Source organism: Streptomyces sp. NPDC001668 (assembly GCF_042893155.1).
Taxonomy (GTDB): Bacteria; Actinomycetota; Actinomycetes; order Streptomycetales; family Streptomycetaceae; genus Streptomyces.
Genome location: NZ_JBIAUQ010000007.1, coordinates 333,363 through 445,795, shown reverse-complemented (window position 1 = coordinate 445,795; position 112,433 = coordinate 333,363). Strand labels below are relative to the sequence as shown.

Sequence of the window (112,433 nt, the reverse complement as noted above, 5' to 3'; positions counted from 1 at the left end):
CGAAGAGCTGGCCGTCCGGGTGCTTCCCAAGCAGCAGGACGAGTTCACCTGCATGAGCTGCTTCCTGGTGCACCACCGCAGCCAGCTGGCCCGCGAGAAGAACGGCCAGCCGATCTGCCGCGACTGCGACTGAGGGCGGGTCGGGCATGACTGGCTCGACCCCTCCTTGGAAGCGCCGCTCTCCCCGGAAGGGGGCGGACCAGGGGCCGTTCGACGGCCCCCATCGCGCGCGTGACGACGAGCGGGGCTCTTCCGATCAGGGAGCCTCGCTCGAACCGGTGGGCGACCGGGCTGACCTCCCGGTGCCGGCCGATTCGACCAGGACGCCCGCGCCCGTCGCCGGGTTGGGGGTCCCCCCGCTCGAGCGAAGTCGAGAGCGGGGGAGGGTGTCGGCGATCCGGGACAAGGCCCGGGAAGGGGTCCGCAAGGGCGGCAGCCGGGCGAGGGCGGGCCTGTCGTACCTCGCTGACCGGATCATCGAGATAGCCCCGCGTGTGCCCGTACGGGACCTCGCGACCCTGCGCCGCCAGTTCCCCGGACTCGGACCCGAGGAGATCGCGGACAAGCTCGTCACCGGCGCCGCGAGCGCCACGGCGACGGTCGGAGCGGGGGTCGGCGCGGCGGCGATGCTTCCCGTGCCGCCGGCGATGCCGACCGAACTGGCCGCCGAGATCACCGGTGTGGCCGCGATCGAGCTGAAACTGATCGCCGAACTGCACGAGGTGTACGGGGTACGGCCGCCCGGCAACCTCAAGGAGCGCAGCACCGCGTACCTGAACTCCTGGTCGGGGGAGCGCGGGATCGACGTGAAGAAGCCGTCGACCGTGAGCGGCGCGCTGAACGGCCCGATGAAGCAGCAGCTGCGGCAGCAGATCATGAAGCGGATGATCCGTGACCTGCCGAACCTGATGCCGTTCATGGTGGGCGCGGCCGTGGGGGCGGTCATGAACCGCCGGGACACCAGGAGACTCGCCGAGCACGTCCGCAAGGACCTGCGGAGGATCCAGGTGCCGTGGGACGAGCTGTCCCGACTGCCCACCCTGGAGACTCCGGCGAACCCGCTGGAGCTGGAGGGGTAAGACTTCCGTGTGACTTCCGTGTGACTTCCGGGCCCGGGCCCCACCGTCGGGTGAAGCTCTGCACGAACGTTCTAGGCGGCGGCCGTTCGAGCCGACTCCAGCGCCTCGGCCAGCCGCTCCGGCTCCCGCGTCGACAGATACAGATACGGCGTCGGGTCGTCCGGGTCGATGACCTCCACCTTCAGCGCCCTGGGAATGTAGGCGCGCAGCAGCAGGAAGGCGCGGGTGTCGGCCTTGTGGGTCCGCCAGGCGCGGGCCTCCTCCGGATCCAGGACCTCCGCCTCACCCAGCGCGGACACCGGGATCTTCGCCTCGCCCGCGATCAGCGAACCCCCCACGACCCGGATGCGCAGCGAGCCGTAGGAGCTCGCGACGACCGCCGCGGCGGCGGTGCCGCCGACCAGGCCGCCGAGCAGCGGAAGCGTCCCGAACGGGAGCAGGATCAGGGCGAAGGACACCCCGACCAGGAGGGAGATCAGCCACCAGGAGCGGGGGGCGGTGAGGCGTTCGTCGTACGGGACGGCGGAGGGCTGCATGAAACCAAGCTTGGCACGGTGTCCTGACAGAGCCGACGCGCGGGTAAGGTCTGCGCCTGTGAGTGGTACTTCCCCGGCTCTCCAGCCTCCCGCCGACGCGTCGCCACCTGTGCGGCACCCGGACGCACCCGCGCCCGGTGAGCTGCTCGGCGCGCACTACGGCCAGTGTTTCGGCTGTGGCGGCGAGCAGCCTCACGGGCTGCACCTGGAGGCGCGGGCAGGCGAGGGGGTCTCGGTCACCGCCGAGTTCACCGTGCGCCCCGCCCATCAGGGTGCTCCCGGACTCGCGCACGGCGGGGTGCTGGCGACCGCCCTCGACGAGACCCTGGGATCGCTCAACTGGCTGCTGCGCACGATCGCCGTGACCGGGCGCCTGGAGACCGACTTCGTGCGGCCGGTGCCGGTCGGCACGGCGCTGCATCTGGAGGCCGAGGTGACCGCGGTGGCCGGGCGGAAGATCTACTCGACCGCCACCGGCCGGATCGGCGGCCCCGAAGGACCCGTCGCGGTCCGCGCGGACGCCCTGTTCGTCGAGGTCAAGGTCGACCACTTCATCGACAACGGCCGCCCGGAGGAGATCCGGGCCGCCATGGACGACCCGGACCAGGTCCGGCGTGCCCGTGCCTTCGAGGTGAACCCGTGACCCGTGACCCCCGTCAAGAACTCGCCGTGCTGATCCGGCGCGTCGACCCCGACGTACCGCTCCCGTCGTACGCGCACCCCGGTGACGCGGGCGCCGATCTGCGGACCACCGAGAGCCGTGAACTGAAGCCCGGGGAGCGGGCCGTGCTGCCCACGGGGGTGTCTGTGGCGCTGCCGGAGGGGTACGCGGCCTTCGTACACCCCCGATCCGGTCTCGCCGCCCGCTGCGGTGTCGCTCTCGTGAATGCCCCGGGGACGGTTGATGCCGGGTACCGTGGGGAGATCAAGGTGATCGTGGTGAATCTCGACCCGCACGAGCCGGTGCGGTTCGAGCGCTTCGACCGGATTGCCCAACTCGTCGTCCAGCAGGTCGAGAGGGTCCGCTTCCAGGAGGTCGCGGAGCTTCCCGACTCGGCGCGGGCCGAGGGGGGCTTCGGGTCCACCGGCGGTCACGCCGCCGTGGGCGACGGGGGCGATACAAGCGCTGAGGCCGCCCTGGGCGGCACAACGGGTGGGAATCGATACGCATCGGTCGTATCCGACCGGGAAGGACAGTGACGTGTTCGGACGTCGCAACAAGAAGGGTGCCGCCGAGGACGCGGCCGGCGAGGCCGAGCAGGTCGTCGACAGTGTCGACGCTGAGGCGGACGACGTAGAGCGCGAGCGCGTACGGCTGGAGCCGGAGCCCCGCCCCGACGGGCCCTGGGACGACACCGAGGTCCGCGACCCCGCCGAGGGCCGCGTGGACCTGGGCGGTCTGTTCGTACCGGGCGTCGAGGGCATGGAGCTGCGGGTCGAGGTCGCGGGCGACGCGATCGTCGCGGCCACCGTCGTGCTGCGCGACAGCGCCATCCAGCTCCAGGCCTTCGCCGCTCCCAAGCGCGAGGGCATCTGGGGCGAGGTGCGCGAGGAGATCGGCTCCGGCATCACCCAGCAGGGCGGGATCGTCGACGAGGTCGAGGGTCCGCTGGGCTGGGAGCTGCGCGCCCAGGTACCGGTGCAGCTGCCGGACGGCACGGGCGGCTTCCAGGTCGTGCGGTTCGTGGGTGTGGACGGCCCGCGCTGGTTCCTGCGCGGTGTGATCTCGGGCCAGGGCGCGGTGCAGCCGCAGGCGGCCGGGCTCCTGGAGCAGATCTTCCGGGACACGGTCGTGGTCCGCGGCGAGGGCCCGATGGCGCCCCGCGACCCGATCGTCCTCAAGCTGCCCAACGACGCCCAGATGGTCCCCGAGGGCGTCCAGCAGCAGGACGAGGGCTCCCGCTTCTCCGGCGGCATGGGTCAGCTCCAGCGCGGACCGGAGATCACCGAGGTCCGGTAGTCGTAGTCGTACGACGTCGAGGGCCGTACCCCGTCAGGGGTGCGGCCCTTTTTCGTGCGCGGAGTCTTGACGGTGCATTGGTCTGTACCTACGGTCATCCGCCAACGCCTATGTTCATAGAGGCGCTTGACGTTCACATACGAGAACGGAGCCGCTATGCATCATTCAGTACGGCTGGTGGTCGTCACCGCGTTCACCCTGGGTGTCCTCGCACGACCCGCCGAGGCCGCTCCCGCCGCCTTCGTCCACCCCGGAGTCACCGTCTCCCAGGCCCAGTTGGACTTCGTCCGCGGAAAGGTGAACGCGGGTGCCCAGCCCTGGAAGGGCGCCTTCGACAAGATGCTGGCGAGCAAGTACGCCGATCTGAACCGCACGCCCAGGCCGCGCGCGGTCGTCGAGTGCGGGTCGTACTCGAACCCCGACCATGGCTGCACCGACGAGCGCGAGGACGCGATCGCCGCCTACACCGACGCCCTCGCCTGGTACATCACCCGGGACGAGCGGTACGCCAGGAAGGCCGTCCAGCTCATGGACGCCTGGTCGGCGGTGATCACGGACCACACCAACAGCAACGCGCCGCTGCAGACCGGCTGGGCCGGTTCCTCGTGGCCCAGGGCCGCCGAGATCATCAAGTACACGTACACCGGGAGCTGGCCGAACTCCGGGCGCTTCGCGACCATGCTGCGGAACGTCTATCTGCCCGAGGTCATCAACGGCTCGAACTCCAACGGGAACTGGGAGCTGTCGATGATGGAGGCGGCCGTCGGCATCTCCGTCTTCCTGGAGGACAAGGCGTCGTACGACAAGGCCATGGGGAAGTTCCGCACCCGTACCGCGGCCTATGTCTACCTCGACTCCGACGGCGAGCTGCCGAAGACGGTGCCGAGCCAGAACCTCAACACCCGGGACAAGATCGTCGGTTACTGGCAGGGGCAGTCCACCTTCGTCACGGGCCTCACCCAGGAGACCTGCCGGGACCTCACGCACACCGGGTACGGCATCTCCGCGATCTCGCACGTCGCCGAGACGAGCCGGATCCAGGGGCAGGAACTCTACGGCACGGACGTGGGCGAACGGCTGCGGCAGGCGCTGGGGTTCCAGGCGAAGTACGAGCTGGGGACGGCCGTGCCGAGCCGGCTGTGCGGCGGGTCGCTGAAGCTGGGGCTGGGGCCGGTCACCGAGGTCGGGTACAACGCGCTGCACAACAGGCTTGGCATGGGCATGACCAACACGCAGGCACTGACCGAGCGCAACCGCCCGGCCGGCAGCAACAACCTGTTCGTGGCGTGGGAGACCCTCACCCATGGGGACAACCCGAGCTGAAGCGTTGAAGGCCGGGCGCCGTACGGTGATACTGGCGCCCGGTTTCACGAGTCTGACGGGTTACGGGCTCCAGGGTTTTACGGGCTCAAGGGCTCAAGGGCTGAAGGGCTCACGGGGGAGGACGCATGACTCAGGTGGTCACCGAGACCATGGTGCGGGTCGAGGACATCCACAGGTCGTTCGGTGAGGGGGCCGCCGCGGTGCACGCGCTGCGCGGGGTCTCCTTCGAGGTGCCGCGCGGTGAACTGGTCGCCCTCAAGGGGCGCTCGGGCTCCGGGAAGACCACGCTCCTCAACATCGTCGGCGGGCTCGACCGGCCCGACCGGGGGCGGGTCGTGCTCGACGGGGTGGACCTGGCCGGGCTGGACGAGGACGGGCTGCTGGCCCTGCGCCGGGACCGGATCGGCTTCGTGTTCCAGTCCTTCGGGCTCATCCCGATCCTCACGGCCGCCGAGAACGTCGGCGTGCCGATGCGGCTGCGCAGGATGGACGCACGCGCGCGTGAGGAGCGCGTCGAGCTGCTGCTGGCCCTGGTCGGCCTCGCGGACCACGCCAAGCAGCGGCCCGGTGAGCTCTCCGGGGGCCAGCAGCAACGGGTCGCCATCGCCCGCGCCCTCGCCAACAACCCCTCCCTCCTCATCGCCGACGAGCCGACCGGCCAACTGGACGCGGAGACCGGTCACGCCGTCATGGAGCTGCTGCGGGCCGTCGTACGCAGCGAGAACGTCACGGCGCTGGTGGCCACACATGACGCGACGCTGCTGGACCTGGCCGACCGGGTGCTTGAGGTGGGGGACGGGGAGATCGTGGGGGGTTGAGGGGGTTCTCGCCTGTTGGGGCGGGATCTACGGGTGCTCGTGGCGTGTGGGGGTCTGCCCACTGTGCCGTGGGGCCTGTTCGGGAGTGGGGCGGGGGGTCGTGGGGTTCGCGTGAGCTGCCAGGGGCGGTGCGGTGCGGTGCGGACGTGGCGGGTGGGCCGGCCGGGCGTGTTCGCTGGGGGTCGGGCCCGTTCGGAATCGGGTCGAGGGGCGTGGGGTGCTGCTGCCGTGGCGTCTGGCCGGGGGTTTGTGCGTGCGACGGCTCGGGTGCAGGGCTGTTCCTGCGTGGCCGGGCCTGTCCGAGGTGGGCCGGGTTTCTGGTGTCGGCGTGTTCCGCTGGGCTGGAGGGGCTGCTGTGGTGGGCGGTGCGGACGTGGCGGGTGGGCCGGCCGGGGGGCGTTCGCTGGGCGGTCGGGCCCGTTCGGAATTGGGCCGCGGGTCCTGTGGTGCTGCTGCCGCGGCGCGTGGCCGGGGTTTTGTGCGTGCAAGGGCTCGGGGGTGTGGCTGGTCCAGCGTGGCCGGGCCTGTGCGAGGTGGGCCGGGCTTGTGGTGTCGGCATGTTCCGCCTGGGCTGGGTGCGCTGCTCTGATGAGCGGTGCGGACGTGGCGGGTGGGCCGGCCGGGCGTAGGGGTGTTGACTGGGCGGTTTTGCGCGTGCAGGGCTGTTCCGGCGTGGCCAGGTCTGTCTGAGGTGGGCCGGCCACGCGCGTACGGGTGGTCACTGCGCGGTCAGGCCCGTTCGCAAGTGTGGGCAGCGATCGCTGCCGGGCTGGGGAGCCTCGCGTTCCGAGGCGGACCCTGTGCAGGGTCGCCCCTGTGCTGCCGGACATGTCGCTGAGGCGAGCCGGGTCCGTGGCGTCTGCATGAGCCGTCGGGCAGGGAACGCCGCCGTGGGACGTGACGCGAGTCCCGCGCTCGAGGCGGACCGTGTGCAGATCGCCCAGCGCTGCCGTACGTGTCCCGCGAGGCGGGCCGGGCCCCTGGCGTCGGCAAGGTCTGCATGGCAAGGATCGCCCCCCCGCGCTGCCGGGCAGGGCCCCGACCCGTTCCTACCCACCCCCCGTCAGGGTTGTGTCAAAGAGCGGGCCCACGCCGCCGTCGGCCCCCTTTGTCGGGATTGTTGGCCGTAAGGTCGGCGCTGCGTAGGCAGTGGTGACCGGAAGACAATGAGCTCATGGGACGCGGCAAGCTTCGGATCTACCTCGGTGCGGCACCGGGCGTCGGCAAGACGTACGCGATGCTGTCCGAGGCGCACCGCAGGATCGAGCGGGGCACCGACTGTGTCGTGGGGTTCGTTGAGCATCACGGACGGCCGCGCACCGAGGTGATGCTGCACGGGCTGGAGAAGATCCCGCGCCGCGAGATCGAGTACCGGGACTCCGTCTTCGCCGAGATGGATGTCGACGCGGTACTGCGCAGGGCCCCCGCCGTCGCCCTGGTGGACGAACTCGCGCACACCAACATCCCGGGCTCGCGCAACGCCAAGCGCTGGCAGGACGTGGAGGAACTGCTGGCGGCCGGGATCGACGTGGTCTCGACCGTGAACATCCAGCACCTGGAGTCCCTAGGCGACGTCGTCGAGTCGATCACCGGGGTGCGCCAGCAGGAGACCGTGCCCGACGAGTTCGTGCGGCGGGCCGACCAGATCGAGCTTGTCGACATGTCGCCCCAGGCGCTGCGGCGGCGCATGGCGCACGGCAACATCTACCAGCCGGACAAGGTCGACGCGGCCCTGTCCAACTACTTCCGGCCCGGCAACCTCACCGCCCTGCGCGAACTCGCGCTGCTGTGGGTGGCCGACCGGGTCGACGAGTACCTCAAGCAGTACCGCAGCGAGCACCGCGTCTCGAAGATCTGGGGGTCCAGGGAGCGGATCGTGGTCGGGCTGACCGGCGGGCCGGAGGGGCGGACCCTGATCCGGCGGGCCGCGCGGCTGGCCGAGAAGGGCGCGGGCGGTGAGGTGCTCGCCGTCTACATAGCCCGCAGCGACGGGCTGACCTCCGCCTCGCCCAAGGAACTCGCCGTCCAGAGAACCCTCGTCGAGGATCTTGGCGGAACCTTTCACCACGTCGTCGGCGACGACATACCCGCCGCCCTGCTCGACTTCGCGCGCGGGGTCAACGCCACCCAGATCGTCCTCGGCTCCTCCCGCCGCAAGACCTGGCAGTACGTCTTCGGCCCCGGCGTCGGAGCGACCGTCGCCCGGGAGTCCGGACCCGACCTGGACGTGCACATCGTCACCCACGACGAGGTCGCCAAGGGACGCGGCCTGCCGGTCGCACGCGGCGCCCGGCTGGGGCGGGCCCGGATCCTGTGGGGCTGGCTGGTCGGCGTGGCGGCACCGATGCTCCTGACCGTCCTGCTCACCACCGTCGACCTCGGCCTCGCCAACGACATGCTGCTGTTCCTTGCGGTCGTGGTCGCGGCGGCCCTGCTCGGCGGACTCTTCCCCGCGCTCGCCTCGGCCGCGGTCGGCTCGCTGCTGCTGAACTACTTCTACACACCGCCCCTGCACCGCTGGACCATCGCCGACCCGAAGAACATCGTCGCCATCGTGATCTTCGTCGGCGTCGGCATCTCCGTGGCCTCCGTCGTCGACCTGGCCGCCAGGAGGACCCACCAGGCCGCCCGGCTGCGCGCCGAGTCGGAGATCCTCTCCTTCCTCGCCGGGAACGTGCTGCGCGGTGAGACCCGCCTGGAAGAGCTCCTGGAGCGCGTCCGGGAGACCTTCGGCATGGAGTCGGCGGCCCTGCTGGAGCGGGCGAGCGACGTCGAGCCGTGGACCTGCGCGGGCCGGGCCGGGCTCGGACCGCCCGTGGAGCGGCCGGAGGACGCCGACGTCGACATGCCGGTCGGCGACCACATGGCGCTCGCGCTCACCGGCCGGGTGCTGCCCGCCGAGGACCGCCGGGTGCTCGCCGCCTTCGCCGCCCAGGCCGCCGTAGCCCTGGACCGCCGCAGGCTTCAGGAGGAGGCCGACCAGGCCCGCACGCTGGCCGAGGGCAACCGCATCCGTACGGCGCTCCTGGCCGCCGTGTCGCACGATCTGCGGACGCCGCTGGCGGGGATCAAGGCCGCCGTCTCCTCGCTCAGGTCCGACGACGTGGCCTGGTCCGAGGAGGACCGGGCCGAGCTCCTGGAGGGCATCGAGGAGGGCGCCGACCGGCTCGACCACCTCGTGGGCAACCTGCTCGACATGTCCCGCCTGCAGACCGGCACGGTCACCGCGATCATCCGCGAGATCGACCTCGACGAGGTGGTGCCGATGGCGCTCGGCGGGGTCCCCGACGGCAGCGTCGAACTGGACGTACCGGAGTCGCTGCCGATGGTCGCCGTCGACCCGGGCCTCCTGGAGCGGTCGGTGGCCAACCTGGTCGAGAACGCCGTCAAGTACAGCCCGCCCGGCACCCCCGTCCGGGTGTCCGCCAGCGCCATCGCCGACCGGGTCGAGGTACGGGTCGTCGACCGCGGCCCCGGCGTCCCCGACGAGGCCAAGGAGCGCATCTTCGCGCCCTTCCAGCGCTACGGCGACGCCCCGCGCGGCGCCGGGGTGGGGCTCGGGCTCGCGGTGGCCCGGGGTTTCGCGGAGGCCATGAACGGCACTCTCAACGCCGAGGACACGCCCGGGGGAGGCCTCACCATGGTGCTGACGCTCCGCGCGGCGGACACGCACGCACAGCTCCTCGTAGACCCCTTCGACGAGGCGGAACCCGAAAGGCAGGCCACATGACCAGAGTGCTGGTCATCGACGACGAGCCGCAGATCGTGCGCGCCCTCGTGATCAACCTCAAGGCGCGCAAGTACGAGGTGGACGCGGCGCACGACGGCGCCACCGCCCTCAGGCTCGCCGCCGCCCGCCACCCCGATGTGGTCGTCCTCGACCTGGGCCTGCCCGACATGGACGGCGTCGAGGTGATCAGGGGGCTGCGCGGCTGGACCCGGGTGCCGATCCTCGTGCTGTCCGCCCGGCACTCCTCCGACGAGAAGGTCGAGGCGCTCGACGCGGGCGCCGACGACTACGTCACCAAGCCCTTCGGCATGGACGAGCTCCTGGCCCGCCTCAGGGCCGCCGTGCGCCGCGCCGAGCCCACCGGGGGCGACGAGGACGACGTCCTGGTGGAGACCGACGAGTTCACCGTCGACCTGGCCGCCAAGAAGGTCCAGCGGCACGGAAAGGACGTCCGGCTCACGCCCACCGAGTGGCACCTGCTGGAGGTGCTGGTCCGCAACACGGGCCGGCTCGTCAGCCAGAAGCAGCTTCTCCAGGAGGTCTGGGGGCCGTCGTACGGGACGGAGACGAACTACCTGCGGGTCTACATGGCCCAGCTGCGGCGGAAGCTGGAGGCGGACCCCTCGCATCCCAAGCACTTCGTCACGGAACCGGGGATGGGATACCGGTTCGAACGCTAGTGCTGCGGGTACAACGCTGTCGGCGCACCCCGGTACGCTTTCGGATATGAGTGCTGTTCCTCGTTCCGAGAAGCCGGTGGGCCGGTTCCGGCGCATGCTCGGCCGGCTCTCCTCGTCGCAGGAGGACCTGGAGTCCGAGGAGCTGCGGGAGGACACCGCGACCGCCGGCTGCACGCGGATCGGCGACTGTCACGACCGCCAGATCGTGACCGTTACTGGTACCTTGCGCACGGTCACCCTGCGGCCGCGTGCGGGCGTCCCGGCCCTGGAGGCCGAGCTGTTCGACGGCTCCGCCGCCCTGGACGTGGTGTGGCTCGGCAGACGCTCCATCGTCGGGATAGAGCCGGGGCGCAAGCTGATCGCGTCGGGCCGGATCTCGCTGAGCCGGGGCCGCCGGGTGCTGTTCAATCCGAAATACGAACTCCGACCCGTGGGACGGGAGTAGCCGGTGACGTCTCTCGACAAGCCGACCGAAGACACTCAGGCCGACGACGCACGGGCGGTGACCGAGGCCGCCCTCTTCGAGGCCTTCGGTGGCGTCCGGGGCATGGTCGAGACGGTTCTGCCGGGCCTGCTCTTCGTCACGATCTTCACGATCAACAAAAACCTGCACCTGTCGGCGATCGCCGCGCTCGCGGTGTCCCTGCTGCTGGTCGTGGTCCGTCTGGTCATGCGGGACACCGTCAAGCACGCCTTCAGCGGTGTCTTCGGCGTCGCCTTCGGTGTCGTCTTCGCGATGATGACGGGCAACGCCAAGAACTTCTATCTGCCAGGCATGCTGTACACGCTGGGCCTGGGCCTGGCGTACGTCATCACCACGCTCGCCGGCGTGCCGCTGATGGGGCTCATCCTCGGCCCGGTCTTCAAGGAGAACCTCTCCTGGCGGACCCGCAACCCCGGCCGCAAGAAGGCGTACGCCAAGGCCAGTTACGCCTGGGGCGGCATCCTGCTCGCCAAGTGCGCGATCCTCTTCCCGCTGTACTTCTGGGCCGACCCGGCACAGTTGGGCTGGGTCCTGGTCGCTCTGAAGATCCCGCCGTTCCTGCTGGCCGTGTGGCTGACCTGGGTCTTCCTCGCGAAGGCGCCGACGCCGATCGACGTGTTCGCGGAGATGGAGGCCGAGGAGAAGGCCGAGGAGGAGCGCGAGCGCGCGGCCCGCGAGGAAACGGCCGGGGGTCGTCACCGCCGGGAGGCCTAGCCGTTCCGGAGTCGGCGCGGACGTCGCCAGGGGCTGCCGCCCCCGGATCCCCGCTTCGGCCCTGAAGGGGCCTCGTCCTCAAACGCCGGACGGGCTGAGTTGGAAAGGGCGCCCTGAGATTCTCAGGGCGCCCTCCGTCGTCGTACCGACTAGGAAGCTTCTTCCTTGCGGACCGACAGCAGGTCCTCCAGCTGCTCCTCGCGGGCCTGGGCGGCCACGAAGAGGAGTTCGTCGCCGGCCTCCAGCGAGTCCTCCTGGGACGGGGTGAGGACGCGGGTGCCGCGGATGATGGTGACCAGGGAGGTGTCCTCGGGCCACTCCACGTCGCCCACCGTCGTGCCCGCCAGGGCCGACTCCTCCGGCAGGGTCAGCTCGACCAGGTTCGCGTCGCCGTGGCTGAAGCGGAGCAGACGGACCAGGTCGCCGACGCTCACCGCCTCCTCGACCAGGGCGGACATCAGGCGCGGGGTGGAGACGGCGACGTCCACGCCCCAGGACTCGTTGAACAGCCACTCGTTCTTCGGGTTGTTCACCCGGGCGACGACCCGCGGGACGCCGTACTCCGTCTTCGCCAGCAGGGAGACGACCAGGTTGACCTTGTCGTCGCCGGTCGCGGCGATCACGACGTTGCAGCGCTGGAGCGCGGCCTCGTCCAGGGAGGTGATCTCGCAGGCGTCGGCGAGCAGCCACTCCGCCTGCGGGACGCGCTCGACCGAGATGGCGGTCGGCGCCTTGTCGATGAGAAGGACCTCGTGGCCGTTCTCCAGCAGTTCGCCCGCGATCGAGCGGCCGACCGCGCCGGCACCGGCAATGGCGACCCTCATCAGTGACCGCCCTCCTCTTCGGGGCCCTCGGCGAAGGACGCCTCGACCTTCTCGATGTCGTCCGTACGCATCATCACGTGGACCAGGTCGCCCTCCTGGAGCACGGTCTGCGAGGTGGGCAGGATCGCCTCGCCGAGGCGGGTCAGGAACGCCACGCGGACGCCCGTCTCCTCCTGCATCCTGCTGATCTTGTGGCCCACCCAGGCGGTCGAGGCGTGCACCTCGGCCAGCTGGACGCCGCCGGTGGGATCGCGCCACAGCGGCTCGGCGCCCGAGGGCAGCAGCCGGCGCAGCATCTGGTCCGCGGTCCAGCGGACCGTGGCCACCGTCGGGATGCCCAGGCGCTGGTAGACCTCGGCGCGCCGGGGGTCGTAGATCCGGGCCGCGACGTTCTCGATGCCGAACATCTCGCGGGCCACCCGGGCGGCGATGATGTTGGAGTTGTCGCCGCTGGAGACCGCGGCGAAGGCGCCGGCCTCCTCGATGCCCGCCTCACGCAGGGTGTCCTGGTCGAAGCCGACTCCGGTGACTCGACGACCGCCGAAACCGGAGCCCAGTCGTCGGAAGGCGGTGGGGTCCTGGTCGATCACGGCGACCGTGTGCCCCTGTTGCTCCAGGGTCTGGGCGAGAGCGGAACCCACTCTCCCGCAGCCCATGATGACGATGTGCACGACCGTCCTTCCGGTGTCAATAAGTACTGCTCAGCCACATCAGGGTCTCAGACCGACGCCCAAGCTACACACGCGCGGTAGGACGACGGCACCCCTGTGCACGGTTGCCCCGACTTCGTGCCGTTCAACGGCGGCTGATGCTGCGGACGCTGGCGAGCGTGAGGATTCCGAGGCCGACGAGGGCGGCAGCGGCGCCGATCAGCTCTGCGGGCGTGTGCATGGGACCTCCGGGAGCAGTAGGGGCGGGGTCTTGTCATATAGGCATGCCGATCCGGCCACCTGTGAAATCCGCAGCCGGGGCGGTCGCCGATTTCACCCGGAGAGCAGATGCGGGGTGCCGGGTGGTTGTTCGCCCGTTCGAACGCTTACGCTTCTCTGTTGTGTCCAAACTGACCGACGTGCCCAAACGGATCCTGATCGGGCGCGCACTGCGCAGTGACCGGCTGGGGGAAACGCTCCTGCCGAAGCGCATCGCCCTACCCGTTTTCGCCTCCGACCCGCTGTCGTCCGTGGCGTACGCGCCGGGCGAGGTGCTGCTGGTCCTGTCCATCGCGGGTGTGTCGGCGTACCACTTCAGCCCCTGGATCGCCGTCGCGGTCGTCGTGCTGATGTTCACGGTGGTCGCCTCCTACCGGCAGAACGTGCACGCGTATCCGAGCGGTGGCGGCGACTACGAGGTGGCCAACACCAACCTCGGCCCCAAGGCCGGCCTCACGGTCGCCAGCGCGCTGCTCGTCGACTACGTCCTCACGGTCGCCGTCTCCATCGCCTCCGGCATCGAGAACCTCGGCTCCGCGATCCCGTTCGTCGTCGAGCACAAGGTGTTCTGCGCGATCGCCGTGATCATCCTGCTCACGCTGATGAACCTGCGGGGCATGAAGGAGTCCGGCTCGCTGTTCGCGATCCCGACGTACGTCTTCGTCACGGGCGTCTTCATCATGATCGCGTGGGGTGCGTTCCGCGGCCTGGTGCTCGGCGACACCATGCGGGCACCGACGGCGGACTACCACATCAAGGCCGAGCACCAGGGTCTGGCCGGATTCGCCCTTGTCTTCCTGTTGCTGCGCGCCTTCTCCTCCGGCTGCGCCGCGCTCACCGGCGTCGAGGCCATCTCCAACGGCGTGCCGGCCTTCCGCAAGCCCAAGTCGAAGAACGCGGCGACCACGCTCGCGATGATGGGCCTGCTCGCCGTCACCATGTTCTGCGGGATCATCGCCCTGGCCATGGACACCAAGGTCCGCATGGCCGAGAACCCGGCCGTCGACCTGATCCACAACGGCGTCCCCCTCGGCTCCGACTACGTCCAGAACCCGGTGATCTCCCAGGTCGCCGAGGCCGTCTTCGGCAAGGGCAGCTTCCTGTTCGTCGTGCTGGCCGCGGCCACCGCGCTGGTGCTGTTCCTCGCCGCCAACACCGCCTACAACGGCTTCCCGCTGCTCGGCTCGATCCTCGCGCAGGACCGTTACCTCCCGCGCCAGCTGCACACCCGCGGCGACCGCCTCGCCTTCTCCAACGGCATCGTGCTGCTGGCCGGCGCGGCCGGACTCCTGGTGTGGATCTACGGCGCCGACTCGACCCGGCTGATCCAGCTCTACATCGTCGGCGTGTTCGTGTCCTTCACGCTCAGCCAGACCGGCATGGTCCGGCACTGGAACCGCCACCTGGCCACCGAGAAGGACGCCGCCAAGCGCAGCCACATGATCCGCTCCCGCGCGATCAACGCCTTCGGCGCCTTCTTCACCGGGCTCGTCCTGGTCGTCGTCCTCGTCACCAAGTTCACCCACGGCGCCTGGGTGGCCCTGCTCGGCATGTGCATCTTCTACGCGACGATGACGGCGATCCGTAAGCACTACGACCGGGTCGCCGAGGAGCTCGCCGCCCCCGAGGGCCCGAGCGACGACACCCTGCGGCCGTCCCGCGTCCACTCCGTCGTCCTGATCTCCAAGATCCACCGCCCGGCGCTGCGGGCGCTGGCGTACGCCAAGCTGATGCGCTCGGACTCGCTGGAGGCCCTGAGCGTCAACGTGGACCCGGCCGAGACCAAGGCACTGCGCGCCGAGTGGGAGCGGCGCGGGATCGACGTACCGCTGAAGGTCCTGGACTCGCCGTACCGCGAGATCACGCGGCCGATCATCGAGTACGTGAAGGGGCTCAGGAAGGAGTCGCCGCGCGACGCGGTGGCCGTGATCATCCCCGAGTACGTGGTCGGCCACTGGTACGAGCACCTGCTGCACAACCAGAGCGCGCTCCGGCTCAAGGGCCGGCTGCTGTTCACGCCGGGCGTCATGGTCACCTCCGTGCCGTACCAGCTCCAGTCCTCGGAGGCGGCGAAGAACCGCGCTCGCAGGCGGCAGGAGTGGAGCGCGCCGGGTGCGGTGCGGCGCGGGCCGGCCGAGCAGCGGGCGAAGGAGCCGTCGGCGCCGAAGTAGACTGGTCGGCTGTTGTCCTGGCGGGGTTGTCGTCCCGCCTCTTCCCTTGACGTTGTGGAGTCACCCCGCCATGCAGGCAGAACCGAAGAAATCGCTGGTCGGGGAGGAATACGAGGTCGAGGTCGGCCCCGTCGCCCACGGCGGGCACTGCATCGCCCGCACGGCCGACGGCCAGGTGCTGTTCGTCCGGCACACGCTGCCCGGTGAGCGGGTCGTGGCCCGGGTCACCGAGGGCGAGGAGGGCGCGCGGTTCCTGCGGGCCGACGCGGTCTCGGTGCTCGAAGCGTCCAAGGACCGGATCGAGGCGCCTTGCCCCTACGCCGGCCCCGGCCGCTGCGGCGGCTGCGACTGGCAGCACGCCAAGCCCGGCGCGCAGCGGCGCCTCAAGGGCGAGGTCGTCGCCGAGCAGCTGAAGCGGCTCGCCGGTCTCACCCCGGAGGAGGCCGGCTGGGACGGCACGGTGATGCCGGCCGAGGGCGACAAGCTGCCCGCCGGGGAGGTGCCCGCCTGGCGTACCCGCGTGCAGTACGCGGTGGACGCCGACGGCAACGCCGGTCTGCGCCGCCACCGTTCGCACGAGGTCGAGCCCATCGAGCACTGCATGATCGCGGCGCCGGGCGTCAGCGAGCTGGGCATCGAGGAGCGCGACTGGTCCGGGATGGCCTCGGTCGAGGCGATCGCGGCGACCGGCTCCCAGGACCGCATGGTCATCCTGGAGCCCCGCCCCGGTGCCCGCCTGCCCCTCGTCGAACTCGACAAGCCCGTGTCCGTGATGCGCGTCGAGGAGAAGGACGGTGGCATCCACCGCGTCCACGGCCGCGCCTTCGTGCGCGAGCGGGCCGACGGCCGCACCCACCGGGTCGGCAGCGGCGGCTTCTGGCAGGTCCACCCGCAGGCGGCCGACACCCTGGTGAAGGCGGTCATGCAGGGCCTGCTCCCGCGCAAGGGCGACATGGCGCTCGACCTGTACTGCGGTGTCGGCCTGTTCGCGGGCGCACTGGCCGACCGCCTCGGCGACCAGGGCGCGGTCCTCGGCATCGAGTCCGGCAAGCGCGCGGTCGAGGACGCCCGGCACAACCTCGCCGCCTTCGACCGGGTCCGCATCGAACAGGGCAAGGTCGAGAGCGTCCTGCCGCGCACCGGCATCACCGAGGTCGACCTGATCGTCCTCGACCCGCCGCGGGCGGGGGCGGGACGGAAGACGGTCGAGCACCTGTCGTCGCTGGGGGCTCGGCGGATCGCGTACGTCGCCTGCGATCCCGCTGCGCTGGCTCGGGATCTGGGGTACTTCCGGGAGGGGGGGTATCGGGTGCGGACGCTTCGGGTGTTCGATCTGTTTCCGATGACGCATCATGTGGAGTGCGTGGCGATCCTTGAGCCGGTAGCGAAGGGCTTCTGACCTGCGGTTTTGTGCGTGCGTGTTATGTGCGGTGCGGGCGTTACGGGCGATGTCCTGACGCTGAAATGACGCTCGTGACGCTCATTGGACGCTCGTTCTGATGGAGCGTCAGGCGGCTTTCGGGCACGCCGGACCCTAGCCGTGTGACGACTGCCGGTGGGGGCGAGGGCGCCACGCCCGGCGTCCCCCTTCGCCCGCCGGACGACTCCGGGGCCGGTGTCGGAGTCAGGACGGCGCGGGCGTGCTGCGGGTGGGCAGCGGAAGAACGGTGCCGCCGCTGCGCAGGGAGTCGTTTCGAGGGCCGGCTGGCGGACGGCCTCCTCCTCGTACGGGTTCCGGCGGGTTGACTTCTTCCCGCCTGTCTGCCGCGTCGACATCAGGTCCGGGCCGGCCGCCGGCTGACTACGGCTTTGGCCAGCTGCCCAGCGCGAGGTCCGCGACTTGCAGCAGCTCGGGGCGGGAACTGCCACTCGCGGCCTGGACCGCAATCCCGTTGGCGACTGTTCTCAGGTAGAGCGCGAGAAGACGGGGATCTGCGGAAGGCGGAAGGTCACCGGCGTCCACCGCCTGTTGAAACCGGCGCGTCAGGTGGGCTATCCCATCCTCACGCCATGCGATGAGCGCGTCTCGGACTGGGCGGCTGTCATCCCCGGTAGCCAACGCACCCTGCACGCCAAGACAGCCCGTGGGGAATCCCGGCATGGTTGCCGCCTCGACCGTCCCGTGGAGCACGGCAGTAGCCACTGCTGCACTTGTGGGCTCTGCTACGGCTCGGGCGAAGTAGGCGGTCAAGCCCTCGGTGTAGCGCTCCAGTGCCTTGTAGAAGAGGTCTTCCTTGCTGCCGAACGCCCTGTACAGGCTGGGGCGGCTGATGCCCATCGCCTCGGTGAGGTCGTCAAGGCTGGCACCCTCGAAACCCTTTGACCAGAACACCAGGACTGCACGATCGAGTGCCTCGTCGATGTCGAATGCGCGAGGTCTGCCCGGAGGGACCGGTGTCGTCGAGGTCATTTCTTCATCCTACTCCTTCGGTACCGATCGGTACGGGTTGTGCTAACGTGTTTCGTACCAATCGGTACGCTGAACAGAGAGGTGACATCGTGTCACAGACCGTACTCATCACTGGCGGAACCTCAGGCATCGGCTTGAGCCTCGCGCAATCATTCGTCGAGCTCGGGGCGTCTGTCGTCGTCTGCGGACGTTCGCAGGCTGCGCTCGACCGATTCACGCAGGCACACCCGCAGGCGCTGGCCGTGCGGGCCGATGTGACGGACGCAGCTGACCGCGCAGCGTTGCTGCAAGCAGTCGCTGATCGCTTCGGGCGTCTGGACGTGCTGGTCAACAACGCCGGTACGTTCGAGGAACGAGACTATGCAGCCGGCAAGAACCCCAATGCGACCCTCGACGACGAGGTGGCGCTGAACCTCACCGCCCCCATCCACTTGACGGGTGAAGTGCTCGAGCGGTGGCCAGAGCCCGATGCGATCGTCTTCATCACCTCGGGGTTCGCTCTGGTCTCGCCCACTCGCGCGCCTACCCACGGCGCGGTGAAGGCCGGCCTGCACGGCTTTGCGGACGGCCTGCGCCGTCAACTCGCCCCGAAGGGCACCCATGTCCTCGAGGTCCTCCCACCGTCCACGGACACGCCCATGAACGCCGAAGCCACGGGGAAGAAACTGACTCCCGCGCAGGTGGCCGCGGTCACGATGAAGGCTCTTCGACGGAGGCGGAACATGGCGTTCCCCGGTCAGACGAAAGTCATGCCCGCCATGCTGCGCATCGCGCCGGGCTTCCTGCGACGCACCGTCGCTGAGCTCTGAACCCCATGAAACACAACTGGCCGGCCCGTTCCGGATTGAAAGGGTTCTCCATGTCCAGATTCCCCCTCCACCTGGTTCCTTCCCGCAGGGCGCTGACGACCGGGCGTTTCATCGTCGCGGCCACCCACTTGTTCACCCCGCGGCTGGCCGCGCGGGTTTTCCAGCTCACGGCCAGCGGTACCCCCGCGATCCCTTATGCGCGGATGTTCGCGATCCGCAATGCTGCTCTCGGGCTCGGACTGCAACGGATGGACAGTCTCACCCGGCCTCAGCAGCAGCAGTTTCTTGCGGTGAACATCGTCATGGACTCGGTCGATGCCGCCGCTTTCCTGGCTGCGGGCCTGCGGCGCGACGTCAGCCGTACCTCGACCATGCTGTCCGCCGCCGTGGCTCTTTCCGCGGTGGTAGCCGGTACCACGGCCCTCATCGAGCACAAGCAAGCGACTGCCCAAGAAACGGAGCCGACAGCGACGGCGCCATCGAACAGCGACGGGAAGTAATCGCACCGGCGTGGCACCGCAGCTGATCCACCGCACCGCCTCCATTGGCTGGACGACGGTGCGGTGAGGGCGAGGACGGGGTTGCCGGGGGCGGAGACGACGAAGCCGGAGCTGGAGCCGCCAGTGGCGCCGGCGAGGGCGGTGGAGACGGCGGCCACGACCGCGAGTCCCCCGGACACGGCATCAGCGCGATGTTCTGGCTCAGCGTCGCCCCCTCCGCACTCGATGCCGCCGGACGGAAGCTGGCGGAACACCACGAGGTCCGCTTCGTCGGCGCCACCACTGGCCAGGCCAACCTCATCGCCACCGTCGCCGGCCCGAGCATGAGCGCCGTGGAAACCGCCCTGACCCTGCGGCATGTCAAGCAACTCACCTACGAGCAGAGCCGCTGACCGCTGACCGCTGACCGCCGAACCGCCACCAGGCGAACGAGATCGCACATCGCCCTTGCGTACGGACGACCTGCTTGCCCAGGAGTCACTCTCATGAGCAGGCGCGTCACCGCCGAAGCTCGGGCCCAGCACTGACGGTCAGCAGTCTCCCCGCGAGATCACCATCCGGCCTTCGAGCCCCTCCCACCGCTGGACCCAACCGGTCGGTGTCATCACCCGGATGGTGTCCTCCCCCTCGCGCAGGAAGGACACCACCAGGCAAACAGGGTGCACACAACCGGCGTTCCGGGGTAGAAGTCGGACTGTCGTCCTTGCAGTTCCGCTCCGGCATCAGCGACCCGAGCGGAGAACCCGCGGTCTGGGATGTGATCACGATGGACAAACCGCTGAACGGCACACCCGTGCGGACCACAGTGCCAACGGTCCCGGGACGAGAAGGCCTCCTGACCAAGATCAGCGATCTGCAGGACGAGATCGGCCAGCTGCAGGAGGCCATCGTCTCCCACGCCGTCATCGACCAAGCGATCGGCGTGGTCATCACCCTCGGCACCCTGCGTCCCGACCAGGGCTTCGAAGTCCTCCGCGAGGTCTCACAGCACACCAACATCAAACTGCGGCAGATCTCCGAACAGCTCGTGGACTGGGTCCACAGCGAACAACTGCCCGAAGAGATCCGCACCGCTCTGGACCGAGCGATCACTGCCGCGCGGACCAACTGAAGGCACAACTCTGCCGTCCGCTGTCTCAGCCGGACGGCAGGGCGGGCGGACGAATTGAACGCTGGCTCACTGCCGAACCGGCACGCGACGCGGCCTCCGCCCACCGTGTCCCCGAGCGCATCCAGCCGAAACGCACCACGCCCAGGGCCCCCGCCACCGCTTGTCGAGCGGAGGTCAGAAACAGGCACCTGTCATCGACCCGACGGGACTCATGCCCGTAATGCCGTGCAGCGAGGTCCACAACCGCAGCCACGGTGCCGACCGTCGTCCGGGCCGGGCAGGAAACCTTCCGGTGGTCAGGTGTACCGGGTCGGGGGTCTCCTGCCAGCCGCTCGCTGTGCCTGGTCTGGAGGCGCTGACCGGCTGTGGCGCCTTCTACGGCTCAGCCGGGGACCGCCGATCCATGGATGAACCTTCCTCTCCCGCCCCTGTGCGGGCGCCCCTATGGTCGAGGCTGCGGGCGCTCACCGGCCCGCCGTACCGAAGGAGCAAGCCCCCCCATGAAGATGACCGGCAATACGATCCTGATCACCGGCGGAACCTCGGGCATCGGCCTCGGCCTGGCCCTGCGCCTGCACGAGACCGGCAACAAGGTGGTCGTCGCCGGCCGGCGCAAGGAACTCCTCGACGAGATCACGGCCGAGCACCCGGGCATCGACGGGCTCGTACTCGACGTCGCGGACCCCGAATCGATTCCCCCTGACGTCCTGGGACGGGAGACGGATCAAGGCTCGGCACGGGTGAGGGGCTCGGTGAAGGCCATCGGCCGAACGCCTCCGCCGACGTCGTGGAAGCGGCTTTCATCGGACCCTCCCGGTCCGGGAAGTCCCCTCTGTGCCGCACCATCAACCGCCTGGAGACGATCGACACGGGTTCGATCGCCACACCTCCGCCACACACCCGGAAGCGCACCACGACGACCTCGCCGCGGGCGATCGTCAGGTCGATGTCCTGGAGTACCGAGCACCGAGGCGTTGTAGAGGACCAGGCCGGTGACGACGGCGTACAGGGGCCGCTTGCCCGGGTCAGGTGAGTGGTGCCGACGCGGGCAGGTGCTGGTCGGCGGCCCAGGAGGCGAGGATGCGCAGCCGTTCGTGGGTGGGGGAGCCGGGGGCGGCGGTCCAGACGGTCAGGTGCTGGTCGGGATCGGTGTTGGCGGTGAGGGTGTCCCAGTCCAGGACGAGTTCGCCGACGACCGGGTGATCGAGGGTCTTCGTGCCCACGGTGCGTGCGGCGACGTGGTGTTCGCCCCACCAGCGGGCGAACTGCTTGTCGCGCATGGACAGTTCACCGACCAGCTCGATCAGGCGCGGGTCTTCGGGATACTTCGCGGCCTCCATGCGCAGTTGGGCGACGGCGATGTGCGCGGAGCTCTCCCAGTCGGCGTACAGGGTGCGCATGGCCGGATCAGTGAAGATGATCCGGGGGTAGTTGCGGTGTTTTTCGGGGACGCGGGAGAAGTCGGTGACCAGGGCGGCGGCCAGTGCGTTCCAGGCGAGGATGTCGCCGCGCCGGCCCTGCACGACGGCCGGAGTGGCGGTGAGGTCGTCCAGGACCCGCTGCAGTTGCGGCTGGACCTTCTGCCGGCCGCGGCGCCTCGTGCGGGTGGTGGTCTTGCCGGCGAGCTGGAAGAGGTAGCCGCGTTCGTCGTCGTCCAGATGGAGTACACGGGCGAGGACGTCCAGCACGGGCGCGGACGCCTGCATGCGGCCCTGTTCGAGGCGGGTGTAGTAGTCGGTGCTGATGCTGGCGAGCTGGGCGACTTCCTCGCGGCGCAGGCCGTCGACCCGGCGGGGCCTGTCGGTCTCGGGCAGCCCTACCGTGCGCGGGCTCAGCTCCGAGCGGCGCTTCTTGAGGAACTCTCCCAGTTCATTGAGGGGAACGTTGCTGGTCATGCTGCCCAGCATGACACCGGTCGCACCTGGCGAAGGGGGGAGAATTTCCTCCCAGGATGTTTCCCTCCCGGGACAGATCTCTCCGCTTTTCGTGCCTGCCCCCGCGTGTGAGGCTCGATGCCGAGCAGCCGTCCCGGATCCCCGGCTGCGGTTCCAGACCCTCGTACTGAAGGAAGCACCCCATCATGCGCGGAGCAGTCATTCACGCCCCCGGCGACGTGCGCTTCGAGACCCTGGACGACCCGGAGATCACCCGGCCCACCGACGCGATCATCCGTACGGTCGCCACCTGCGTGTGCGGCTCGGACCTGTGGCCCTACCGCGGCGCGGAGCCGGTGGACGAACCCCATCCGATGGGCCACGAGTACGTCGGCATCGTCGTGGAGGCGGGCAGCGAGGTCACCCACGTCAAGCCGGGCCAGTTCGTGGTCGGCTCGTTCGCCACCTCGGACAATACCTGCGTGAACTGCCGTAACGGCTGGCAGTCCAACTGCCTGCACCGCGAGTTCATGACCACCTGCCAGGCCGACTACGTCCGTATCCCCAACGCCCACGGCACCCTCGTCGCCACCGACGAGCAGCCCGACGCCGAGGCGGTGCCCAGCCTGCTCGCCGTCTCTGATGTGATGGGCACCGGCTGGTACGCCGCCCTCGCCGCGGAAGTACAGCCGGGCTCGACGGCCGTCGTCGTCGGCGACGGAGCGGTCGGGCTGTGCGGCGTCATCGCCGCCAAGGAGCTCGGCGCCGAGCGGATCATCGCCATGAGTCGGCACGAGTCCCGGCAAAGGCTTGCCCTGGAGTTCGGTGCCACCGACATCGTCAGTGAGCGCGGCGACGAAGGCATCGCCCGCGTCAAGGACCTCACCGGCGGCGTCGGCGCCGACTCGGTGCTGGAGTGCGTCGGCACCTCCGAGGCCATGCGGCAGGCCCTGCACTGCGCCCGGCCCGGCGGCAACGTCGGCTTTGTCGGCGTCCCGCACGACGTCGCGATCGACGGCCAGGAACTGTTCTTCTCCCACGTCGGCCTGCGCGGCGGCCCCGCCCCCGTCCGCCGCTACCTGCCCGACCTGATCGACCGCGTCCTGACCGGCCGGATCAACCCCGGCAAGGTCTTCGACCTCACCCTGCCCCTGGACCAGGTCGCCGAGGGCTACCGGGCCATGGACGAGCGCCGCGCCATCAAGGCCCTCCTCAAGCCCTGACCACACACGCCTTCACACCAGGGGCCGCACCCAGGCGGTGCGGCATCGGGCCGAAACCCTCCCCGCCCGCTCACCCAAGGACTGACCATGACGACCTTCGCCCTCGTCGGCGCCGGCCCCGGCCTCGGGCTTGCCACCGCCCGCCGCTTCGGAGCCGCCGGTCACACCGTCGCCCTGATCTCCCGCGACGCGGAGAAGCTGGACGGCCTGACCGCCGAACTCGCCCGTGACAACATCCAGGCTCGCGGCTTCCCCGCCGACGTCCTCGACGTCGAGTCGCTGACCGCGGCCCTGTACGCGGCCGCGGCGGCCCTGGGGCCCGTCGAGATCCTCCAGTACAGCCCGGTGCCGCGCGCCGACTTCATGAAGCCGGTCCTCGACACGAGCGCCGACGACCTCGACGCCCCGCTCGCCTTCTCCGTCAAGGGCCCCAGCGCCGCGGTGAACACCGTCCTGCACGGCATGCGTCAACTCGGCCGCGGCACAGTGCTGTTCGTCAACGGTTCCAGCGCCGTACGACCGAACCCGAAGGTGGCCGGCACCTCGATCGCCTTCGCCGCGGAGAGCGCCTACGCCCACATGCTCCACTACGCGCTCGCCCCAGAGAACATCTACGCCGCTCAGCTGATCATCCCGGGTGCCATCCGCCCCGACGCCGAGCACAGCAGCCCCGAGGCCCTGGCCCAGCGCCTGTACGACATCCACCGGCAGTGGGACGGCTTCCGCCACTACTCCGAGCCCCTGCCCGACTGATCCCAGGGACGACACCCATGAACGCGGCCGCCCTCCGTGCCCTCGCTCGCGCCGCCACGGCCGCCGCTGTCCTGCTCACCGTGACGGCCTGCACCGACACCTCGCCCGCCTCCCCTCGTGCGGCATCCCCCGCGCGGCAGCAGACACCGACGGCCGAGGCAAGCACCGCACCCCCCGACCGGAACACCGCACCCCCCGACAGGAACACCGCACCGTCCGACAGGAACACCGCCATGGACATCCGGGTCACCCTCGACGGCCACTCCGTCGACGCCACCTTGAACGACAGCCCTGCCGCCCGCGACTTCGTCGAGTTGCTCCCGCTCACCCTGGACCTGGAGGACTTCCACCAGACGGAGCGGATCGCCGACCTGCCGCGCAGGCTGACCACCTCCGGCGCTCCCGAACCGGCCGCGCCCAAGCCCGGCGACCTGACCTACTACGCGCCCTGGGGCAACCTGGCCCTCTTCTACCGCGACGGCGACTCCGCCAACGCCGACCTGCTCATCCTCGGCCACATCGACGCCGACACCGACCGCCTCGCCGGGGCCGACCGCATCACCATCGAAGCCGCGCCCTGATCCGCCCTACCGCACCGCTCGCCTCACGCGGACGCTCACCCGAGAAGGGGGGAGAAGATCCTCCCCTTTCACTCTCTTTCGCTCCATGGAACGGTGAAGGACGTGGCCGCGCCGTCCCCTTCGCCGGGACGGCCCCGCCACCACCACCGACTTCTGCTCAAGGAGAGAACACACCTATGCCTTCCGCGTCCGGGACCACCCCCGGCAAGCTTCCCTTCGTCGTCTGGGTGCTCGCCGCCGGCACGTTCCTGATGGGGACCACCGAGTTCGTCGTCGCCGGTCTGCTGCCGGAGCTGGCCGCCGACCTCGGAGTCAGCGTTTCCCACGCCGGCCTGCTGATCACCGCCTTCGCCCTCGGCATGATCATCGGGGCGCCGACCATGGCCCTGGCGACCCTGCGCCTGCCTCAGCGCCAGACGCTGATCCTCGCCCTGTCCGTGTTCTGCCTCGGACACCTCGTCGCCGCCTTCAGCACGTCCTTCACGATCGTCCTCGCCGCCCGCGTCGTCACCGCTCTGGCCACCGGAGCGTTCTGGTCCGTCGGCTTCGTCGTCGCCACCACCGCCGCGGGGCCGCACAACGCCACCCGTGCCACGGGCGTCATGATCGGCGGCCTGACCCTGGCCAACGTCGTCGGCGTGCCGATCGGCTCCTTCGCCGGCCAGTTCACCGGCTGGCGCGGCCCCTTCTGGGCCCTGGCCGCTCTCTCCGGGCTTGCCGCCGTGTTCATCGGCCGCTTCATCCCGGCCCAGGAGCAGCGCGCCGAGGTGTCCCTCCGGGCCGAGGTCCGGGCCCTGCGGCAGGGCCGGCTGTGGCTGGCGCTCGGCGCCGCGATGCTGATCATGGGCGGTGTCCTGGCGACGTACACCTATGTCACGCCGCTGCTGACCGACCGCGCGGGCATCCCCGCGGGCGCCGTCCCGCTCGTCCTCATCGCCTTCGGCGTCGGCGCCCTGGGCGGCACCACCACCGGAGGCCGCCTGGGCGACCGACGCCCGATGGTCACCACCATCACGGCCGCCACGGCCACCGCCCTGGTCCTGCTCCTGATGATCCCGCTGTCCACCAACCCGGTGACGGTCACCGCTCTCGTCTTCCTCATGGGCCTGACCGGCTTCACGGTCAACCCGGTCGTCACCGCCCTCGCCATGCGCTTCGCGGGCGACGCTCCCACCCTCACCTCGGCGCTGACCACCTCCGCCTTCAACGTCGGCGTCGCCGCCGGATCGGCGATCGCCGGTGCGGCCCTGGACTCCTCCCTCGGACTGACCGGCCCGCCCCTGGTGGGCACCGCCATCGCGGCCCTCACCCTCCTCCCGCTGACAGCCCTCGCCGTCACCGGCACCCCGCGCAGGACGCGGATCGTCGCCCAGCGCACCGCGCCCACCCACGCGCGACGCGACGACCCCGCGCAGGCGCCGTCACAGCACTACTGACGCAAGCGAGGGGACTCCGAGGAAGCGGGCGGCGCCGGATTCCTCTGATGATCCGTCAGAGGCACGCCGTGCCGCCGACGTTCATCGAGCGGCCCCCTCCTGCTCGCCCCGCCCCGCCTCAACGCTCGAAGGGGCAACCCGGCATGAACCCCAGCTACGACTTCACCGGACGGGTCGCCCTCGTCACCGGAGCAGGCGCCGGCATGGGCCTGGCGACCGCCCGCGCGTTCGCCGCCTCCGGAGCCGCCGTCGCCCTCACCGACATCGACGAAGCGGCCCTGAACGCGGCCGCGAAGGAACTCGCGGACGCCGGCCACCAAGCCCTCGCCCTCACCTGCGACGTCAGCGACGAGGACCAGGTCGCCGCCGCGGTCGACCGCACCGTGGAGACCTTCGGCCGCCTCGACATGGCGTACAACAACGCCGGCATCCAGATCCCGCCCGGCGACGCCGCCGACGAACCCGCCGAGAGGTTCGACCGCGTCAACGCCGTCTGCCCCGGAACCATCGACACACCCATGGTCAGCTGTGCGGCCCGGGGGCGGGTTTCGTCGTCGGCGTCGCCCTCCCCGTGGACGGCGGCCACGTCGCCCGCTAGCAACAGCCCACGCACGAAAGGGACGTGAGAGACAGCATGGAATTCATCAAGCAGCAGCCCAGCAGCAAGGCCCCGGCGGACTGGTTCACCGGCGACGTGTGGTGGGACGTCATCGTGGCCGGCCAGGCCCCGTCCAGGATGCGCGCCAACCTGGTCCGCTTCTCCCCGGCCGCCCGCACCAACTGGCACTCCCACGCCGTGGGCCAGACCCTGCACGTCGTCTCCGGCATCGCCCTGATCGGCACCCGCGACGGCACGATCCTCGAAGCCCACCCTGGCGAGACCGTCGCCTGCCCGCCGAACGAGGAGCACTGGCACGGCGCCGCCCCCGACCGGTTCATGGAGCACATCGCCATGTGGGAGGGCACAGACGACGGCACCCCCGAGACCACCTGGGCCGAGCCGGTCACCGACCGGCAGTACAACGGCTCCCGCACCCGCAACCGGTAGCCCCGGCCCCTCGATCACGCAGGCCGGCCCGACTCAGGACGTGCCCCCGATGACGTCGGCCATTCGCTCCTGACGGAGCGTAAAGGGGGAGGAAAGTCTCCCTGCCACGAGCGTTGCCGGTGGTGCAAGACTCCTCATGGCCGGTCGCCGCTGCCAGGGCGCACGGTTGCCCCGTTCCCCGCGGTGACGACGTTCCAGTCTCCCGTCCCCCTGTCGAGTACGGCCGATCCGTCCGCGAGATGAAGGCGTACGTATGTCCACTGAACTCCCCGAGTCCGCCGTTCCGCCCCCCAACGGAGCCGGCGAGCCCTCCCCGGCGCCCACGCGGCGCACCTTCATCGCCACCAGCACGGCGGTCGGTGGTGCGGTCGTCGCGGGCGGCGTGATCGGAGGATCATTCCTCGCGGCCCCGGAGGAGGTGGCCGCCGCTGAGGCGCCGCCCTCCAGCCGCGTGTCCCTGACGGTCAACGGCACCCGCCGGACCGTGACGGTCGACAACCGCACGTCCCTGCTGGACCTGTTGCGCGAGCACCTCGGCCTCACCGGCTCCAAGAAGGGCTGCAACGCCGGGGCCTGCGGCGCGTGCACCGTGCTGGTCGACGGCCGACGGGTCAACTCCTGTCTGACACTGGCGGTGCGTATGGAGGGCGCGGAGGTCACCACGGTCGAGGGCCTGGCCGACGGCGATCAACTCCACCCGCTGCAGCAGGCGTTCATCGACCAGGACGCCTTCCAGTGCGGCTACTGCACCCCCGGCCAGATCGTCTCCGGTGTCGGCTGCATCCAGGAGGGCCACACCGGATCGCCGGAGGAGATCCGCGAGTGGATGAGCGGCAACATCTGCCGCTGCGGCTGCTACGTCAAGATCGTGCGCGCGGTCGAGCAGACCGCCGCCCGGAAGTAAGGAGCGGCCGTCATGCATCCCTTCGCCTACACCCGCGTGTCCGACACGCGGGAAGCCCTCAACGCCGGTCGCAGCGGCGGGCGTTACATCGCCGGCGGCACCACGTTGGTCGACCTGATGCGGGAGACCGTCGAGCGCCCCGAGACGTTGGTCGACATCAGCGGTCTGCCGCTGGACGAGATCACCGTCACCGAGCGCGGCGGGCTGCGTATCGGTGCGCTGGTGACCATGTCCGAGGCCGCCGCCCACCGCAAGGTGCGCACCCTGTTCCCGGTCATCTCCGAGGCGTTGGAGCTGAGCGCGTCGGCCCAGCTGAGGAACATGGCCTCCGTCGGCGGCAACATCATGCAGCGCACCCGGTGTACCTACTTCCGTGATGTGACCGCCGACTGCAACAAGCGCGAGCCCGGTTCCGGCTGCGCGGCGCTGGAGGGCGTCAACCGTACGCACGCCATTCTGGGCACCTCCGACGCCTGCGTGGCCACCCACCCCTCCGACGTCGCCGTGGCGTTCGCGGCGCTTGAGGCGCAGGTGCGCCTGCTGGGGCCGGACGGGGAGCGCCAGGTCCCCTTCGCCGACTTCCTGTTGCGGCCGGGCAGCACCCCGAACCGTGAACAGGCCCTCGGGAAGGGCGAGTTGATTACGGCGGTGGAGATCCCCCCAGTGCCGCGCCCGCTGAAGTCGGGCTACCTGAAGGTGCGGGACCGGCAGTCCTACGAGTTCGCCCTGACCTCGGCGGCCGTCGCGCTGCACATCAAGGGCGGGGTGATCCACGTGGCGAAGGTCGCCGCCGGGGGAGTGGGCACGGTGCCGTGGAAGCTGCCGGCCGTCGAGCGGCACCTCGTCGGCGAGCGCCCCTCGGACGCGTTGTGGACGGCCGCTGCCGCCAAGGCGGCGGAAGGTGCCCGTCCCCTGCAACACAACCGGTTCAAGGTCGAGTTGCTCAAGCGGACCGTCGAACGCCAGCTGCGCATCGTAGGAGGTACCAAGTGAGCCCCCAGCCGCAGGCAGCCGTGGGTGCGCCGCTGTCCCGGGTGGACGGCCGGCTGAAGGTCACGGGCAAGGCGCGGTACGCCGCCGAGTTCGATGTCGACGGGGTGGTGCACGCCGTCATCGTGGACGCGAGCATCGGCCGCGGGCGTATCACCGGCATCGACACGGACGCCGCCGAGGCCCACCCGGGCGTGCTGCGGGTGATCCACCACGGCAACGCACCGAAGCTGCCGTACCGCGACAACGCCGGGTCGAACAACCCGCCGGGCCGGCGGCAGCGGGTCTTCCAGGACGACCGCGTCCGCTTCCACGGCCAGCCGGTCGCCGTCGTGGTCGCCACCACCCTCGAGGCCGCACAGCACGGCGCGAGCCTGGTCAAGGTCGAGTACGACGCCGAACAGCTCTCGACCGACCTGCACGACGCGGAGCGGGACAAGCCGACCAACTACGCGCGCGGCGATGCGGAAGCGGGCCTGAGCGACGCTCCCGTACGGCTCGACCTGACCTACGAGCTGGCGCGCAATCACCACAATCCGATGGAACCGCACGCCACCATCGCCCGCTGGGACGGCGACAAGCTGACCGTGTGGGACAAGACGCAGTGGGTGATGGGCACGCACGACGAGCTCGCGGCCGTGTTCGACCTGCCCGCGGAGTCGGTGCGCGTCATCAACCCGTTCGTCGGCGGCGGCTTCGGCAGCGGGCTGCGCTGCTGGCCGCACAGCGTCGTCGCCGCCCTGGCCGCGCGGGAGACGAAACGCCCGGTCAAGCTGGTGCTGAGCCGCAAGCAGATGTACTTCGGCACCGGCTTCAGGCCGTCGTACGAGTACCGGCTGCGCCTCGGCAGTGACCGGCGCGGCCGGCTGACCGCCGCGATCCACGACATCGACGCCGAGACCTCCTCGTACGAGACGTTCACCGAGGCCGTCATGGGTGCCGGTCAGATGCTCTACAGCATGCCGAACGTCAGCCAGGCGTACCGGACGGTCCCCCTGGATGTGAACACCCCGATCTGGATGCGCGGTCCCGGCTTCGCCTCGGCGTCGTTCGTGATCGAGTCGGCCATGGACGAACTCGCGCACCAGCTCGGCATCGACCCGATCGAGCTGCGCCGGCGCAACGAACCGAACGAGGACGAGTCGAACAGCCTGCCGTTCTCCACCCGTCGGCTGCGCGAGTGCTACACCGTCGGCGCCCGCGAGTTCGGCTGGCAGCGCCGCTCCGCCCGGCCACGGTCGAGGCGCGAGGGCGACTGGCTGATCGGCCTGGGCATGGCCGCCGGCGTCTACGACCCCGGGCGTTACCCCGGACAGGCCCGGGCCCGCCTCGATGCCGACGGCACCGCTGTGGTCGAGGCGGCCACCAGTGACATGGGGCCGGGCACCTACACCGCCCAGACCCAGGTGGCCGCCGACGCCCTGGGGCTGACCATGCGCACGGTCACCTTCCGGCTCGGCGACTCCCGCTACCCGCCGACCTCGCCGCACGGCGGCTCGTCGACCATGGCCAGCGTCGGCACCGCCGTCCACGACGCCTGCACCCAGGTGCGGCAGCAGGCGATCAAGCTGGCCGTCGAGGACCGCGAATCACCGCTGTACGGGGTGGCGGCGGACGACGTGGTCGTACGCGGCGGCCGACTGCACATGAAGGGCAACCCGGCCCGCGGCGAGACGTACCGGACGCTACTGGCCCGCAACAACCGCACCCACCTCGAAGCGAACGGCTCCTACACCGGGCCACCCAGTCCCGCGCGGCACTCCTACCACGCCTACAACGCCACCTTCGCCGAGGTCGCCGTCGACGCGACCCTGGGCCTCGTACGGGTCAGGCGCATGCTCGGCGTGTACGACGCCGGCCGCATCATCAGCCCCAAGCTCGCCGACAGCCAGGCGATCGGCGGCATCGTGGGCGGTATCGGCACCGCCCTGCTGGAACACACGGCCACCGATCACCGCGACGGCCGGATCGTCAACGCGAACCTGGCCGACTATCTCGTGCCGGTGAACGCCGATGTTCCCGAGGTCAAGGCGATCTACCTGGACGGCGAGGACAACGACGGCAACGCGCTCGGCGTCAAGGGGCTCGGCGAGGTCGTCCAGGTGGGGGTGGCGGCCGCGATCGGCAACGCGGTCTTCAACGCCACCGGCCGCCGCATCCGCGAACTGCCCATCACCGCCGAGGCGTTGCTCTGACCCGTACGCTTCGGCCCGGCGAAGTGCACACCACTCGTCCGGCAGCCTGCCCCCGTCCGGCTGCCGGACTTCCGAGGGCCGCCGCCGCGTGACGTTTTCCCCGGCGCCGTGGCGGCGGCCCGCTCACCTTCCGATCCGCTCCTGCCGTGGAGAACTGCCATGCTGAACATCGCGGACACACTGCACCGCTGGTGCCGCGAGGCACGCCCCTTCGCCCTGGCCACCGTCGTCGACGTGCACGGCAGCGCACCCCTGCCGGCCGGTACGTCGGTCGCGGTGGACGAGGACGGTACCGCGATCGGCAGCATCTCCGGCGGCTGCGTCGAGGGCACGGTCTACGAACTGTGCCGGCAGGTGCTCCGTGACCGGGGCGCTCCGCAGCGGGCCTGGTTCGGCTACTCCGACGACGACGCCTTCGCCGTGGGCCTGACCTGCGGCGGCGAACTCGACGTCTTCGTCCAGCACATCGATTCCGCGGCCCAGCCACACCTGGCCACGGCCCTCTCCGAGATCGCACAAGGGCGACCGGCCGCCGTGGCGCAGGTCGTGGACGGCCCGGAGCACCTCCTCGGCGCCACGCTGAGCGTGCTCGGCGGTGACCGTGCCACCCACGGGCGGGTGGACGACGGCCCGGCGGACCGGGTGATCGCAGGCCGGGCCAGGACCCTGCTGCGGACTGGCCGCACCGCCCGCGTCGACATCGGCGGGGAGGGGGACGGATGCGCCGCACGGCTGTCCGTCCTCGTCCACGTGCACGCGTCCCGGCCGCGCCTGCTGGTCTTCGGCGCCGTCGACTTCGCCGCCGCCCTCAGCCAGGCCGGCCGCTTCCTCGGCTACCACGTCACCGTGTGCGACGCCCGCCCCGTCTTCGCCACCCCCGCCCGCTTCCCCCACGCCGACGACGTGGTGGTCGACTGGCCCCACCGCTACCTGGAACACACCGAGGTGGACGAGCGCACCGCCGTATGCGTCCTCACCCACGACGCCAAGTTCGACATCCCCCTGCTGCGCCTGGCACTCGACCTGCCCGTCGCCTATGTGGGGGCCATGGGCTCACGGCGCACCCACGCCGAGCGGGTGCGCCTCCTGCGCGAAGAGGGCGTCGACGACGACCAGTTGGCGCGGCTGCGTTCCCCGATCGGCCTGGACCTCGGAGCCTCCACACCTGAGGAGACGGCCGTTTCCATCACCGCGGAGATCATCGCCCGGGCCAACCACGGCACGGGCCGGCCACTGACGCGGATGACCGGCCCGATCCACCGGCCCGCTGGAGTGGGCACGCGAGTACTGAAGGACTGGAGTCCTGTCGGGGTGGCGGCTGAGGCCGGTGACGATGCCGTGTCTTGAGCCGGGCGGATACGCGGTCCACGACGTGGATCGCTGCCTGGTTGAACTCGACGAGTGGTGGTGGGCACAGGGGCCGGTCCGCGCGGACCGGCCCCCGGCTCATTCAGACGCTCAGACCAGGTCGAAGCGGTCCAGGTTGGAGACCTTGACCCACGCGTCGACGAAGTCCTTGACGAACTTCTCCTTCGCGTCGTCGCTCGCGTAGACCTCGGCGAGCGCGCGCAGCTCGGAGTTGGAGCCGAAGACCAGGTCGGCACGGGTGCCGGTCCACTTCAGCTTGCCGGTCTCCGCGTCACGGCCCTCGAACGCCGTCTGGTCCTCGGAGGTGGACTTCCACGTCGTGCCCAGGTCGAGCAGGTTGACGAAGAAGTCGTTGCTCAGGACACCCGGACGGTCGGTGAAGACGCCGTGCGCCGTGCCGCCCTGGTTGGCGCCGAGGACGCGCAGACCGCCGACGAGGACGGTCATCTCCGGGGCGCTCAGGGTGAGCAGGTTGGCGCGGTCGAGCAGCAGGTACTCGGCGGGCAGGCGGTTGCCCTTGCCGAGGTAGTTGCGGAAGCCGTCCGCGACCGGCTCGAGCGCCGCGAAGGACTCGACGTCGGTGTGCTCCTCGGTGGCGTCCACACGGCCCGGCGTGAAGGGGACCTCCACGTCGTAGCCGGCGTCCTTGGCGGCCTGCTCGACCGCCGCGGCACCCGCGAGGACGATCAGGTCGGCCAGGGAGACCTTCTTGGCGCCGGTGTTGAACTCGGCCTGGACGCCCTCCAGGACACGCAGCACCTGGGCGAGCTGCTCGGGGTCGTTGACCTCCCAGCCGCGCTGCGGCTCCAGGCGGATGCGGGCGCCGTTGGCACCGCCGCGCTTGTCGCTGCCGCGGAAGGTGGACGCCGAGGCCCACGCGGTGGAGACCAGCTGCGAGACGGTGAGGCCGGTCTCCAGGACCTTGGCCTTCAGGGCCGCGATGTCGGCGGCGTCGATGAGCTCGCCCTCGGCCTGCGGCAGCGGGTCCTGCCACAGCAGCGTCTCCTCCGGGACCTCCGGGCCGAGGTACAGGGACTTCGGGCCCAGGTCACGGTGGGTCAGCTTGTACCAGGCGCGGGCGAAGGCGTCCGCGAACTGGTCCGGGTTCTCGTGGAAGCGCTTGGAGATCTCGCCGTAGATCGGGTCGAAGCGCAGCGAGAGGTCGGTGGTGAGCATCGTGGGACGGCGCTTCTTCGACGCGTCGTGGGCGTCCGGGATGATCTCCTCGGAGTCCTTGGCCACCCACTGGTTGGCGCCGGCGGGGCTCTGGGTGAGCTCCCACTCGTAGCCGAAGAGGATGTCGAAGAAGTCGTTGCTCCACTGGGTGGGCTTGGTGGTCCAGGTGACCTCGAGACCGGAGGTGATGGCGTCGCCGCCCTTGCCGGTGCCGTAGGTGGACTTCCAGCCCAGGCCCTGCTCCTCCATGGAGGCGGCCTCGGGGTCGTTGCCGACCGCGTCGGCCGGGCCGGCGCCGTGGGTCTTGCCGAAGGTGTGGCCACCGGCGATGAGGGCGACGGTCTCCTCGTCGTTCATCGCCATGCGGCGGAAGGTCTCACGGATGTCGCGGGCCGCGGCCAGCGGGTCCGGGTTGCCGTTGGGGCCCTCGGGGTTGACGTAGATGAGGCCCATCTGGACGGCGCCGAGCGGGTTCTCCAGCTCGCGGTCGCCGGTGTAGCGCTGGTCGTCGAGCCAGGTGGTCTCGGGACCCCAGTAGACGTCCTCGTCGGCCTCCCAGACGTCGGCGCGGCCGCCGGCGAAGCCGAAGGTCTCGAAGCCCATGGTCTCCAGGGCGACGTTACCGGTGAGGATCATGAGGTCGGCCCAGGAGATGGACTGGCCGTACTTCTTCTTGACCGGCCACAGCAGACGGCGGGCCTTGTCCAGGTTGCCGTTGTCCGGCCAGCTGTTCAGCGGCGCGAAGCGCTGCTGGCCACGGCCGCCACCGCCGCGGCCGTCGCTGATGCGGTAGGTGCCGGCGCTGTGCCAGGCCATCCGGACCATCAGGGGGCCGTAGTTGCCGAAGTCCGCGGGCCACCAGTCCTGCGAGGTGGTGAGCACCTCGGCGATGTCCCGCTTCACGGCGTCCAGGTCAAGGGCCTGGAAGGCCTCGGCGTAGTCGAAGTCCGCGCCGAGCGGGTTCGCCACGACCGGGTCCTTGGCGAGGATCTTCAGGTTCAGCCGCTCCGGCCACCACTGGCGGTTGCCACCGCCCTGGGTGGGGTGCGGGGCGCGCCCGTGCGCGACCGGGCAGCCACCGGTGCCCTCGGGCTTGGAGTCGGTGACGATGGCGTCGTGGTTCTCAGACATGTCAGTCCTTCCGAACTGGGTGGATCACGGTGCTGAAGTAAGCCTTTGGGGGGAACAGGCGGGGCACAGGCCCCAGTAGATGACCTCGGCCTCGTCGATCGAGAAGCCGCGGTCGTCGGAAGCCGTAAGGCAGGGCGCGTGACCGACGGCACAGTCGACGTCGACGACGGCCCCGCACGACCGGCAGACCAGGTGATGGTGGTTGTCCCCGACCCGTCCCTCGAACCGTGCCGGGCTGCCGGGCGGCTCGAGACGGCGCACGAGACCCGCCGCGGTGAGCGAGTGCAGGGCCTCGTAGACGGCCTGGAGGGATATGTGGCCGAGGCGGTCGCGCACTCCCGTGGCGATCGCGTCGGCCGCGAGGTGGTCACCGGCCCGGACGGTCTCGAGCAGTGCGACGCGCGCGGCCGTCACCCGCAGGCCGGCACCGCGCAGCTCAGCGGCGGTGTTCGGAAGCTGGGGGGCGGTCATGCGACCAACCTACCCCCACAAACACGAATGGTTCAAGAAATGGAACCGTTCCAAGTCTGTGTCGCGTCGGTTCGGGCCCCGCAGCCGCTCACAAGACTCGCCTGTGAGGTGTGCGGGCGGTGTAACTCCTGATGAACGGCTCGGGAGACATCTGCGTAATGGGTGTTTCGTACGGTCGGTGGAGATCGAACCGGCTGAGGTCTGGAGGAGTGCCCGTGGTGCGGACGGTCTGCTCGTACTGCGGTGTGGGCTGCGGCCTGGTCCTCGACATCGGCATGGGCCCGGACGGACGGCGTACGGTCCTGAAGGCGTCCGGCGACAAGGAGCACCCCGCGAACTTCGGCAAGCTCTGCACCAAGGGCGCGACCACCGCCGACCTGCTCGCCGCACCCGGACGGCTGACCACGGCCCTGGTACGGCCCGAGCGGGGCGAGGAGCCGGTGCCGGAAGCCGTCGGCACGGCGATCACCGAGACGGCCCGGCGGCTGCGGGAGATCATCGACGAGCACGGCCCCGACGCGGTCTCGCTCTATGTGTCCGGACAGATGAGCCTGGAGGCCCAGTACCTGGCGAACAAGCTCGCCAAGGGGTTCCTCCGCACCAACCAGATCGAGTCGAACTCCCGGCTCTGCATGGCCAGCGCCGGCACCGGCTACAAGCTGTCGCTCGGCGCGGACGGGCCGCCCGGCTCGTACCAGGACTTCGAGAAGGCCGACCTCTTCTTCGTCATCGGCTCCAACATGGCCGACTGCCATCCGATCCTGTTCCTCAGGATGATGGAGCGGGTGAAGTCGGCGGGCGCCAAGGTGATCGTCGTGGACCCGCGGCGCACCGCCACGGCCGCGAAGGCGGACCTGTTCCTCCAGATCAAGCCCGGCGCCGACCTCGCGCTGCTGAACGGCCTGCTGCACCTGCTGCACGCCGAGGGCCACACCGACCCCGACTTCATCGCCGCCCACACCGAGGGCTGGGAGGCGATGCCGCATTTCCTCGCCGACTACCCGCCCGCCGCGGTGGCCGAGATGACGGGCCTCGCCGAGGAGGACATCCGGGAGGCGGCGCGGCTGATCGGCGAGGCCGGTGAGTGGATGAGCCTGTGGACCATGGGGCTCAACCAGTCCACCCACGGCACCTGGAACACCAACGCCCTGGTCAACCTCCACCTCGCCACGGGCGCCATCTGCCGCCCCGGCAGCGGCCCCTTCTCCCTCACCGGCCAGCCCAACGCCATGGGCGGCCGCGAGATGGGCTACATGGGCCCCGGCCTGCCCGGCCAGCGCTCCGTCCTCGTCGACGAGGAGCGGGCCTTCATGGAGGAGCTCTGGGAGCTGCCCCCGGACACCCTGCGCGCCGACGGCGTCGGCAAGGGCACCGTGGAGATGTTCCAGAAGATGGCCGACGGCGAGATCAAGGCCTGCTGGATCATCTGCACCAACCCGGTCGCCTCCGTCGCGGGCCGCCGTACCGTCATCGAGGGCCTGGAGGCCGCCGAGTTCGTCGTCACCCAGGACGTCTTCGCGGACACCGAGACCAACGCGTACGCCGACGTCGTGCTCCCGGGCGCCCTGTGGACGGAGGGCGAGGGCGTCTTCGTCAACAGCGAGCGCAACCTCACGCTGACCCCGGCGGTGGCCGACCCGCCCGGCGAGGCGATGGCGGACTGGCGGATCATCGCGGCCGTCGCGTGCGCGATGGGGTACGAGAAGGGGTTCTCGTACGACAGCGCGGAGGAGGTCTTCGAGGAGATCAAGCGGGCCTGGAACCCGAAGACGGGATGGGACCTGCGCGGGGTCTCCTACGAGCGGCTGCGCGAGACGCCCGTGCAGTGGCCCGCGGCGACGGCGGACGGGCCCGACCGCAACCCGATCCGGTACGTGGGGGAGGACGGGTCGCTGAAGTTCCCCACGGCGAGCGGGCGTGGTGTCTTCCATGCCCGCCCGCACATCCCGCCGGCCGAGATGCCGGACGACGACTACCCCTTCGTCCTGAACACCGGGCGGCTCCAGCACCAGTGGCACACGCTGACCAAGACGGCGAAGGTGGCGAAGCTGAACAAGCTGAACCCCGGGCCCTTCGTGGAACTGCATCCCGAGGACGCGTCGGCGCTCGGCGTGGTCGACGGTGACTCCGTCGAGGTGGCCTCCCGGCGTGGCCGGGCCGTGCTGCCCGCCGTCGTGACGGACCGGGTGCGGCCGGGGTGCTGCTTCGCGCCCTTCCACTGGAACGACCTGTTCGGGGAGTACCTGAGCGTCAACGCGGTGACGAGCGACGCGGTGGATCCGCTGTCGTTCCAGCCGGAGTTCAAGGTGTGCGCGGTGTCGCTGACCAAGGTGCCCACGCCGGTGACCGTGCGGACTCCGGCGGCTGCGGCCGCCGTGGAGGCTGTGCCGGCCGTGCCGGAGGTCGCCGAGGTCGCGCCCGTGGCCTCCGTGGAGGCGGCCGCGTCGGTCTTCGGTCTCGACCCCGTCCCGCCGCCCGTCCTCACCGCTCAGGAACGGCAGTACCTGGTCGGGTTCCTCGCCGGGATTCCCGCCGGTGCGCCCGGGGTGCCGGTGCTGCCGCCCGACGCGCCCTTCAGCCCCGAACACGCTCTGTGGGTGAACGGCACACTCGCCGGGATGTACTCCCGGGCGACGAGCACACAGCCTTCGCTCACACAGCGCTCGCTCACACAGTCCTCGGTGAGCCTCCTGCGCCGCGAGGTCGTCATCCTGTGGGCCTCGCAGACCGGCAACGCCGAGGAGTTCGCCGCCGCCACCGCCGAGCGGCTCGCCACCGTCGGCCACAGCGCGTCCCTGGTCGGCATGGACCAGGCCGACCTGGGCGAACTCCCGCCCGGCGCCGACCTGTTGCTCATCACCAGCACGTTCGGCGACGGCGACGCCCCCGACAACGGCAGCGGCTTCTGGGAGACCCTGGCCGATCCCGCCACCCCTCGTCTGGAGGGCAGGCGGTACGCGGTGCTGGCCTTCGGCGACTCGTCGTACGACGACTTCTGCGGGCACGGCCGCCGTCTCGACCAGCGCCTCGACGAACTGGGCGCGCTGCGGCTGGCCCCGCGCACGGACTGCGAGCCGGACTTCGAGGACGCGGCGCACGGGTGGCTGGACCAGGTTCTGACGGCACTGTCCGACCAGCCGGGCTCCGGCGACGGCGCGGGGAATCAGGTGTCCGGGGTCGTCCAAGTGGCCCCCGCCGCAGCCCAGTCGGCGCCCATCGAGGCGTGGTCGGCGCCCGTCGGGGTCCAGCAGGCGCCGGCCCTGTTCCAGCCGGCACCCGCCCTCACTCCGTCGGGAGCCCCGGTCCGTCCCACCGCCCCTGCCGCCCCTACCGCCCTGGCCCGCCCCAAGAAGCCCGCCCCCGTCCTCGCCCGCCTCACCGGCAACCGCCTCCTGAGCCTGCCAGGTGCCGGCAAGGAGGTCCGCAGGTTCACCTTCGACACCAGGGACGGCGAGCGCCCGCTGCTGTACGAGGCGGGCGACGCCCTCGGTATCCGGCCGCTCAACTCGGCCGACCTGGTCGAGGAGTGGCTCGCGGTCACCGGTCTGGACGCCGGAGCCGTGGTGGACGTGAACGGCGTGGGCGAGGTACCGCTCGCAGAGGCGTTCCTGCGCCACCTCGACATCACCAGGATCACCCCGGGCCTGCTTCGGTTCGTCGCCGAACGCACCCGGGACCCAAGGGAGTTGAAGAAGCTCCTGCGCCCGGACAACAAGGACGAGCTCGCCAAGTGGGGCTGGGGCCGCCAGGCCGTGGACGTGATCACGGAGTACGCCGTGCAGGCCGCCCCGCAGGACTGGGTGCAGACGCTCGGACGTCTCCAGCCGCGCCTGTACTCCATATCGTCCAGTCCGCTGACCGACCCGCACCTGGTCTCGCTGACCGTCTCCGTCGTGCGCTACGAGAACCTGCACGGCAGGCCCCGCCAGGGCGTCTGCTCACCCTTCCTGGCCGACGCCCCCGCGGACACCCCGGTGCCCGTCCACGTCCAGCGCTCCCCGCACTTCCGCCCGCCGGCCGACTCCGCCACGCCCATGGTCATGGTCGGCCCCGGAACCGGTGTCGCGCCCTTCGTCGGCTTCCTGGAGCAGCGCCGGGCTCTCGGCCACCGGGGCCCGAACTGGCTGTTCTTCGGCGAACAGCACAGGGCGACCGACTTCTACTACGAGGAGGAGCTGACCGGCTTCCTCGCGGACGGCACCCTCGCCCGTCTGGACACCGCCTTCTCCCGCGACCAGCGCGCCAAGGTCTACGTCCAGGACCGGATGCGCGAGCACGGGCCGCTGCTGTGGTCCTGGCTCCAGGACGGCGCCCACTTCTACGTGTGCGGCGACGCCTCCCGCATGGCGAAGGACGTCGACCGGGCGCTCAGGGACATCGCCGTCCTCCACGGCGGCCTGGACGAGGCGGGCGCGGCGGCCTATGTGAAGCAACTCGCCACCGAGAAGCGCTATGTGCGTGACATCTACTGATGGAACCCATGGGCCGGGCCCCGGCCACACGTGGGAGTATCGGTCGCCATGAGGGCGTCCCCTGCGGTCCGGAGCCTGCGCGCGGCGGTGTTCGCCGCGCTCTGCGTGCTGCTGGCCACCGGGGGCCACACCCTGGCGACCGGCATGGCACCCCCGGTGTGGACGCAGGTGGCCGGGTTCGTGCCGGTGTTCGCGGCCGGGTGGCTGCTCGCCGGCCGGGAGCGGTCCCTCGGGGCCATCGGCGGGGCGACCCTCACCTCCCAGGGCGGACTGCACACGGTCTTCGGGGCGGCCCGTCCGCACACCGTGATGGTCATGCACGGCATGCGCATGACCCACACCCACGTCCACGCCCTCACCCCGCACGCCACCGCCGCCCACCTCTCGGCGGCCCTCCTGCTGACATGGTGGCTGCGGCGCGGCGAGGCGGCCCTGTGGTCCCTCCTGCGCCGGGCCGTCGCCCTCGTGCCCGGCCTCGCGGCCTGGTGGCAGGGGTACGGCGAACCGGTCGCCCCGGATCCCGTGCGCCCGCCCGTCGAGGGCCCGCGCACCCCCCGCCCCCTCCTGCTCCGCCACACGGTCCACCGGCGCGGACCGCCCACGACGATCCCGTACACGATCTGACCCCTTCACCCCTTTTCTGTCAGTACGGAGATCCCTCACCCATGTCCTCAGCACACATGTCTCTGCCCCGCACCTCCCTGCGCCGAGCCGGCCTCTGCACCGCCCTCGCCGCCACCGCGGTCCTCGCCGCTGCCGGTGTCGCCTCCGCGCATGTCACCGTGCACCCCGACAGCTACGCCAAGGGCGCCACCGACGGCGTCCTGAGCTTCCGGGTCCCGGACGAGAGCGACGCCGCGAGCACCACCGAGGTCCAGCTGTTCCTGCCCACCGACCACCCCCTGCTCGGCGTGCTCGTCTCCCCGCACGACGGCTGGACGGCCAAGGTCACCGACACCAGGCTCAAGACACCGGTCAAGACGGACGACGGCACGATCACCGACGCGGTCTCCGAGATCACCTGGACCGGCGGGAAGACCGGCCCCGGCCACTACGAGGACTTCGATGTCGCCTTCGGCCAACTGCCCGACGACACCGACCGGCTGACCTTCAAGACCCTCCAGACCTACTCCGACGGAAAGGTCGTCCGCTGGATCGAGGCGGCCTCCCAGGGGGACGAGGAGCCGGAGAACCCGGCGCCGGTCCTGAAGCTGACCTCGGCCGCCGGCACCTCGGCCGCCGTGGGGACGCCGGCGGCCACCTCCAAGGCCTCCGCGAGCGACTCCACCGCCCGCGGACTCGGCGTCGCGGGGCTGGTCGTGGGCGTGCTGGGCCTCGCGGCCGGCGCCTTCGGCGTCGTACGGAGCCGCCGTGCGCGGTGAGCGGGAACCTGCGGGTTTCCGTACCCACAGGTGACCTCCGGTGCCCGGATGGAAGGATGAGGAGCCATGACAGCTGGGTGGTGCGCCCGCACAGTACGGGCCGCGGTGTTCGCGGCCGTCTGTGTGCTGCTCGCCGCCCTGGGCCACGTCCTCATGTCGGGTACCCCCGTGCCGGGCTGGACACTGGCCGCGGGCCTGGTCGTGACCGGGTGCGCGGGCTGGTGTCTGGCCGGCCGTGAACGCGGGCTGCCGCTGATCGTGGCCGTCGTGGTCGCAGCCCAGACAGCCCTCCACTCGGCGTTCTCCCTCGCGCAATCCACTCCGGCAGCGCAGGACATGGGCGGAATGCACATGGGGCTCATGCACACGAGCGGCATGGACGCCATGGACCCCATGGACACGGCCCAGATGGGGAGTTCGTCGGGTGTCGACGCCCTCGCCTTCCTGCTGCCGTTCGGCATGTACGCCGCCCACCTGCTCGCCGCGCTCCTCACCGGCCTCTGGCTGGCGTACGGCGAGCGGGCGGCCTTCCGCATCCTGCGGGCCGTGGCCGGATGGCTGGTCGCCCCGCTGAGGCTGCTGCTGTCCGCCCTGCCCGCGACCCCGCACCGCCCGCGGGTGCGGGTGCGCCGCGCCCGCTCCGAGCGGGCGCCGCGGCTGGTCCTTCTCGTCCACGCGATCACCCATCGCGGTCCGCCTCTGGGGACGGCTGTCGCCTGACGACAGCCGTCGCCCCGAGGCCGCCCCTGTGCGCCTCGGGCCCGGTCGTACGCCCTCTGCGGTGCTGTACGGCCGACTTCCCTCACCGGACCGCCGTGCACCCCCTGTGTGCCGGCGCGGGCCGGATTCCGGCTGACCCGAGAAGGACATCCCGTGATCGCTTCCGCCCCGCCCACCTCGGCCGACCCCCGCGCTCGACGGGAGTCCGCCGACGCCTCCGCCACCGCCTGGGCGCTCGCCGCCCGCGCCGGTGACGTCGACGCCGTGGACCACTTCGTGCGCGCCCTGCACCGTGACGTGCTGCGCTATGTCTCCCACCTGTGCGCCGACCCCCAGGCCGTGGACGACCTCGCCCAGGACACGTTCCTGCGGGCGCTCGGCAGTCTGCACCGCTTCGAGGGGCGGTCCTCGGCGCGGGCCTGGCTGCTGTCCATCGCCCGGCGCGCGGTGATCGACGGTTTCCGGCACGCGGCGGCCCGGCCCCGCCGGTACGACGGTCCGGACTGGCAGGACGCGGCCGAACGGGCTCAGCCGCGGGGCGTGCCCGGCTTCGACGACGGGATAGTGCTGGCCGACCTGTTGGGGGCGTTGCCCGACGAGCGGCGGGAGGCGTTCGTGCTCACGCAGCTGCTGGGGTTGTCGTACGAGGAGGCGGCTGCGGTGAGCGGGTGTCCGGTGGGGACGGTGCGGTCTCGCGTGGCGCGGGCCAGGGCGGCGCTGATGGAACTGGTGGGCTGAGGTCCGTGGGCGGGTGCGGGCGCGTTGTGGCTGGCCGCGCCCACGCGGCGGTAGCCGCACACTCGATACAGCCCCGCCCCCTAAAAGCCATACCGTCACTGCCTGTTCCGGAGGAACCGGGCCCCTGCCACCGCGACCACCAGGCCCGCCAAGCCTGCTCCCGTCAGGGCCAGTGCCCTCGCCCTCCGGCTCGGCGGAGCCGGCCGCGCCCCCGGCGCCACCCCGTACGCGCTGCCCGGTGCCCCCGGCAGCGCGCTCGCCAGCAGTTCCGCCAGGTGCACCGCCTCGTGGCCGGCGCTGTCGAACTCGTGGATCTGGGTGCGGCAGCTGAAGCCGTCGGCGAGGACCACCGTCTCGGGAGGCTCCTCGCGCAGACGGGGGAGCAGGACGCGCTCCGCGCACGCCTCGCTGACCTCCAGGTGACCCGGTTCGAAGCCGAAGTTGCCCGCGAGGCCGCAGCAGCCGGAGTCGAGTCGTTCGGCGTCGACGCCGGCGCGGTGCAGGAGCTTCTGGTCGGCCTGCCAGTCCAGCACCGCGTGCTGGTGGCAGTGGACCTGGGCGAGGGCCTTCGCGGAGCACTCCGGGACGTGCGGGGGTTCGTAGCCGGGGGAGTGTTCGGTGAGCAGTTCGGCGAGCGTGACCGTCCGGTCGCGCAGCCGCCGTACGTCCTGGTCGGTGGGGAACAGTTCGGGTGCGTCCGAGCGGAACACGGCCGTGCAGCTGGGCTCCAGGCCGACCACCAGACCGCCCGCCCGCACATGCTCGGCGAGCCTGCGCACGGTCCGGCCCAACACCCGCTCTGCCGTACCGAGTTGTCCCGTCGAGATCCAGGTCAGCCCGCAGCACAGCGGCTCCTCGGGCAGCACGACCCGCCAGCCCGCGTGCTCCATGAGGGTCACGGCGGCCTGTCCGACGTGCGGGTGGAAGTGGTTGGTGAAGGTGTCCGGCCACAGCAGGACGCTGCCGCGCGCCCCGTCGCCGTACGGCTCGTGCCGTGCGAACCACTGCTGGAGCGTCTCCCCGGCGAACAGCGGGACCTCACGGTTCTCCACGCCGGCGACCGCCACGGCCGCCCTGGACAGCGGCGGGGTGTGGGTCAACGCGTTGACCACGGGCCCGATTCGGGTGCGTCCGACGAGCTGCGCCACGGCGGGCAGCCAGCCCATGGAGAGGTGTGCGCGGGGCCTGCGCCACCAGCGGCCCTCGTAGTGGTGGGAGAGGAACTCCGCCTTGTACGTGGCCATGTCGACGTCCGCAGGACAGTCCTTCTTGCAGCCCTTGCAGGCCAGACACAGGTCGAGCGCGTCCCGGACCGCCTCGGACCGCCAGCCGCCCTGGACCGCGCTGTCCCGGTGGCCGTCGAGCATCTCGAACAGCAGCCTTGCCCGCCCGCGCGTGGAGTGCTCCTCCTCGTGCGTGACCTGGTACGACGGGCACATCACGGCGCCGCCCTCGGTGGTGTGCTGACGGCATTTCCCCACGCCCACACAGCGGTTGGCGGCCTGGGCGAAGGACCCGCCGTCGTGCGGGAAGCGGAAGTGCAGGTCCCTGGGGTCGTACGGCGCCCAGTCAGCGCCGAGGCGCAGGTTCTCGTCGAGCCCGTACGGCGCCACGACCTTCCCGGGGTTCATCCGGTCGAGCGGGTCGAACAGGGCCTTCACCTGACCGAAGGCGGTGACCAGCCGCTCCCCGAACATGCGGGGCAGCAGCTCGCCCCGGCTCTGCCCGTCGCCGTGCTCGCCGGACAGGGAGCCGCCGAACTCGACGACCAGGTCGGCCGCCCGCTCCATGAACCGCCGGTAGGCGGCCACCCCGTCGGCGGAGTACAGGTCGAAGGGAATCCGGGTGTGCACACAGCCGTGCCCGAAGTGGCCGTAGAGGCTGGGTCCGGTGTCGCTCAGGTAGCCGAACTCGTCGTACAGGCGCTTGAGCCGGCGCAGGTAGTCGCCGAGCCGTTCGGGCGGGACCGCGGAGTCCTCCCAGCCCTCGAAGGTGTCGGGGCGGCCGGGGATGTGCGCGGTGGCGCCGAGCCCGGCCTCACGGACCTGCCACAACTCCTGCTCGTGGGACGGGTCGTCGAGGAAGGCGACGTCGGGGTCGTGCTCGGACTCGTGCAGGCCGTCGAGCATGCGGTGGGCGTCCTCGTCGGCCTCCTGAACCGTGTCCGCGCCGAACTGCACCATCAAGAAGGCGTTCCCCTCGGGGAGTTCGGCGCGGGCCTTCGGGTTGAGGTGCTTGATCCGCTCGTCCTTCAGCAGCCGTGAGTCGAGGCCCTCCAGCGCGATCGGCTCGTACGGCAGGATCGTCGGTACGGCGTCGGCGGCCGACTCGATGTCGGGGAACCCGAGGACGACCAGGGTGCGCTCCTTGACCACCGGCACCAGTTCCAGTTCCGCGCGCAACACCGTGACCAGCGTCGACTCGCTGCCGACCAGCAGCCCGGCGACGTCGAAGCCGTGTTCCGGGAGCAGGGAGTCGAGGTTGTAGCCGGAGACCCGGCGCGGGATGTCCGGGAAGCGGGCGCGGATCTCGTCGGCGCAGGTGTCGCGCAGGGCGCGCAACTGCCGGTACAGGGAGGCCCGCAGGTCGCCGTGCCGCTCGATCCCGGCGTACTCCTCGTCGCTGGTCCGCCCGCACCAGAACCGGGTGCCGTCGTACAACTGCACTTCCAGGCGGGCGATGTTGTCGACGACCTTGCCGTACGCCTGCGCGGTGGCCCCGCAGGAGTTGTTGCCGATCATCCCGCCGATGGTGCAGTTGGCGTGGGTGGCGGGCTCGGGGCCGAACCGCAGCCCCGTCGGGGCGAGTTGACGGTTGAGTTCGTCGAGCACGATGCCCGGCTGGACGACACAGGTGCGGGCGTCCTCGGCCACGGACTCGACGCGGGTGCAGTACTTCGACCAGTCGATCACCACGGCGGTGTTGGTGCACTGCCCGGCGAGGCTGGTCCCGCCGCCCCGGGACAGCACCGGCGCGTCGTGCTCACGGGCCACGGCCAGCGCCTCCGCGGCCGCCTCGGGGGTGCGGGGCACGACCACGCCGATCGGGGTCTGGCGGAAGTTCGAGGCGTCGGTCGAGTAGGCGGCCCGGCTTCCGGCGTCGAAGCGGACCTCGCCGTCGACGCGCCTGCGCAGGGCGCGCTCCAGGGCCGCCGTGTCCGGTGGGGGTGCGGCGGGCCGTCGTACGACAGGAACGGGCAGGTCGGAGGTTGCCATGTACCCCTCCTTCGGTGTCGGCGCGGGCACCGGCCGGGTACCCGCGACCGCACCGGTGACTACTCCGGGGCCGCCTCCGTGGCGAAGTCGGGCATCAGCGCGCACAGTGCCTGGCGCTGTGCGGGCCCCATGAAGCGCCCGAGGGCCTCCTTGACCGTCTCGGCGAGCACCCCGGAGGCCTCCTTCAGCAGCCCCCGGGCCTTCTCGGTCAGGGCGACCTCGACGCCCCGCTTGTCGCCGCAGACCGACCTGCGGGTGACCAGACCCGCGTGCTGGAGGCAGGCGATCTGGTAGGTGAGGCGGGTCTTCGGGCGGCCCAGCAGTTCGGCGATCCGCGTCATGCGCAGGGCCTGACCGGGGTCCGCGGCGAGCAGGCACAGGACCAGGAACTCGTCGTGCGAGACGTCCAGCCGTTCTTTGACGACGGACCGCAGCTCCTGCTCGACGGCTCCCGTCGCGGCCAGCATCAGCATCCAGGCGTGCAGCTCAGGGGGCAGGAGCCTGCTGGACGCGGCGGGACATTCGGATGCATCGGCCATGCTTCGAGTGTAGCTGTTGTTCAAATTTGGAGAATGAGCTAGCGTGCTGTCATTCAAATTTGGACTACATAAGTGAGGGATCATGACCGTCGCCGTCGAAACCGGAACCTGGCAGCTCGACCGGACCGCCACCACCGTCGCGCTCAAGCACAAGACGCTGTGGGGCCTGGTCACGGTCAAGGGCGCCTTCGCCACCGTGGACGGTCAGGGCGAGGTGCGGGCCGACGGGTCCGCCGTCGGCACCGTGACCCTCGACGCCGCCTCCCTGGACACCAAGCACGCCAAGCGCGACGAACACCTGCGGGGCTCCGGCTTCTTCGACGTCGAGAACCACCCCGAGATCACCTTCGCGGTGCGCAGCGCCGAGCTGCGCGACGGCGACCAGGTGCACGTGATCGGTCAGCTCACCGCGCGTGGCATCAGCCGCCCCCAGTCCTTCACCGCGCGGCTCGCCGACGTGAGCGCCGACGCGGTCACCCTGAACGCCGAGTTCTCGGTGGACCGCGAGCACTTCGGCCTGGACGGGAACCAGCTGGGCATGATCCGCGGCCTGACCACGGTCACCGCCTCGCTCCGCTTCAAGCGGTCGGCAGCGTGATCCAGGCGCTCGACAGCGTCTGCGGCGACGACGTGAAGACCCGCAGCCGGACCTGCTGATGCCGGTGCGGCAGGGCGTACGTCCCCCCGGGCGGCCGCAGCTCGTACGTCGCCGTCGTGTGCGCGGGCAGCGTGGCAGGCCCGCGCAGCACCGAGAAGTACGGGTACATGCCCTGCCCGCGGGTCAGCGTGAAGTGCGGGGTGAGTGCGTCGTCGCCGGTGTTGGTGACCCGCAGGGTCAGCCGGGAGAGCGCGCGGACGTCGTGGCGCACGGCCGTGACCCGCATCTGCAACGGAGGTGAGCCGGTGGCCGCCAGCACCGCGCTCGCCGGCGCCGGGCTCAGCAGCAGCACGGCGGCGGCGATCCGCGCCGGCTGCCGGCGCGGACCGGCGAGCCCGCGCGCGAACGGCTGCCAGGCCCCCGCGAACTCCGAGGCGGGCGCGGTGACCGCCGCCGCCAGCCACAGCGGGGTCATCATCAGGTAGTAGCCGTCCTGCGAACGCGTCGCCAGCCAGAACGCCAGCCACGGCAGCACCGTCGCCGCAGGACCCAGCCGCCGCACGAACAGCACGAACAGCGCCAGCAGACCGGCGAGCAGCAGCAGACTCGCGTACCCGTACCAGTCGAGCCGGTCACTGCCGTTCGTGAGATACAGCGACACCCCCACCAGCCCCTGGCCGTGCAGCACCGCGCCCTGGATCAGCGGCAGCGCGATCCCCTTCAGCCACGCCACCGGCTGGCTCACCACGAAGTACGCGTTGATCAGCAGCCATACGGTGGCGGCGACCCCGGCGAGCCGCAGCACCAGCAGCCCCGCCGCCCGCGCCCCGAGCTCCCCGCGCCGTACCGCGTAGATCCCGGCGAGCAGGAACGGCGCGAGGAACCACGGCAGTTGCTGTGCCGCGCACGCCGCGCCCAGCAAGGCCGCCTGCGCGATCCCGGCCGGCCCCAGCCGCCCGCCCCGGCCGATCCGGGGCCAGCGCACCACCACCGGCACCAGCAGGGCCAGCGCCAGGATCGCCGGGTAGCCGAGACGGCCGTACATCGTGATCATCGAGAACCCCAGGCACGCCATGGTCGCCGCCGGCCGCCAGGGCGTGGGCAGCAGCCACCACAGCACGACCGTGCCGACGAGCAGCGCGCCCGTGCTCATCGCTATGGCCGGCAGCCCGCCGTGGCCGAGCCACAGCAGGGGAGCGGTCAGCAGCGGGGCCAGCGGGGGATAGCCGTACGTGTAGTCGTAGCCGCCCGTGACCGTCGGGGTCAGCGCGATGCCGTTGCCGCCGAAGAGCCAGGGCCAGGGGTTGCCGTAGATCCCGTGTCCGGCCACCAGGTCGCGCGCCGCCTGGGCGGTGAGGACGGACTCGTCGGAGCCGCGGTGGAACAGGACGAAAGCGCACAGAGCGAGCGTCAGACCGGTCACCAGCACGCACAGGTCCACGCGCGCGAGGGAACGCCGGCCGCGCACCACCAGCGCGAGGACGCCGCAGACGAGGATCGACGCGTAGCAGACCGAGATGACCGCGGCCACGGCCGGCCGGTGGGTGGCCGCCTGGGTCCACACCTCGCGCGTGCCGATGAAGAGGCTGACGTCCGCGAGCAGCGTCAGGACGCGATGCCACTGCGTGGGGGTTTCCGGGGCGGTGGACACCGCCGGCTGGGTGGGCCGGCCGGGTGCCGACAGCTGAGTATCTGCCAGGAGCACGGCATCGGACGCTAATGGGACCCGGTGAGCGAGGTGGCGACGGAGGCCAAGAGTCCGGTGTGAGGGGGGTAAGACCCTTTCGTCACGGTGGGGGATGACGTGATGTGTCCGCCGAGTCCGTCGCGGACCGTGTCGCTGTTGGGCCGAACGGGTGACTTGGCGTAAGAATTGGCTGGTGCAGGCATCGAAGGCGAGTCGGATCGGGGGGAGCCGGTGAACAGGTACGACGTCACCGATGAACAGTGGGAGGGGCTCGCCCAGGTCGTTCCGTTGCGAGGCCGGGACGCGTGGCCGTCCGCGGTCGACCACCGGTCCGTGCCGGAGGCGGAGACCGAGGCCCGGCGCCGTTTCGTCGTCCTGCGGATCAACGTCTTCGCGGACGCCCGCGAGGTCGCCGAGACCCTGATGGCGGGCGTCCCCGTCCTGCTCGACCTCACCGGCGCGGAGACGGAGGTCGCCAAGCGCGTCCTCGACTTCAGCACGGGTGTCGTGTTCGGCCTGGCCAGCGGGATGCACCGCGTGGACCGCAACGTCTTCCTGCTGACCCCGGCGGGGACCGAGGTGACGGGGCTGATGGAGGGGGTGGGGGTGCCGGGGGTTTAGCCCGGGGGCCGGCTCCTGGTCGTCGGTGGGAGAGCGGGCCCGTCGCGGGCGGTGCGCGAGCAGGCCCGTGCGGGTGGGCGTCAGGTTCGGCGGGGGTGCCGTTCGCTCGTTCGTAGGAAGGCCCGCGGGCAGGAACGGTTCGGCCGCTGGCGGAGTCCTACGGTCCGGATATGCGTGTACCCCCCACATCTGCTGTCGTCCCCGCTCAGTCGGCGCCTCCGCGCGCGGAGCTCGTGCAGGGCGGTGAACGCTGTCCCGACCGGCCCTGTCTCACCGAGCTACGACTGTCCGCGTACGCCGTGCACCGTCGGGCCCGGTTACCGCTCGGCCCGCTGACCCTGTTCGCCGGGCCCAGCGGGAGCGGCAAGACCAGCGCCCTGCGGGCCTACGAGGCGCTCGCCCGGCTCGGTGCCGGCGCGGCCCTCGGCGAGGTGTTCCCTCACCCCTCCTCCTGCGTCCCCGACCGCGCCCGCCCCGACGCACAGCGCCGCCGCGGCTTCCGGATCGGCTGCACGGCCGACGGCCCCGAGGGACCGGTCCGGCTCGACATCGCCGTCCAGGCCGAGCCCGAACTGCGCGTCGTGGGAGAGCGGTTGACCTCCGGCGGCCTCGTCCTGCTGGAGACCGCCCTGCGCGACCCCTCCCGCCGGGCCGTACAGGCCGCCTGGCACACGGCCGGCACGGCGCCGGTCACCCGCGCCCCCCTGCCCGACGACCAACTCGGCACCGCTCTGCTGCCGTTGCGCGTGGCCGGCAAGACGGACGGACAGCGGCGCGTCCTGGCCGCCGCCGAGCAGATGGTCGTCGCCCTGCGCTCCGTCTTCGGCTGCGATCCGCGGCCCGGACGCATGCGCCTGCCCGTCCCCACCGGTACCGGACGACTCCTCGGCGGCTGCGACAACCTCGCCGACGTCCTGTGGCGCACCCGCGCGGAGTGCGGCCGACGCCACGCGCAGCTCGTCGCCGCGGTGCGCGCCGGATGCGCGGGGCCCGTCGCCGACGTGCTCGCCGAAACCCTGCCCACCGGGACGGTCCGCGCCCTGCTCGACCGCGGGGACGGCAGCCGCACGCAGCTCGGGCGACTCGGCGACGGCGAGCTGAGGTACCTCGCCCTCGCCCTGGTGCTGCTCACCGGGCCCGGGGTGCTGGAGGTCGACCCGGCCGGCGAGGTGCCCGCCGCGATGCAGACGCTCACCGTCCTCGCCGACAACCTCGACCGGAGCCTGGACCCACGGCAGCGGGACGAACTGCTGCGGCTGGCCCTGCGGATGTGCGAGCGCGGGCACATCCGGCTCGTCGGCGCGGTGAGCGACGCCTCGTGGGCCGCCGGGGTGGACGGGGCCACGGTGGTACACCTGGAGCCGTGACAGAACCTCTCGACGTGGCGGGACTGCAGCGCCGGCTGGCCGACTTCGCGGCGGCGCGCGACTGGCAGCCGTACCACACCCCCAAGAACCTCGTCGCCGCGCTCAGTGTGGAGGCCTCCGAACTGGTCGAGATCTTCCAGTGGTTGACGCCCGAGGAGTCGGCGCGGGTCATGCACGACCCCGACACCGCGCACCGCGTCACGGACGAGATCGCCGACGTGCTCGCGTATCTGCTCCAGCTGTGCGAGGTGCTCGGCGTCGACCCGCTGGCCGCGCTGGACGCGAAGATCGACCGCAACGAGCGGAGGTTTCCCGCGCCGTGAGGAAGGGTTCAGTCCTCTTTCACTCTCCGTGATGAAAGCATGGTCTGAAATCGATTTGTTGTCCACAAATTTCCGCCTACCTCTGGCTTTTCGTTCGGAGTGACCTCACTCTGGGTAGTGAACAAGGGAGTTCGGGCGACAGACGGGGGCAGCCGATGGACGCGGTGCGGCTCATCGTGACGAGCAGGCGTGCCCTGGCCGGGGGCGGCGAGGCGCCTCAGGTCATGGCGGAGGTGTGGCAGGCGCAGGCGCTGGCCCAGGCGATAGGGAGCCGCCTCGCGGTCGCCGGACCGCCCGAACTGCGGGGCGAGGCCCTGGGGTTGACCGAGCTCGCGGGCCGGGGCTGCGGGGTCCTGGAGCGCCCCGACATCGCCCTGGCGGAGTTGCGGGCCGCCCAGCTCACCGAACTCGGCGACGCCCGCCAGGCCCTGCTCTACCTCGGCGGCCTCCTCGGTGAGGTCGGCATCGCCCTGGTCGGCCTCGCCTGCGCGGCGGACGACGAGACGACGTACTGGCAGTGCATGGAGGCGATCGACGCGGCGGACGAGTCACGGGACCGGGTGCTGCAGATGCTGCGAAGACTCGCCGACCGGGGGGAGGAGTTGCCGGAGGCGGGGTGATTTCTCCGGCTGCGAACGCGCGGCGTCCCCGTGTGGGTGCGGCTGCACCGGCTTCGACCGTACCCACCCAGGGGCGCGGGGCTGTGCCATCAGCGGCTCCGCCGCGGGGCGCGACCAGCCACGACGCGCCCGCAGCCGAAGACCGCCCTCAGCCGGCCTCTTCCTCACCGACCGAGCGCCCAGAACCCCCGGCCCCCTGAAGATCCGCGTCCAGCGCCGACAGGTCCGCGTTCAGCGCCGCCATCAACTCCTCCATCTGCTGAAGCAACCCCTTCGGCTGCCCACCCCCCGCGGTCAGCGGCACGGTTTCCTCGGACATGACGGCCTCCTCGGCCAAAGGACCCCGGCGAAGGGGCCGACGCGGGTAACGGATGACGCACCGGCGACGACAAGCCGGTTCCGCCCGAGCCAACGATCACCGAAGGGCACGGTCACTGGCGCGGTCACCCCGCACGCACCCCGTTGACGGATTTTCACCCGCCCGGGGACGAGTGGGGCCACGGGGACCGGTGGGACCACGGTGAACCCCTGAGTGCAGGATGGAGGCATGGACCTCCGCATCTTCACCGAGCCCCAGCAGGGCGCAAGCTACGACACCCTCCTCACCGTCGCCAAGGCCACCGAGGACCTCGGCTTCGACGCTTTTTTCCGTTCTGACCATTACCTCAAGATGGGCGACGCCGACGGCCTCCCCGGACCCACCGACGCCTGGATCACCCTCGCCGGCCTCGCCCGGGAGACCAAGCGCATACGCCTCGGCACCCTGATGACCGCCGCCACCTTCCGCCTCCCCGGCGTCCTCGCCATCCAGGTCGCCCAGGTCGACCAGATGTCCGGCGGCCGCGTCGAACTGGGCCTGGGCGCGGGCTGGTTCGAGGAGGAGCACACGGCGTACGGCATCCCGTTCCCGAAGGAGAAGTTCCCCCGCCTGGAAGAGCAGCTGGAGATCGTCACCGGTCTGTGGGCCACCGAGCCCGGCGGGACCTTCGACTTCCACGGCGAGCACTACGAGCTCACCAAGTCGCCCGCACTGCCCAAGCCCGCCCAGGACAAGATCCCCGTGCTGATCGGCGGCCACGGCAAGACCCGCACCCCGCGCCTCGCCGCCCGCTACGCCGACGAGTTCAACGTGCCGTTCGCCTCGGCCGAGGACAGCGAGGCGCAGTTCGGCCGGGTCCGTGCCGCCGCCCAGGAGGCGGGCCGCGCTGCCGACGCGATCACCTTCTCCAACGCCCTCGTCGTCTGCGTCGGCAAGGACGACCAGGAGGTCGCCCGCCGCGCCGCGGCGATCGGCCGTGAGGTCGAGGAGCTCAAGACCAGCGGCCTGGCCGGCACCCCCGCCGAGGTCGTCGACAAGATCGGCCGCTACGCCGACGCGGGCTCCCGCCGGATCTACCTCCAGGTCCTCGACCTCGACGACCTGGACCACCTGGAGCTGATCTCCGCGCAGGTGCAGACGCAGCTGCCGTAAATCGAAGGCGCTGGTCGGAGCCCTGTGCGAAGCTGAGGGCGTCGTCCTGCCGAGCCCCCGGGATCACCGTCTCGGGGGCTTTCGCGCGCACGGCACCCCGTCCCGTCCACCGGCCGGAGAGGCCACTCGCATGTTTCTGACGATCAGTACCACCGGCACTCCCGAGCGCCCCGCCACCGACCTCGGCTTCCTGCTGCACAAGCATCCCGACAAGGCGCAGGCGTTCTCCACCTCCTACGGCAGGGCGCACGTCCTGTATCCCGAGGCGGACGATCAGCGCTGCACGGCGGCGCTGATGCTGGAGGTCGACGCGGTGGCGCTGGTCAGGCGCGGCAAGGGCAAGGGACGCGGCGGCGCCCCGGACTCGGCGCTCGCGCAGTACGTCAACGACCGCCCCTACGCGGCCTCCTCGCTGCTCGCGGTGGCGCTGAGCGCGGTCTTCTCCAGCGCGATGCGCGGGGTGTGCACGGCCAAGCCCGAACTCCCCTCGCAGCCACGGCCGTTGCGCATCGAGGTGCCCGCCGTCGCGGCCCGCGGCGGCGCCGAAGTCGTACGCCGTCTGTTCGAGCCGCTCGGCTGGACCGTGACCGCCGAACCGGTCGCGCTGGACAGTGCGTTCCCTGAGTGGGGCGACTCGCGCTACGTCCGCCTCGAACTGGAGTCCACGCGCCTCACCCTCGCCGAGGCCCTGCGCCACCTGTACGTCCTCCTCCCCGTCCTCGACGACGCCAAGCACTACTGGGTGGCCCCCGACGAGGTCGACAAGCTGCTCAGGGCGGGTGAGGGCTGGCTGCCCGCACACCCGGAGCAGAAGCTGATCACCAGCCGTTATCTGTCCCGCCGCTGGTCGCTGACGCGCGAGGCGATGGAACGCCTCGAGCTGCTGCGGCTCGCCGAGGCCGACGACAGCGAGGTCGAGGAGATCGACAACGCCGTCGAGGCGGAGACCGAGACGGAGGAGAAGCCGACCCCGCTCGCCGTGCAGCGCCGCGAGGCCATCCTGGAGGCGCTGCGCGCCGCCGGTGCCGCCCGGGTCCTCGATCTCGGGTGCGGGCAGGGCCAGTTGGTGCAGGCGCTGCTCAAGGACCCGAAGTTCACCGAGATCGTCGGTGTCGACGTGTCGGTGCGGGCGCTCACCATCGCCTCCCGGCGGCTGAAGCTGGACCGCATGGGGGAGCGGACGGCCTCCCGCGTCCAGCTGCTCCAGGGCTCGCTGACCTACACCGACAAGCGGCTCAAGGGGTACGACGCCGCCGTGCTCAGCGAGGTGATCGAGCATCTCGACCTGCCCCGGCTGCCCGCCCTGGAGTACGCGGTGTTCGGCGCGGCACGCCCGCGGACCGTCCTCGTGACGACCCCGAACGTCGAGTACAACGTCCGCTGGGAGTCGCTCCCGGTCGGGCACGTCCGGCACGGTGACCACCGCTTCGAGTGGACGCGTGCGGAGTTCCGCACCTGGGCGTCGTCGGTGGCCGAACGGCACGGCTACGACGTGGAGTTCGTGCCCGTGGGACCGGACGACCCGGAGGTCGGCCCGCCCACCCAGATGGCCGTTTTCGAATGGAGCACAGCAGTGACGAAGACCGAGAAGGAGGCGAAGGCGGCATGACCGAGACCCCGCGCACGGGACGGACCCTTCCCGTCACCGACCTCTCCCTCGTCGTCCTCGTCGGCGCCTCCGGCTCCGGCAAGTCCACCTTCGCCCGCCGGAACTTCAAGCCGACGGAGGTCATCTCCTCGGACTTCTGCCGGGGCCTGGTCTCCGACGACGAGAACGACCAGGAGGCCACCAAGGACGCCTTCGACGTCCTGCACTACATCGCGGGCAAGCGCCTGGCCGCCGGCCGCCGCACGGTCGTCGACGCGACCAGCGTGCAGTCCGACTCCCGACGGCAGCTGATCGACCTGGCCAAGCAGTACGACGTGCTGCCCATCGCCATCGTGCTCGACGTGCCCGAGGAGGTGTGCGCCGAGCGCAACGCGGGCCGCACCGACCGGGCCGACATGCCGGTCCGGGTCATCAAGCGCCACATCCGCGAACTGCGGCGCTCGCTCCGCCACCTGGAGCGCGAGGGCTTCCGCAAGGTGCACGTCCTGCGCGGGGTGGCGGACGTCGAGAACGCCACCGTCGTCACCGAGAAGCGCTTCAACGACCTGACCCACCTCACCGGCCCCTTCGACATCGTCGGAGACATCCACGGCTGCGCCTCGGAACTGGAGTCGCTGCTGGGCAAGTTGGGCTATGTCGACGGCGTCCACCCCGAGGGCCGTACCGCGGTCTTCGTCGGCGACCTCGTCGACCGCGGCCCGGACAGTCCCGGTGTGCTGCGCCGCGTGATGTCGATGGTCAAGTCGGGCAACGCGCTGTGTGTGCCGGGCAACCACGAGAACAAGTACGGGCGTTACCTCAAGGGCCGCAAGGTCCAGCACACGCACGGCCTCGCGGAGACCATCGAGCAGATGGAGAGCGTCCCGGACGAGTTCCGGGCCGAGGTGCGGGAGTTCATCGACGGGCTGGTCAGCCACTACGTCCTGGACGGCGGCCGCCTGGTCGTGTGCCACGCCGGTCTGCCGGAGAAGTACCACGGCCGCACCTCCGGCCGGGTCCGCTCGCACGCGCTGTACGGCGACACCACCGGCGAGACCGACGAGTTCGGGCTGCCGGTGCGCTACCCGTGGGCGGAGGACTACCGCGGCCGGGCGGCCGTGGTCTACGGCCACACCCCGGTCCCGGAGGCGACCTGGCTCAACAACACCATCTGCCTGGACACCGGCGCCGTCTTCGGCGGCAAGCTCACGGCGCTGCGCTGGCCGGAGCGGGAGCTGGTCGACGTACCGGCGGAGCGGGTCTGGTACGAGCCGGTGAAGCCGCTGAAGTCGGAGGCGCCCGGTGGCCAGGACGGCCGCCCGCTGGACCTGGCCGACGTGTACGGCCGCAGGGCGGTCGAGACCCGGCACCAGGGCCGGGTGGCGGTCCGCGAGGAGAACGCGGCAGCGGCCCTGGAGGTCATGAGCCGCTTCGCGGTGGACCCGAGGCTGCTGCCGTACCTGCCGCCGACCATGGCACCGACGGCGACCTCGCGTGTCGAGGGCTACCTGGAGCACCCGGCCGAGGCGTTCGCGCAGTACGCCGCGGACGGGGTGGAGCGGGTCGTGTGCGAGGAGAAGCACATGGGCTCGCGGGCGGTGGCCCTGGTGTGCCGGGACGCGGAAGCGGCCGCCAAGCGCTTCGGCGTGGACGGCCCGACGGGCTCCCTCTACACCCGCACGGGCCGCCCGTTCTTCGACGACGCGTCGGTGACCGAGGCGATCCTCGACCGGCTGCGCACGGCGATCGGGGAGTCGGGCCTGTGGTCCGAACTCGACACGGACTGGCTGCTGTTGGACGCGGAGCTGATGCCGTGGTCCCTGAAGGCCGCGGGTCTGCTGCGGTCGCAGTACGCGGCCGTCGGCGCCGCGTCCGGAGCGGTGTTCCCGGGCGTGCTGGCCGCGCTCCAGGGCGTCGCGGACCGGGGCGTGGACGTGACGGACCTGCTGGCCCGCCAGCGCGAACGGGCCGACGCGGCAAGCGCGTTCACCGACGCGTACCGCCGCTATTGCTGGACCACGGACGGCCTGGACGGCGTCCGCCTGGCACCGTTCCAGATCCTCGCGGTCCAGGGCCGCAGCCTCGCCGGCCTCCCGCACGACGAGCAACTGGCCCTGCTGGACCGCCTGGTGGAGCACGACGGCACCGGCCTGCTCCAGACCACCCGGCGCCTCTACGTCGACACCGGTGACCCGGAGTCGGTGCGGGCGGGCATCGACTGGTGGCTGGAGATGACGGGCCGCGGCGGCGAGGGCATGGTCGTCAAGCCGCTCGGCGCGGTGGTCCGCAGCACGGAGGGCCGCCTGGTCCAGCCCGGCATCAAGTGCCGCGGCCGGGAGTACCTGCGGATCATCTACGGTCCCGAGTACACCCGCCCGGAGAACCTCGACCGCCTGCGCAAGAGGTTCCTGAACCACAAGCGCTCCCTCGCGATCCGCGAGTACGCCCTCGGCCTGGAGGCCCTGGACCGGCTGGCGGAGGGCGAGCCGCTGTGGCGGGTGCACGAGGCGGTGTTCGGGGTGCTGGCGCTGGAGTCGGAGCCGGTGGACCCGCGGTTGTGAGTGCGTCGGCCTGAGCGGTGGCAGGCGGGCGGCGCGTGCTGCCCGCCTGCCACACGTCGGTGTCCGTGACTGCTGGTGACGAGGCGGCCTGGATAGCCGGGAGTTGGCGTGCTACGTTCGCTGGTCAGTCAGGTGTACCGGCTCGTGGGGGAAGGTCGGTGGAGACAGCGGCAGGATTAGGCGAGTTCGGGCGTGCGCCGGGAAGAGACCTGCTGTTCCGCTTGACAGAGGCGCTGTGTGAGCTCGGCTGTCTGGAGGATCAGGCGGGACGCAACCTCTTCGCGAGGATGCTCTCGGACCAGCTGCGGGCGCATGTCGACCTGCGTGGCACCAAGCAGCGCGAGGACGTCGTCGCTCTGGTACAAGCGGCGCTGAACGTTCGCGAGGGCGAGCACGTTCTGGTCGACGTGGTCAGGGTCTTCGAAGGCGCCTCCGCCGCTTCCGAGCTCGAGCTACTGCTCACCTCCGGTGGCGAGACCGTCTTCACCAAACCGCTGCGCGGTCCCCTGACCCAGGGGGATGTCAATTCCGGGCTCGAACTCCTGGATGCCGTCGAGGGGCATCTGTCCGAGACCCGACTGCGTGACAGGCTCGCGACGGAATTGCACAACGAGCTGCCCATCGGCCTCTCGCTTCGTCAGCTCTTCTTCTTCGTCATGGAGTTGAACGTGCAACCGGACGGCCTTCCGCCTGCCGTGCTGTTGATGGACCAGGCCGCCGAGCTGACCCGATCAGGTTGGCGAGACGCCCTGTCCTCATGGGCCTACAGCTGGGCGGAACGGAACGGGCTGCACAGCCGGCTGGCACAGCGCCGGGCCGACCGGGCGGGCGCCGCCCCCGACCCCACGATCCCCAGATGCCTGGTTGTGGCCGTCGAGCCGGCTCGTGACGGTTCCGGGGACATCGTCGTCCGCCCGTGGCTGAACACGGTCCCCGGCTACTGGCGTCCCCAACAGGCCCCACCCGAGACGACCAGCCTCGATGAACTCGGCAGCGCGGTCGAGCGCGCTCTGCGCCAAGTGTTCCGGCTCTCCGGTACACCGCACGAGCCGACTGTGCCAGGCTCCGAACTCCCGCCTCCCTACGTCGAGTTCGTGCTGCCCTACGACATGCTCAACCACAACGTGGCCGGCCTGGCGGTCCGACTGGGGGACGGGAAACCACTGCCCCTGGGGCTGAAGTACGGAGTGCATCTACGCAGTCTGGAGCGGATGCGTGCCGACGACCTCCTGGTCAGGGCGCAGTGGCAGGAGCGTTGGACCACTCTGCAGCACCAGGGCATCACGGTCCACGGCTGGCGAGCCTCCGACTCTGGCGGGCTGCACGAGTGGCAGGCCACGCTGGCTGCCGAACCGGGCCGTACCGCCGCGGTGCTCGACGCCCCGGACGGCGGCCCGGCGACGGAAGCGCTCAAGGCCGCCATCGCGGAGGGGATCGGACTCGCGGTCTGGGACCGCAGGGGTGAGTTCCCGGAGGAGCGGAGGGAAGTGGTGACGGCCGTGTTCGCCGCCGTACACAAGGCCGCCCGGCTTCCGGTCGTCATACAGCAACTGAGACGCAGGGCCGAACTCCACGCCGCCGGTCCCTTGCTGCTGGGAAGACATATCGCCTTCTTCTGGGATGACCCGAACCGCTTGGTCGACATTCAAACGGCAGACGACTACGTCCTCGAGCACGGGCGCGGCATCGATCACCCGGACGGCACGGGCACCATCGACAGCAAGGAGACTCCAGTATGAGCGGGCCGGAGACTGCGGAGCCGGAGGAATGGCGCGCCTTCCGCGCGACAGGTGCCGCCCCGGACGGGCCGGCCCCCCGGCTGCGGCCCGCACCGCCGTGGCGTCGCTTCCGCGGCGGCCCGGTACAGTCCCCGCCGCCCGATGACGAGCAAGCCGCCCTGCGCCGGCTCGGAGCGGTCGACGCCGTGCCACAGCTCGATCCGGTGAGCATCGACATCGTCAATGCGGCGCTCCTGCTGCGCCGTCCGCTGCTCGTGACCGGAGCCCCGGGGGTCGGGAAGTCCACACTTGCCTATCTGATCTCTCGAGAACTCGGCCTCGGACGCGTGCTCGAATGGAACATCGTCAGTCGCACCAGTCTCCGCGACGGCCTCTACTCCCACGACGCCCTCGGGCGCGCCCAGGCCATCGCTGCCTGGCGTGCCGGTCTGCCTGCCCCCGCGGTGCCCGCCGCTGACGACCGGACCGAGGAAGGGCGGCCGGCGCCGACCCTGGGCGACTTCATCACCCTGGGCGCCCTGGGCACCGCGCTGCTGCCGTACGACCGTCCGCGCGTCCTGCTCGTCGATGAACTCGACAAGAGCGACATCGACCTGCCGAACGATTTGTTGCACGTCCTGGAGAACGGCAGCTACGAGATACCCGAGCTGGTGCGCGACACGGCCGGCAGGGCGCGCGTGCACACCAGTGACCCGGGCGGCTTTGCGGAGGTGGGCCAAGGGCGGGTGGAGTGCCGGGAGTTCCCGGTCGTCGTCATCACCAGCAACGGGGAGCGGGAGTTCCCGGCGGCTTTCCGCAGGCGCTGCCTGCCGCTGGAAATGCCGACTCCTACGCGGGAACAGTTGCTGGCCATCGTGGACAGTCATCTTCGGGTACGACCGCCGGATGCCGAGCTCCTGGTCGATCAGTTCGTCAAACAGGTCCAGGCCGGTGGAACACACTCGCTGGACCAGCTCCTCAACGCCGTGGAGATGACCACCGTGGGTACGTTCCGGGCCGACGAAGGAGGGCGCAAGCTCCTGGAGATGCTGCTGCGTGACCTCGCGAAGGGCCGCTGAATGGACGGTCTCCCCCGGGAGCGCGCGCCTGGGCCGGTGCCGGAGTCCCTTCCGGACTGGAAGGAACTGGCCGACGCGGTCTGGTTGAGCGCTCACTGGACCCTCGCAGGCCGACCCGCCACGGACAGCCCACCGGACCCCGGTGAGCACGTGGGTCCCGCACCGGTGCCCGCGGCACCCCCTCGACCACGTGACGAGCGGCCCGAGCCGCTCAGCCCGGACGAAACCGCCGTGCGGCCGTCGTTCACGCCCGACCCGGAGGGCCCGGACCAGGTCCACCTGGGACTACCCGCCTTTCCCCGGCCGGAGCGCGGTCGGCCGGCGCCGAACGGAGGCTCCTCGGGGCTCGCCCGCGCGCTGCACAGGCTTGCCCGTCAGGTGCCGTCCTGTGACGCCGTACAACTCGACGAAGAGGCCACGGCGGAGCGGGGCGTCTTCGACGAGTCGTGGATGCCGTGGTTCCGGCCCGCTGACGCGACGGCGTTCGACCTGGTCATCCTCGTCGACGACGCTCCCACCATGGCCATCTGGGGCGAGCAGACGGCGGGCCTGGCCACCGCGGCCGAACACAGCGGCGCGTTCCGGACCGTACGCACGGTCAAGGCCGTCGTGCCGATGTCGGGGGGACCGAGGCTGAGGTGGGGAGCCTCCCCAGCCACCGCGGACCCCGGGGAGATCCTCAACGGCAGAGGAGACCGGATCTTCCTCGTCGTCACCGATGGACTGGGCCACGGCTGGACCGCACCCGCCGCCGAACGCCTCCTCGGCCGCCTCGGTCGGGCCGGTCCCACCGCTGTGGTACATCTGCTGCCGCCGCATCTTCGCCACCGCTCCTCGCTCTACCCGTACCAGGCCGTTCTCGAGGCCGCCGGATTCGGAGCCCCGAACCAGGCCCTGGCCCACTTCACGCCCCCTGGCGGTGCCGATCCGCTGCGGCCGCTGCCCGCGGCGGACGACGAATCCCTTGCCGTGCCCGTGCTGTCCCTCAAACCCGGGTCCATCGCGGCCTGGGCCGACCTCGTTACCGGGGAACGCGGAGTGCGCCGTGACCTTCCGGCCGTCGTCGTGGGAACCCTCGGAAAGACCGTGCCCGCGCCCGGTCTGCGTGTTCCCCGCTCCCCGAGTGCCGCCGTACGCCGCTTCCTCACCCTCGCCACTCCGCACGCGCGCCGACTGGCCACCCAACTCGCCGTCATCCCGTTTGAGTTCGAGCTCGTGGAGCAGTTGCAGCGGCGCACCATGCCGGAGACGGGGCCCGACCACCTGGCCGAGATCCTGATGGGCGGACTGATCGACTGGGACAGCGGCGGCAAGGGCCGTCCCGACTTCGCGGAAGGGGTGCGTGAGGCACTGCTGGCTACCACGACCCGCAGTCAACTCGCCCGCACGGTCGCCCTGGTGGGTGAACTGCCCGCAGCCGGCCGACGGGGCGTCGCGCTGCGTGCCGCCCTTCGCAACCCGACGACGGCCTCGCTCCCCGACCCGGCAGAAGGAGGCTGGGTACGCAGCGAGCTGGCGGTGATGCGCGCACTGGCGGGACCGTATGTCGAACGAGCCCTCCGGATCGAAACGAGCGCGAACAGCGCTACGGCAGTTCCGCAGATGCCGTGGACGCGCGCGTCCGCCGGCGAGCTGTCCGGCAATGATCCGACGACAGAACATACCGAACCGCCCCAGCATCCGACGGAGGCACGGACGGGCATGACCAGGAAGCAGATGGAAACCCCTGTCCTGCTGGTGAACGTTCCCTTGCGGAACACGACTTTCGTCGGCCGCCAGGCGCTGCTGCGGTCTGTGGAGGAGCAGCTCGGATCCCAGGACACCGCGGCCGTGCTGCCGCACGCGCTGCACGGCATGGGCGGTGTCGGCAAGTCCCAGCTCGTGCTGGAGTACGTCTACACCCACCAGCACGACTACAAGGTGGTCTGCTGGATCCCCGCCGAGCGGGAGAGCCTCATCCTCGCCGCGCTCGCGACCCTGGGGGCACAGCTGGGTGTCGCCCCGACGGAACAAGACAGCGTAGGGGCGCCCGCCGCGGGCACAGCGGTACCCGCGGCCCTGGAGGCGCTGCGCACCGGGGTGCCGTACGACAACTGGCTGCTCGTCTTCGACAACGCCGAGGACGTCGAGATGGTACGCGGCTTCTTCCCGGCCAACGGCCCAGGGAAGATCATCGTCACCTCCCGCAACCGCGCCTGGGAGCGTGTGGCCACGCCCTTGCCGGTGACCGTCTTCGAGCGCGAGGAGTCCATCGAGCTCCTCCAGAAACGCTCGCCCGACCTGTCGGCCGAGGGCGCCGGCCGGCTTGCCGAGGCTCTCGGTGATCTGCCTCTCGCGGTGGAACAGGCGGGCACCTGGCACGCCGTCACCGGCATGCAGGTTGACGAGTACCTCGAACTGCTCGACCTGCGCAGCCCGGAGATCCTCGAACTCGATCCCGCCCCCGATTACCCCGTTTCCGTCGCGGCCGCATGGGACATCTCGCTGGAGCGACTCAGGGAGAACAACCCCGGCGCGCGGCAGCTCCTCGACATCTGCGCCAGCATGGCCCCCGAGCCCATTCCGAGGTCCATGCTGCGTGGCAGCCGCGGGGTCAGCATCACGCCCGAGATCGACCCCATGTTGCGCGAGTCGATCAAACTCAACCGCGCCATCCGCGATCTCAGTCAGTTCTCCCTGGTCAAGGTCGACCCGCGGTCCGACACTCTGCAGATGCACCGCCTGCTGCAGACCGTGCTCCTGGCCAAGCTCAGCCCCGAGGGGAGGGAGCGAATGCGGGACGCCGCACACCAGTTGCTGTCCGCAGCCAAACCGGGACCCTACGGCTCGTCGCTGGAATGGCGCGCGTACCAGGCGCTGCTGCCCCACATCCTCACCTCGCAGGCGGTGACCAGTGTCGACACCTATGTGCGCGAACTGGTCCACGACACGGTGTGGTTCCTCTACTACTGGGGAGATCACCTGGGGGCCGCACAGCTCGCACGGCAGACCTGGAGCGCCTGGCTCGGCGCCTCCGGGGAGGAGAACATCCACGTCATCCGCGTGTCCAAGAGCCTTTCGTTCCTGTTGCGTCAGATCGGGCAGGTCGCAGAGTCCGTTCCGCTCAGCGAGAAGGCACTGGAGGTGTCCCGCCGGATCCAGGTCGACCCCGAGGAGTTGATCGACTCGCTGTGCGAGATGGCCGACGCCCGCCGATACCAGGGCCGGTTCCAGGAAGCGCGGGACCTGAGCAAGGAGGCCACCGAGCTGGCCCGATCCCTGTTCGGTCCCGACGACCCCGCCACGCTGCGCGGCGCCCACAGTTGGGGCGTCGACCTCAGGCTCTGCGGACAGTTCACCGAGGCGGTGCCTCTGGACCAGGAGAACGCCCGGCAGCGTGAGCTGCTGTTCGGACACGCGAGCTTCTTCTCGCTCAACAGCCTCAACGCGTTGGCCATCGACATGTTGGAGGCCGGCGACGTACCGGGCGCCCGGGACTTCCAGGAGGACGTGTACCGCCGGGCGCGTACCGCGCTCGGCGACAACAACCCCCTCACGCTACGCATCGCCCGCACCCTGGCGGTCGGCCGACGCCGTGACGGAGCGCTCGCCGAGGCAGCCGAACTCTCCGAGGTGACATTGCAACGCTTCGTCGCCCGCTACGGGGCGGACCACTTCGACTCGCTGCAGGCGGCGAACAACCTTTCCGTGGACCAGCGCCTGGCTGGGGATCTCGAGAACTCCCGCTGGCTGGGCGAGCAAACCCTGCGGCGTTATCAGCAGCGTCTTGGTGAGGACCACGCGTACACCCTGCTGACGAAGGCCAACCTGGCAGGGACCCTTCGTGCGCTCGGCGACTTGGACCACGCGCAGGAACTGGAGGACGACGCGGCCCGCAGACTCGGTGAGACGGTGGGCCCGCGCCACGTCATCACGTTGACCGTCGCCGTCGGCCGGGCCAACACGGCTTACGCCCGCCTGGACTTCGAGCGTGCCAAGGAGATCGACGGGGCCAACCTGCCCCTGCTCACGGAGGTCGCGGGCGCGCGCCATCCCCTGACGTCCTCGTGCACCGCGAACCTTGCCCTCGACCTGCGGGGCCTCGGCCGCGGGGCGGAGGCGGACGAACTGCAGCGCCGTGCGGTGGACGGATTCACGGGCGTGGTCCGTGCCGACAACCCCTGGCTGATCGCCGCCCGCCACCGCCGACGCATCGAGTGCGACTTGGCACCTGTCCCGCTCTAGACACCGACAGGAACGACCACTATCCGGGAGGACGCTCCTCCCGCTCGAAGGCGAGGGCCCATGTCTACGGTTGTCCTCATTCACGGGACCGGGGTACGCGGGGCGGGGTTCTCGGCGCTCGCGGGACATGTCACCGCCGGACTCACCGCGGTGCGGGACGGACTGCGCATCGTGCCGTACTACTGGGGCGGAACCCACGGCGCCACACTTGCGGCAGGTGGTGCCAGCCTGCCCCCCGAAACAGGCACGGACCGCGGGGTGGGCGAGTCCCTCGCGGCGGTTTTGGACGACGAGACGGCCGGGTGGGCAGTCCTGTATGACGACCCCGACGTCGAACTCGCCCTCGCGGCCGCGGCGGGGCGCGACGCCGTCGAGAGACCACCGGGGGCCGACATCCCGGAACAGCGCATTCAGGATTCCCTCAGCGCCCTGGCTGCTCAAAGCGACGATCTCGCACCCGGGTTGGGCGCCGGAATGGAGGAGGCCGTGCACCGTCTGCGCTTCCATCCGTTGCTCGGAGCCGCTGCCGGAGCCCTCGCTCCGGAGGATCTTGCGCTACTTGTCGCCCGGGCCTTGGTGGCCCGAGTCATCGCCGACGCCCTCGATCGGGGCAACCCGCTCGTCCCGGACGGCCAGGCCCGTGACGATCTCGTCGACCGCCTGGCCCAGCACCTGGGGGCGGCCCCGAGGGGCACGGAACGCACCGTGCGGGCCTGGGTATGGGGCGTGGCGGGAGCCCTGGCCTCGCGCGCCGCCGTACGTCGCCGGGGCGTCCTCACCCAGGCCGTCCATCCGGCGGCGGGGGACATACTGCGCTATCTCTGCCGAGGGGAGCCCGTCCGTGCCGATCTCCGTGCACTGGTCGCCGGCCTGGAACCACCGGTGACCCTGGTCGGGCACAGCCTCGGCGGGGTCATCGCCCTCGACACGCTGGTGACCACCGAGCTGCCGCAGGTCCGGCTCCTGGTCACAGTTGGCTCCCAGGGACCCTTTCTCTACGAGTCGGGTTCCCTGCCCTCCCTCTCGCACCCCGACCCGCTGCCGCGCCATGTACCGGACTGGCTGAACCTCTACGATCCACGCGACCTGCTGAGCTACCTCGGGGGCGGCCTCTTTCCCGGCCGGGTCACCGATGAGGCCGTCGACAACCGCCAGCCGTTTCCCGCCGCGCACAGTGCGTACTGGACCAACCCGGACGTGTATCGGCTCATCACGGAGCGCCTTCCTTGAGCGGCGCAGGAGGCTCCGGGGACCGAGTCAACCCCGCCCGGGTACACGCCTTCATCGTCGGCATCGAGGCGTACGAGGCGGGTGCCGCCTGGGACCTGGCCGGGCCCGCCCGTGACGCGGTGGCCTTCCATCGGCTGCTTCGCGCGGCCGGGGTACCCGACACTCAACTGCACGTCCACCTGTCTCCGTTGCACCCCTTCGCGCCCGGCATCCGCTATCAACCCGCCGACCAGGCCACGCTGCGCCGAGCCCTGGTACGCGAACTGCCGCAGGCACACGGCGACATCCTCTGGGTGTGGTGGGGCGGTCACGGCGTCCTCGATCGGGCCGGCCATCTCCGGCTGTTCTGCGCCGACGCCACCACGAACGACAAGGTTTCCATCGATCTCGAATCCGCACTCGCCCGCTACTCCAGCGACGCCGTGTCCGGATTCACCGAGCAACTGTGGATCGTGGACGCGTGCGAGACGTTCGAGGAAGCCCTTGCCTTCCGCGACCCGCTGCCTTCCGACGCTCTCCCCGCGGGACGGCGTACGCTCGCACACCGGCAGACGCTGCTGCGCGCGGCGGGCCGCGGCCGACGAGCGGTCAACGACCCCGTGCGGGCCACCGGCCTCTTCTCGAATGTGCTCCTCGACCTGCTGGCGGTCCCTTCGTCCGGCCTGCCCGCACTGCCCGACGCGGAGGAACTCTTCACCGCCGTAAGGGAACGGATCGCCGCTCTGAGGGAAGGTGGCCGCACTTTCCAGCTTCCCGGGATACAACTGCGCAGCCCCGAGCGCACCGAGGTGGTGGAGGCACCCGTACCCCTACCGAGCGAGCGGCCCGTGTCCCCACTGGGCCGTGCCGTGGAGGCCCTGCTCGCCTATCCCCTGATGGTCGACCCGGCCGAACGGCAGGCCGTCGTAGCCGCGTTGAGCCCTTCGGTCGCCGGGACGCTGCCGAGGCACGGCAAGGCCCGCACCGACGCCGCAGGCATGCTCACGGCGCTCGCCCGCAGACAGCCCGAGTCCCTGTGGGAGCTGTACGACGCCATTCGGTCCTTGGACGACGATCCGGCACGCGGGGCCGAACTCGCGGCGGCCCTGCGTGAACTGGTCCACCCGCGAGGTCCCGGCGGAGGTACCGCCGACGGTATGCGATGATCTGGCGGTCGCCGGGCCTCGGACCGGCCGAGGCACGTCGCGTGCCACCATGAACCACGAAGGGGGAGACACCGTGGAGCAGCCGACCGCTCTGCGCAACGCCGAAACCGCCGTCCCCGACTCGGCCCCCGCCGCGGGTGCCCGTGCCTGGGAGTCGGATCTCGCTGACGTCGCGGAGCTGCCGCTGGCCTCTGTGGACGGTCTCACTCCGCTCCAGCCGACCGCCCGCCTTCTTGAGGAAGTCTTGCGGGCACGCAGCAGTATGAGGGGTGGGGGCGAGGGCGGTGGAGGCGGCGCCCGGGCCGAATAGCCAACGGTCCTGCCTGTACGTCGGCGGCCTCTGACGAGGTTCCCGTGTGCCCACCCGGGGCCTGAAGGCCCGCCCCCTCGAACGGAGGACCCGGCCCATGACCAGCGAGCCGCCCCTCGCCCCCTTCCGCATGCCGCAGCGGCTCTTCGCGGAACTCGCCGCCGGAGGCGGATCCGCAGAAGCGGTTGCTTTCCTCGAACGGGCGGAGCGGGCGCGCCGGTTGCTGCTTCTGCGCACGCTGCTGGACCGCCTGGACACACTTCCCACGCCGCTGACTCCGGCCGCCGAAGCCTGGTGCGCCCTGAAGGAAGCAGCCGAGCGGGCACCCGAGCCGGTCGACCGGCTGTTGCTCGCGTCGGCGACCGGAGGCTGGATCGCTCATGTGCTGCGTCGGCTGCACGGCACGGGGGCGGGGCCGCCACTGTGGGCGGAAGCAGGCCACCTGAACGCCCTGGCGGTCACGGCATCCCTGCACGCCGGCACCGAGACGGATCTGCGGATCCCTCTCACCGACGGCGCCCTGCTCCTCCCCGGCCTGGGGCTCGCCCGACTCCAGGAGCCCGAACCGGGGCTGACTGTCGGTCGGGCCCGTACCAGAGAGGGACGGCTGACCCTCACCGGACCCGGGGCGAGTGGCAGTCCGGTTTCCTCGGTCATCCGTCCGGCTACGGTTTCGCTGCCGGGTGGACGAGTCGGGGCGGGGAGCGCCGTCCAGCCGGACGCTTCCTGGCAAGCCCTCCGCACCCTCACCCTCCGGACCCCCACCGCCTCTGTCGCCATCCCGCTCGACGACCTCGACCCTTACCGCGACCTCGACGACCCCCTGCCTCCGGCACGGCTCGACGAGGCGGAGGCGGAAGCCTGGCAGGGGCTGTTCGAAGAGGCCGCCGGACTGCTCATGACGGCGGATTGTGGCGAGCCCGGCTACTGCGGCCCGGGCCGATTCGACCCGGCGGCGATCCGCGCCATCGTCCCCTGGGGCCGTACCAGCGCCCTGCGGCCCGCCCCGCCCACCGTTCTGCTCTCCGCCTCCAGCGGTGACTCCTTCGGGGGCATGGTGATCGCCCGCCCCTCCTCGGCCCTTGCCCTCGCCGAAACGCTCGTCCACGAGTTCCAGCACAGCAAGCTCGCCGCCCTTCTGCACCTCTTCCCGCTGCTCGACGACGACCGGGCGGAGCGGTACTACGCCCCCTGGCGAGCCGATCCCCGCCATCTCACCGGGCTGCTGCACGGCGCGTACGCCTTCACCGGTGTCGCGGGGTTCTGGCGGCACCGGCTGGCCGAGGCCCCCGACAGCCGGGCGGCCGACGAGGCGGGCTACCACTTCGCGTTACGACGGCTGCAGAGCCGGCTCGTCGCCCGCACCCTGCTGACCAGCGGTCGTCTCACCCCGCAGGGACACGCCCTGGTGACCGGGCTCGTCCGCACCCTCGACGGCTGGCTGCGCGAGCCCGTCCCCCGGGCCGCTCTGGGCCGGGCCCGTACCGCGGCGGCGCTGCACCGCACCGAGTGGAGACTGCGCAACGTGGTCCCCGCCCCCGCACCGAACCCGGCCACCCCGCGCCTGCGTCCCGACCGGGTCTCCTGGCCGGACGTCCGCACCCACGCCTTCGCCACCCGCCCGTCCGCCCCGCGCACCGCCGACGAGCACCTCGCCGCCGACCACCCTGCCGCCGCGTTCGCCCGCTATGCCGACGCCCTCGCCGCCGACCCGGCCGAACCGCACACCCTCGCCGGCTGGATCGTGGCCCGAGCTGCCCTCGAACCCGGCCGTGCGGCTCGCCGGATGCTGGCCCGCCCGGAACTGTTCCCACCGCTGCCGAGCGGATGACGCGCGCGGCGGGGCCCGCCTCACCCCACCAACCGCAACCGCTCCCCGCACACCCCCACCTCCACCGTCTGCCCCCACGTCAGCTCCACCGCGTCCCCCTCCATCCCGTCCCCGAAGGCGATCAGCCGTTCGGACTCGACGGTGAGGCGGAGGCGGGCCGGGGCGGGGAGTTCGCCGGCGGTCAGGGAGGTGCCGGTGGCCGGGGAGGGCCAGGCCTCGCGGACGAACCAGAGCAGGCGGTTCTCCGTCGGGGCCGGCAGCCGTAGGGCTCCGCCCCGCTCCTGCCACACGGACCGGAGCCAGCCCGTGGCCCCGGTCCCCGTCCCCACCAGCACCCCGGACGAAGCCTGGGCCTCGACGACACCCCCGTCGCCCTCCAGGCCCAGGCGGTATCTGGCCGTCTGGTGACCGGCGGCGCCCAGGTAGATCTCGTTCAGTGCGACGAGCCGCTGGGTGTCGTCCGCGACGGCCTCGACCATCGTCAGCTCGGCGACGCTCGCACCGGCCACCGCCAGCAACTCCGCCGTGTCCCGCGGGCGGTGGCGTACCAGGACACCGGGGTTGCGGCCGGGCTCGGTGTCGATGCCCAGCACCGGCTGACCGGAGAGGTACTTGGCCACGTTCGCCACCAGGCCGTCCTGGCCGACCACGACCACGACGTCCTCGGGGGCGAACAGGAAGCGGTCCAGGTCGGCCCGCTCCACCCGGGCCTGACGCCAGGTCAGGGGGATCGCGGAGGTCACCTCGGCGAGCGCCCGGCGGGTGCGCTCGTGGCGTTCGGCGACCTCCTCGATGTCCCGGCCCCGGGAGGAGAGGAAGAAGGCGGCCTGGCCGTGGGTGCCGTGGTGGGCCACCAACTCCTCGTACTCCGTGGTGCGGTGGACCAGGACGGCCCGCGGCGCGAGGCTCACTCCGGCTCCCGTGCGCCCAGCTTCGCCAGCAGCCCGGTCAGCACGTCCGGCGAGATCGTCAGGCTGTCGATGTTCGGCAGGTTCTCCGCGAGCCGGGTCCCGGCAAGGGCGTGCAGGGTGGCGACCTCGACGTCCTCGTGCACCTTCAGCCAGGCGGCCTGGGCCTGTGCCTTCGCGTCGCCGACCGCGCGCACTCCCTCGGCCTCCGCGCGGGCCAGCCGTACCGACCGGGTCGCCTCCGCCTCGGCCCGTACCGCGTCCGCCGCCGCGTGCTCCTCCGCCTCCCGGCGGGCGTTGGTGCCCCGCTGCTCCACCAACTGCTCCTCGCGGCGGGCGAGTTCGATCTGGCTGGCCAGTTCGTTCTCGGCGATGGCCCGCTCGCGCTCCACGGCGACGGCGCGCCGTTCGTAGGTCGCCCGGTCGGCCTCCTGCTGGATCTGTTCGCGGGCCGGGGTCCGCAGCGCCCGTTCCACCTCCGGCTCGGGGCGCAGGGCCATCACGCGTACGGCGACCACCTCGATGCCGGTGGCCGGCAGCCGGGGCTCGGCGCCGAGCCCCGCCGCGATCCGCTCGCGCACCGCCGACACTCCGTCCACCAGTGCGGAGGCCAGGGAGGTCCGGGTCAGCACGTCGAGGGCGTGCTGCTGGGCCGTCTCCGTGAGCAGCGTGCCCAGTTGCTCCAGAGGGGCGCCCCGCCACACCCCGGTGTCCGGGTCGATCGAGAAGTCCAGGCGGGCGGCGGCGAGGGCCGGGTCGCCGATCCGGTAGGTCACGGTCGCCTGGACCGACACGTCCTGGAAGTCGGACGTACGGGCGTGGAAGGTCATGGCCAACTCGCGGTCGTCCACCGGCACTTCGGAGAGTGCGGCGGTGAGCGCGCGGAACCAGAAGCTGAGCCCCGGACCGTCGTGCAGCAGCTTGCCGCCGCGGTGGTGCCGGATGTGCGCCGTGGGCGCGCCGCGCAGATGGCGCCAACCGAGGCGCCGGGTGATGTCGGCCATCGAACCCCCTCTTTTCGTCTGTTGGACGATAACCCTGAGGCGGGATTGTCGTCAAGGGGACGAGAACAAGAAACCCGTGCGGACGGAGGGGTCAAGAGGTCCCCCGTTGGTCAGGATGGAGGCATGGGATTCCATGTCGACTCCGAGACCGGGCGGCTGCGCCGCGTCATCCTGCACCGGCCGGATCTCGAGCTCAAAAGGCTCACCCCCAGCAACAAGGACGCACTGCTCTTCGACGACGTGCTGTGGGTGCGCCGGGCCCGCGCCGAGCACGACGGGTTCGCCGACGTCCTGCGCGACCGCGGGGTCGCCGTGCACCTCTTCGGTGACCTGCTCACCGAGGCCCTGGAGATCCCGGCGGCCCGCTCCCTCGTGCTCGACCGCGTCTTCGACGAGAAGGAGTACGGCCCGCTGGCCACCGACCATCTGCGAGCCTCCTTCGAGACGCTGCCCGCGGCGGAGCTCGCGGAGGCCCTCGTCGGCGGGATGACCAAGCGGGAGTTCCTGGAGGCGCACGAAGAGCCGACCTCCGTGCGCTTCCATGTCATGGACCTCGACGATTTCCTCCTCGCCCCGCTGCCCAACCACCTCTTCACCCGGGACACCTCCGCCTGGATATACGACGGGGTCTCCGTCAACGCCATGAAGTGGCCCGCCCGGCAGCGCGAGACGGTCCACTTCGAGGCGATCTACCGCCACCACCCGCTCTTCCGTGACGAGAGTTTCCACATCTGGTCGGAGGGGCAGGCCGACTACCCGTCCACCATCGAGGGCGGCGACGTCCTCGTCATCGGCAACGGCGCGGTCCTCATCGGCATGAGCGAGCGGACCACGCCCCAGGCCGTCGAGATGCTCGCGCACAAGCTGTTCGCCGAGGGGTCGGCGCAGTCGATCGTGGCGCTCGACATGCCGAAGCGGCGGGCCTTCATGCACCTGGACACCGTGATGACGATGGTCGACGGCGACACCTTCACCCAGTACGCCGGGCTCGGCATGCTCCGGTCGTACACCATCGAACCGGGCGTCGGCGACAAGGAACTCAAGGTCACCGACCACCCGCCGGAGCACATGCACCGCGCGATCGCCGCCGCGCTCGGGCTGAGCGAGATCCGGGTCCTGACCGCCACCCAGGACGTGCACGCGGCCGAGCGCGAGCAGTGGGACGACGGCTGCAACGTCCTCGCCGTCGAGCCGGGTGTCGTCGTCGCGTACGAGCGCAACGCCACCACCAACACCCATCTGCGCAAGCAGGGCATCGAGGTCATCGAGATCCCGGGCAGCGAGCTCGGGCGGGGGAGGGGCGGGCCGCGCTGCATGAGCTGTCCGGTGGAGAGGGAGGCTGTATAGAAATGCTGAATATCGTATAGACTTCCATGGTCCTGTTCTCGTCCCTCTGGAGCGCCCCCATGGCGACTGTCCCCACCGCCCTCGCCGGGCGCCACTTCCTCAAGGAGCTCGACTTCACGGCGGAGGAGTTCCTCGGCCTCGTCGAGCTGGCCGCCGAGCTGAAGGCCGCGAAGAAGGCCGGCACCGAGACGCGGTACCTGAGCGGGAAGAACATCGCGCTGATCTTCGAGAAGACCTCGACGCGCACCCGCTGCGCGTTCGAGGTCGCCGCGGCGGACCAGGGCGCCTCGACGACCTACCTGGACCCGTCCGGCTCGCAGATCGGGCACAAGGAGTCCGTACGGGACACCGCGCGCGTGCTCGGCCGTATGTACGACGGGATCGAGTACCGCGGGGACAGTCAGCAGAAGGTGGAGGAGCTGGCCGCGTACGCCGGAGTGCCGGTGTACAACGGGCTCACCGACGACTGGCACCCCACCCAGATGCTGGCCGACGTGCTGACGATGACCGAGCACAGCGCGAAGCCGGTCCGGGAGATCGCCTTCGCCTACCTCGGCGACGCGCGGTTCAACATGGGCAACTCGTATCTCGTCACCGGTGCCCTCCTGGGCATGGACGTGCGGATCGTCGCGCCGAAGAGCTACTGGCCCGCGCAGGACGTCGTCGAGCGGGCGCGTGCGCTCGCCGTGGACAGCGGGGCGCGGATCACCCTCACCGAGTCCCTGGAGGAGGGGGTACGGGGAGCCGACTTCGTCGCCACCGACGTCTGGGTCTCCATGGGCGAGCCGAAGGACGTGTGGGACGAGCGGATCGCCGCGCTCTCGCCGTACGCCGTGACCATGGACGTGCTGCGGGCCACGGGCAACGCGGACGTCAAGTTCCTGCACTGCCTGCCCGCCTTCCACGACCTCGGCACGAAGGTCGGGCAGGAGATCTTCGAGGCCCACGGACTGGAGTCCCTGGAGGTCACGGACGAGGTGTTCGAGTCGGCGCACTCGGTCGTGTTCGACGAGGCGGAGAACCGGCTGCACACGATCAAGGCGGTGCTGGTCGCGACGCTGGCCTGAGCGTCACGCCGGGTGCCGCACGGGGGCGGCGCCAGGCCCGGTCGTCACGCCGGACGCCATTGCGGCGGCACCACTGACAGGCGGAACCACACCGCCTTGCCGGTCTCGGTGGGGCGGTGGCCGCAGGACGAGCTGAGCGCCCTGATCAGGAGCAGACCCCGGCCGTGCTCCTGCCAGGGGTCCGGGTCCCGGGTGTCCGGCTGGGTGAGATGCCCCGGGGGTGCCGGGTCCGGGTCGTGCACCTCCACCTGGCAGCCGGTCGGCAGCAGCTCCACGACCAGCTCTATGGGCGTGTCACCGGCCGTGTGCTCCACCGCGTTCGCCACCAGCTCGGCCGTCAGCAGCTCCGCGGTGTCGCTGTCCGCCCCGTGCTCCAGCTCGGCCAGCGCGGTGCGGACCAGGGCGCGCGCCACGGGCACGGCCGCGGCGGAATGCGGCAGCGCGATGCGCCAGGAGGCGGAGGCTGAGGGGCGATCTTGCAAGGCGGGTCCGTTCATGAGCAGGCTGTCCTGCTTTCAACCGTATGAATGGTACGGCGCCGCCGGCTGAGTCGACCGGCGGGCACCGTACGGGACCGTCGGCCCCGTTGGCAGGCGGCTTACCCGTAGCAACGGCTTGCCTCGCACCGCTGATCCCGCCGTTGCCGGTCTGTCGACGAGCCGTGACGGATGTGACGGGGCCAGGTCACATCGGTATGCCGTCCCCGTGATCCCTATGCCTCTGTCCCACCTCTATCGCGCACTCATGACGACAGTCAAAGATGGGTGATAACTTCGAAGGGCAGAGCGCACCTCGACCCTCGCCCCCAGACCGAGCACGAGGAGGCCGCACCGACATGAGCCCCTTCACCGGCTCCGCCGCCCGCACCCCCGACTGGCAGCACCTGCGCGTCGACCTCGCCGACGGGGTCGCCACGGTCACCCTCGCCCGCCCCGACCGGCTCAACGCGCTCACCTTCGGCGCCTACGCCGACCTGCGCGACCTGCTCGCCGAGCTGTCCCGCGAGCGTTCCGTCCGGGCCCTGGTCCTGGCCGGCGAGGGCCGCGGCTTCTGCTCCGGCGGCGATGTCGACGAGATCATCGGCGCGACCCTGGCCATGGACACCGCCCAGCTCCTCGACTTCAACCGGATGACGGGCCAGGTGGTGCGGGCCGTACGGGAGTGCCCGTTCCCGGTGATCGCGGCCCTGCACGGGGTCGCGGCGGGCGCGGGAGCGGTCCTCGCCCTGGCGGCCGACTTCCGGGTGGCGGACCCCTCGGCCCGGTTCGCCTTCCTCTTCACCAGCGTCGGACTGTCCGGCGGTGACATGGGCGCGGCCTATCTGCTGCCCCGCGTGGTCGGCCTCGGCCATGCCACCCGCCTCCTCATGCTCGGCGAACCGGTCCGCGCGCCCGAGGCCGAGCGCATCGGCCTGATCAGCGAACTGACGGCGGAAGGCGGCGCCGACGAGGCCGCCCGAGCCCTGGCCCACCGCCTGGCCGAGGGCCCGGCACTGGCGTACGCCCAGACGAAGGCGCTGCTGACGGCCGAGCTGGACATGCCGCTCGCGGCCGCGGTGGAACTGGACGCCTCGACGCAGGCCCTGTTGATGAACGGCGAGGACTACCGGGAGTTCCACGCGGCGTTCACGGAGAAGCGGCCGCCGAAATGGAGCGGACGGTGAACCCCCTCCGAGTGGCCGTCGTCGGCGGTGGTCCGGGCGGACTCTACGCGGCCGCCCTGCTGAAGCGTCTCGACCCGGCCCGCGAGATCACGGTCTGGGAACGCAACGCCCCCGACGACACCTTCGGCTTCGGCGTGGTCCTCTCCGACGAGACCCTGGGCGGCATCGAGCACGCGGACCCCGTGGTGTACGAGGCGATGCGGTCCGACTTCGTCCGCTGGGACGACATCGACATCGTGCACCGGGGCGTACGGCACACCTCCGGAGGTCACGGCTTCGCCGCACTGGGCCGCAAACGGCTCCTCGACATCCTGCACACCCGCTGCCGCGCGCTCGGAGTGGACCTCCGCTTTCGTACGGAGGCCCCGGCCGGCCTGGAAGAGACGCACGACCTCGTCATCGGCGCCGACGGAGTCAACAGCACCACACGCGAACGCCACAGCCATGTGTTCCGCCCCCATGTGACCCCGCACCACTGCCGCTATATCTGGCTCGCGGCCGACTTCCCCTTCGACGCCTTCCGGTTCGAGATCGCCGAGACCGAACACGGCGTGATGCAACTCCACGGCTACCCCTACGCGCCCGACTCCTCCACCGTGATCATCGAGATGCGCGAGGAGGTCTGGCGGGCCGCCGGCTTCGACGAGGTCACCCCGCAGGAGTCGACGGAGAGCTGCGCCAAGATCTTCGCCGAGGCGCTGCGCGGCCGAACCCTGCGCTCCAACAACTCCACCTGGACCACCTTCCGCACGGTGGTCAACGAACGCTGGTCGCACGGCACCACCGTGCTGCTCGGCGACGCGGCCCACACCGCCCACTTCTCCATCGGCTCCGGCACCAAGCTCGCCGTGGAGGACGCCCTCGCCCTGGCTGCCTGCCTGGAGGAACAGCCCTCGCTGGAAAGGGCGTTGGCGGCCTACGAGGCGGAACGCAAACCCGTCGTCGCCTCCACCCAACGCGCCGCCCGCGCCAGCCTGGAGTGGTTCGAGAACCTCGGCCTGTACCTCGACCAGCCGCCCCGCCAGTTCGCCTTCAACCTGCTCACCCGCAGCCGCCGCGTCACCCACGACAACCTGCGCCTGCGCGATGCCCGCTTCACCGGCGCCGTGGAACGCGAGTTCGGCTGCCCGCCGGGCACGCCCCCGATGTTCACCCCGTTCCGGCTGCGCGGTCTGACCCTGCGCAACCGGGTCGTGGTGTCCCCGATGGACATGTACTCCGCCACCGACGGCGTCCCCGGCGACTTCCACCTCGTCCACCTGGGCGCCCGGGCGCTCGGCGGCGCCGGGCTGGTGATGACCGAGATGGTGTGCGTCTCGCCCGAGGGCCGCATCACGCCCGGCTGCACCGGCCTCTACAACGGCAGACAGGCCGAGGCCTGGAAGCGCATCACGAACTTCGTGCACACGCACTCCCCGGGCACCGCGATCGGCGTGCAGCTCGGCCACAGTGGCCGCAAGGGCTCGACCAGGCTGATGTGGGAGGGCATCGACGAGCCGCTGCCGGAGGGCAACTGGCCGGTCGTGGCGCCGTCCCCGATCCCGTACAAGCCCTTCAACCAGACCCCGCGCGAGCTCGGCCGCGCCCAACTCACCGACCTCCGCGAGCAGTTCACGGCGGCCGCCTGGCGGGCCGCCCGGGCCGGCTTCGACCTTCTCGAACTGCACTGCGCCCACGGCTATCTGCTCTCCTCCTTCCTCTCCCCGCTGACCAACCGGCGCACCGACGGCTACGGCGGCTCGCTCGCCAAGCGCCTGCGCTTCCCGCTCGAAGTCTTCGACGCCGTCCGGGGGGTGTGGCCGCAGGAACGGCCCATGACCGTCCGCATCTCCGCCACCGACTGGGCCGAGGGCGGCACCACGGCCGAGGACGCCGTCGAGATCGCCCGCGCCTTCGCCGCGCACGGCGCCGACGCGATCGACGTGTCGACCGGTCAGGTCGTGGCCGAGGAGCACCCGGAGTACGGGCGGTCGTACCAGACGCCGTACGCGGACCGGATCCGCCACGAGACCGGCGTCCCGGTGATCGCGGTCGGCGCCATCTCCTCCTGGGACGACGTCAACTCACTTATCCTGGCCGGACGGACGGACCTGTGCGCGCTGGCCCGGCCGCATCTCTACGACCCGCACTGGACCCTGCACGCGGCCGCCGAGCAGGGGTACGACGGTCCTGGCGTCCTCTGGCCCGACCCGTACCGCGCGGGCAGCCGACGGCCGCAGACCGGACGTACGGACGCCCCCAAGCCCCGGCTCACACTGGGGAGTTGAGAGTCCGGGGTCACAGGCCGGCGAACGCGGCCCCCGCGTCCCGCAGCCGTTCGTGCAGGCCGCGGAAGACCGCCGCCGCGCGCTCCCCCGGCCAGTCGGCGGGGAGCAGGGCGGCGGGCAGGCCGGGGTCGGCGTAGGGGAGATGGCGCCAGGAGTCGAGGGCGAGGAGGTAGTCGCGGTACGCCTCCTCGGGCGGGGTGTCGGCCCGGCCCTCCCAGTCGCGCAGCACGCGCGCGTGGCGGTCCAGGAACGCCTCGTGCTCCTTGGCGATCGCGGCCAGGTCCCACCAGCGGGCGACGGCCTCCACGGTCGCCGCGAAACCGAGGTGCTCGCCGCGGAAGAAGTCCACGTACGGTTCGAGGCGCAGCCGCTGGAGCGTGTGCCGGGCCTCCTCGTACAGCCGTGCGGGGGCGATCCACACCCCGGGGGCCGCCGTGCCGAAGCCGAGCCCGGCCAGCCGTGAGCGCAGCACATGCCGCTTCTGCCGCTCCGACTCGGGCACCGAGAACACGGCGAGTACCCAGCCCTCGTCCTCGGGCGGCGTCACCGCGTAGATGCGCCGGTCGCCGTCGTCGAGCAGCTGGCGGGCGTCCGGCGACAGCTCGTACCCGGCCGCGCCGCGTGCCGTGCGGGCTGGCAGCAGCAGCCCGCGCCGCTTGAGGCGGGACACCGACGACCGTACGGAGGGGGCGTCCACGCCGACCGCGGCCAGCAGCCGGATCAGCTCGGCGACGGGCACGGGGCCCGGCATGAAGCGGCCGTAGGCTCCGTAGAGCGTGACGATGAGAGACCGTGGTGCATGCTGGTCGGACACGTTGATCATCTTAGGTCGTGCGGATCACTGCTGGTCACCATCGGTGCGCAGCCTGAACCGCTGGAGTTTGCCGGTCGCCGTGCGCGGCAGGGCGTCCAGGAAGACGATCTCGCGCGGGCATTTGTAGGGCGCCAGTTCGCCCTTGACGAAGGCGCGCAGCGCGTCGGCGTCCCGCTCCGCGCCCTCCTTGAGGACGGCGAAGGCGACGACGACCTGCCCGCGCGCCTCGTCGGGCCGCCCCACGACGGCCGCCTCGACCACATCCGGGTGCCGCAGCAGGGCGTCCTCCACCTCCGGTCCCGCGATGTTGTACCCGGCGGAGATGATCATGTCGTCCGCGCGGGCCACATAGCGGAAGTACCCATCGTTTTCCCGGATGTATGTGTCGCCGGTGATGTTCCAGCCGTGCCGCACGTACTCGCGCTGCCGCGGGTCGGCGAGGTAGCGGCAGCCGACCGGACCGCGTACGGCGAGCAGCCCCGGTGCGCCGTCGGGCAGTTCGCGGCCCGTCTCGTCGACCACGCGCGCCTGCCATCCGGGCACGGGCACCCCGGTCGTCCCGGGCCGGATGTGCTCGTCGGCCGCGGAGATGAAGATGTGCAGCAGCTCGGTGGCGCCGATGCCGTTGACGATCCGCAGGCCGGTCCGCTCCCGCCAGGCCCGCCAGGTGGCCGCGGGCAGGTTCTCACCCGCGGAGACACAGCGGCGCAGGGACGAGATGTCGTACGCGTCGAGCTCGTCGAGCATGGCGCGGTACGCGGTGGGCGCGGTGAACAGGACGGAGACGCGGTGCTCGGCGACGGCCGGCAGCAGCTGCTTGGGGTGGGCCTGTTCGAGGAGGAGGGAACTGGCGCCCGCGCGCATCGGGAAGATCACCAGGCCGCCGAGACCGAAGGTGAAGCCGAGCGGGGGACTGCCTGCGAACACATCGTCCACATGGGGTCGCAGCACATGCTTGGAGAAGGTGTCGGCTATCGCGAGCACATCCCGGTGGAAGTGCATACAGCCCTTGGGGCGCCCGGTGGTCCCCGAGGTGAAGGCGATCAGCGCCACGTCGTCGGCCGCGGTCGCGACGGCGGGGTACGGCGTTTTGGGCGCCTCACGGTTCAGCAGGTCGTCGGGGGCGTCGCCGCCGTAGGTCGTGATCCTCAGGCCCGGTATCTCGGCCTTGGCGAGGTCGTCGACGGCGCGTATGTCGCACAGGGCGTGCTCGATGCGCGCGATCTCGCACATCGTGGCCAGCTCGTGCGGCCGCTGCTGGGCCAGCACGGTCACGGCGACCGCGCCCGCCTTCAGCACCGCGAGCCAGCAGGCCGCGAGCCAGGGCGTGGTCGGGCCGCGCAGCAGCACACGGTTGCCGGGGACGACTCCGAGGTCACCGGTGAGGAGATGGGCGAGCCGGTCGACCCGGGCGCGGAGTGTGCCGTACGTCCATGTGTCCCCGGCCGGGGTGTGGAAGGCCGGGCGGTCGTCGGGCGGGCCCGTCAGCAGTTCGGCGGCGCAGTTCAGCCGATCGGGGTACCGCAGTTCCGGGAGGTCGAAGCGGAGCTCCGGCCACTGGTCGGGGGGCGGGAGGTGGTCGCGCGCGAAGGTGTCGACGTGGGCCGAGACGTTCATGGCGGGTCGCCCCCTTGCCTTGTGGGCCGCGTGGGCCGCGTGGGCCGCCTTGTGTGCGTCGATGGTGGGCTCGCACAAGGAGCGTATCGTGTTGGTGACGACAGTCAACGGCACGCGATACTGTCGTAGGGCCCTGTCGACGAGAGGGGACCGGCAATGCCCGCATTCTCGCTCGAACCGTCACGGACCGCCCGTTGTGCGGAACTGCGCGCCCTCGCCGCGGAACGGCTGCGCCCGCTGGCGGAGAAGGGCGAGCCGGGCCGGGTGAACCGCCCGCTGGTCGCCGAACTCGGTCGGCTGGGACTGTTGGAACGGCTGTTCACCTCGGGTGCCCTCGACCTCTGCCTGATGCGGGAGTCCCTCGCATACGCCTGCACGGAGGCCGAGACGGCCCTCGCCCTCCAGGGCCTCGGCGCCCACCCCGTCCGCGCCCACGGCACCCCGGCCCAGCGGGACCGCTGGCTGCCGGCGGTCAGCGAGGGCACCGCGGTGGCGGCGTTCGCGCTGAGCGAGCCGGGCGCGGGGTCGGACGCGGCGGCGCTGGGGTTGCGGGCGGAGGGGGAAGGTGCCGGGTCCACGAGTTCCTGGGGGGCGGGGGACGCTGAGGCGGGCGCCGTGGGCGGGCCGGGTCCGGGGCTGCGGCCGAGTGCGGGGCCAGGGGCTGCCGTGACGGGCGGTATGGCCGGGGCGGGGGCGGAGACTGCTGGGACGGGCGGGTCGCCGAGGTCGGGTTCGGGGTCGGGGGCGGGAGCTGCGGGGGCGCGCCTGCCAGGCCCCGATCCGGAGGCCGCTGGGGCGGGGGGAACGGCGGGTTCAGGACGCGGGGTGTCAGGTGGTGCGCCGGGGGCGGTGCCGGGGGGCGCGCGGTCGGGGCGATCGCGGTCGGGGGACTCGTCGGGCTCGGCGGCTGCGGGGTCGTCGTCGGCCGATGCGGCGGAGGCCCGGACGCGTACCGGTGACCCCGTCGCCGAGTCCGACGGTCCCTCCCGCTGGCGGCTCACGGGGGAGAAGTGCTGGATCTCCAACGCCCCCGAGGCCGACTTCTACACCGTCTTCGCCCGGACCACACCGGGCGCCGGAGCCCGGGGCGTGACCGCGTTCCTCGTGCCCGCCGACCGTCCCGGACTCACCGGCACCCCCCTCGACATGCTCTCCCCGCACCCCATCGGCGCCCTCGCCTTCGACGCCGTACCGGTGAGCGCCGACGACGTCCTCGGTGAGGTCGACCGCGGGTTCCGGGTCGCGATGGGCACGCTCAACCTCTTCCGGCCCAGCGTCGGCGCCTTCGCCGTCGGCATGGCACAGGCCGCGCTGGACGCGACCCTCGCACACACCTCCCGACGGGACGCCTTCGGCGGCAAGCTGAGGGACCTGCAGAGCGTGGCCCACACGGTCGCCGAGATGGCCCTGCGCACGGACGCGGCCCGTCTCATGGTGTACGCGGCGGCGACGGCGTACGACGAAGGCGCCCCGGACGTGCCCAAGCGCGCGGCGATGGCGAAGCTGCTCGCCACCGAGACCGCGCAGTACGTCGTCGACACCGCGGTCCAACTGCACGGCGCACGTGCCCTGCAACGCGGGCATCTGCTGGAGCACCTGTACCGGGAGGTGCGCGCCCCGCGCATCTACGAAGGGGCGAGCGAGGTCCAACGGGGCATCATCGCCAAGGAGTTGTACGCGGACCTGGAGGTGTCGTGAGCGCCGAGCGCATCAACCCGCCCGAACTGTCCCCGCCCACCGGCTTCTCGCACGCGGTCGTCGCCTCGGGCTCACGTGTCGTCTTCCTGGCGGGGCAGACGGCCCTGGACGCCGACGGCAAGGTGGTGGGTGACTCCCTTCCGGAGCAGTTCGAGAAGGCGCTGACCAATCTTCTCACCGCCCTCGCGGCCGCCGGAGGCACCCCGTCCGACCTCGCCCGGATCACCGTCTACGCCACCGACATCGCCGCCTATCGCACCCATGCCCGCGAAGTGGGTCGCATCTGGCGGAAGTTGGCGGGTCGCGACTACCCGGCGATGGCCGTCGTCGAGGTCGTACGGCTGTGGGACGACCAGGCCTCGGTGGAGCTCGACGGGTTCGCGGTGCTGCCTTAGCGTCCCGATCCACCCGGGAACGGCCCCGCGCAGATCAGGCGGCGACGGCCAGCCGGTCGGCCGGCACGCGGTGCGGTGCGACGATCCGGCCGTCGGGCAGCAGCTCGCCGGTGTCGTCGAAGACGATCGCGCCGTTGCACAGCAGGTTCCAGCCCTGCTCGGGATGGGCCGCCACGATGTGCGGGGTTGTGCTGTCGGACGAAGCGCACGAAGACTGGTGGGAACACATGGCGCACCTCCATAGTGCTGGGACCGGCCGTATGGGGTCCGTGTCCGTATGTGTAGACCATGCTCTCATCGCGAACTCATCGGAACCGTCCGACATGAAGCGTGACAACACGCGGACAACTCTCGGACGGTTCCACGACGCTCGGTGCGGACTCGCCACCGAAGGAGTGACGATCACGGGTGTCGGCGCGCGTTCCCGGTAGCAGTGGAGGCCCCCACTCCACCGTTACCGGGAGGTCATCCCCATGCCTGTTCGCCCCGCTCTCGCCGCCGCTGCCGGTGTGGCGCTGTTCCTGCTGGCCGCCCCCGCGCTGCCCGCGAATGCCGACCCGTACGAGACCGTCACCGTCGACCCCGTCGGCCGTATCGCCGAGGACGGCACCGTGACCCTGTCCGGCACCTACCGCTGCACCAGCGGCACGGGCCCCGTCTTCGTGAGCTCCTCCGTCGGCGGGCGCTCCTCCTCGCTCCGGTACGGCATCGGCGGGACCCGCGCGGTGTGCGACGGCGTGGAGCACGGCTGGGAGAACACGGGCAAGGCCACCCCGGGCGCCCTCGAACCGGGGGAGGCCCACGTCGAGGCCACTCTCATGGAACTCAGCCTCCAGGGCGGCCTGCCGCTGCCCCGCTTCCACGCGGTCGGGCAGCGGGACATCACGCTGACGAAGGGCTGAGCGAGGCCCATCCGGGCCGGCGGGCCACGCTCACCGCACCAGTGTGATCTCCGGTGGCCACAGCACGCCCTCGGCCAACAGCAGGGCGGGGCCCAGGTGTTGAGGGCACACGACCAGGGGCGGCCGGGCATGGCAGGCGATCTGGAAGCGGGCGCGGGCCCCGCACTCCTCCCCGTCCCGCGGGCCGGAGTGCCGGCTCGCGCACCGCAGCGGGGGCGTGGAGGCCGAGGCCGTCACCGGACGACCGTCTTCGCGTCGGAGGTGCGTTCGAGGGTGGCCAGGATCATGGGCTCCTCCTCCTGCGGTCCGACGGCGGGCGTGGGGCGAACGGGCACCCCCACGCCCCGCTCCCGCATGCGTTCACCACGCTACGAACGGCCGGGCCGGGCGGCCCCTCCGGACGGCCATTCGGGTGACGGTGGGCGGGTGGACGGACGGGTGGCTGGGCGGATGGGGCGGTGTCGGTCCGCCTCGCCGGGACTCTCTCTCGCCGGGACGCTCTCAGACGGGGCGCTCTCAGAAGGGGCGCTCTCAGACGGGATAGGCGTGTGTCTGGGTCGCCTTCACCGCCGCCCACACCTCCGCGCCGGGGTGCAGATCGAGTTCGGCCGCGGCCACCGTCGTCAGGTCCGCCGCGAGGGGGAGTTCGCCGGTGAGGTCGGCGCGGATCTGGTCGCCGTGGGTCTCCAGACCGGCCACCTCGCAGCGCCAGTGGTTGCGGGCGCTGGAGCCGGCGGGGGGTTCGCGGTAGAGGGTCACGGCACTCGGCGGGAAGGCGACGAACACCGGCCCCGAGAGGTCTTCCGTGGTGGTGAGGGCGGGCCCCTCTTCGAGGCGGACCGTGTGGCCGTCGGCCTCGCCCCGGTACAGGTTCAGGCCGACCAGTTGGGCGATGTAGTCGGTGCGCGGATGGCGGGCGATGTGGGACGGGGCGCCCTCCTGGACGACCTCGCCGTGTTCGACGACCACGAGACGGTCGGCGAGGACCATGGCGTCCAGCGGGTCGTGCGTGACGAGTACGGCGACGGCCTCGAACTCGGCCAGGTGGCGCCGGAGTTGGGCCCGCACCTCCAGTCGGGTGCGGGCGTCGAGGGCGGCCAGGGGTTCGTCGAGGAGCAGCAGCCGGGGGCGGGTCGCCAAGGCACGGGCCAGGGCGACGCGTTGGGCCTGGCCGCCGGACAACTTGCGGGGCTTCACACCGGCGTGGGCGGCGAGACCCATCCGGTCCAGCCACTCGGCGGCCCGCGTACGGGCCTCCGCCTTGGTCGCGCCCTGGCAGCGGGGGCCGAAGGCGACGTTGTCGAGGGCGGTGAGGTGCGGGAAGAGCAGATAGTCCTGGAAGACGACCCCGACGGGACGGGACTCCGGCGGCGTACGCTCCAACGCCGCGCCGTCCAGCCGTAGATGACCCTCGGTGAGCGGGGTCAGACCGGCGAGTGCGCGCAGGGCGGTGGTCTTCCCGGCACCGTTCGGCCCGAGCAGGGCGACGACCTCTCCGGGGGCGACGGTGAGCGACACATCGAGGCGGAACGCACCGCGGTCCACGACGAGACGGGCGTCGAGGCCGTCGTGGGTGGGGGCGGGGACTGGGGCTGGGCGGGGGCCGGGGGTGGTGGCTCGGGTGTTCTCACTCATCGGGGGCTCCGGTCGCCGTCGTACACCGGCTGGGTTCGGGCTGCGTCGGCGGGCTGTCACTGGTCTCGGTGGGCGGGCGGACCGTTTCGCCGTGCCGTTGCCGCCGTGGGGCGGGCCGGCGTCTCGACCAGCTGATCGGCACCGGCCCTCACCTCGCCGTCATCCAGCGGTCCCGCAGCCCCGCCAGCACCGCCACGGACACGGCCAGCAGGACCACGCTGAGGGCGATGGCGGCTTCCGGGTCGCTCTGGAGGGCGAGGTAGACGGCGAGCGGCATGGTCTGGGTGCGGCCGGGGAAGTTGCCGGCGAAAGTGATCGTCGCGCCGAACTCGCCGAGCGCCCGCGCCCAGGCCAGTACGGCGCCCGCCGCGATGCCCGGTGCGATCAGCGGCAGGGTGACCCGGCGGAACGCGGTGAAGCGGGTGGCGCCCAGGGTCGTCGCCGCCTCCTCGTAGCGCGGGTCGGCGGCCCGCAGGGTGCCCTCCACGCTGATGACGAGGAACGGCATGGCGACGAACGCCTCGGCGACCACCACCCCGGCCGTGGTGAAGGGGAGCGTGATCCCGAACCAGGTGTCGAGCCATGTGCCGACGATCCCGTTGCGGCCCAGCGCCATGAGCAGCGCGACACCGCCGACGACCGGGGGGAGGACCAGCGGCAGGGTGACCAGGGCGCGGACCAGCCCGCGGCCGGGGAACTCGACGCGGGCCAGCAGCCAGGCCAGCGGGACCCCGATGACCAGGCTCACCGCGGTCGCGGCCGTGGCGCAGACCAGGGACAGCTGAAGGGCCTGCCACACGTCGGCGCTGGTCAGCTGTTCGGGCATGCTCCGCCAGGGCGCCCGTACGAGAAGAGCCACCAGGGGCACGGTCAGGAACGCCAGACCGATCAGCGCGGGCACCAGCAGCGGCAGCGGCACACCACTGCGGCCGCCCCCGCCCCCACCCGTCCGGGCGCGCCGACGCCGCGGCCCGCCCGGGAGGGTATCGGCCGCGGCATCGGCCTTGCCCTCGGCCTTGCTCGGGGAGGGACCGCTCACGGCTTCAGGAACCCGGCCCCGGTCAGGACCTTCTGGCCCTCGGCGGACCGCACCAGCGCGATGAACGCCTTGGCGGCGTCGGTGTGCTGCGCGTCCTTGAGCAGGGTGATCGGGTAGTCGTTGACGGCGTCGGCGGACTCGGGGAACTCCACGCCCTCCACCTTGTCACCCGCGGCGTGTACATCGGTCTTGTAGACGACGGCCGCGTCGGCCTCCTTCAGTTCGACCTTGGTCAGCGCGGCCTTGACGTCCTGCTCGTAGGAGACCGGGGTCAGCTTCAGCCTGCTCGCGTCGAGGGCCTTCTGGGCGGCGGCGCCGCAGGGCACCTCCTTGTCGCACAGGACGACCTTCAGGTCCGAGCGGGTCAGGTCCTTCAGCGAGGTGACCTTGTCCGGGTTGCCGGGCAGGGTGGCGATCTCCAGCTGGTTGCGCACGAAGGTGACGGGCGTACCGGAGGCGTCCCCGGCATCCGTCACGATCTTCATCGTCTTGGGGCTGGCGGAGGCGAACACGTCCGCCGGCGCGCCGCCCGTGATGGACGCGGCCAGCGAGTCGCTGCCGCCGAAGCTGAAGGTGACCTTCGTGCCGGGGTGGGCCCTCTCGAACTGCTTGCCCAGCGTCGTGAAGCTCTCCTTGAGGGAGGCTGCCGCGAAGACGGTCACCGTGCCGGAGAGCTGCTCCGAGGCCGACCCCGACCCCGACCCCGATGCCGACGCCGAGGACGAGGAGTCGGAGTCGGACGACGAGCAGGCACTGAGGGCCAGCAGCGCGACGAGACCGGTACCGGCCACCTGCAGGCTCCGGCGGTTCCGAAGCACGGTACGGGTCATCACGGGGCCACTCCCTCTTGGTCCTGACGGACGCATACGGACACATGTCGCTAGCGGGCCCGGATGGGCCCCACCTCGATCATAGTGACGCAGGTGCGAGGCAAAAGTCACCTGTGGCATCGCATGAGCGGGAGGTGTGATCCATTGGGTTGGTATGTGCGTTCGCACCGATCAATGTGCGTTGCCGGGACATGATCCGGGTGACTAGGTTCGGGACCATGGCGGATGACGAACCCACGCGCGCGGCTCAGCTGCTGGACGCCCAGGCGAAGGCCGCCCGGCTCTTCGCGGAGATCGAGGAGAGCGGTCTTGTGGCGCCGGGCGAGGGGGAGCGGGCGGTCAGCGACCGGATCCGGGACCTGGCGAACGAGCTGTTCGGGACCACCCGGCACTGGCACAGACGGATCGTGCGCTCAGGACCCCACACGCTCATGCCGTACCGGGAGAACCCGCCGGACCGCGTGATCGGCACGGATGACATCGTCTTCGCCGACTTCGGCCCGATCTTCGAGGAGTACGAGGCCGACTTCGGCCGGACCTTCGTCCTCGGCGACGACCCCGTCAAGCATCGCCTCCGCGACGACCTGCCGAAGATCTTCGCCGCGGGCCGGCGCCACTTCGAGGCCGACCCGGACATCACCGGGGCGCGACTGTACGCCGAGGTCGAGCGACTCGCCGCCAAGTCCGGCTGGAGGCTGGGGGGTTGGCACGCCGGTCACCTGGTCGGGGAGTTCCCGCACGAGTCGATCGACGGCGCCGACATGGAGTCGTACATCGCCCCGGCCAACGACACGCCCCTGCGCCGCGCCGACAGGGCCGGACGTCGTTGCCACTGGATCCTGGAGATCCATCTCATCGACACCGAGCGGGGGTTCGGCGGCTTCCACGAGGAACTGCTCACGCTCTGAACCGGGCGGTGGCCGGAGCGGCGGCGTTCAGGTGCGGTCGATGTGCACGTTCGTCGACTTCACCCGGGCCGTGGCCTCCACGCCCACTTCCAGGCCCAGTTCCTCCACGGCCTCCCGCGTCAGCAGCGACACCAGCCGGTGCGGGCCCGCCTGGATCTCCACCTGGGCCGCGACATCGCCGAGCTTCACGGCGGTGACGATGCCGGGGAAGGCGTTGCGGACGGAGGTGTGGGAGACGCCCTCCTCACCGCCGTCGCCCTTGGCCAGCTCCACGGAGAAGGCGGCCAGATCCTTCCCGTCGATGAGGCGCCGCCCGCCCTCGTCCCGGTGTGTGGGCACCCGCCCGGCGTCCGCCCACCGCCGCGCGGTGTCCGGACTCACCCCGAGCAGACGGGCCGCCTGGCCGATCGTGTAGGACTGCATACGCGCCAAGATAGGCGATCTACGGCGACGGGGCTCTCCGCCGGGGAGACCTTCGGCCGACGAGAGGCCGTTACGGGCGTCACGGCGTCACGGGGGTCAGCGACCGCCCTGACGGCGTCGGCCGAAGCGCCGGTCAGGACGACGCGGAGCGTTTCGCCGGGGGTTGCCAGCCGCCGGTGACTTCCTTGACCGGCTTGTGCGGGAAGCGGCGCCGGGCGTATTCCTGCGCGTGTGAGCCCGGAAGGACGTACAGGGTTTCCTTCTTGTCCTGGAGCGGTCGCAGGACCGTGTCCATGAAGCCCTTGCGGTCGTCCAGGTAGGGGCCCAGCACCTCCTCGCCGGCGGGGCAGACGGCAAGGCAGTAGCCGGACTTGTAGCCGGGGGGTGAGCTCAGGCTCTGCCACAGGGAGGCGTTCTCGGAATCGGTGACCCGGGAGCGGTAGTCGGCGGCGTCCTCGCTGTCGGCCACGGTCTGGGCCCAGTCGGTGAACCCGCTCATGAACTCACGGTAGTTGTGCGTGGTGCAGGCGAGCCCGTCGAACTCGCCGTCCTTCTTGATGGCGCCGACCGGGCAGGCGGCGACGCACAACTTGCAGTCGATGCACGGGTTGTAGTCCAGCGCCTGTCCGTACTCGCTGACCTCGGCGTCCACCAGGACGGTGACCAGCAGGACGAAACTGCCGAACTTCGGGTGGATCACATTGCGGTGCAAGCCCATCACGCCGAGCCCGGCGGCGACGGCGACCGTTTTGTGCGCCACCACCCAGATGCGTTCGCGGGGGAAGCGGTCCATCTCCTGGGGGAAGCCGACCGACGGGTTGAGCGCGCGGTGTCCGGCGTCCTGAAGGGCCCGGGTGACGAGGCGGGCGGCGTGGTTGGCCTGCTCGTCGGCCTGGTGGAACTCCTGGTTGGCCACACTGCGGGCGGGGGAGCGGCAGTTGTCGCGGTTCATCCGGACCGCCATCGCGATCAGGGTGCGGGTGCCCGGCAACGCGGACTGCGCGTACTCGCGCTCACCGGCCAGGTCGGGGTGGTCCAGGCTCACCGCGGCCGCGTCGTCCGCGCCGGACGCCAGGCACAGCTCGCGCAGCCAGGCCGCGTCGATCACCGCCGGCGCCTTCGTGGACTCGCCCGCTCGACGTCGGGCGAGGACGGCCTGTACCGACGGGTGGGCGGCCAGCTTCGCGGGAAGCCTGGGTTCCGCCGGCTGCCCCTCGGTGCCGTGCCCGGTGGTCGTCATCCGCCACTCCTCGTGAGTCTCGTCGTGAGCCCCGCCTCCACGGCGAGAAACCGATCAGTTTCGCCACTGTAAACTGATCGGTTTCCGGATGCAAGGTCGGAGGGCGGAGGCGGAGCGGAGTGGCCGGATCCGGCGCCGACGTACGTGCCGTGCTTGCCGGTCGCCGGTCGCCGGAGCTGTCCGTGGGTGCGGGGCCTCAGCGCATGCCCGCCGCCTGGAGCAGGGTGGTCACGGTGGGCGCGATGAGCCCGGCCGGGGTGTCGGCCTTGATCCCTGTGCGGGCGCTGACGCCGTCGAAGACCAGGATCAACTGCCGGGCCAGCAGGTCCGGGTCGCTCGCCCCGCCCTCTTCGGCCGCGGCACGGAAGAAGGTCGTCAGGTTGGCCTTGACCCGGTGGGCCACCTGACTCGCGGGGTGGCTCTGGTCCTTGAGCTCGATCTGGACGGTCAGGTATCTGCAGCCCAGGAAGTCGGGCGCACCCGCCTGTGACTCCAGTTGGTCGAAGACGTACAGGATCCGCTCGCGAGGGGGGCGGTCGTCGTCCGGGGGCAGGAGTCCGGCCACGAAGGCGGCGGCCCGCTCCTCCAGGCTTGCCGCCAGCAGGTCGTCCTTGCTGTCGAACAGCTGGTACATCGAGCGCTTGGACACCTTCGCCGCCTTGCACAGAGCGTCGACACCGATGCCGACACCGTCTCGGTAGGTGAGGGTGGCCGCCGCCTCCAGCAGGCGCTCCCTGGAACTTGATTTCACATCGGTGGTCATGCTGTGAGGTTAACTCGAATCCGGCAAAAAGAAAACCGATCGGTTTTCGATGTTGGTCGCGGCGACCCTCACTGCCGTCGGCAGCCGAGCGGGCACGCGGGCATGGCGGGCGCGCGTGCGGGCATGGCGGGCGCGCGTGCGGGCATGGTGGGCGGGTCCGTCACGAAGACGGTGTCCGCGCCCACCATGCCCGGCGTGCCGCGCCTCGGCCGGGCCAGGATCAGTGAGCGATCACCGGCTCGCCCTCCGACGGGGCCAGAGCCCGGTTCGGAATCAGGAAGGCCGAGAGCACCGCACCGACCACGAAGATCCCGGAGCCCCACGCCAGGGTGGCCGTGTAGCTCTCGACCCCGGCCTGGGCCGCGGTCAGCGCGCTGGGCTTGTGCGAGGACAGGTAGTCGGTCGCGGCCGACGAGGCGACGGTGGTCAGCAGCGCCGTGCTGATCGAGCCGCCCACCTGCTGGCTGGTGTTGATCAGTGCCGAGGCGACACCGGAGTCCTCGTGGTGGATGCCCGAGGTCGCACCCTGGAACGCGGTGGTCATCACCGCACCGATGCCGAGACCCAGCAGGATCATGCCGGGCATGATGTGGGCGACGTAGGTGCTGTCCAGGGTGAGCCGGGTCAGCAGAGCCATGCCGGACGCCGCTACCAGGAAGCCGGCGGTGATCACGATCTTCGGACCGACCCTGGGCAGCAGCAGCGAAGGCGCCGTGGTCGACGAGGCGACGATGCCCGCGACCATCGGCAGGAACGCCAGGCCGGCCTCGATCGGCGAGTAGCCGATGCTGGCCTCCAGGTAGTAGGTCAGGAACAGGAAGATCGAGAACATCCCCATGCCCAGGACGAACACCGCCAGGAACGAGCCGCCGCGGGTCCGGTCCAGCACGAGGCGCAGCGGCAGCAGCGGATGCGCGGCCCTGGACTCCAGCCATACGAACACCGCGAGCAGCACCACGCCGCCGATCAGGAAGGCGAGGGTGACAGGGTCGGTCCAGCTGGTGGATTCGACGTGCGCGAAGCCGTAGACGATGGCGAACAGCCCCGCGCTGACCGCGAGGGTGCCCGGGATGTCGATGGAGGGCCGCTCGGTGATCGCGGGCTTGGCCAGGAGCAGCAGTGCGCCGAGCAGGGCTACGGCCGCGAACACGACGTTCACGTACATCACCCAGCGCCACGACGTCCATTCGGTGAGCATGCCGCCGAGCAGCAGCCCGACCGCGGCGCCCGCCCCGGACAGCGCACTGAAGATGCCGAACGCCTTCGGCCTCTCGGACGGGTCGGTGAAGGTCACGCTGAGCAGCGAAAGGGCGGCGGGCGCGAGCAGCGCGGCGAAGAGGCCCTGGGCCACGCGGGCCCCGACGAGGATGTCGAAGCTGGTGGCCGCGCCACCGACGACGGACGCGCCCGCGAAACCGATCAGACCGGTCACGAACGTGGTGCGTCGGCCGAACAGGTCACCGAGCCGGCCGCCGAGCAGCAGGAGGCTGCCGAACGCCAGGGCGTACCCGGTGATGACCCACTGCCGGCTGCCGTCGCTGAAACCGAGGTCGTGCTGTGCCGCGGGCAGCGCGATGTTCACGACGGTCGCATCGAGCGTGACCATGAGCTGCGCCGTGCCCAGCACGACAAGCACCCACCATCGCACGGCATGTGAGCCGCGGCGGCCCGAGTCTGTTGCGCCGGGGGCGGGCGCCTTGCGGTCGAAGGTGGTACTCACTTTTCCCCTTTGTCGCTGGTCATGGGTAGCCGGACACCGATCGAAAACCGATCTGTTTCCACTCAGGAAAACAGATCGGTTTCCGCAACGCAAGCGAGGGGGTGGTGTCTGCGGGTGTCATTCGGGTGCCGTTCGGTCGATCGACGGGCGTGGCGCTTGCGCTTGGAAACCGATCGGTTTACTGTGCTGGAAACCGGCCGGTTTCCCACTGTGGCTCCGCCGGACCGTACCCCCCGTCCCCCTCAGCGGTTCACACACCAGGAGTCGGCGAGATGCCCCGTCAGGACGCACGTCCCACCATCACCATCCCCGGGACCACCACCCACACCATCGCCCCCACCGGGAGAAGCGGCCACGAGGGCACACTGCGCTACCTCAAGGCCGGCACCGGCGCCCCGCTGGTCCTGCTGCACACCGTGCGCACCCAGGCCGAGCACTACCGCTCCCTCATCCCGCTCATCGCCGACCAGTACACGGTGTACGCCCTCGACCTCCCGGGGATGGGCTACTCCGAGATCGTGCCCGGGGCGTCGTACGACGAGCCGGCGATGCGCGCCGGTGTCGAACGGCTCCTCACCGAACTCGACCTCACCGACGTGACGCTGGTCGGGGAGTCCATGGGCGCGGTCCTCGCTCTGACCACCGCGGCCGATCTCCCCGAGCGCGTGCGACGCGTGGTCGCGGTGAACACATACGACTTCGCCGGCGGGATCGCCCGCTCCAGCCTCCTCGCCCGCGTGGTGGTCAGCGGCGTCCTCGCCCCCGGAGTGGGCCCCGTGATCGCCGGGGTGGAACCCAAACCCGCGCTCACCAAGATCCTCCAGGGCGGCCTGGGCGACAAGAGCGCCCTGCGCGAGGACTACGTGGACGAACTGCTCCAGGTGGGACGCCGTCCCGGCTACCCGACCGTCGCCCGGGCCGTGTACCAGGCCCTGCCCAGCCTCATCGCGGCCCGCTCCCGCTACCCCGAGGTCAAGGCCCCCATCCACCTCGTCTACGGCGAGAAGGACTGGTCCCGCCCCTCGGACCGGGAGGCCAACAAACACCTGCTGCCCACCGCCCACTTCACCCAGGTGCGAGGAGCGGGCCACTTCATCGCACTGGAACGGCCCGACGTCCTGGCCGACCTGCTGAACACGGTGGCCTGACCGGCTCCGTCGTGGTCAGATGCGGGCAGAGGCCAGTGAGGGTGGTTGTCCGGCGTACCTTTCCGAGTGATCGATCGACCGGTATCGACCAGGCCCGCGTTGCCGCGCAGGCCGGGAAGGGGCGCCCGTGCTCAGCGCAGTGAACGCCGGCATCGGCCGGGCGCGGTCGCGGACGATGCCGTCGATCGGGGAGGACGGGGCCGGCTCCCGCACCGCCGCCTCGGCCATGGGGTTCACACCCGTCGAGTCCGCCCGGCAGCGGTGGCGGGTCGTGAACGCACCCCGCCTCGGCGCCCACGTCCGGGCAGGCGCCCGCTTCGAACGCCCCGAGGCGGGCGCAGCGTGAGCATCCTCGCGGCCCAGGTCATCACCACCAGCAGGCTGGACCTGCTGCCACTGCACGTCGGGCACGCCGAGGAGATGGCCGCGGTGCTGTCCGATCCGGCCCTGCACACTTTCATCGGCGGCACGCCGGACACTCCCCAGGCCCTGCGCTCGCGCTACCAGCGCATGACCGCGGGCTCCCCCGATCCGACCGTGACCTGGCTGAACTGGGTGATCCAGCTTCGTGACGAGTCCTGTCTGACGGGCACTGTTCAGGCGACGGTCGGTTCCTCCGGCCACGGCCCCATCGCCGAGATCGCGTGGGTGGTGGGGACTCCATGGCAGGGCAGAGGCATCGCCGGCGAAGCAGCCCGCGGGCTCGTCGACTGGCTCGGCCGGCAGTCGGTGCACACCGTCATCGCCCATATCCACCCCGGACATCGGGCATCCGCCGCCGTCGCCACCGCCGCCGGGCTTGCCCCCACGGACGAATGGCACGAAGGCGAGATCCGATGGCACCGGAGCGTCGGACGATAGCCTCAACGCTTCACAAGTCGCCCGCAGCAGTCGATCATTCACGGATGAGACCCGAAGTCCAGACCTTTGTCGCCGACGGCCCTCTGCCCGACCGGGATGCCGACGAGGAGGAGATCGACCGGCGAGTCAGACAACTCGAAGCCATCTCCACGCCTGTCACCCCCGACGAGGCGCATGCTTTGGCCGCCTCCTTCGGCCCTGATGACTGCTACGGCGTCGCCTGGTCACTGCTGCACCTCATCGAGACCAGCCCAGGGCCGCTGCCGCCGGTGATGCCTCCCGGCATCGACTCCGGCGAATGGCATCACACGCTCTGGAACCGCTGGGGCGCCGGGATGTGAGCTGGGGCGACGGCGCGTTCGCCGGATGCGCGCAGCGCGGACGGCCGGGTCGAGGGAGCGCGACAGCCGGCTGGGAGCGCGCGCTCGACCACCCCGAGGCGGCCGGCACGATCCCGCGCCAGATGTACGGCTGATCACCGGCCGTCGTCCACGGACGGGGCCTTCGTCGTGAACCGGAAGTCCGGGATGCGCAGGGGAGGCATGGCCGTGCGCGGGAACGTCATGCCGGCCTCGCGGGCCGGTGCCCGTTCGGTGCGGCCCGCCTCGACGGCGCGGGACAGGAGGGAGACGGGGGATTCGGCGAAGCGGAAGTCGTTCACGTACGCGGTGATGTGCCCGTCCTCCACGAGGTGGACGCCGTCCCGGGTCAGACCGGTGAGGGTCAGGGTGCCCGCGTCCGTCGGGCGGATGTACCAGAGGCAGTTGATGACCAGGGCCCGTCGGGTGGTCCGGATCATCTCGGTCAGGGAGCGGTCCATGCCGCCGTCCAGGACCAGGTTGCCCACGGCCGGCCGGACCGGGAGGCCCAGGCGTGCCGCGTCGGCGCGGGAGGCCAGCAGCGAGGTGAGGACGCCGTCCTTCATCCAGTACGTGGCCGGCAGCGGCATCCCGTTGTCCGCGGGGTCGGCCCCGGCCTGCACGGCGTCACCGAAGGCGTCCGACACGGCGCCGTGCGACAGCAGGAACGGGCGGCATTCCAGGCCGGGTTCGCGGGGATCGCTGCGCAGGTTCAGCGGCAGGGCGGCGAGGGTGTCCCCGATCCGGGTGGAGCCCCCGGGTCGCGCGAAGACGGTGCGGCCCTCGCTGGCGTCGGCGGCTCCACCGGCCCGGTACACGGCGGTCATCAGGTCGGCCACGGCGGCGGGAGAGAGCAGCACCTCGTACCGGCCGGGCGGCAACTCCCGGTACGGCAGTGGCTGTTGGACGCGTCCGGTGGTGGCGGCCTCGAGACCGGGCAGGTCCATGCCGTGAAAGCCGTCGGCGACCGCGCCCGCCCACGCCGTACGGGAGCCGTCGGGGGTGCGGGCGTAGAGGTCGAGTGTGCTGGTCCCCAGGCGGTGGCGGCTGCGGACTCCGGCCGAGGTGCCCAGCCATGCCGTGCCGGTCCGGTGCTGGGCGAAACCGTGCAGGACACCCTGGGAACGGCGCTGCGCCCGTACGAACTCGGGGATGAGCGCGGACAGTTGCTCCCGTGCGGGGGCGGCTTCGGGGAGTTCGGCGGACTCGAACGCGCCGTCTCCGCGGATCGGCTCGGGGGCCGCGGCCGCCCCCGCCGCCGGGGCGTCGTTCGGCGCCTCCGAGGCGCGTACCAGGCCTTCCAGGTCGTGCGGGTCGTCGACGGTCCCGGAGACCGCCGCGCCGCCGCCCGCCCCGGTGCTGATCACCGTGACCCGGCGGACGCCGCTCGCGCCGTTCGCGGTGACCTCGTCGCCCGCCCAGCGCAGCCACGCCGCGTCCGTCTCGTCGACGATCACGTCGCAGTGCGCGGCGCGGGACAGCGCGAGGGCGCGCTCGACGATCTCCTCCGCGGGCAGCGGGGTGTTCAACGTTGCTTCTCCTCGCGGGAGTTGAGGACATTCACCTGACGGAAGAGGGCCGCGGGGGTGCCGTGGCCGGCGGGGGCGACCTGGAGCGGGCGTCCCTTGCCGCAGTGGAAGGCGCCGCAGAGCAGGTAGGTCTGGGGGCCGCCCACCGCTTCCAGGGAACGCCAGAAGTCCGTGGTGGTCGACTGGTAGGCGACGTCCCCGACCTGTCCGACGAGGCGTCCGGCGCGGATACGGTGGAAGCGCTGGCCGGTGAACTGGAAGTTCTGCCGCCGGGTGTCGATGGACCAGGAGCCGTCGCCCACCACGTACAGGCCGTCCTGCACCCGGGAGATCAGTTCCGCGGTGTCCGGTCCTTCGGGGGCGGGCTCCAAGGAGACGTTCGGCATCCGCTGGAGCGGCTCCTGGTCGAAGGCGCCCGCGTAGGAGCAGCCGTTGGAGCGCGGATGTCCGGCGCGTGACGCACCCGCCCGGTCGAACTGGAACCCGCTCAGGACCCCCGCGCGCACCAGGTCCCAGCGCTGCGCGGCCACCGCCTCGGCGTCGTAGCCGATGGTGGCGAGACCGTGCGGGGCGGTGCGGTCCGCGGTGACGTTCATGGCGGGTGAGCCGTAGCGCAGGGTGCCGACCGCGTCCGGCGAGGCGAACGAGGTGCCCGCGAAGGAGGCCTCGTGGCCCAGGGCCCGGTCCAGTTCGGTGGCGTGTCCGACGGTCTCGTGCAGCGTCAGCCACAGGTTCGTGGGGTCGATCACGAGGTCGTACGTGCCCGGCCGTACCGTCGGGGCGGCCGCCTTCTCGGCCAGCAGGCCGGGCAGTTCGGCGAGTTCACGGTCCCAGTCCCAACCGGTGCCGAGCAGGTACTCCCAGCCCCGGCCCGTGGAGGGTGCCGTGCTGCGCAGGCTCACCAGGGTGCCGGTGGCCGGGGCGACGGTGTGGGCGGTGAACTCCGGGAGCACCCGCACCCGTTGCTGCAGGATGCGGTTGCCCGCGGTGTCCGCGAGGAACGTGTACTCCCGTACGGCCTGGAGCGCGGCGTCGGCGTGCCGGATCCCGGGGGCCGCGAGGAGCCGCGCGCTGTACTCGGCGAGCAGCGCCGTCCGCTCCTGCCCGGACACCTCGAACGGGTCGGTCTCGTACGCGGAGATCCAGGTCCGCTCCCCGTGCACCGGCTCGGGTGCGGGGTCGATGCGGCGGCCGGTGAGGAGGCGGGCGTCCTCGGCGGCCCGCACCGCCTCGTCGACCGCGCCGACGGCCGCGTCGACACCGCCCGCGGTACGTGCCGCGAAGCCGCGGGCCCCCTCGTGCAGGACCCGCACGGAGAACCCGGCGGACACGGTGTCGGACGCGCCGGCGGGGCGGGCGTCGCGCAGCCGCCAGGACGCGTCGCGTACGTGCTCGGCGCGGAACTCCGCGTGCTGGACGCCGAGTTCGCAGGCCCGTTCGAGGGCGGCATCGGCCAGGCGGCGCTGGTCGGCGTGGGCGAACTGCGGGCTGATCGCGCGCGTGGACTCGTGGGTGGTCGCGCGGGCCATGTGAGAGCTCTCCTTCAAGGCCGTGCGGTCAGGTCGTCGCCGGGGGTCCGGGGAGGTGTCCCCGGCAGGTCACCGTCACCGTCCGCCAAGTCCCGTTCAGCCGCGCCGCGTTCCGGCGCGCCCCGTTCCGCCGGTACCCCGCGCACCGTGCCGGTCATCAGCACCGCCACCGCCAGAGCGCAGCCCGTCAGCAGCCACCACAGGGTGTTCGCCCCGTGGTCCAGGGCACTGGTGACGAGGAGCGGTGTCATCGCGTTGGCCAGGCCGATGAACAGCTGGTTGAACGCCAGGTAGGAGCCACGGCGCGCGTCCGGGGACAGCGCTGTCAGCAGGGTCAGTACGGCCTGGGAGGCCAGGAGTTCGCCGACCGTGTAGATCACCATGGCGGCGATCAGGGCGACGGTGCGGGGCGTCGGCGCGAGGTGTGCCGCGGCGGCGAGGGCGGCGGGCATGGCGATGTGCAGGACCGCGCCCACCGCGACCAGGACGGCGGGCCGCACCCGCTCCACCCGGTGCGCCACGGGGACCTGGAACACGGCCAGGACCACCGTGTTGAGGGCGAACAGCACACTCGTCGTCCACGCGGGCGCGCCGACGTCGCGCACCAGGTGCACCGGCAGCGCCACCTCCACGCTCACCGCGATGATCCACAGACCGGCGCCCGCGGCGACCACCCCGCAGAACCGGCGGTTGCGCCAGGGCCGCGTCTTGTCCGCCGGGTCGGATCCGGTCCCGGTCCCGGCCGGGCGGGACCTGGGCAGTGCGGTGTACAGCAGGGCGGCGAGCGCGATGCACACGGCGTTGCCCGCCCCCACCCCGTGCAGCACCTCCGGTGACGCGGACGCGGTCAGACCCGCCGCGAGCGCGCCGAGCCCGAACCCGGCGTTGAACAGCGCCCGGGACAGTGCCATCCAGCGTCCCGGCGGCTCCTCGCCCGCCAGGACCTTCGCCAGCGCCGGGGTGGCCGCCTGCTCGGTGCGCATGGTCAGCGCGACGAGCACGCTCAGCACCAGGAACGGCCAGAACGAGTCCACCAGGAGATACCCGGCGAACGCGGACGCCCGCACCACCGTGCTGACCAGGAGCACCTGCCGGGGGCCGAACCGGTCGATCAGCCGCCCCACGTACGGCAGCAGCGGCAGGGCGAGCAGCGCGGCCACGGTGAGCGCGGCGCCGATCCGGGTCAGCGAGGTGCCCAGGACCGACTGGAAGAACAGCAGGGAGAACGGGTAATAGATGCCCATGCCCACGGAGTTGACGAACGTGGCGCCCGCGAAGGCAGGCACCCCGGGGCCCGTGGGCAGGGCCTGGCGCAGTCGGTTCAGCACGGCGCGTCGACGGCAGGTGTCAGCATGACGGCCGCGGTGTCCGCCCAGCGGGCCGCCTCGGCGGGAGTGTCCGCGCGGACGACCACATGGCCGAGGACGTCGGCGTTGCTGCGTGCCCGGCGCACCTCGCTGCCCGGGGCCGCGTACAGGTCGACGGCGCACACGCCCGGCAGCCGCCGTACCAGATCCTCGCCCTCGAACCCCCGCAGTACGCCCTCCTCGGCCGCCGTCAGATAGCGGGAGGCGGCGGCTCCGGTGTGCTCCACCACGACCTCGGGCTCCTGGCCGACGTGCAGCCGGACGACCTCCCGCAGCAGGTCGAGGCCGGTGGCCTCGTGGATGATCCGGCCGATCTGGGCGCCGCCCATCCGGGCGTTGATCTCCACCAGGCGGGGCCCGTCGGGGGTCACCTTGATCTCCACATGCGCGGCACCGAAATCGTGGCCGATCGCCTTGAGCGCGTCGAGCGCGGCCCGGGTCACCTCATCGCGCACGGAATCGGGAAGCTGGGTCGGGAACGTCTCACCGGTCTCCACGAAGTACGGGTGCGCGGTGAGTCCCTTGTCGGTGACGCCGACGACCTGGGGCCCCTTGGCGGTGGTGAGCACCTCCACGCTCAGCTCGTAGCCCGTCAGATACTCCTCCACCAGCACACCGCCCGGCTTCGCCATGCCGCGCATGTCGACGGGGGACGCCGTCAGCTCGTCGTACTGCGCGAGGACCTCGTCGGTGTCGCGGCACAGCCGCACCCCGATGCTCGCGGACTCGGTGAGCGGCTTGACGACACAGGGGAAGCCGATCGACCCGGCGGCGGCGACCGCTTCCTCGCGGGTCATCGCGCGGCTGAACCGCGGTGCAGGGACGCCGAGTTCGGCGCAGACCTCGCGGGTGCGCAGCTTGTTGCGGGCGGTCCGCGCGGCCTCGGGGTCGAGGCCGGGCAGGCCGAGCCGGCGGGCGGTCTCGGCGACCACGGGTACGTAGTAGTCGATGACCGCGAGGACTCCGGCGAGGGTGCCCTGCTCCGCGTACGGGCGCAGCGCCTCGGTGACGGAGGCGCTGTCCCGGGTGTCGGCGTCCACGATCGCGTGCACGGTCTGCTCGATGAGGGAGCGCGCGGCCTCGGAGGTCGCGTAGCGGCTGAGGTCGTCGGTGACGAGGATCGGGCGCAGCCCCAGCTCGCGGGCGCGCAGCAGGGGCTGGAGGCCGTACTCACCTCGCCCGGTCTCGACCACGGCGATCAGGGGCCCGTCGGGCCGGGTGTCAGACATGGGTGTTCCTCGGACGTCGTGCCAGCGGCAGCAGATAGGAGTACTGGGTCTCGGCCGTGCAGCCGCGGGAGAGCTTGGCCTCCTCGCTGCCCAGGCCGTAGTGGATGGCTTCGATCCCGAGCCGGGCCGCGGCCTCGACGGGGAAGTAGTAGAGGGTCTCGAAGTACAGCGGGAGCCGGTCCTGGTAGGCGTAGTCGAAGCCCGCCTGACGCGCGTACCAGTGGGTGCCGAACCGCAGCAGGGTCCCGAAGCCCCGGATGTCGCCGTCGCCGACCGCCAGCGCCACCTGGGCGTCGGTGCCGAACGCGGCGATCATCTCGTGCAGCACCTGCTCGGTCTGCCCGGCCGTCCAGCTGTGGCCGTACTTGGCCATCAGCTGCGCCTCCAACGCGCCGAGCCGGGGCACGAGGCCGGCGCTCAGCGGCTCGATCCGCAGCTCTACGCCGGCCTCCCGCACCCGGCGCCGCTCGGTGAGGATCCGGCGGCGGCGGCGCGCGGAGACCAGGGTCAGATAGTCGTCGAAGCCGCCGGGGCCGACCCGCAGCGAGCTGTAGCGGCCCGACTCGTGGCTCACATAGCCGCGGTTGCCGAGGATCTCCCGCAGCAGGGTGTCGCCGGCCTCCACAAAGGGGTACGCCACCGACGCCGCACCCTGTTCGGCGGCGAGCCGTTCGGCCTCGGCGACCAGCGCCTCCACCTGGTCCCGGCCGGTGCCGGCGAGCCGCGGCACCCGGCTGCGCCCCATGTGCCGCCCTCCGCACACGAGCGTGGGCAGCAGGCTCTCGGCCGGGCTCGCGGGCAGCGCCGAGAGGATCTCGGCGGCACCCTCGCGACCGGCCTCGGCACTGGCCTGAAGCATCGTGTCCGGGCGGCCGAGGACCCAGGGCGCGGTGTCGTCGGCCAGGGCGGTGGCGAGCCCGGCGACCGGGCGGCCGTTCTCGTCGGCCAGCAGATAGGTCATCGGGCAGCCCGCGGTCCGTTCCGCGACGGCCAGCCAGCGCTCCCCGAGGAAGAGGTCCTCGGGCCGCAGCAGTTCGGCCCAGTCGGCGCGGGGGAGGTCGGCGGCCCGGGAGAACGCGCGCACGGTGGTCGGCGCGACGGTCGGCTCAGTGCTCATGACAGTGATCCTTCCGAGCGGTGGGGAGGGTGTCTGTGAGACAGCTCACCGCGCGGTTCCCACGGTGAAGACGCCGGTGGTGCGGGTCAGCGGGTTGGAGCCGTAGTTGACGACGGCGGAAGCGGCGGCGGGGGCGGCCCGCACGTCGGTGCCGGCATAGCCCTGCGGAGTGAGGAACAGGCCCCAGGCCGCGACCCAGGGCGAGCGGGCGCCGGTGTCGGGGTCGAGGACGGGCTCGGTGCGGGGCAGGACGCGGCGCTGGACGATCCAGCGGTTGCCCAGGCCGGTGAGGGGGGCGCCGGCGTCGGACACACGGTCCCGGAGGAGGCGCGCCCAGTGATCCGGTTCGCATTCCCAGCCGGGGATCACTCCGGTGCCGCCGAAGTCACGCAGCGGCTTGAGGAGGAGCTCGGTGCGGTGTTCCCGGCAGAAGGACAGCAGATCGGTGACGGTTTCACCGGAGGCCGGGCCGGGCGTGGGCGGGCCGTCGGCGAGGAGCCGGGTCCACGGGAGAAGACGGTCGGCGAGGGCGCGCTCGGCGTCGGAGAACGGCGTGGCGGGATCGGAGAGCAGCGCGAGGGCGCCCTTGTTGGAGTAGAGGGAGCTGTCCATGGGCGTCCACAGGACGGCGCGGCCCTCTTCGTGGGCGCGGAAGGCGAGTTCGGCGCGGGCGGCGGAGGCCGGGTCGGCACAGAGGTCGTCGACGGTGAAGAAGCGCAGGACGACGTCGACGGGATCGCCGTCGAGGCAGAGCCGACCACCCTGCTCGGTGAGGGCGTCGAGTTCGCCGAGAGCGAGGGGCAGGCCGAGCCCCCGCGTCATCTCGGCGAACGCGAGCAGCAGATGACCGAAGGCGGCCAGCCCTCCCGGGGCGCAGACCAGGCCGATACGGGGCTCTCGAACCCCACCGGTGAGGGGAAGGGCCGCCTCGCGCAGGGCGACGGCTATGCGTTCGCCGGTGTGGACGTGCTCCAGCCCGTGCTCGGCGGCGAAGGCCGCGAACGCGGGGTGGGTGAGAAGGGCCTGCTGCATCTGGGAGCGGTCGGTGCCGCCCAGGTCGCTGGCTATGTTGAACTCCAGCAGCTTGAAGCCGCTGCCGTCGTGGTACAGGTCGGCGCGTCCGTAACGGGTGGCCCGACCGGGGGCGTCGGCGAAACGGGAGATCACCGCTGCCCGGTCGGGGGCGATACCCAGGGCATCGCAGTACCGGGCCGTGTCCCCGCCGAACAGGCGCTGCGGCAGCGAGACCAGGAGCGCGAACAGGTCCTGGACGTCGGCCGCGGCACGGCTCAGCTCAGGACCGTCCACGAAGAGCGGCCGTGAGAGCATGCGTGCCCCCCAGCACTCCTGGAAGGCCGGGGGATAGACGGTCTCCTGGACGGCGTCGGCGAGCCGGGGGTCGCGGAGATATGCCTCGGTGACGGCAGCGGCGGTGCCGTGCGCCGCCGCGGTCTCCGCCACTGCCTGCTCCGGTGCCGTGGACGGTCCGGGCGTCACAGCTTCACCGACCGGATGGCCGAGGCCCAGGGCTCCGCCTCCAGGTGGGTGAGATCGGGGCTGGCGCCGGTGCGGGCGGCGGCCAGCGAGACCAGCCGCTGGAAGGGGACGACCGACACCAGCGGACGTGCGAGCTCGGGCACGGCGGCGAAGGGAAGCGCGGCGTCGGGATCGTCGGCGCAGTGGTGGACGGGGGCGCCCAGGGCGCGCAGGACCCGTTCCAGGTCGGCGGTGCGGCCGGCGTCGGGTCCGGCGGGGCGCAGGAGGAAGCCGGCGGTGGTCGCGGAGAAGACGGCGGGGGTGCCGTGCAGGGCGAACTCGGTGTGCAGGGCCTCGGCCCAGCGGTAGGTGCCTTCCTTGATCTTCAGCGCGGCCTCGGCGGCGGTGATCGCGTCCAGTCCGGTGCCGGTGACCAGGACCGGTCCGGCGGCGTCGGCCAGGGCGTCCACGGCCTCCGGCGCGACGGGCAGTTCCAGGGTGCGGGACAGTGCCTCGGGGACCTGACCGAGCGCCGCGGCCAGCGGGGCGCCCGCTTCGCCGAGGGCGGTGGCGACGAGCCGGCCGAGCAGGGTCAGCGCGGTGGTGTAGGAGACCGTGTGGGTGCTGGCCGCCTCCTGGGGGCAGGTGCGCAGGACGGTGTCGGCGACGGGTTCGGCCGGGCCCTCGCCGGTGATGGCGACCGTGGTGGCACCGGCTTCGGCGGCGCGGCGGAGCACGTCGTTGGGGCAGGCCTTGGTGCCCCGGTGACTGACCACCACGATCTGGTCGGCGGTGGTGATGCCCTCGGTGAGGGCCAGGTCGTGGGCGTCGAGCGCGGCGGGCCGTACCCGTCCGCCGGTCAGCAGCCGGACCCAGGCGGCGGCGGTCCGGCAGGCGTGCAGAGAGGTGCCGATGCCGGTGAACACCAGGGGACGCGCGGGGTCCAGGACCGGGACCGGGGTCCCCAGGAGAGCGGCCACGGCCTCGGGCTGGGAGGCGACATGACGGTCGTAGGCGGCAGACCCGCCGGAGTCCGGGGCGGTGGGGGGCTGGGCGGTCATCGGGCGGGCTCCTTCGCGGGGGTGTGGGCGGCGAGCAGGTCGTCGAGCGGGGTGCCGTCGTAGCGGGCGCAGTTGGCGGGGAAGGTGCGCTGGAAGATGTCCAGGTCGGTCAGGTGGCCGAGCTTGTAGCCGACCTGGCGCAGGACGCCCTCGTGGCGGTAGCCGGCGCGCAGCACCATGCGGCGGGAGGGCTCGTTGCCGGAGGAGATGAAGGCGATCACCGTGGACATACCGGCCTGCTCGGCCAGTTCGGTGAGCCGGACGCACAGGGCCGAGCCGACACCCCGGCCACGCGCGTCGGGCGAGAGGTAGACCGAGATCTCGGCGCTGGCCAGATAGCCCTTGCGCGAGGCGAACGGACTGAGGGTGCCGTACCCGGCGAGCCGCCCGTCCTGCTCGGCGGCCAGGGCGGGGTAGCGGCCATGGTGGGCAGCCAGCCAGCCGTGCAGGTCGTCGAGGGCCTTCTCGTCATGGTCCATGGTGGCGTCGGTGTGCCGGATGGCGTGGTTGAGGGTCGACAGTACCTCAGGAAGATCGGCCTCGGTCAGCGGCCGCAGGACGGGGGTGCTCATCGGGAGGCCTCCCCGAGGACGGCGTCGGTGCGACGGCGGTAGATGCCGACGCCCTCGGAACTGGGGATCAGCCGCTGAAGGTCGTAATGGGTGTCCAGGTGGCCCTGGAAACGGGCGTACTGGGCCTGGTTGTTGGCGATGCGGCCGGCGAAGTAGCGGTTCTCGGTGAGGTTGCTGAGCAGCATGTTGTGGGCGACCAGCAGGCCGCCGGGCCGCAGGGCGGGGGTGGTGGCCTCCATGATCGGGAAGTAGATCGCCTTGTCGATCAGGTCCGGGTCCATGCCCTCGGGGGCGCGATGCGGGGCCGGGCCCTCGGCGTCCAGCACGCACAGGTCGACCGGGTCGAGGGTGCGGCCGTGAGCGATGGCGTCGGTGGTGGCGAACTCGACTCCGTCGGCGAGACCGAGGGCGGTGAGGTTGCGTTCGGCCAGCGCCATGGTGCCGGGGTCGATGTCGATCAGGGTGGCGGTGCCGCCGGCCGCGTGGATGCCGGGCAGCGCCCAGACCGCCCAGTAGCCGTAGTACGAGCCGGGGAAGACGGTGCGGCGGGGAGCCAGCAGATGGCAGAGCGCGAAGAGCAGCCGGGCCTCTTCCGGGAAGATGTAGGTGGCGCGGTCCTCGTGCGCGAACTGCTCGGCGACGCGCTTCCGGAGCGCCTCGAACTCGTCCTCCGGATAGTCCGTGGAGGCGATCACGCCGTCCTGCTCCAGTCCCTCGAGAACCTGCGCGACGAAGGCGCGCTCGTCCACGGGGAACCGGGTGGAGAGATTGAACTGGTCCTCGTTCAGCCCGACTTCCTCGGGGCTCAGGTGACCGGAGCCCAGCCAGGAGGAGTATGCGGCACGGCTCAGCAGACCGCCGCGGAAGCGCTGGTACTCGGGTACGGCGCGCAGGGCGGCGTCGATGAGGTCGTAGGCGACTCCGCCGGTTGCACGGGGGGCGTCGGGACGGGCGGCGGTGGTCACGCGGGGTCTCCTTCTGATGGGGTGGTGCCCGGCGGTGTCGGGCATGCGACGTAGGCTCCGGCAGGAAGTACCGGCTGCCTTTTCAAGCGGGAGTGCGAGCGATGCCGATGGCCGATCAACCGATGCGCGAGCTGCCCTTGTTCGTCTACGGCAGCCTGTCGTTCGGCGAAGTGCAGCGGGCCCTGCTGGGACGGCTTCCCGAGTCCCGCCCGGCGGCGGTGACCGGCTGGCGCAACGCGGCCCTGCGGGACCGTGTCTTCCCTGGTCTGGTGCCCCGGGCCGGGGGCCGGGTCGCCGGGTGCCTGCTGACCGATCTGGACCCTGCCGAGCGTGCTCTGCTGGATGTGTACGAGGGCCCGATGTACGAGGCTCGCGCCCTGCCTCTGGAAGGCGGCGGCCTCGGTCTGGTCTACGTGTGCATCGACGCCTCGCTGGTCCTGGAGGAGGACTGGGACCGGGGGCACTTCGGGCGGGAGCTGTTGCCGGGCTACACGGCGGGCGTGGTCCGCTGGCTGGCGTCCCGTGGGGCGACGCTCACGCATACCGGATCCGGCGAATGTTCCGGCGACGGATCTGTCGGCCGGCCCGCTGACTGATGGTGTCCGCGCGGTGTCCGTTGTCGACAGCGTTCATCGTCACACCAGTTCGTACGTCTCGAAGGCGGCCCGGATCGCGGGGTCGTCCAGGGCCCCGAGCCGTCGGAAGTGCTGGACCGTCTGCTGGGACGCGTCCCGGGCGGTCTTGCGGACCAGGCTCTCCGGGAACACCTCGGCCAGCACCTGCTCGACGGTGTCCCGGTCGAGCCCGTACCCGGTCAACTCCTCGCGCAGGGCGGGCAGATCGGGCCGGAGGAAGGCATCGACCATCATCGGTGCGAGGGTCCCGATCACCCGCCGCTCGGTCGGGTCCGACTGTGCCCACAGCTCTTTGAGGAAGAGCGCGAAGTACGTGTGATGACGGCCCTCGTCCATTGCGTGGTCCCGCACCACTTCGCGAACGGTGGGCACCACCCGGGGATCGTCCGGGACCTCGCCGAGCGAGCCCGAGATCAGCGTCTCGGAGACGATCACGAAGACCAGCTCGGCCAGCGCCCGCCACTCGGGGTGCTCCTGCTGGATCATCGCCAGCCGGGTCAGGAAATACGGCTCGACGGGCAGCCGCGGGGCGATACCGGTACGGGCTTCCGTCTGTCTCATCAGATCGGCCGAGAACAGAGCGTGGTATGCCTCGTCGCAGTAGATCCGATAGGCGTCGAACCGCATGTCCGGCTGGAGGCGCAGGCTCACTGTTCCCTGAGCAATACCGAGCGCGGTGCGATTGACGACGACCTGTTCGAGTTTCGCCGTGAAATCCAGATAACGGTAGAGGTGCTGGATCAGTATCTGTTCGAGCAGTTCGGGTCGGAGGTCCCGTACCAGCTCGTGGCGTGCCAAGGGGACCAGGTCGGGCGAGAAGAAATACTGCCCGTCGGTTTCGTCCGGCAGTTCTCGCCGGGGAGTCGCACGTACCGAGGCGCGCTTGTCCCAGCCACGGAAAGGGCTGCGATAATTGCCGACAGATTCCGGGCTGTCCGGGACCGGGACTTCAGAATCCTTGGTCAGCAGCCGCTTGGGGCAGTAGCTGACCGCGGTACAGCCAGTGAAAAGACCAACGATGCCACACATGCATTTCCCCCGGTTTCCCTACTGTTTAGCAGTGCCGCGATACCGAATGAAATTCGCGTGGTCCTGCGAAACCAACTCCGGGCACCGACGCTGGCGATCATGCAAGGAGCGCTTTCCGGGGGTCAAGTTTCGCCAACGAAATCTCGAATAGTGAGATGAGTGGGAGAAATGCTCGAATCGGTCATCGCGGAGCTTTTTTCAACAGGTCAATCCCACCGGAAGTGTCGAGTGTTTTCCGCGAAACCGATCACGCATTGTGCATGGGTGACGCTCCGTCACGGCGCGGGCGATGCTTACCGAGTGTGAGAAGTCGCTGTACACAGGGTTGCCGTGCTGGTGGAGCGAGAGCGCCCAGAGGCGAATCGTTACGCATCGTGGCCAGAACCTCGGATGGGGTGCCGGTGCCGTGCGCGGGCCGCGGAACATGGTGGGCCATGCTCGCGCACCTCTACCGCGTGCACCTCCGCGGGATCCCCGAGCCGACGCGTCAACTCCGTGCCGGACAGCGGTTCTCATGCGACGGCGACGACGCGCAAGGCGACACCGCGCGGTACAACCGGTTCTTCCCGGGCCGCCCGGACGCGCTCGGCCCGTTCCATCGCGGCGGGCGACTACGCCGATCCCACGTTCGAGATGCACGGGGCACGGCTCAGTGTCGGGTGAACTGGACTCGTGTCGGTTGGGCGACGTTCGGCAGCACCGCGAGGCCGCTCACGGTCAGCTGTTCCCCGTAGAGGTCGGTGACTCTGATCGCCTTGCCGCAACCACTGCCGTCAGCGGAGACGAAGTAGTTGAAGCTGGTGCGGGGCAACGACCGCCAGCCGCCCCCGGCGCTGACCTCCAGGCGCGCGACCGGGTTGCGGTGACCGATCACCTGGATGCCGCACCAGTAGGCGCTGGAGCCGGTCTTGTACCTGATGGACATCGTGCCGATGGAGCTCGGGCTCACCAGGCTCCAGGTGATGGAGAGCCGGCCGACCTTGAGGTCGGCGAGTTTGGCGAAGGCCTGCCGGCTGAGGTCGATCTGCCCGGGTGCGCAGGGCAGAGGGCATTCGTTGGTGATCCGTACCGTGATCGACCTGCCGTTGGCCGCGCGGACGAGCACGTACGCTCCGCAGGCCCGGGAGGTCTCGTAGTCGGTGGTGTTCATCGCCGCGATCATCATGTCCGGGCTCGGACCGAACAGGCACGCCCCGTCCCCGACACCGGCCTCGTAGGCGGTGGCGACGCCCTGATACGACGTGTGGGGCCGGATCCGCCCCGCTGCCGGGGGAGTGGTCGATCCGCGCGAGGACTTCTGGGCGCCCTTGGACGAGGGCTTCGCCGCCTTTGGGCTTGCTGTGTCCTTCGGACTGGCCGAGCTGCTCGCACTCCGACTTGACGACGGGCTGGACGTCGCGCTCGGAGACGCCGTGCCGACGGTGTCGGCGACCTTTGGCCGGCTGGTCACGAGGGGAGTGGCCGCGGCCGGCCCCGCATCGACCTTGTGGCCGGGGAGCAACGCCATGACCAGATACACGAGGACACCCGCGGCGGTAACCGCCACTGTGGCGCCCAGCATGAGTCTGCGTCGGCGCCTGCGTTGCCGCATGACCTGCCTCGTTGTCATGATTACGTGTCCGTTCGGGATCGAGCCGATGGTGCACTGGTCAGTGGCCACCCGCGGCGAAAAGGTTGCCGAGCGCTCCCGAGCCATGGGCGGTCAAGACCGGTGCAGAGCGCGGTGGGCGTTTCTCAGGCCGACTCGCGGACGACCAGCGCTGTACGGAGGATGACGTGGCGGTAGGCCACGGACGGCTCCTCCATGTCCTCAAGGAGCAGCCGGATCATGGCCCGGCCCATCTCCTCGAGTGGTTGACGCACCGTGGTGAGCCGGGGCTTTGTGCGCTGAGCCAGCGAAAAGTCGTCGAAGCCGATCACGGCGACATCCTGAGGCACACGTCGTCCTGCCGCGCGCAGGGCCTGCAGAGCCCCTGCGGCCGTGGTGTCCGACGCGGCGAGCACGCCGTCGATCTCCGGGTGCCGCTCCAGTAGTTCGGTCATGGCGCGGCGCCCGCTGTCCTGCGTGAAGTCACTTTCGGCAACCAGAGACTTCTCGCTGTCCAGGCCGGCCAGTGTCAGAGCGTCCTGATAGCCGCGCAGTCTGCACCGGGCGGCGTCCATGTCCAGTGGCCCGGTGATGGTGGCGATCGTCCTGCGGCCCCGTGCCACGAGGTGGGAGACGGCGCTGCGGGCGCCCCCCACGTTGTCCGCGTCCACATAGCTGACGTACTCGTCGCCCGAGCGGCGCCCCAGCATCACGGTCGGCAACCGCGCCTCGGCGAGCATGTCCGGCAGCCGGTCCCCGGCGCGCACGGACAGCAGGAGAACTCCGTCGACCCGGCTGCCGCGTGCGTACTCCAGGAAGCGCTTCCGATCGGCGTCCGAGCGAACCAGGGTCAGCATCAGCTGCATGCCGGTGTCCGCGAGCGCGTCCCCGAGCGAGCGGACGATCTCAGAGAAGAAGGGCTCCGCGAACACGCGCCAGTCGGGTTCGGTCAGGACGAGAGCGACGGCATTACTTCGCTGACCGGCCAGTGAGCGGGCCGCGAGATTGGGGACATACCCCAGCTCTTCGATGGCCCGCTGCACGGCTTGGCGCGTCGATTCCTTCACGCCCGTCGCGTTGTTGATGACGCGGGAGACCGTGCCCCGCCCCACCCCGGCGTGAGCGGCCACCTCTTCCAGCGTCGGCGTGCCGGGGCGTCGCGTGCCCATGACCACCTCCCCCACGAGACAGCCGATCTTACGGGCCGAGGGAACCATGTACACGCCTTCCGGGGGGCGGCAGTCGGCCGACCGAACGGGCCCTGGGCGGAGGAAGCCTCCTGTGGGTTACGCGGTGGCGCAGGAGGTGCCGTTGAGGCTGAAGGCGGCCGGCTTGGCGAAGCTGCCGCTGTAGGTGCCCTGGAACCCGAAGGAGACCTGCCCACCTGGCGTGATGGACGCGTTGTGCGCGACGTTGGCGGCCGTCACGGATCCCGTCGACGACGACACGGTGGCATTCCAGGCGCTGGCGACTCGCTGCCCGGAGGGCAGCGTGAACGCAAGCTTCCAGCCGTCGACCGGGGAGGAACCCGTGTTGGCCACGGTGACGTCGGCGGTGAAGCCGTCCTGCCACACGCTGGTGCCGTAGGTCACTTTGCATGCGGTGGGGCCGCTGGGGGTGCCGGGGCCGCCAGGGGTGCTGCCGCCGAGGTTCACGCTGGAGGAGAACGAGTTCACGGCCAGGCCCGCGCCGTTCTGCCACGGTTCAAAGCCTGCCTGAATGCTCGTCAGGTACCAGTTGTCCTGCGCGAGTCCGCGGGAGACGGTCTGCCGGACGAAGTCCATCACGTCGAAGTTCCAGCTGTCGATCGCCGACGGCGCGACGAAGGACAGGACGTCGTTGGAGCCGTTGTTGCCGGACCACACCTGCCACTGGCGTCCGGCCACCGTGGCGGAACCGACGGGCGAGCCCACCGGCTGCACGGACCCCACACGGTTGAACCAGATCATGATCTCGGTCCGGTTCACGCCGTCGGTGCGCGGGGTCGGGTCCAGCCAGATGTCGTAGGCGGCATCGTAGGCCGCACCGCTCACGTAGCTGTAGGAGATACCCGTGGGCGCGCTCGAGATGGAGCTGAGCCGGGCCGGGAGGTTCGTGCCGGGCGAGCAGTTGGTGTAGTGGCAGCCGTTGTACACGGACGGGTACGACTTCGGGGCCCCGTTCGTCGGAACCGAGCCGTCGGCCTGGGTGACCCTGAATCCCGAGCCCGTGACGGAGATGCACTGGGTCGCGCTGGTGCCCCAGCGGTTGTTCTGCACGACGTACCGGCCCTGGATGGTGGTGGTGCCGAACGCCTCGCAGATTGTGGTGTCGGCCTGGGAGTCCGTGGCGCCGGTCAGCAGCGCGGCCAGGGCGACGAGCGTGGTCAGCAGCGCACCGCAGAGCGCGCGCATCCTGCGGGCTTGGGGGCGTGAGGGTTGCATGCGGGTCCTCCGCGAGGGATGTGGGGGGCGAGGGCTTCTGCAAGGGTTTGGGAGCGCTCCCAAACCCTTGACTCGCTGGGACTGTAGGAGAGGATCATGTTCCTGACAAGGAGGGCGGCTCGGGTGTCTTGAGGTGCTTCCCGAAGCGGCTGGTGATGCGAGGTGGGCCCCCAAGGGGGCGGAGGCCGTCCGGCTGGTGGCCCCGTCGCCGGGTGACGGGGTCGCGCACGCGGTCTCAGCGAGGGGCTGCTCGAGGAGTTCCGTGTACGAGCCCATGGCCAGGGCGATGTCCGCCTCGATCTTCGACCAGGCCGGGTCGCTCTTGCAGAACGACCGCAGCGAGGCGAAGGTCAGGCTGTCCTGGTAGTTGGTCCACATGCCGTCCAGCAGCGCTTTCGCCATCGTCTTCGCCGTCGTTGGTGTAGTCGGCGACGGTGACGTGAAGTTGGCTGTTGGCGCCGGGACTTGAGGCGTTCCAGGTGTCGGGCCGGCCCGACCACTGGAGGGACCCACTTGTCGAGGACCGCCTTGGCCTGTGCGTTCCCCGTCTGCTGGTAGTACTCGGCGACCCGTTCCATCGACCACGCCTGGGACCACGTTGCTCTTCAGTACCTGCGAAGGATCGCCAGCAGGTCGTCTGCCCGCAGGGCGAGCTGAGCCACTCCCTGGAAGGCGGACTACGCGATGCGCGCCGGCATCGGAGCGGCCGTCGACGAGTTCGTCCAACGGCCACGCCATGCGCAGGGAAAACTTGACGATCAGGAGTGCGCGGTCCGGAACGCCTGATACCGGCTGAAGGCTTCGTGGCTGTCGGGGGTGAAGCGCCACTCCAGCAGGGCGGACGTCAGCTCCGGCTCGGTCAGCCAGCCATGCCAGGCGACCTCATCGGGATCGGGGACCACGGCATCCGTCACCACGGCTTCGTGCACGCCGAGCCAGTGAGGGCTCAGACCGCTGCGGTTGAGGAACGTGAACAGCAAGCGCGGCAGCACACGAACGCCCAGCTCCTCGGCCAACTCTCGTGCGGCGGCCTGCTCATAGGACTCACCGACATGCACCGCGCCACCGACCTCGACCTCGTGGAGCCCGGGGAAGCGCGACAACTGCTCCGACCGTCGGTGGACGAGGATTCGTCCACGCTCATCACGACACACCGTCACGGCGACTCGGTGCAGCCAACCCTCCCGGATGGCTTGCCGGCGGCTGACTACCCTCCCCAGCACTCGATCTTGATCGTCGACACGCTCCACCAGTTCCTCCACGACGCACACCCTGGCAGAGCCCACCGACAACGCCATCCCGACGACCCGAAGTCCCAGAGAAGTCCCGGAGAAGTCCCAGAGATGCCACCGCACCCCTCCCTGACTCGCTGAGGAGCAGGTCAGACGGGGTGAGGTGGCATCCGCACATCAAATGTCGCGGAAGATCTCGATCTGCGCGCCGATCGAGTTGAGCCGCTCGGCCAGGTCCTCGTAACCCCGGTTGATGACATAGACGTTGCGCAGCACCGACGTGCCGTCGGCGGCCATCATCGCCAGCAGGACGACCACCGCGGGGCGCAGGGCCGGCGGGCACATCATCTCGGCGGCGCGCCAGCGGGTCGGGCCCTCGACCAGCACCCGGTGCGGATCGAGGAGTTGGAGGCGTCCGCCCAGGCGGTTCAGATCCGTGAGATAGATCGCGCGGTTGTCGTAGACCCAGTCGTGGATGAGGGTCTGGCCCTGCGCGACCGCCGCGATCGCCGCGAAGAAGGGGACGTTGTCGATGTTCAGGCCCGGGAACGGCATCGGGTGGATCTTGTCGATCGGCGCCTCCAGCTTGGAGGGGCGGACCGTGAGGTCGACCAGGCGGGTGCGGCCGTTGTCGGCGAAGTACTCCGGCGTACGGTCGTGGTCGAGCCCCATCTCCTCCAGGACCGCGAGCTCGATCTCCAGGAACTCGATCGGCACCCGGCGCACCGTCAGCTCCGACTCCGTCACCACGGCAGCGGCCAGCAGGCTCATCGCCTCGACCGGGTCCTCGGAGGGGGAGTAGTCGACGTCGACGTCGATGTGCGGCACGCCGTGCACGGTGAGGGTGGTGGTGCCGATGCCCTCGACCCTGACCCCCAGCGCCTCCAGGAAGAAGCACAGGTCCTGGACCATGTAGTTGGAGGAGGCGTTGCGGATGACGGTGACGCCGTCGTGGCGGGCGGCCGCGAGCAGCGCGTTCTCCGTCACGGTGTCACCGCGCTCGGTCAGCACGATCGGCCGGTCGGGGCGGACCGCCCGGTCGACCCGGGCGTGGTACTGGCCCTCGGTCGCGGCGACGTCCAGGCCGAACCGGCGCAGCGCGATCATGTGCGGCTCGATCGTCCGGGTGCCGAGGTCGCAGCCGCCGGCGTACGGCAGCCTGAAGCCGTCCATGCGGTGCAGCAGCGGACCGAGGAACATGATGATCGAGCGCGTGCGGACGGCGGCGTCGGCGTCGATGGCGTCCATGTCCAGCTCGGCCGGCGGGATCAGCTCCAGGTCGACGCCGCCGTTGATCCACCGCGTGCGCACCCCGATGGAGCTCAGCACCTCCAGAAGGCGGTAGACCTCCTCGATGCGGGCGACCCTGCGCAGCACCGTGCGCCCCTTGTTGAGGAGCGAGGCGC

At 71.2% G+C, this 112,433-nt stretch carries 101 protein-coding genes and 4 pseudogenes (2 of these 105 cut by a window edge); 64 read left to right on the top strand and 41 right to left on the bottom strand.

Going from position 1 to position 112,433, the window contains the following annotated elements:
- Both ACFYZ8_RS23910 and ACFYZ8_RS23905 read left to right on the top strand, forming a co-directional pair.
- Positions 1-133, top strand: the 3' portion of a protein-coding gene (locus ACFYZ8_RS23910) for a DUF4193 domain-containing protein (RefSeq protein WP_005481602.1). The gene continues 164 nt to the left of window position 1, outside the view; 133 of the gene's 297 nt are visible here — the last part of the coding sequence; its start codon lies off the left edge, out of view; it ends in the stop codon at positions 131-133.
- A 13-nt stretch (positions 134-146) separates the two neighbouring features.
- Positions 147-1,079: a hypothetical protein gene (locus ACFYZ8_RS23905; protein ID WP_359037205.1), complete on the top strand. Its 933-nt coding sequence runs from the start codon at positions 147-149 to the stop codon at positions 1,077-1,079.
- A gap of 71 nt (positions 1,080-1,150) precedes the next feature.
- Here ACFYZ8_RS23905 and ACFYZ8_RS23900 read toward each other — a convergent pair whose 3' ends face one another.
- Positions 1,151-1,615: a DUF3093 domain-containing protein gene (locus tag ACFYZ8_RS23900; protein WP_359037203.1), complete on the bottom strand. Its 465-nt coding sequence runs from the start codon at positions 1,613-1,615 to the stop codon at positions 1,151-1,153.
- A gap of 58 nt (positions 1,616-1,673) precedes the next feature.
- Here ACFYZ8_RS23900 and ACFYZ8_RS23895 point away from each other — a divergent pair, with 58 nt between their 5' ends.
- The 9 genes from ACFYZ8_RS23895 to ACFYZ8_RS23855 all read left to right on the top strand — a co-directional run bounded on the left by ACFYZ8_RS23895 (position 1,674) and on the right by ACFYZ8_RS23855 (position 11,324).
- Positions 1,674-2,258: a PaaI family thioesterase gene (locus ACFYZ8_RS23895; protein ID WP_388537307.1), complete on the top strand. Its 585-nt coding sequence runs from the start codon at positions 1,674-1,676 to the stop codon at positions 2,256-2,258.
- Positions 2,255-2,815, top strand: a complete 561-nt coding sequence (gene dut / locus ACFYZ8_RS23890) for a dUTP diphosphatase (RefSeq protein ID WP_359037199.1) — start codon at positions 2,255-2,257, stop codon at positions 2,813-2,815. Before ACFYZ8_RS23895 ends, dut begins: the two co-directional genes overlap by 4 nt.
- A 1-nt stretch (position 2,816) precedes the next feature.
- Positions 2,817-3,575, top strand: coding sequence for a DUF3710 domain-containing protein (locus ACFYZ8_RS23885; protein WP_359037197.1), 759 nt, complete (start codon positions 2,817-2,819; stop codon positions 3,573-3,575).
- A 156-nt stretch (positions 3,576-3,731) separates the two neighbouring features.
- Positions 3,732-4,898: an alginate lyase family protein gene (locus ACFYZ8_RS23880; RefSeq protein WP_388537306.1), complete on the top strand. Its 1,167-nt coding sequence runs from the start codon at positions 3,732-3,734 to the stop codon at positions 4,896-4,898.
- A gap of 125 nt (positions 4,899-5,023) precedes the next feature.
- Positions 5,024-5,716 carry an ABC transporter ATP-binding protein gene (locus ACFYZ8_RS23875; protein WP_359037192.1) on the top strand — a complete coding sequence of 231 codons (693 nt, stop codon included), beginning with the start codon at positions 5,024-5,026 and terminating at the stop codon, positions 5,714-5,716.
- A 1,174-nt stretch (positions 5,717-6,890) separates the two neighbouring features.
- Complete coding sequence (locus ACFYZ8_RS23870; protein WP_388537305.1) at positions 6,891-9,446, top strand: ATP-binding protein; 2,556 nt, start codon at positions 6,891-6,893, stop codon at positions 9,444-9,446.
- Positions 9,443-10,126: a response regulator gene (locus tag ACFYZ8_RS23865; RefSeq protein ID WP_359037188.1), complete on the top strand. Its 684-nt coding sequence runs from the start codon at positions 9,443-9,445 to the stop codon at positions 10,124-10,126. Before ACFYZ8_RS23870 ends, ACFYZ8_RS23865 begins: the two co-directional genes overlap by 4 nt.
- Before the next feature lie 46 nt (positions 10,127-10,172).
- A complete protein-coding gene (locus ACFYZ8_RS23860) occupies positions 10,173-10,571 on the top strand; it encodes an OB-fold nucleic acid binding domain-containing protein (RefSeq protein WP_359037186.1) in 399 nt (132 codons plus the stop codon).
- Positions 10,572-10,574: 3 nt separating this feature from the next.
- Entirely contained in the window at positions 10,575-11,324 is a 750-nt protein-coding gene (locus ACFYZ8_RS23855; RefSeq protein ID WP_388537302.1) for a DUF3159 domain-containing protein, read from the top strand.
- Positions 11,325-11,473: 149 nt separating this feature from the next.
- Here ACFYZ8_RS23855 and ACFYZ8_RS23850 read toward each other — a convergent pair whose 3' ends face one another.
- Both ACFYZ8_RS23850 and ACFYZ8_RS23845 read right to left on the bottom strand, forming a co-directional pair.
- Entirely contained in the window at positions 11,474-12,148 is a 675-nt protein-coding gene (locus ACFYZ8_RS23850) for a TrkA family potassium uptake protein (protein ID WP_037710885.1), read from the bottom strand.
- On the bottom strand, positions 12,148-12,819 hold the full coding sequence (locus tag ACFYZ8_RS23845; RefSeq protein ID WP_359037182.1) for a TrkA family potassium uptake protein: 672 nt from the start codon (positions 12,817-12,819) through the stop codon (positions 12,148-12,150). Before ACFYZ8_RS23845 ends, ACFYZ8_RS23850 begins: the two co-directional genes overlap by 1 nt.
- Positions 12,820-13,199: 380 nt before the next feature.
- Here ACFYZ8_RS23845 and ACFYZ8_RS23840 point away from each other — a divergent pair, with 380 nt between their 5' ends.
- Both ACFYZ8_RS23840 and ACFYZ8_RS23835 read left to right on the top strand, forming a co-directional pair.
- Positions 13,200-15,248: an APC family permease gene (locus ACFYZ8_RS23840; protein ID WP_359037180.1), complete on the top strand. Its 2,049-nt coding sequence runs from the start codon at positions 13,200-13,202 to the stop codon at positions 15,246-15,248.
- Positions 15,249-15,318: 70 nt separating this feature from the next.
- The gene (locus tag ACFYZ8_RS23835; RefSeq protein WP_388537299.1) at positions 15,319-16,647 is read left to right on the top strand and encodes a class I SAM-dependent RNA methyltransferase; all 1,329 of its coding nucleotides are present in this window, start codon (positions 15,319-15,321) and stop codon (positions 16,645-16,647) included.
- A 402-nt stretch (positions 16,648-17,049) separates the two neighbouring features.
- Here the strand turns inward: ACFYZ8_RS23835 and ACFYZ8_RS23830 are convergent, their stop codons facing one another.
- Positions 17,050-17,658 (bottom strand): TetR/AcrR family transcriptional regulator, encoded by a 609-nt coding sequence (locus ACFYZ8_RS23830; RefSeq protein ID WP_359037176.1) that lies wholly within the window; start codon positions 17,656-17,658, stop codon positions 17,050-17,052.
- A gap of 89 nt (positions 17,659-17,747) precedes the next feature.
- Here ACFYZ8_RS23830 and ACFYZ8_RS23825 point away from each other — a divergent pair, with 89 nt between their 5' ends.
- From ACFYZ8_RS23825 to ACFYZ8_RS23800, 6 genes and pseudogenes are all read left to right on the top strand, one after another.
- On the top strand, positions 17,748-18,467 hold the full coding sequence (locus tag ACFYZ8_RS23825; RefSeq protein WP_388537297.1) for an SDR family NAD(P)-dependent oxidoreductase: 720 nt from the start codon (positions 17,748-17,750) through the stop codon (positions 18,465-18,467).
- Positions 18,468-18,517: 50 nt separating this feature from the next.
- A complete protein-coding gene (locus ACFYZ8_RS23820) occupies positions 18,518-18,967 on the top strand; it encodes a hypothetical protein (protein WP_359037172.1) in 450 nt (149 codons plus the stop codon).
- 191 nt (positions 18,968-19,158) lie between these two features.
- Complete coding sequence (locus ACFYZ8_RS23815; protein ID WP_388537295.1) at positions 19,159-19,359, top strand: Lrp/AsnC ligand binding domain-containing protein; 201 nt, start codon at positions 19,159-19,161, stop codon at positions 19,357-19,359.
- 311 nt (positions 19,360-19,670) lie between these two features.
- Positions 19,671-20,078: an ANTAR domain-containing protein gene (locus ACFYZ8_RS23810; RefSeq protein WP_388537293.1), complete on the top strand. Its 408-nt coding sequence runs from the start codon at positions 19,671-19,673 to the stop codon at positions 20,076-20,078.
- Positions 20,079-20,485: 407 nt separating this feature from the next.
- Positions 20,486-20,713, top strand: a pseudogene (locus tag ACFYZ8_RS23805) (SDR family NAD(P)-dependent oxidoreductase); the annotation flags it as partial.
- A gap of 167 nt (positions 20,714-20,880) precedes the next feature.
- Positions 20,881-20,958, top strand: a pseudogene (locus ACFYZ8_RS23800) (amino acid ABC transporter ATP-binding protein); the annotation flags it as partial.
- 145 nt (positions 20,959-21,103) lie between these two features.
- Here the strand turns inward: ACFYZ8_RS23800 and ACFYZ8_RS23795 are convergent.
- The gene (locus ACFYZ8_RS23795; protein ID WP_359037164.1) at positions 21,104-21,985 is read right to left on the bottom strand and encodes a helix-turn-helix domain-containing protein; all 882 of its coding nucleotides are present in this window, start codon (positions 21,983-21,985) and stop codon (positions 21,104-21,106) included.
- A gap of 173 nt (positions 21,986-22,158) precedes the next feature.
- Here ACFYZ8_RS23795 and ACFYZ8_RS23790 point away from each other — a divergent pair, with 173 nt between their 5' ends.
- The 10 genes from ACFYZ8_RS23790 (at position 22,159) to ACFYZ8_RS23745 (ending at position 32,429) form a co-directional block, all read left to right on the top strand.
- Positions 22,159-23,175 carry a zinc-dependent alcohol dehydrogenase family protein gene (locus ACFYZ8_RS23790; RefSeq protein WP_359037162.1) on the top strand — a complete coding sequence of 339 codons (1,017 nt, stop codon included), beginning with the start codon at positions 22,159-22,161 and terminating at the stop codon, positions 23,173-23,175.
- Positions 23,176-23,262: 87 nt separating this feature from the next.
- Positions 23,263-23,928, top strand: a complete 666-nt coding sequence (locus tag ACFYZ8_RS23785) for an SDR family NAD(P)-dependent oxidoreductase (protein WP_388537290.1) — start codon at positions 23,263-23,265, stop codon at positions 23,926-23,928.
- A gap of 17 nt (positions 23,929-23,945) precedes the next feature.
- Complete coding sequence (locus ACFYZ8_RS23780) at positions 23,946-24,509, top strand: cyclophilin-like fold protein (protein WP_359037157.1); 564 nt, start codon at positions 23,946-23,948, stop codon at positions 24,507-24,509.
- Between the two features lie 176 nt (positions 24,510-24,685).
- Positions 24,686-25,945 (top strand): MFS transporter, encoded by a 1,260-nt coding sequence (locus tag ACFYZ8_RS23775; protein WP_359037155.1) that lies wholly within the window; start codon positions 24,686-24,688, stop codon positions 25,943-25,945.
- A gap of 143 nt (positions 25,946-26,088) precedes the next feature.
- Complete coding sequence (locus ACFYZ8_RS23770) at positions 26,089-26,571, top strand: SDR family NAD(P)-dependent oxidoreductase (protein WP_388537288.1); 483 nt, start codon at positions 26,089-26,091, stop codon at positions 26,569-26,571.
- An 8-nt stretch (positions 26,572-26,579) separates the two neighbouring features.
- Positions 26,580-26,993: a cupin domain-containing protein gene (locus tag ACFYZ8_RS23765; protein WP_388537374.1), complete on the top strand. Its 414-nt coding sequence runs from the start codon at positions 26,580-26,582 to the stop codon at positions 26,991-26,993.
- Between the two features lie 253 nt (positions 26,994-27,246).
- Positions 27,247-27,897, top strand: coding sequence for a (2Fe-2S)-binding protein (locus ACFYZ8_RS23760; RefSeq protein ID WP_388537286.1), 651 nt, complete (start codon positions 27,247-27,249; stop codon positions 27,895-27,897).
- A 12-nt stretch (positions 27,898-27,909) separates the two neighbouring features.
- Positions 27,910-28,890 carry an FAD binding domain-containing protein gene (locus ACFYZ8_RS23755; RefSeq protein WP_388537284.1) on the top strand — a complete coding sequence of 327 codons (981 nt, stop codon included), beginning with the start codon at positions 27,910-27,912 and terminating at the stop codon, positions 28,888-28,890.
- The gene (locus tag ACFYZ8_RS23750) at positions 28,887-31,082 is read left to right on the top strand and encodes a xanthine dehydrogenase family protein molybdopterin-binding subunit (RefSeq protein WP_388537282.1); all 2,196 of its coding nucleotides are present in this window, start codon (positions 28,887-28,889) and stop codon (positions 31,080-31,082) included. The genes ACFYZ8_RS23755 and ACFYZ8_RS23750 overlap by 4 nt, the downstream gene beginning before the upstream one ends.
- A 159-nt stretch (positions 31,083-31,241) precedes the next feature.
- Positions 31,242-32,429 (top strand): XdhC family protein, encoded by a 1,188-nt coding sequence (locus ACFYZ8_RS23745; RefSeq protein ID WP_388537281.1) that lies wholly within the window; start codon positions 31,242-31,244, stop codon positions 32,427-32,429.
- A gap of 111 nt (positions 32,430-32,540) precedes the next feature.
- On the opposite strand, the gene katG is transcribed toward ACFYZ8_RS23745, so the two are convergent.
- Positions 32,541-34,757 carry a catalase/peroxidase HPI gene (katG, locus tag ACFYZ8_RS23740; RefSeq protein ID WP_388537279.1) on the bottom strand — a complete coding sequence of 739 codons (2,217 nt, stop codon included), beginning with the start codon at positions 34,755-34,757 and terminating at the stop codon, positions 32,541-32,543.
- 24 nt (positions 34,758-34,781) lie between these two features.
- Positions 34,782-35,228, bottom strand: a complete 447-nt coding sequence (locus tag ACFYZ8_RS23735; RefSeq protein ID WP_388537277.1) for a Fur family transcriptional regulator — start codon at positions 35,226-35,228, stop codon at positions 34,782-34,784.
- 158 nt (positions 35,229-35,386) lie between these two features.
- Here ACFYZ8_RS23735 and ACFYZ8_RS23730 point away from each other — a divergent pair, with 158 nt between their 5' ends.
- The 5 genes from ACFYZ8_RS23730 to ACFYZ8_RS23710 all read left to right on the top strand — a co-directional run bounded on the left by ACFYZ8_RS23730 (position 35,387) and on the right by ACFYZ8_RS23710 (position 42,540).
- On the top strand, positions 35,387-39,700 hold the full coding sequence (locus tag ACFYZ8_RS23730; protein WP_388537275.1) for a molybdopterin-dependent oxidoreductase: 4,314 nt from the start codon (positions 35,387-35,389) through the stop codon (positions 39,698-39,700).
- A gap of 48 nt (positions 39,701-39,748) precedes the next feature.
- Entirely contained in the window at positions 39,749-40,324 is a 576-nt protein-coding gene (locus tag ACFYZ8_RS23725) for a hypothetical protein (RefSeq protein ID WP_388537273.1), read from the top strand.
- A gap of 56 nt (positions 40,325-40,380) precedes the next feature.
- Positions 40,381-41,082, top strand: a complete 702-nt coding sequence (locus ACFYZ8_RS23720; protein WP_388537373.1) for a YcnI family protein — start codon at positions 40,381-40,383, stop codon at positions 41,080-41,082.
- A 66-nt stretch (positions 41,083-41,148) separates the two neighbouring features.
- Positions 41,149-41,802, top strand: a complete 654-nt coding sequence (locus ACFYZ8_RS23715) for a hypothetical protein (RefSeq protein ID WP_388537272.1) — start codon at positions 41,149-41,151, stop codon at positions 41,800-41,802.
- Between the two features lie 153 nt (positions 41,803-41,955).
- Complete coding sequence (locus ACFYZ8_RS23710) at positions 41,956-42,540, top strand: sigma-70 family RNA polymerase sigma factor (RefSeq protein ID WP_359037136.1); 585 nt, start codon at positions 41,956-41,958, stop codon at positions 42,538-42,540.
- A 95-nt stretch (positions 42,541-42,635) separates the two neighbouring features.
- Here ACFYZ8_RS23710 and ACFYZ8_RS23705 read toward each other — a convergent pair whose 3' ends face one another.
- Positions 42,636-45,755 carry an FAD-binding and (Fe-S)-binding domain-containing protein gene (locus ACFYZ8_RS23705; RefSeq protein ID WP_388537270.1) on the bottom strand — a complete coding sequence of 1,040 codons (3,120 nt, stop codon included), beginning with the start codon at positions 45,753-45,755 and terminating at the stop codon, positions 42,636-42,638.
- Between the two features lie 59 nt (positions 45,756-45,814).
- On the bottom strand, positions 45,815-46,294 hold the full coding sequence (locus ACFYZ8_RS23700; protein ID WP_359037132.1) for a MarR family transcriptional regulator: 480 nt from the start codon (positions 46,292-46,294) through the stop codon (positions 45,815-45,817).
- A gap of 82 nt (positions 46,295-46,376) precedes the next feature.
- On the opposite strand from ACFYZ8_RS23700, the gene ACFYZ8_RS23695 reads away from it, so the two are divergent.
- Positions 46,377-46,892 (top strand): YceI family protein, encoded by a 516-nt coding sequence (locus ACFYZ8_RS23695; RefSeq protein ID WP_388537269.1) that lies wholly within the window; start codon positions 46,377-46,379, stop codon positions 46,890-46,892.
- Here the strand turns inward: ACFYZ8_RS23695 and ACFYZ8_RS23690 are convergent.
- On the bottom strand, positions 46,873-48,597 hold the full coding sequence (locus tag ACFYZ8_RS23690) for a hypothetical protein (RefSeq protein ID WP_388537267.1): 1,725 nt from the start codon (positions 48,595-48,597) through the stop codon (positions 46,873-46,875). The genes ACFYZ8_RS23695 and ACFYZ8_RS23690 overlap by 20 nt on opposite strands.
- Before the next feature lie 213 nt (positions 48,598-48,810).
- Between ACFYZ8_RS23690 and ACFYZ8_RS23685 the strand changes: the two genes are divergently transcribed.
- From ACFYZ8_RS23685 to ACFYZ8_RS23670, 4 genes are all read left to right on the top strand, one after another.
- Complete coding sequence (locus ACFYZ8_RS23685; RefSeq protein ID WP_359037128.1) at positions 48,811-49,200, top strand: cell division protein SepF; 390 nt, start codon at positions 48,811-48,813, stop codon at positions 49,198-49,200.
- 170 nt (positions 49,201-49,370) lie between these two features.
- On the top strand, positions 49,371-50,567 hold the full coding sequence (locus tag ACFYZ8_RS23680) for an ATP-binding protein (RefSeq protein ID WP_388537266.1): 1,197 nt from the start codon (positions 49,371-49,373) through the stop codon (positions 50,565-50,567).
- Positions 50,564-50,890, top strand: a complete 327-nt coding sequence (locus tag ACFYZ8_RS23675; protein ID WP_359037124.1) for a nucleotide pyrophosphohydrolase — start codon at positions 50,564-50,566, stop codon at positions 50,888-50,890. The genes ACFYZ8_RS23680 and ACFYZ8_RS23675 overlap by 4 nt, the downstream gene beginning before the upstream one ends.
- Before the next feature lie 155 nt (positions 50,891-51,045).
- Positions 51,046-51,510 (top strand): DUF6099 family protein, encoded by a 465-nt coding sequence (locus ACFYZ8_RS23670; RefSeq protein ID WP_359037122.1) that lies wholly within the window; start codon positions 51,046-51,048, stop codon positions 51,508-51,510.
- A gap of 148 nt (positions 51,511-51,658) precedes the next feature.
- Here the strand turns inward: ACFYZ8_RS23670 and ACFYZ8_RS23665 are convergent, their stop codons facing one another.
- Entirely contained in the window at positions 51,659-51,829 is a 171-nt protein-coding gene (locus ACFYZ8_RS23665) for a hypothetical protein (protein WP_359037120.1), read from the bottom strand.
- Positions 51,830-52,057: 228 nt separating this feature from the next.
- Between ACFYZ8_RS23665 and ACFYZ8_RS23660 the strand changes: the two genes are divergently transcribed.
- The 10 genes from ACFYZ8_RS23660 to ACFYZ8_RS23615 all read left to right on the top strand — a co-directional run bounded on the left by ACFYZ8_RS23660 (position 52,058) and on the right by ACFYZ8_RS23615 (position 68,667).
- Entirely contained in the window at positions 52,058-52,981 is a 924-nt protein-coding gene (locus ACFYZ8_RS23660) for an LLM class F420-dependent oxidoreductase (RefSeq protein WP_388537264.1), read from the top strand.
- 130 nt (positions 52,982-53,111) lie between these two features.
- Entirely contained in the window at positions 53,112-54,590 is a 1,479-nt protein-coding gene (locus tag ACFYZ8_RS23655) for a 3' terminal RNA ribose 2'-O-methyltransferase Hen1 (RefSeq protein ID WP_388537262.1), read from the top strand.
- Positions 54,587-57,130, top strand: a complete 2,544-nt coding sequence (locus tag ACFYZ8_RS23650; protein ID WP_388537260.1) for a polynucleotide kinase-phosphatase — start codon at positions 54,587-54,589, stop codon at positions 57,128-57,130. The genes ACFYZ8_RS23655 and ACFYZ8_RS23650 overlap by 4 nt, the downstream gene beginning before the upstream one ends.
- A gap of 221 nt (positions 57,131-57,351) precedes the next feature.
- The gene (locus ACFYZ8_RS23645) at positions 57,352-58,869 is read left to right on the top strand and encodes a hypothetical protein (RefSeq protein WP_388537258.1); all 1,518 of its coding nucleotides are present in this window, start codon (positions 57,352-57,354) and stop codon (positions 58,867-58,869) included.
- A complete protein-coding gene (locus tag ACFYZ8_RS23640) occupies positions 58,866-59,927 on the top strand; it encodes an AAA family ATPase (protein ID WP_388537257.1) in 1,062 nt (353 codons plus the stop codon). Before ACFYZ8_RS23645 ends, ACFYZ8_RS23640 begins: the two co-directional genes overlap by 4 nt.
- Positions 59,928-64,151, top strand: a complete 4,224-nt coding sequence (gene fxsT, locus ACFYZ8_RS23635) for an FxSxx-COOH system tetratricopeptide repeat protein (RefSeq protein WP_388537255.1) — start codon at positions 59,928-59,930, stop codon at positions 64,149-64,151.
- A 60-nt stretch (positions 64,152-64,211) separates the two neighbouring features.
- Positions 64,212-65,381 (top strand): hypothetical protein, encoded by a 1,170-nt coding sequence (locus ACFYZ8_RS23630; protein WP_388537253.1) that lies wholly within the window; start codon positions 64,212-64,214, stop codon positions 65,379-65,381.
- A complete protein-coding gene (locus ACFYZ8_RS23625) occupies positions 65,378-66,526 on the top strand; it encodes a caspase family protein (RefSeq protein ID WP_388537251.1) in 1,149 nt (382 codons plus the stop codon). The genes ACFYZ8_RS23630 and ACFYZ8_RS23625 overlap by 4 nt, the downstream gene beginning before the upstream one ends.
- A 49-nt stretch (positions 66,527-66,575) precedes the next feature.
- Positions 66,576-66,836, top strand: a complete 261-nt coding sequence (locus ACFYZ8_RS23620; protein WP_388537250.1) for a hypothetical protein — start codon at positions 66,576-66,578, stop codon at positions 66,834-66,836.
- 97 nt (positions 66,837-66,933) lie between these two features.
- Positions 66,934-68,667 (top strand): aKG-HExxH-type peptide beta-hydroxylase, encoded by a 1,734-nt coding sequence (locus tag ACFYZ8_RS23615; RefSeq protein WP_388537248.1) that lies wholly within the window; start codon positions 66,934-66,936, stop codon positions 68,665-68,667.
- 20 nt (positions 68,668-68,687) lie between these two features.
- Here the strand turns inward: ACFYZ8_RS23615 and ACFYZ8_RS23610 are convergent, their stop codons facing one another.
- Both ACFYZ8_RS23610 and ACFYZ8_RS23605 read right to left on the bottom strand, forming a co-directional pair.
- A complete protein-coding gene (locus tag ACFYZ8_RS23610; protein ID WP_359037112.1) occupies positions 68,688-69,578 on the bottom strand; it encodes a hypothetical protein in 891 nt (296 codons plus the stop codon).
- Positions 69,575-70,579, bottom strand: coding sequence for an SPFH domain-containing protein (locus ACFYZ8_RS23605; RefSeq protein ID WP_388537246.1), 1,005 nt, complete (start codon positions 70,577-70,579; stop codon positions 69,575-69,577). Before ACFYZ8_RS23605 ends, ACFYZ8_RS23610 begins: the two co-directional genes overlap by 4 nt.
- 123 nt (positions 70,580-70,702) lie before the next feature.
- Between ACFYZ8_RS23605 and ACFYZ8_RS23600 the strand changes: the two genes are divergently transcribed.
- Positions 70,703-71,926: an arginine deiminase gene (locus ACFYZ8_RS23600; RefSeq protein ID WP_388537244.1), complete on the top strand. Its 1,224-nt coding sequence runs from the start codon at positions 70,703-70,705 to the stop codon at positions 71,924-71,926.
- A 59-nt stretch (positions 71,927-71,985) separates the two neighbouring features.
- Positions 71,986-72,993, top strand: coding sequence for an ornithine carbamoyltransferase (gene argF / locus ACFYZ8_RS23595; RefSeq protein WP_359028989.1), 1,008 nt, complete (start codon positions 71,986-71,988; stop codon positions 72,991-72,993).
- Between the two features lie 44 nt (positions 72,994-73,037).
- Here argF and ACFYZ8_RS23590 read toward each other — a convergent pair whose 3' ends face one another.
- Positions 73,038-73,490, bottom strand: a complete 453-nt coding sequence (locus tag ACFYZ8_RS23590) for an ATP-binding protein (protein WP_359028988.1) — start codon at positions 73,488-73,490, stop codon at positions 73,038-73,040.
- 338 nt (positions 73,491-73,828) lie between these two features.
- Here ACFYZ8_RS23590 and ACFYZ8_RS23585 point away from each other — a divergent pair, with 338 nt between their 5' ends.
- Both ACFYZ8_RS23585 and ACFYZ8_RS23580 read left to right on the top strand, forming a co-directional pair.
- Positions 73,829-74,656 carry an enoyl-CoA hydratase family protein gene (locus ACFYZ8_RS23585; RefSeq protein WP_388537241.1) on the top strand — a complete coding sequence of 276 codons (828 nt, stop codon included), beginning with the start codon at positions 73,829-73,831 and terminating at the stop codon, positions 74,654-74,656.
- Positions 74,641-76,923, top strand: coding sequence for a bifunctional salicylyl-CoA 5-hydroxylase/oxidoreductase (locus ACFYZ8_RS23580; protein ID WP_359028986.1), 2,283 nt, complete (start codon positions 74,641-74,643; stop codon positions 76,921-76,923). Before ACFYZ8_RS23585 ends, ACFYZ8_RS23580 begins: the two co-directional genes overlap by 16 nt.
- Positions 76,924-76,933: 10 nt before the next feature.
- Here ACFYZ8_RS23580 and ACFYZ8_RS23575 read toward each other — a convergent pair whose 3' ends face one another.
- Both ACFYZ8_RS23575 and ACFYZ8_RS23570 read right to left on the bottom strand, forming a co-directional pair.
- Positions 76,934-77,746: a PaaX family transcriptional regulator C-terminal domain-containing protein gene (locus ACFYZ8_RS23575; RefSeq protein WP_359028985.1), complete on the bottom strand. Its 813-nt coding sequence runs from the start codon at positions 77,744-77,746 to the stop codon at positions 76,934-76,936.
- Between the two features lie 15 nt (positions 77,747-77,761).
- Complete coding sequence (locus tag ACFYZ8_RS23570; RefSeq protein ID WP_388537371.1) at positions 77,762-79,354, bottom strand: AMP-binding protein; 1,593 nt, start codon at positions 79,352-79,354, stop codon at positions 77,762-77,764.
- A gap of 156 nt (positions 79,355-79,510) precedes the next feature.
- Here ACFYZ8_RS23570 and ACFYZ8_RS23565 point away from each other — a divergent pair.
- The 3 genes and pseudogenes from ACFYZ8_RS23565 to ACFYZ8_RS23555 all read left to right on the top strand — a co-directional run.
- A pseudogene (locus ACFYZ8_RS23565) lies at positions 79,511-79,825 on the top strand (acyl-CoA dehydrogenase family protein); the annotation flags it as partial.
- A gap of 165 nt (positions 79,826-79,990) precedes the next feature.
- Entirely contained in the window at positions 79,991-81,052 is a 1,062-nt protein-coding gene (locus tag ACFYZ8_RS23560; RefSeq protein WP_388537370.1) for an acyl-CoA dehydrogenase family protein, read from the top strand.
- Complete coding sequence (locus ACFYZ8_RS23555) at positions 81,049-81,447, top strand: RidA family protein (protein WP_359028984.1); 399 nt, start codon at positions 81,049-81,051, stop codon at positions 81,445-81,447. The genes ACFYZ8_RS23560 and ACFYZ8_RS23555 overlap by 4 nt, the downstream gene beginning before the upstream one ends.
- Before the next feature lie 34 nt (positions 81,448-81,481).
- Here the strand turns inward: ACFYZ8_RS23555 and ACFYZ8_RS23550 are convergent, their stop codons facing one another.
- Positions 81,482-81,676 carry a DUF5999 family protein gene (locus ACFYZ8_RS23550; RefSeq protein ID WP_359028983.1) on the bottom strand — a complete coding sequence of 65 codons (195 nt, stop codon included), beginning with the start codon at positions 81,674-81,676 and terminating at the stop codon, positions 81,482-81,484.
- A 244-nt stretch (positions 81,677-81,920) separates the two neighbouring features.
- Between ACFYZ8_RS23550 and ACFYZ8_RS23545 the strand changes: the two genes are divergently transcribed.
- On the top strand, positions 81,921-82,349 hold the full coding sequence (locus ACFYZ8_RS23545) for a DUF6299 family protein (protein ID WP_388537238.1): 429 nt from the start codon (positions 81,921-81,923) through the stop codon (positions 82,347-82,349).
- Positions 82,350-82,379: 30 nt separating this feature from the next.
- On the opposite strand, the gene ACFYZ8_RS23540 is transcribed toward ACFYZ8_RS23545, so the two are convergent.
- The 4 genes from ACFYZ8_RS23540 to modA form a co-directional block, all read right to left on the bottom strand.
- Positions 82,380-82,559 carry a hypothetical protein gene (locus ACFYZ8_RS23540; protein WP_359029004.1) on the bottom strand — a complete coding sequence of 60 codons (180 nt, stop codon included), beginning with the start codon at positions 82,557-82,559 and terminating at the stop codon, positions 82,380-82,382.
- A 321-nt stretch (positions 82,560-82,880) separates the two neighbouring features.
- On the bottom strand, positions 82,881-83,984 hold the full coding sequence (locus tag ACFYZ8_RS23535) for an ABC transporter ATP-binding protein (protein WP_388537236.1): 1,104 nt from the start codon (positions 83,982-83,984) through the stop codon (positions 82,881-82,883).
- A 148-nt stretch (positions 83,985-84,132) separates the two neighbouring features.
- Positions 84,133-85,023: an ABC transporter permease gene (locus tag ACFYZ8_RS23530; protein WP_389050094.1), complete on the bottom strand. Its 891-nt coding sequence runs from the start codon at positions 85,021-85,023 to the stop codon at positions 84,133-84,135.
- Positions 85,020-85,853 (bottom strand): molybdate ABC transporter substrate-binding protein, encoded by an 834-nt coding sequence (gene modA / locus ACFYZ8_RS23525; protein WP_388537232.1) that lies wholly within the window; start codon positions 85,851-85,853, stop codon positions 85,020-85,022. The genes ACFYZ8_RS23530 and modA overlap by 4 nt, the downstream gene beginning before the upstream one ends.
- Before the next feature lie 218 nt (positions 85,854-86,071).
- Between modA and ACFYZ8_RS23520 the strand changes: the two genes are divergently transcribed.
- Positions 86,072-86,761, top strand: a complete 690-nt coding sequence (locus tag ACFYZ8_RS23520) for a M24 family metallopeptidase (protein WP_388537231.1) — start codon at positions 86,072-86,074, stop codon at positions 86,759-86,761.
- Positions 86,762-86,788: 27 nt separating this feature from the next.
- Here the strand turns inward: ACFYZ8_RS23520 and ACFYZ8_RS23515 are convergent, their stop codons facing one another.
- The 4 genes from ACFYZ8_RS23515 to ACFYZ8_RS23500 form a co-directional block, all read right to left on the bottom strand.
- The gene (locus tag ACFYZ8_RS23515; RefSeq protein WP_359028977.1) at positions 86,789-87,184 is read right to left on the bottom strand and encodes a helix-turn-helix transcriptional regulator; all 396 of its coding nucleotides are present in this window, start codon (positions 87,182-87,184) and stop codon (positions 86,789-86,791) included.
- A gap of 133 nt (positions 87,185-87,317) precedes the next feature.
- Entirely contained in the window at positions 87,318-88,424 is a 1,107-nt protein-coding gene (locus ACFYZ8_RS23510) for a 4Fe-4S binding protein (RefSeq protein WP_359028976.1), read from the bottom strand.
- A gap of 196 nt (positions 88,425-88,620) precedes the next feature.
- Complete coding sequence (locus ACFYZ8_RS23505; RefSeq protein WP_359028975.1) at positions 88,621-89,187, bottom strand: TetR/AcrR family transcriptional regulator; 567 nt, start codon at positions 89,185-89,187, stop codon at positions 88,621-88,623.
- 220 nt (positions 89,188-89,407) lie between these two features.
- Positions 89,408-90,907: an MFS transporter gene (locus ACFYZ8_RS23500; protein ID WP_388537228.1), complete on the bottom strand. Its 1,500-nt coding sequence runs from the start codon at positions 90,905-90,907 to the stop codon at positions 89,408-89,410.
- 272 nt (positions 90,908-91,179) lie between these two features.
- Here ACFYZ8_RS23500 and ACFYZ8_RS23495 point away from each other — a divergent pair, with 272 nt between their 5' ends.
- The 5 genes from ACFYZ8_RS23495 to ACFYZ8_RS23475 all read left to right on the top strand — a co-directional run bounded on the left by ACFYZ8_RS23495 (position 91,180) and on the right by ACFYZ8_RS23475 (position 93,391).
- Positions 91,180-92,055 carry an alpha/beta fold hydrolase gene (locus ACFYZ8_RS23495; protein ID WP_388537226.1) on the top strand — a complete coding sequence of 292 codons (876 nt, stop codon included), beginning with the start codon at positions 91,180-91,182 and terminating at the stop codon, positions 92,053-92,055.
- Positions 92,056-92,182: 127 nt separating this feature from the next.
- Positions 92,183-92,401 (top strand): hypothetical protein, encoded by a 219-nt coding sequence (locus tag ACFYZ8_RS23490; RefSeq protein ID WP_388537224.1) that lies wholly within the window; start codon positions 92,183-92,185, stop codon positions 92,399-92,401.
- Complete coding sequence (locus ACFYZ8_RS23485; RefSeq protein ID WP_359028971.1) at positions 92,398-92,916, top strand: GNAT family N-acetyltransferase; 519 nt, start codon at positions 92,398-92,400, stop codon at positions 92,914-92,916. Before ACFYZ8_RS23490 ends, ACFYZ8_RS23485 begins: the two co-directional genes overlap by 4 nt.
- Before the next feature lie 44 nt (positions 92,917-92,960).
- Positions 92,961-93,257: a hypothetical protein gene (locus ACFYZ8_RS23480; protein ID WP_388537222.1), complete on the top strand. Its 297-nt coding sequence runs from the start codon at positions 92,961-92,963 to the stop codon at positions 93,255-93,257.
- The gene (locus ACFYZ8_RS23475; protein ID WP_388537378.1) at positions 93,215-93,391 is read left to right on the top strand and encodes a hypothetical protein; all 177 of its coding nucleotides are present in this window, start codon (positions 93,215-93,217) and stop codon (positions 93,389-93,391) included. Before ACFYZ8_RS23480 ends, ACFYZ8_RS23475 begins: the two co-directional genes overlap by 43 nt.
- On the opposite strand, the gene ACFYZ8_RS23470 is transcribed toward ACFYZ8_RS23475, so the two are convergent.
- From ACFYZ8_RS23470 to ACFYZ8_RS23430, 9 genes are read right to left on the bottom strand one after another with little or no spacing between them, the layout of a single operon-like run.
- Entirely contained in the window at positions 93,392-94,804 is a 1,413-nt protein-coding gene (locus ACFYZ8_RS23470) for a metallopeptidase TldD-related protein (protein WP_388537221.1), read from the bottom strand.
- Complete coding sequence (locus tag ACFYZ8_RS23465; RefSeq protein WP_388537219.1) at positions 94,801-96,333, bottom strand: TldD/PmbA family protein; 1,533 nt, start codon at positions 96,331-96,333, stop codon at positions 94,801-94,803. Before ACFYZ8_RS23465 ends, ACFYZ8_RS23470 begins: the two co-directional genes overlap by 4 nt.
- A gap of 14 nt (positions 96,334-96,347) precedes the next feature.
- The gene (locus tag ACFYZ8_RS23460; protein ID WP_388537217.1) at positions 96,348-97,661 is read right to left on the bottom strand and encodes an MFS transporter; all 1,314 of its coding nucleotides are present in this window, start codon (positions 97,659-97,661) and stop codon (positions 96,348-96,350) included.
- Positions 97,655-98,929: an ATP-grasp domain-containing protein gene (locus ACFYZ8_RS23455; protein ID WP_388537216.1), complete on the bottom strand. Its 1,275-nt coding sequence runs from the start codon at positions 98,927-98,929 to the stop codon at positions 97,655-97,657. Before ACFYZ8_RS23455 ends, ACFYZ8_RS23460 begins: the two co-directional genes overlap by 7 nt.
- Positions 98,922-100,046, bottom strand: coding sequence for a GNAT family N-acetyltransferase (locus ACFYZ8_RS23450; RefSeq protein WP_389050091.1), 1,125 nt, complete (start codon positions 100,044-100,046; stop codon positions 98,922-98,924). Before ACFYZ8_RS23450 ends, ACFYZ8_RS23455 begins: the two co-directional genes overlap by 8 nt.
- A 45-nt stretch (positions 100,047-100,091) precedes the next feature.
- The gene (locus ACFYZ8_RS23445; protein ID WP_388537215.1) at positions 100,092-101,507 is read right to left on the bottom strand and encodes a hypothetical protein; all 1,416 of its coding nucleotides are present in this window, start codon (positions 101,505-101,507) and stop codon (positions 100,092-100,094) included.
- A gap of 32 nt (positions 101,508-101,539) precedes the next feature.
- Positions 101,540-102,583 carry an SIS domain-containing protein gene (locus ACFYZ8_RS23440; RefSeq protein WP_388537213.1) on the bottom strand — a complete coding sequence of 348 codons (1,044 nt, stop codon included), beginning with the start codon at positions 102,581-102,583 and terminating at the stop codon, positions 101,540-101,542.
- Positions 102,580-103,155: an N-acetyltransferase family protein gene (locus tag ACFYZ8_RS23435; protein ID WP_359028962.1), complete on the bottom strand. Its 576-nt coding sequence runs from the start codon at positions 103,153-103,155 to the stop codon at positions 102,580-102,582. Before ACFYZ8_RS23435 ends, ACFYZ8_RS23440 begins: the two co-directional genes overlap by 4 nt.
- On the bottom strand, positions 103,152-104,120 hold the full coding sequence (locus tag ACFYZ8_RS23430; RefSeq protein WP_359028961.1) for a hypothetical protein: 969 nt from the start codon (positions 104,118-104,120) through the stop codon (positions 103,152-103,154). Before ACFYZ8_RS23430 ends, ACFYZ8_RS23435 begins: the two co-directional genes overlap by 4 nt.
- Before the next feature lie 107 nt (positions 104,121-104,227).
- Between ACFYZ8_RS23430 and ACFYZ8_RS23425 the strand changes: the two genes are divergently transcribed.
- Positions 104,228-104,716 carry a gamma-glutamylcyclotransferase family protein gene (locus tag ACFYZ8_RS23425; RefSeq protein WP_359028960.1) on the top strand — a complete coding sequence of 163 codons (489 nt, stop codon included), beginning with the start codon at positions 104,228-104,230 and terminating at the stop codon, positions 104,714-104,716.
- A gap of 39 nt (positions 104,717-104,755) precedes the next feature.
- Here ACFYZ8_RS23425 and ACFYZ8_RS23420 read toward each other — a convergent pair whose 3' ends face one another.
- The 7 genes and pseudogenes from ACFYZ8_RS23420 to ACFYZ8_RS23390 all read right to left on the bottom strand — a co-directional run.
- Positions 104,756-105,784, bottom strand: a complete 1,029-nt coding sequence (locus ACFYZ8_RS23420; protein ID WP_388537210.1) for a diiron oxygenase — start codon at positions 105,782-105,784, stop codon at positions 104,756-104,758.
- A gap of 649 nt (positions 105,785-106,433) precedes the next feature.
- Entirely contained in the window at positions 106,434-107,393 is a 960-nt protein-coding gene (locus ACFYZ8_RS23415; protein ID WP_388537208.1) for an expansin EXLX1 family cellulose-binding protein, read from the bottom strand.
- Positions 107,394-107,518: 125 nt separating this feature from the next.
- On the bottom strand, positions 107,519-108,541 hold the full coding sequence (locus ACFYZ8_RS23410; RefSeq protein ID WP_388537206.1) for a LacI family DNA-binding transcriptional regulator: 1,023 nt from the start codon (positions 108,539-108,541) through the stop codon (positions 107,519-107,521).
- A 117-nt stretch (positions 108,542-108,658) separates the two neighbouring features.
- On the bottom strand, positions 108,659-109,795 hold the full coding sequence (locus ACFYZ8_RS23405) for a cellulose binding domain-containing protein (protein ID WP_388537205.1): 1,137 nt from the start codon (positions 109,793-109,795) through the stop codon (positions 108,659-108,661).
- Between the two features lie 249 nt (positions 109,796-110,044).
- Positions 110,045-110,385, bottom strand: a pseudogene (locus tag ACFYZ8_RS23400) (glycoside hydrolase family 48 protein); the annotation flags it as partial.
- 168 nt (positions 110,386-110,553) lie between these two features.
- Entirely contained in the window at positions 110,554-111,093 is a 540-nt protein-coding gene (locus ACFYZ8_RS23395) for an NUDIX hydrolase (RefSeq protein ID WP_388537204.1), read from the bottom strand.
- Between the two features lie 111 nt (positions 111,094-111,204).
- Positions 111,205-112,433 carry the 3' portion of a helix-turn-helix domain-containing protein gene (locus tag ACFYZ8_RS23390; protein WP_388537202.1) on the bottom strand. 301 nt of this gene lie beyond the right edge of the window, so 1,229 of the gene's 1,530 nt are visible here — the last part of the coding sequence; the start codon falls outside the window, past its right edge — the gene reads right to left on this strand; it ends in the stop codon at positions 111,205-111,207.

What these genes read in the sequence shown, in the direction of transcription:
- ACFYZ8_RS23870 (WP_388537305.1), top strand. Translation starts at nt 6,891, where the DNA reads ATGGGACGCGGCAAGCTTCGGATCTACCTCGGTGCGGCACCGGGCGTC.
- ACFYZ8_RS23880 (WP_388537306.1), top strand. Translation starts at nt 3,732, where the DNA reads ATGCATCATTCAGTACGGCTGGTGGTCGTCACCGCGTTCACCCTGGGT.
- ACFYZ8_RS23725 (WP_388537273.1), top strand. Translation starts at nt 39,749, where the DNA reads ATGAGGGCGTCCCCTGCGGTCCGGAGCCTGCGCGCGGCGGTGTTCGCC.
- ACFYZ8_RS23545 (WP_388537238.1), top strand. Translation starts at nt 81,921, where the DNA reads ATGCCTGTTCGCCCCGCTCTCGCCGCCGCTGCCGGTGTGGCGCTGTTC.
- ACFYZ8_RS23510 (WP_359028976.1), bottom strand. Translation starts at nt 88,424, where the DNA reads ATGACGACCACCGGGCACGGCACCGAGGGGCAGCCGGCGGAACCCAGG.
- ACFYZ8_RS23670 (WP_359037122.1), top strand. Translation starts at nt 51,046, where the DNA reads ATGGACGCGGTGCGGCTCATCGTGACGAGCAGGCGTGCCCTGGCCGGG.
- ACFYZ8_RS23680 (WP_388537266.1), top strand. Translation starts at nt 49,371, where the DNA reads ATGCGTGTACCCCCCACATCTGCTGTCGTCCCCGCTCAGTCGGCGCCT.
- ACFYZ8_RS23570 (WP_388537371.1), bottom strand. Translation starts at nt 79,354, where the DNA reads ATGAACGTCTCGGCCCACGTCGACACCTTCGCGCGCGACCACCTCCCG.
- ACFYZ8_RS23865 (WP_359037188.1), top strand. Translation starts at nt 9,443, where the DNA reads ATGACCAGAGTGCTGGTCATCGACGACGAGCCGCAGATCGTGCGCGCC.
- ACFYZ8_RS23850 (WP_037710885.1), bottom strand. Translation starts at nt 12,148, where the DNA reads ATGAGGGTCGCCATTGCCGGTGCCGGCGCGGTCGGCCGCTCGATCGCG.
- ACFYZ8_RS23875 (WP_359037192.1), top strand. Translation starts at nt 5,024, where the DNA reads ATGACTCAGGTGGTCACCGAGACCATGGTGCGGGTCGAGGACATCCAC.
- ACFYZ8_RS23735 (WP_388537277.1), bottom strand. Translation starts at nt 35,228, where the DNA reads ATGACCGCCCCCCAGCTTCCGAACACCGCCGCTGAGCTGCGCGGTGCC.
- ACFYZ8_RS23730 (WP_388537275.1), top strand. Translation starts at nt 35,387, where the DNA reads ATGGGTGTTTCGTACGGTCGGTGGAGATCGAACCGGCTGAGGTCTGGA.
- ACFYZ8_RS23440 (WP_388537213.1), bottom strand. Translation starts at nt 102,583, where the DNA reads ATGACCGCCCAGCCCCCCACCGCCCCGGACTCCGGCGGGTCTGCCGCC.
- ACFYZ8_RS23495 (WP_388537226.1), top strand. Translation starts at nt 91,180, where the DNA reads ATGCCCCGTCAGGACGCACGTCCCACCATCACCATCCCCGGGACCACC.
- ACFYZ8_RS23480 (WP_388537222.1), top strand. Translation starts at nt 92,961, where the DNA reads ATGAGACCCGAAGTCCAGACCTTTGTCGCCGACGGCCCTCTGCCCGAC.
- ACFYZ8_RS23455 (WP_388537216.1), bottom strand. Translation starts at nt 98,929, where the DNA reads ATGTCTGACACCCGGCCCGACGGGCCCCTGATCGCCGTGGTCGAGACC.
- ACFYZ8_RS23475 (WP_388537378.1), top strand. Translation starts at nt 93,215, where the DNA reads ATGGCATCACACGCTCTGGAACCGCTGGGGCGCCGGGATGTGAGCTGG.
- ACFYZ8_RS23720 (WP_388537373.1), top strand. Translation starts at nt 40,381, where the DNA reads ATGTCTCTGCCCCGCACCTCCCTGCGCCGAGCCGGCCTCTGCACCGCC.
- ACFYZ8_RS23420 (WP_388537210.1), bottom strand. Translation starts at nt 105,784, where the DNA reads ATGTGTGGCATCGTTGGTCTTTTCACTGGCTGTACCGCGGTCAGCTAC.
- ACFYZ8_RS23715 (WP_388537272.1), top strand. Translation starts at nt 41,149, where the DNA reads ATGACAGCTGGGTGGTGCGCCCGCACAGTACGGGCCGCGGTGTTCGCG.
- ACFYZ8_RS23755 (WP_388537284.1), top strand. Translation starts at nt 27,910, where the DNA reads ATGCATCCCTTCGCCTACACCCGCGTGTCCGACACGCGGGAAGCCCTC.
- ACFYZ8_RS23600 (WP_388537244.1), top strand. Translation starts at nt 70,703, where the DNA reads ATGGGATTCCATGTCGACTCCGAGACCGGGCGGCTGCGCCGCGTCATC.
- ACFYZ8_RS23900 (WP_359037203.1), bottom strand. Translation starts at nt 1,615, where the DNA reads ATGCAGCCCTCCGCCGTCCCGTACGACGAACGCCTCACCGCCCCCCGC.
- ACFYZ8_RS23415 (WP_388537208.1), bottom strand. Translation starts at nt 107,393, where the DNA reads ATGACAACGAGGCAGGTCATGCGGCAACGCAGGCGCCGACGCAGACTC.
- ACFYZ8_RS23505 (WP_359028975.1), bottom strand. Translation starts at nt 89,187, where the DNA reads ATGACCACCGATGTGAAATCAAGTTCCAGGGAGCGCCTGCTGGAGGCG.
- argF (WP_359028989.1), top strand. Translation starts at nt 71,986, where the DNA reads ATGGCGACTGTCCCCACCGCCCTCGCCGGGCGCCACTTCCTCAAGGAG.
- ACFYZ8_RS23575 (WP_359028985.1), bottom strand. Translation starts at nt 77,746, where the DNA reads ATGATCAACGTGTCCGACCAGCATGCACCACGGTCTCTCATCGTCACG.
- ACFYZ8_RS23620 (WP_388537250.1), top strand. Translation starts at nt 66,576, where the DNA reads ATGAACCACGAAGGGGGAGACACCGTGGAGCAGCCGACCGCTCTGCGC.
- ACFYZ8_RS23660 (WP_388537264.1), top strand. Translation starts at nt 52,058, where the DNA reads ATGGACCTCCGCATCTTCACCGAGCCCCAGCAGGGCGCAAGCTACGAC.
- ACFYZ8_RS23830 (WP_359037176.1), bottom strand. Translation starts at nt 17,658, where the DNA reads ATGACCTCGACGACACCGGTCCCTCCGGGCAGACCTCGCGCATTCGAC.
- ACFYZ8_RS23760 (WP_388537286.1), top strand. Translation starts at nt 27,247, where the DNA reads ATGTCCACTGAACTCCCCGAGTCCGCCGTTCCGCCCCCCAACGGAGCC.
- ACFYZ8_RS23605 (WP_388537246.1), bottom strand. Translation starts at nt 70,579, where the DNA reads ATGGCCGACATCACCCGGCGCCTCGGTTGGCGCCATCTGCGCGGCGCG.
- ACFYZ8_RS23700 (WP_359037132.1), bottom strand. Translation starts at nt 46,294, where the DNA reads ATGGCCGATGCATCCGAATGTCCCGCCGCGTCCAGCAGGCTCCTGCCC.
- ACFYZ8_RS23435 (WP_359028962.1), bottom strand. Translation starts at nt 103,155, where the DNA reads ATGAGCACCCCCGTCCTGCGGCCGCTGACCGAGGCCGATCTTCCTGAG.
- ACFYZ8_RS23835 (WP_388537299.1), top strand. Translation starts at nt 15,319, where the DNA reads ATGCAGGCAGAACCGAAGAAATCGCTGGTCGGGGAGGAATACGAGGTC.
- modA (WP_388537232.1), bottom strand. Translation starts at nt 85,853, where the DNA reads ATGACCCGTACCGTGCTTCGGAACCGCCGGAGCCTGCAGGTGGCCGGT.
- ACFYZ8_RS23630 (WP_388537253.1), top strand. Translation starts at nt 64,212, where the DNA reads ATGTCTACGGTTGTCCTCATTCACGGGACCGGGGTACGCGGGGCGGGG.
- ACFYZ8_RS23820 (WP_359037172.1), top strand. Translation starts at nt 18,518, where the DNA reads ATGTCCAGATTCCCCCTCCACCTGGTTCCTTCCCGCAGGGCGCTGACG.
- ACFYZ8_RS23640 (WP_388537257.1), top strand. Translation starts at nt 58,866, where the DNA reads ATGAGCGGGCCGGAGACTGCGGAGCCGGAGGAATGGCGCGCCTTCCGC.
- ACFYZ8_RS23410 (WP_388537206.1), bottom strand. Translation starts at nt 108,541, where the DNA reads ATGGGCACGCGACGCCCCGGCACGCCGACGCTGGAAGAGGTGGCCGCT.
- ACFYZ8_RS23425 (WP_359028960.1), top strand. Translation starts at nt 104,228, where the DNA reads ATGGCCGATCAACCGATGCGCGAGCTGCCCTTGTTCGTCTACGGCAGC.
- ACFYZ8_RS23520 (WP_388537231.1), top strand. Translation starts at nt 86,072, where the DNA reads ATGGCGGATGACGAACCCACGCGCGCGGCTCAGCTGCTGGACGCCCAG.
- ACFYZ8_RS23815 (WP_388537295.1), top strand. Translation starts at nt 19,159, where the DNA reads ATGTTCTGGCTCAGCGTCGCCCCCTCCGCACTCGATGCCGCCGGACGG.
- ACFYZ8_RS23695 (WP_388537269.1), top strand. Translation starts at nt 46,377, where the DNA reads ATGACCGTCGCCGTCGAAACCGGAACCTGGCAGCTCGACCGGACCGCC.
- ACFYZ8_RS23550 (WP_359028983.1), bottom strand. Translation starts at nt 81,676, where the DNA reads ATGTGTTCCCACCAGTCTTCGTGCGCTTCGTCCGACAGCACAACCCCG.
- ACFYZ8_RS23515 (WP_359028977.1), bottom strand. Translation starts at nt 87,184, where the DNA reads ATGCAGTCCTACACGATCGGCCAGGCGGCCCGTCTGCTCGGGGTGAGT.
- ACFYZ8_RS23665 (WP_359037120.1), bottom strand. Translation starts at nt 51,829, where the DNA reads ATGTCCGAGGAAACCGTGCCGCTGACCGCGGGGGGTGGGCAGCCGAAG.
- ACFYZ8_RS23795 (WP_359037164.1), bottom strand. Translation starts at nt 21,985, where the DNA reads ATGCTGGGCAGCATGACCAGCAACGTTCCCCTCAATGAACTGGGAGAG.
- ACFYZ8_RS23765 (WP_388537374.1), top strand. Translation starts at nt 26,580, where the DNA reads ATGGAATTCATCAAGCAGCAGCCCAGCAGCAAGGCCCCGGCGGACTGG.
- ACFYZ8_RS23450 (WP_389050091.1), bottom strand. Translation starts at nt 100,046, where the DNA reads ATGAGCACTGAGCCGACCGTCGCGCCGACCACCGTGCGCGCGTTCTCC.
- ACFYZ8_RS23405 (WP_388537205.1), bottom strand. Translation starts at nt 109,795, where the DNA reads ATGCAACCCTCACGCCCCCAAGCCCGCAGGATGCGCGCGCTCTGCGGT.
- ACFYZ8_RS23780 (WP_359037157.1), top strand. Translation starts at nt 23,946, where the DNA reads ATGAACGCGGCCGCCCTCCGTGCCCTCGCTCGCGCCGCCACGGCCGCC.
- ACFYZ8_RS23905 (WP_359037205.1), top strand. Translation starts at nt 147, where the DNA reads ATGACTGGCTCGACCCCTCCTTGGAAGCGCCGCTCTCCCCGGAAGGGG.
- ACFYZ8_RS23770 (WP_388537288.1), top strand. Translation starts at nt 26,089, where the DNA reads ATGAACCCCAGCTACGACTTCACCGGACGGGTCGCCCTCGTCACCGGA.
- ACFYZ8_RS23860 (WP_359037186.1), top strand. Translation starts at nt 10,173, where the DNA reads ATGAGTGCTGTTCCTCGTTCCGAGAAGCCGGTGGGCCGGTTCCGGCGC.
- ACFYZ8_RS23785 (WP_388537290.1), top strand. Translation starts at nt 23,263, where the DNA reads ATGACGACCTTCGCCCTCGTCGGCGCCGGCCCCGGCCTCGGGCTTGCC.
- ACFYZ8_RS23615 (WP_388537248.1), top strand. Translation starts at nt 66,934, where the DNA reads ATGACCAGCGAGCCGCCCCTCGCCCCCTTCCGCATGCCGCAGCGGCTC.
- ACFYZ8_RS23465 (WP_388537219.1), bottom strand. Translation starts at nt 96,333, where the DNA reads ATGGCCCGCGCGACCACCCACGAGTCCACGCGCGCGATCAGCCCGCAG.
- ACFYZ8_RS23585 (WP_388537241.1), top strand. Translation starts at nt 73,829, where the DNA reads ATGAGCCCCTTCACCGGCTCCGCCGCCCGCACCCCCGACTGGCAGCAC.
- ACFYZ8_RS23395 (WP_388537204.1), bottom strand. Translation starts at nt 111,093, where the DNA reads ATGGCGTTGTCGGTGGGCTCTGCCAGGGTGTGCGTCGTGGAGGAACTG.
- ACFYZ8_RS23790 (WP_359037162.1), top strand. Translation starts at nt 22,159, where the DNA reads ATGCGCGGAGCAGTCATTCACGCCCCCGGCGACGTGCGCTTCGAGACC.
- ACFYZ8_RS23590 (WP_359028988.1), bottom strand. Translation starts at nt 73,490, where the DNA reads ATGAACGGACCCGCCTTGCAAGATCGCCCCTCAGCCTCCGCCTCCTGG.
- ACFYZ8_RS23650 (WP_388537260.1), top strand. Translation starts at nt 54,587, where the DNA reads ATGACCGAGACCCCGCGCACGGGACGGACCCTTCCCGTCACCGACCTC.
- ACFYZ8_RS23745 (WP_388537281.1), top strand. Translation starts at nt 31,242, where the DNA reads ATGCTGAACATCGCGGACACACTGCACCGCTGGTGCCGCGAGGCACGC.
- fxsT (WP_388537255.1), top strand. Translation starts at nt 59,928, where the DNA reads ATGGACGGTCTCCCCCGGGAGCGCGCGCCTGGGCCGGTGCCGGAGTCC.
- ACFYZ8_RS23775 (WP_359037155.1), top strand. Translation starts at nt 24,686, where the DNA reads ATGCCTTCCGCGTCCGGGACCACCCCCGGCAAGCTTCCCTTCGTCGTC.
- ACFYZ8_RS23580 (WP_359028986.1), top strand. Translation starts at nt 74,641, where the DNA reads ATGGAGCGGACGGTGAACCCCCTCCGAGTGGCCGTCGTCGGCGGTGGT.
- ACFYZ8_RS23655 (WP_388537262.1), top strand. Translation starts at nt 53,112, where the DNA reads ATGTTTCTGACGATCAGTACCACCGGCACTCCCGAGCGCCCCGCCACC.
- ACFYZ8_RS23535 (WP_388537236.1), bottom strand. Translation starts at nt 83,984, where the DNA reads ATGAGTGAGAACACCCGAGCCACCACCCCCGGCCCCCGCCCAGCCCCA.
- katG (WP_388537279.1), bottom strand. Translation starts at nt 34,757, where the DNA reads ATGTCTGAGAACCACGACGCCATCGTCACCGACTCCAAGCCCGAGGGC.
- ACFYZ8_RS23705 (WP_388537270.1), bottom strand. Translation starts at nt 45,755, where the DNA reads ATGGCAACCTCCGACCTGCCCGTTCCTGTCGTACGACGGCCCGCCGCA.